This window comes from Streptomyces sp. PsTaAH-124, assembly GCF_000373685.1.
Lineage (GTDB): Bacteria > Actinomycetota > Actinomycetes > Streptomycetales > Streptomycetaceae > Streptomyces > Streptomyces andamanensis.
This window is the reverse complement of record NZ_KB892173.1, coordinates 56,034-146,633: the sequence shown is the minus strand read 5'-3', so window position 1 is coordinate 146,633 and position 90,600 is coordinate 56,034. Positions and strand designations below refer to the sequence as shown.

The window sequence follows — 90,600 nt, the reverse complement described above, 5'->3', positions numbered from 1 at the left end:
CCCTGGTGCCCAAGGCCGAGGCCGTGCAGTCGATGAAGGACTTCAAGTCCGACCAGGAGGTCCGCTGGTGCCCCGGCTGCGGTGACTACGCCGTCCTCGCCGCCGTCCAGGGCTTCCTGCCCGAACTCGGCCTGGCCCGCGAGAACATCGTGTTCATCTCCGGCATCGGCTGCTCCTCCCGCTTCCCGTACTACATGAACACCTACGGGATGCACTCCATCCACGGCCGCGCCCCCGCCATCGCCACCGGCCTGGCCACCAGCCGCCGCGACCTGTCCGTCTGGGTCGTCACCGGCGACGGCGACGCACTCTCCATCGGCGGCAACCACCTCATCCACGCCCTGCGCCGCAACGTCAACCTGAAGATCCTGCTCTTCAACAACCGCATCTACGGCCTCACCAAGGGCCAGTACTCCCCCACCTCCGAAACCGGCAAGATCACCAAATCCACCCCGATGGGCTCCCTCGACGCCCCCTTCAACCCCGTCTCCCTCGCCCTCGGCGCCGAAGCCACCTTCGTCGCCCGCACCCTCGACTCCGACCGCAAACACCTCACCGAGGTCCTGCGCCAGGCCGCCGCCCACCCCGGCACCGCCCTCGTCGAGATCTACCAGAACTGCAACATCTTCAACGACGGCGCCTTCGACGCCCTCAAGGACAGACAGCGCGCCGACGAGGCCATGATCCGCCTCGAACACGGCCANCCGATCCGCNTNGGNNCNGACGGCNGNCGNGGNGTCGTACGCGACCGGACCACCGGCGACCTGAAGGTGGTCACGGTCACCCCGGAGAACGAGGCCGACATCCTGGTCCACGACGCGCACGCCGCCTCCCCGACCACCGCCTTCGCCCTCTCCCGCCTCGCCGACCCCGACACCCTCCACCACACCCCCGTCGGAGTCTTCCGCGACNTCCAACGCCCGGTCTACGACACCCTCATGGCCGACCAGCTCGACACCGCGGCACAGCAACAGGGCACGGGCGACCTGGCCGCCCTCCTCGCAGGCAACGACACCTGGACCGTCGTCGGCTGAGGACGAGCCGCTTCCTCACGAGGCCCGGACGGCTTCCGTCCGGGCCTCGTCGTACGTCTGCCTGGCCCGCGCCACGTCCGGCATGCGCCGGTGGGTCCACTCGGCGAGGGTGCGCACCTGCTCGGCGGCCTCCCGGCCCAGCCCGGTCAGGGAGTAGTCGACGCGCGGCGGGATCACGGGCCGGGCGTCGCGGTGGACGAGGCCGTCGCGCTCCAGGGTCTGGAGCGTCTGGGCGAGCATCTTCTCGCTGACGCCCTTCTCGCTCACCCGGCCGATGGCGCGGCGCAGCTCGCTGAAGCGGTGCGGCCGTTCCAGCAGCTCGATCAGGACGAGCACGCCCCAGCGGCTGGTGACGTGCTCCAGGACGAGCCGGTACGGGCACATCGCCTCGGCGCTCACGGTCCGGGACGCGGCACCGGTCACTGCGCTTACTGTCATGTAGGTACCTTACTTCAAAGTGGGTACTTTCTTTTGGTTAGCTTCACTCCTAGGGTGGCTGCCAGAGCCACCCACAAGGAGATCCCCTCATGAGCATCGTCGTCACCGGAGCCACCGGACACCTCGGCCGCCTGGTCGTGGAGCAGCTGCTGGAGAAGGCTCCGGCCGAGCAGGTCACCGCCGTGGTCCGCACCCCGGAGAAGGCCGCCGACCTCGCCGAGCGCGGTGTGCGCGTCGCCGTCGCCGACTACAACGCGCCCGAGACCTTCGACGGCCTCTTCGCCGCCGGCGACAAGGTGCTGCTCGTCTCCGGCAACGAGTTCGACAAGGTCCGCGTCCAGCAGCACCAGGTCGTCATCGACGCCGCCAAGGCCGCCGGTGTCGCCCTGCTCGCCTACACCAGCGCCCCCGGCAGCCTGAAGGCCGCCCTCGCCGACGACCACCGCGGCACCGAGGAGGCCCTGCTCGCCTCCGGTCTGCCGTACACCCTGCTGCGCAACGGCTGGTACCACGAGAACTACACCGAGAACCTGGCCCCCGCCCTGGAGCACCGCGCCGTCGTGCACGCCGCGGGTGCCGGGCGGCTCTCCTCCGCGTCGCGCGCCGACTACGCGGCCGCCGCCGTCGCGGTCCTCACCGGCGAGGGCCACGAGAACAAGACGTACGAGCTGGGCGGCGACCAGGCGTGGGGCTTCGCCGAGTTCGCCGCGGAGCTGAGCCGGCAGACCGGCGAGGAGATCGTCTACCGCGAGGTCTCCGTCGAGGAGTTCCAGGCGGTCCTGACCGGCGCCGGGCTGCCCGAGGCGTTCGCGGCGATCCTCGCCGGGGTGGACGCCTCCATCGAGAAGGGCGAACTGGTCGTCGACAGCGGGGACCTGTCCCGGCTGACCGGCCGTCCCACCACCCCGCTCGCCGAGGCGATCAGCGCCGGACTCAAGGGCTGACCCACCGGGCGTTTCCGCGCCGGGCGCCTCCGCCTGTCATGACCGTATGGCGATACGGGCATGACAGACGGGGGTGCCCGGCGCTACCTTCGTGCTGGCCGCGCCGGGACGCGGCCGCGCGGCCTGGCGGCCGGGCATGCCACGAAGGAGGGTCCGTGAGCGAGAAGTCGGCCGGCGAGCGGCGCACAGGACTGCTGAACGGCTTCGCGGCCTACGGGATGTGGGGCCTCGTGCCCCTGTTCTGGCCGCTGCTCAAGCCCGCCGGGGCGATGGAGATCCTCGCCCACCGGATGGTGTGGTCCCTGGTGTTCGTGGTCGCCGCGCTGCTCGTCGTACGGCGCTGGGCCTGGGCCGGGGAACTGCTGCGCCAGCCGCGCAGGCTCGGCCTCATCGTGATCGCCGCCGCGGTGATCACCGTCAACTGGGGCGTCTACATCTGGGCCGTGAACAGCGGGCACGTCGTCGAGGCGTCCCTCGGCTACTTCATCAATCCGCTGGTCACCATCGCGATGGGCGTGCTGCTCCTCAAGGAGCGGCTGCGGCCCGTGCAGTGGGCGGCGGTCGCCACGGGCGCCGCCTCCGTGCTGGTGCTCGCCGTCGGCTACGGCCAGCCGCCGTGGATCTCCCTCTGCCTCGCCTTCTCCTTCGCCACCTACGGCCTGGTGAAGAAGAAGGTGGACCTCGGCGGCGTCGAGTCGCTGGCCGCCGAGACCGCGGTGCAGTTCCTGCCCGCGCTCGGCTATCTGCTGTGGCTGGGCGGGCACGGCGGCGCGACCTTCGCGAGCGAGGGCGCCGGGCACGCCGCGCTGCTCGCCTCCACCGGAGTCGTCACCGCGCTGCCGCTGGTCTGCTTCGGCGCGGCGGCGATCCGGGTGCCGCTGTCCACGCTGGGGCTGCTCCAGTACCTGGCGCCGGTCTTCCAGTTCCTGCTCGGCGTCGTCTACTTCCATGAGTCCATGCCGGCCGAGCGCTGGGCCGGGTTCGCCCTGGTGTGGCTGGCGCTGACCCTGCTGACCTGGGACGGGCTGCGCGCGGCCCGCCGGGCGGCCCAGGCCCGCGCGGCACTCGCCGCGGCGGGCGCCGCACCGGTGAGCGCGGGTGCGGGCGCGGATGGCCGTGCGGGTGCGGGCGCGGGTACGGGTGCGGCGGGCAAGGTGGTGGCGGGACAGCCCGCGCCACTGGCGGACGCCGTTCCGGCACAGGCGCAGGCGCAGACACAGGCGTCGGACTCGGCACCGGCACCGGCACCGGCACCGGCACCGGCACTCGACGCTGCGGCCGAGGGTGCGCGGTCGGCCACGGGCGCGATGGAGGCGTAGACCGGCCGAGCCGGCTCGGGGGGCGGACGCGGGGCCGTCAGGGCGTCGTCCTGTCGTCGGGCCGGGCCGCGCGGGCGCGGTGCGCCCGGACCTTCTCGCGGTTCCCGCAGTGCTCCATCGCGCACCAGCGCCGCCGTCCCGGACGTGAGGTGTCCACGAAGAGCAGGAAGCAGTCGTGCGCGCCGCACTCCCGGACACGGTCGGCGAAGGGCCCGCTGAACAGGTCGATCGCGTCGCGGGCGACGGTCGAGAGCAACTGGGCGCCGGTGGCGCCGGACGCCCAGGCGCGGGTGCCCTCGGGGGTCAGCCGGGAGACGAGGGGCGGCGCGGCGGCGGCCTCGTTGACCGCGTCCAGGTGCGCGCCCCGCGGCGGGCGGCCGTGCGCGCGGTCGGCGGTGAGCAGGAACAGCGCGTCGCGGACGGAGCGCGTCCGCTCCAGCTCGTCCTCGGTGACCGTGAGCCCGAGGCCATCGGCGAGCCTGCTGCGTCCGGCCCAGGTCACGAGGTCGGCGGGCGTGTGCAGCACCTCGTAGCGGGCGAAGGGCCCGGGGCCGCCCGTGGGCAGCAGTTCCAGACACAGCGCGCCCGGGTCGAAGCGGTACGGCTTCCCCTCGTGCGAGACCAGGGTCAGCCCGGGAGCCGGTTCCGGTGACTCCGGTGATTCCGTTGCCTGCGCGTTCATGTAACTAGTATAAGTGGTTACATGACGGAGACACAGATGTCCTCAGCCCGCACACCCGCTCCGGTGCACTGGAAGCTCGTCATCGACGCCGCCGACCCGCACGCGCAGGCCGACTTCTGGGCGGGCGCGCTGCACTACGAACCCGAGGACAACAGCTCCCTCGTCGAGCAACTGCTCCAGTACGGCGCGCTGCCTGCCGAGGCCGCCGTCGAGTACCACGGCCGCCCGGCCTTCCGTGACCTGATCGGCGTCCGGCACCCGGACGATCCGTACGACCGCGAGCGCGGCACCGGGCTGGGGCGGCGGCTGCTGTTCCAGCGGGCGGCCGGTGCGAAGACCGGCAAGAACCGGCTCCATCTGGACCTGCATCCCGGCGCGGACCGGCGGGCCGACGAGGTGGAGCGGCTGTGCGCGCTGGGCGCGCGGGTGCTGCGGGAGGTGAAGGAGCCCGCCGGGCAGTGGGTGGTGATGGCGGACCCGGAGGGCAACGAGTTCTGCGTGCACTGAGCCACTCAGCCACTCAGCCGCTCAGCCACTGAGTCACCGGGCCGCCGGGTCACTGGCCCCGGGCCGCCTCCGCGCGTCGGTCGGGGCCCGAGTTCCGTTGGCCGACGTCTGCCAGCCGAGGTCCGGGCCCGGCTCTGGGGGTCAGTCGGCCGGGCCGGACCCGGACCGCCTGCCGGCCCGCTCGGTGAGGCGCTCCATACGGATGCGGGCGGACTCCAGTTCCTCGATGTCCTCGGTCGCCGGACCGTCCTCGGCGGCCAGCTCGGTCCACAGGCCGAGCAGTTCGCCGCCCAGACGCAGCCCCTCCTCGGGATCACGGACACCCCGCCAGGCGGTGGCCGCGCTGCGGACGTTGCCGTAAGCGCTCTCGGCGTCGTCCGCCGCCCGGTGGATACGGGCCAGGTCGAGCGAGAGCGTGAAGGCGCGCTCGGACTCACCGGCCAGATAGGCGATGTACGCCGACAGCTCCCGCACCCGCAGCACCTCGGGATGCGTCGCGCCCAGCGTGCCGGACGCCTCCGCGACCGTGCGCTCCGCCAGGGCCGCCGCCTCCTCGATCTGCCCGGCGCGCACCGCCTCGTTGACCTGGGCGAGGGGCTCGGCCAGCAGAACGGCGCCGCCCTCACCGGCCAGGGTCCGGGGATCGTCGCCGAGCACGGCCTCGGCCACGGCGTCGAAGCCGCGCGCGGGGGCGGGCCTGGGGTCCGGGTCGAGGCCGGTGACGGACTCGGGGTCGATGACGGGAGCGATGGCGGGCCGGGGGACGGAGACCGGCAGCGGCGCGGGCTCCGCGAGTTCGGGTGCGGGGCCCGGCACGACGGCCGGGCGCGTACCGGTGGTCGCGGCACGCTCCGGGTCCATCACCGGCGGCGGGCCGAAGCTGCCCGTGGGGGCCACCGCCGTGCCGGGCGGCAGGACCGGGGCCGGTGCCGCATCCGAGGCCGCATCCGGATTCGCATTCGGAGCGGGATGCGCGGTCGGGCCCGCGGTCGGTCCGGCGGTCGGCTCCGCCGTCGGGTCCGCTGTCCGGGCAGGGCCCGGCCGGTCGCCGTCCGGCAGGTCGCGCGCGGGGCGCAGCACGAACGTCGGCGACGGCTCCGACGCCCCCTGTGCTCCCCGTGCCCCCTGTGCCTCCTGTGCCTCCTGTGCTTCCGTCGCCCATCGCGGGCCCGAGCGCGGCCCGGATGCCGGTCGCGCCTCCCCCGACGGGCGCGGGAGCCGGCGCAGGACGTGGGTCGGGCCCTCGTCCGGCAGCGGCCGGTTCGTCTCGTAGCGCTCCCGCCGCTCCCGCTGCTGCCCCTGTTCCCGGTGGCCGGTTTCCGGGGCGGGCTCCGGCGGGGGCGGCGCGGTGCGCAGCGGCTGGGCCGTGAACGTGCTGGAGCCGTCGCCGTGGACCCGGAGCGGGACGACGTAGCCGATGCGTTCGTCGGTGACCGTCGCGAGGACGGGACGGCCGGTGGTGAGGGCGATGCGGTGGAGGTGGTTCAGCACGGTCTGCTGGATCTCCTCGCCGGGCGCCGGGTCGACCCGCACCCCGGCGACCGAGGCCCAGGCCCCGGCTCCCCCGCCGTCGCCGTCCCCGGATCCGGCCGTGGACACGGGCACGTGCACGGCGATCGGTGCCGCCGAGGTCGTCGCCGCGCGCGCGGCGCGCTTCTGTTCCCGCTTCTTCTCGCGGCTCAGTCGGTACATCGGCTCCCTCACTCGGATGCGTGCCATCCGGCCCTGCGCGTACTGTCGAGTGTCGCTGCTCGCCTGCGGTTTCCACGTCACCGCGACGTCACAGACTCGCACCAGGAACCGCTGACCTGTGACCGGAGTAACGCGGCGAGCGCCAAGATCGTCGTGGTGACCACGGAGGGAACGGGCATGCGAACAGACATGCAGCAGGGACCGGAGATATGGATCCGCGGGCCGGTGTCCGCCGAGCCGCCCGGCACGGCACCCTCCTATGCCTCGCCCCGGCGCTACTCCTGGGTGGCGACCCACGGCGGCGCGGGTACGACCACGCTCGCGGCGGTCTACGGCGGCCACGACTGCGGACGCGACTGGCCCGCACCCGGCGCACCGCGCTCGGTGCTGCTCGTCGCCCGCACCCACGCGGCCGGTCTCGACGCCGTGGTACGGGCGCTGGAGGCGTTCCGCGGGGGCGGGGCACCGGCCGGGCTCGACCTGGACTCCGTGGTGCTCGTCGCGGACGCGCCCGGCCGGCTGCCGCGCCCGCTCGCGCAGCGTCTTGAACCGATCGAGTCCGTCGTCGATGTGCACCGCGTGCCGTGGGTGGCGGCCTGGCGGCTCGGCGACCTCAGCGGCCCGCCGCCGCGCGAGGCGGAGCCGCTGGCCCGGCTCACCGGCACGGCACGAGCCGCCCGCTGATCTCCGTACGGACGAGCCCCGCAGCCGCGGACGGCCGCCGCGGGCTAGGCGGTGATGTCCTTCGCCGTGAACCGGGCCCATGCCGCCGAGCCGAACACCGCCGCGTACAGCGCCTGGAGCTCCAGGTTCTTCACCAGGTCGTCCCAGTAGACCGGCTGGCGCATGAGATCGGCGAAGGACAGCCAGTAGTGCGGGAAGAGATACGGCTGCACCGCGTGCAGCTGCGGTATCTGGTCGACGATCTGCACGGTGATCAGCAGGCCGACGGTCGTCGCCATCGCCGCGACACCGCTGCTGGTCAGGGTGGAGACGAACAGGCCGAGAGCGGCGACACCGGTCAGGGAGAGGGCGACCACCACGGCGATGAGCAGGGCCCGGCCCAGTCCCTCGGTGAAGGTGATCTCGGTGCCGGAGATCGTCGTCAGGTCGCCCAGCGGGAAGAGCAGCGCGCCCACGGCGAGCGCGGAGACGGCGACCACCAAGGTGGCGGCCAGGCAGAAGACCAGCACCGTGGCGTACTTGGTGAGCAGCAGGCGGGTGCGTCCGGCGGGGGCGACCAGCAGATAGCGCAGGGTGCCGGAGCCGGCCTCGCCCGCGATCGCGTCGCCCGCGACCACCCCCACCGCGAGCGGCAGGAAGAACGGCAGGGTCGCGGCCAGGGCGGTGAAGACCAGGAACAGGCCGTTGTTGGTGATCTGCGCGATGAACGCCGGTCCCTCGCCGCCCCCGCCCGCCGCCCGTGAACCGTCGCCCGTCTCGATCCGGACGGCCACCCCGACGAGGATCGGCACGGCGGCCAGTACGCCCAGCAGGGCGAGGGTGCGCCAGCGCCGGAAGGTGACGGCCAGCTCGTTGCGCAGCAGTCCGAGCGACCACAGCGGGTTCGGCCGGGCCGGTGTGCCCGCCCCGGGTGCGGCCAGGTCCGCCGCTTCAGCCCGCGACATCGAATCCCTCCCCGGTCAGTGCCACGAACGCGTCCTCCAGGGAGGCCCGTTCGACGCCGAATCCGCGGACGCGCACGCCCGCCGTCACCAGGGCCGCGTTCACCTCGGCGAGGTCGGCCGCCGGTGGTTCGCCGGTCACCCGGCCGTCGGTGACGGCGAGGTCGCCGATGCCCTGCTCCTTCAGGACCCGGGCCGCGTCCGCCGTGTCCGGGGTGGTGACCACCAGCCGGCCGCGCGCCCCGGCGGCCAGCTCGGCGACCGCGCCCTGGGTGATCAGTCTGCCGTGGGCCATGACCGCCGCGTGGGTGCACACCTGCTCGATCTCGTCGAGCAGATGGGAGGAGAGGAAGACGGTCGTGCCGTCGGAGGCCAGCTCCCGCACGAGGGAGCGGATCTCCCGCATGCCCTGCGGGTCCAGGCCGTTGGTCGGCTCGTCCAGGACGAGCAGTCTGCGTGGCCGGAGCAGCGCGGCGGCGAGGCCGAGGCGCTGCTTCATCCCGAGGGAGTAGGCGCGGGCCTTCTTGCCGGACGCGGCCGTCAGGCCCACGCGGTCCAGTGCCGCCGCGACGCGGGCGCGGCGGGTGCGCGGATCGGCGGTCGGGTCGGCCGCGTCCTGGCGCAGCAGGTTGTCCCGCCCGGAGAGGAAGCCGTACAGGGCGGGCCCCTCGATCAGCGCGCCCACCTGCGGGAGCACGGTGCGCGCCGACCGGGGCATGGGCCTGTCCAGGACGTGCGCCGTGCCGGAGGTGGGTTCGATGAGGCCCATCAGCATGCGGATGGTGGTGGTCTTCCCGGAGCCGTTGGGACCGAGGAAGCCGAAGACGCTGCCCGCCGGGACGGCCAGGTCGAGGCCGTCGACGGCGAGCTGTCCGCCGCGGTAGCGCTTGGTGAGCGCGCGGGTGCGGATGACCTGGCCGTCGTCCGCGCCGCCGGCACCGCCCCCGCCGGGCACGGGCGCGGCCGTGGCCGCGCCCGGCCGCTCGGCGGACACCTCGTCCATCGGCTTCCCCCCGATCCGTCGTGCTGTCGTGCTGTCGCGCCGTCGTGCTGTCGTGCGTCGTGCCCGGACGCGGCTACTTCGCGGCGTCGGCCGCCTTCACCAGCGCGTCCTTGGTGACGGCGCCGACGTAGACCTTGCCGTCGTCCGTGATCAGCGCGTTGACCAGGCGGGTGGAGAAGACCGTGCCCTTGCCGAAGGAGCCGCTCACGTGGTCGCCGAGCGAGCCGAGGAAGCCGCCCAGGTCGCCGCCCGCGGCGGAGCCGGCGTCGGCCGGGAGGCCGCCCTTGCCGCCGGTGTCGAAGACGGCGATGGAGTTCCAGCCCTCGCCGATGACCTCCGGGCCGGTCTTGTCGAGGCCCTTGCCCCGGGTGAAGTCCTTCCCCGGGGCGAGGCCCTTGTGCGAGGCGCCCGGCGGCAGGGCGTGCTCGCCCGCCTTGCCGTCCTTCTCCTCGGTGATCTTGGCCCCCTTGGGCGGGGTGAAGTCGAAGGTGGAGGAGGCCGGCCGGTCGAAGCTGACCTGGGTGAAGCCCGCGTCCACGACGGCGGCGCCGCCGCTCGCCGGGGTGAGGGTGAACTTGAGCGGCAGCCCGGTGGCGGAGTCCACCGCGATGCTGATCGCCCCGACCGTGGTGCCCGAGGCGTGCCGGGGCTTGATCACCAGCTTGTAGGCGTCCCGCCCGGCGACCTGCGCCGTGCCGTCGACCGTCACCGAGGTGGTGTCGTCGACCGACTTCAGGGCCTCGTCGGCGAAGTCCTTGGGCGTGGCCGGGAGCTTGTCCTTGCCCTCGCTCCTGTCCTTGGCGCCGTCCTGGGGGGCAGTGGAGTGGTAGACCTCGTTGGACTTGCTGTCGTAGCCCCAGACGTCCTTGCCGTTGTGGACGAGGCTGTACTCGGCGGCGCTCTCGACGAGCGAGACCTTCTGCCGGTCCGGGCCGTCGGCCGCGACGCGCAGCGTGTGCGTGCCGGAGGCCAGCTCGGTCAGCTTGGAGCTGGGGTCGGCGGACGAGCCGTCGCCGCCGCCCAGGGCGCCGGAGGCGAGGCTGCTCTCCAGACCGCCGAGGTTCGGCAGCCCGAGGTCGGTGGTGATCTTGACGGTGCCGGACAGGCGCTCGACGTCCGACTTGGCGATCTTCTCGATGAGTTGCTGTGCGGTGATCTTCGGCAGGTCGGGGTCACCGGAGTCGGCGAGTGCCGGGACGAGCCCGATGGTCGCCGCCGCCACCCCCACCACCGCGACCGGGACGCCGTAGCGGGCGGCCTTGCGGCGCGCCGAGGCGCGGTCGCCGGCCTCCGGGGTGTCCCTGGTGTCGTCGGATTCGTACGGTGCCATGTGTGCCTTACCTCCGTCGTCGGCGGCGGCTGCCCGTGTGCACTGCTCCCACCCCAAGCCGCCATTCTCACCCGAATCGGTGAGGAGTGGTGTGGTCCGTGCTTCCATCTGACCAAATCGGCCGCGACGAAGCGTCAGACCGCGGAGCCAACTCCGTGTACGCCTGCGGTATGACACACGAGGGCGGCTTCTCCACCACCCCGTAGGGGTCGGGGTGGAGAAGCCGGCCGGAACCCCCGCCGGGACCGGGTCCGGCCGGGTGGAGAGGCGGGACCGGGGGGTGGAGAGAACCGGCGGGAAGAGGCACGTCGGGCCCGGCCGACCGGGGCCCGATCCGGGGAGGCGGGCCTGGCCGACTCGGCGCACCAGCCGACTCGGCGTACTAGCCGAACCGGTGCACCAGCCGACTCGGTGGACCAGCCGAACCGGTGCACTAGCCGACCCGGTGGACCACCGCGTCGCACAGCTGGAGCAGGGCCACCTTGGCGCCGCACTCCTTCAGCGGGGCCAGCGCGGCCCGCGCCTCCTCGGCGTAGCGGACACTGTCCCGCCGGGCCTGTTCGAGCGCGGGATGGGCGCGCAGCGCGGTCAGCGCCTCGGCGTGCCGGGCGTCGTCGCTCAGGTCGGAGTCGAGCAGTTCGCACAGCGCGATGTCCTCGGCGAGCCCCAGCCGGGCGGCGCGCTCGCGCAGCCGCAGCACCGGCAGCGTGGCGACGCCCTCACGCAGATCGGTGCCGGGGGTCTTGCCGGACTCCCGGGAGTCGGAGGCGATGTCGAGCACGTCGTCCGCGAGCTGGAAGGCGACGCCGAGCCGCTCCCCGTACTGCGTCAGCACGTCCACGACCCTCTCGTCGGCGCCGGACATCATCGCGCCGAACCGGCACGAGACGGCCACCAGCGAACCGGTCTTGCCGCCCAGCACGTCCAGGTAGTGGTCGACCGGGTCCCGGCCGTCCTGCGGCCCGGCGGTCTCCAGGATCTGCCCGGTGACGAGCCGTTCGAACGCGAGCGCCTGGACCCGGACGGCCTCCGGGCCGAGGTCCGCGAGGATCTGGGAGGCGCGGGCGAAGAGGAAGTCGCCGGTGAGGACCGCGACCGCGTTGTTCCAGCGGGTGTTGGCGCTGGCCACCCCGCGCCGCACGGCGGCCTCGTCCATCACGTCGTCGTGGTAGAGCGTGGCCAGGTGGGTCAGCTCCACGACCACGGCCGAGGGCACGATCCCCGGCGCGTCGGGGTCGCCGAACTGGGCCGCGAGCATCACGACCAGCGGCCGGAACCGCTTGCCGCCCGCCTTGACGAGGTGCTGGGCGGCCTCCGTGATGAACGGGACCTCGCTCTTGGTGGCTTCGAGCAGCCCTTCCTCGACAGCCGCCAATCCGGCCTGGACATCGGCTTCGAGAGCCTGGTCCCGCACGCTCAGCCCGAACGGCCCGACGACGGTCACGAGGGGTCTCCTGTCTGCTGGTGTCTGCTGGCGCTTACACGGTTTGTCGATAGGTCGCTGCCATCACTCAAGTCAGCGTATCCGGTCACGTTTCGATCACCGATAGCGCCCACCGATACAGGCCAGGTGGTATCGGATCACGACCGATATGTTTTCGATCACCACGTATGAACAGATATTTATCGACTTGCTCTTTCCTGCCTCTCCCTCGCCACCCCGCCCCCCTTCCACCTTCCCCCCTCCCCCGGCTCCACCTCCCCCAGCCTCCCCCCTCACTCCCCCCACCGCGCCCACTCTCCCCCTACACGCCGCCCGTGCCCACGTACGTACGAACAGGGCCAGGGCCTCACCGACCGTGATGCCCGTCACTTCCAGCCTTACGAGTCCGATTTACCCTTATTAGTATTTCAATTCCCCTTGGGGGCAAATGCTCCTGGCCGGATTATTCCGTGAGCTGCATCACGCGCACCCTCACCCCCCGCCACGGCCCGCCGACCCCCCGCTCCCCGTCCCCCGCAAGCGAGTTGACCCTTGGCAATCGCAAAGGATCAAGCGGCCAAAATGCCCTGGATCAAGGTCAACTAGGACGATGTATGCGTCAGGTACTTGTTCGGGACATGTGCTCTCGCATACGTTCCGGGCCAGTCGAGCGGACGCCGAATCCTGCCAGCGCTCGATGACCACCCACCGACAGCTCATGGCAGGAGCGGGGGACCCAGGTAAGTCGCCGGGCCGGAGCGCCGTACGTCCTACGTCGTACGCCGCGCCGGAACGGCTCGGGGTGAAGCCGTGCTCCAAGGAGCCGGCCGGGCACCTCCCCGCCCGAACCCGACAGCTCACCTCGCAGGCGACGGAGAGGAAATCCCCATGTCTGCACGTCGTCCCAGCCGCTCCCGCGCCGCTCGTCTCGTCCGCACCCTCGCCGTCTCCGGCACCGGTGCCGCGATCCTCGCCCTGCCGCTGATCGGGGCGTCCGGCGCCTCTGCGGCCACCCCGACCGCCGCCACCGCCACCACGGCGAGCACGGTCGCCTACCCGAACAACCTGGACGGCTGGATCCGCGAGTCGCTCGCGGTCATGGCCCAGAAGGGCATCCCCGGCACCTACAACGGCATCCACCGCAATGTGATGCGCGAGTCGTCCGGCAACCCGCTGGCCATCAACAACTGGGACTCCAACGCCGCCGCGGGCATCCCCTCCAAGGGCCTGCTCCAGGTCATCCAGCCGACCTTCAACGCCTACCACGTGGCCGGCACGTCGTTCGACATCTACGACCCGGTCGCCAACATCACGGCCGCGTGCAACTACGCCGCCGCGCGCTACGGCTCCATCGACAACGTCAACAGCGCGTACTGACGGGCAGCCGCGTGCCACCGGCACGCGGCGGGCTCAGACGAACAGACGATCGAGGACGACGGCGACGCCGTCGTCCTCGTTCGACGTGGTGACCTCGTCGGCGACCGCCTTCAGCTCCGGGTGGGCACCCGCCATCGCCACCCCCCGGGCCGCCCACCGGAACATGGGGATGTCGTTCGGCATGTCGCCGAAGGCGAGGGCGTCCCCGGGGCCGAGCCCCAGCCGCGCCGCGGCCAGCGCGAGACCGGTCGCCTTGGTGATGCCGCAGGGCTGGAGCTCGACGGTCCCCGGGCCCGACATGGTCACCGAGGCGAGCGGGCCGACCGCGCCGCGGGCCGCCGCCGCCAGTTCGTCGTCGGACAGCCGGGGATGGCGCAGCAGCACCTTGCTGATGGGCGCGCGCCACAGCTCCTCGCGCCGCCCGACCCGCTCGGCGGGCAGCGTCGGGTGCGGCATGCGGTACCCCGGCTCGATGAGCGTGCGGCCGTCCACGCCGTCCTGGTCGACCGCCGCGTACACCTCCCCCACCTCCGCCTCGATCTTGCCGAGCGCGGTCTCGGCCGTCTCCCGGTCGAGCGTGACCGACCACAGCATGCGGTCGGCCCCGGCGTCGTAGAGCTGGGCGCCCTGGCCGCACACCGCGAGCCCGGTGCCGCCGAGGGACCTCAGCAGCGGGCGGACCCGCGGCGCCGGCCGTCCGGTGACGACGAGGTGCCGGGCACCGGCCGCCGCCGCCCGGCCGAGCGCGGCGCGGGTCCGCCCGGACACGGAGTCGTCGCCGCGCAGCAGCGTGCCGTCCAGGTCGGTGGCGATGAGGGCGTACGCGGGGGCAGCGGATGCGGGCATGATCAGAGAATACGGATCCGCCAGGCGGGTGACGGGCGGAAACCGGACGACGCCCCTCCGCCGTGTCGTCCGGGGACCCCCTCGGACACTGCCCAAGACAGCTGCCTCCCCCGTAACGTGTGGCGCGACCACATGAACGTGTGGCCAGACACCCATGTCCCCCATGGAACACCGGCACACGAAAGAGAGGCAGTACCCGATGCCCCCCTTCGAGGTCCCCGAGGGCGACCCCTTCGGTCCGCACAACCTTCCCTACGGTGTCTTCTCGCGCGCCGGATCGCAGGAGCGGACCGTGGGCGTCCGGCTCGGCGACCACGTCCTCGACGCGGGTGCGGCGGCGCTGGCACTCGGTTCCCCGTACGCCGCCCTGCTCGCGCGGCCGACCCTGAACCCGCTGCTCGCCGCGGGCCGCACCGCCTGGTCGGACGTGCGGCGCGCGCTGACGGCGTGGGTGACGGTGCCCGCGCACCAGGAGACCGTGGCCCCCTTCCTGCACCCGCTCTCCTCGGTGACCCTGCACCTGCCCTTCGAGGTCGCGGACTACGTCGACTTCTACGCGTCCGAGAACCACGCGCGCAACGTCGGGCAGATCTTCCGCCCGGACGCCGAGGACTCCCTCACCCCCAACTGGAAGCACCTGCCGATCGGTTACCACGGCCGCTCGGGGACGGTCGTCGTCTCGGGCACGGACGTCGTACGCCCCTCGGGACAGCGCAAGGGCCCCGCCGACCCCGCGCCCGTGTTCGGCCCCTCGGTCCGGCTGGACATCGAGGCCGAGGTCGGCTTCGTGGTCGGGGTGCCCTCGCGGGCCGGGCAGCCGGTGGCGCTGGCGGACTTCCGTGAGCACGTGTTCGGGCTGTGCCTGCTCAACGACTGGTCGGCGCGGGACGTGCAGGCGTGGGAGTACGTCCCGCTCGGCCCGTTCCTCGGCAAGTCCTTCGCCACCTCCGTGTCGGCGTGGATCACCCCGCTGGACGCGCTGGAGGACGCGCGGACGGACCCGCCGCACCGCACGCACCCGCTGCTGCCCTACCTGGACGACACCGGCGAGGAGCCCGGCGGCTACGACCTGCGGATCTCCGTCGCGATCAACGGCCATACCGTGTCCGAGCCGCCGTTCTCCACGATGTACTGGACGGCCGCGCAGCAGCTCGCCCACATGACGGTCAACGGCGCCTCCCTGCGCACCGGCGACCTGTACGGCTCGGGCACGGTGAGCGGACCGGAGCCCGGCCAGCGCGGCTCGCTCCTGGAACTCACCTGGAACGGTCGCGAGCCGCTCGAACTCCCGGACGGCAAGCGCGCGTTCCTGGAGGACGGGGACGTGGTGACACTGACGGCGTGGGCGCCGGGCGCGGACGGGGTCCGGGTCGGCCTGGGCGAGGTGAGCGGGCGGATCGTGGCGGCGGGCTGAGGGGTCCGGACCCCTTCCCCGGGGACGGCGGAGGGCGCCTCGCAGCACGGACCGGTTGCCGCCGGACCCTGACTCGTGGCGCCCGTCCCCGTCATACTGGCGGTAACGACACGCACCGTCCCGCGGCACCGCCGCGCAGAACGGCCGTACGGGGCCGCCGTACGGCACGCTCCGCGGCCACAGCACCACCACGGCACCACAGCACGGCACCATCCCGCACGGCACCACCGCACGGCACGATCCACCGTACGACCCCACTCCGCCCACCTCCGATCAGGATCCGGAGCCCGTGGCATGACCGTCTGCCTGCTCCTGCTGACCGCCGTCGCGCTGACGGCCGCCGTACCGGTCCCCCGCGCGCTGACGCGGGCGGAGTGGCCCGAGCGGGATCCCGTGGTCGCGCTGTGGGTCTGGCAGTGCCTGGTGGCCACCGTGCTGCTGTGCTGTCTGGCCGCCCTGGTCCTGGGCACCGCGGCCGTCTTCCACACCGTGCGCGACCGGGTGTTCGCGCCCGCGCCGCCCGCCGTGACCGCCGCGTACGACCTGTCGGTGGCGCCCGCGTGGGCCGCGGTCCTCACCCTGCTGCTGGCGTGCGGGGCCGCCTGGACCACCGCGATGCTCGGCCGCGAGGTCGCCGAGGCGCGCAGGCGCCGCGGGCTGGCCCGCGCGCACCTGCGCGAGCGCGCCCCCGACCTGCCCGAGGGGCTGCCCGTGGCCCGCGGGCCGATGCTGGTGCTGGAGGACGAGTACCCCGACGCCTGGTGGATGCCCGGACACCCGCCCCAGCTCATCGTCACCACGGGCGCGCTGCGGCGGCTGACGGGCCACCAGCTCGACGCCGTGCTCGCCCATGAACGCGGGCACGCCCGCGCCCACCACGACTGGCTGCTGCACCTGTCGACCGCGCTGGCGACCGGCTTCCCGCGCGTCCCGCTCTTCGCGCACTTCTGCGACCAGACGCACCGCCTGGTCGAACTGTCCGCCGACGACACCGCCTCGCGCCGCCACGGCCATCTGACCACGGCCCTCGCCCTGATCGAACTCAACCAGCACCGCGGGGTCCTCTCCTGCGCCTCCAGCCACCGCCTGCTGGGCGAGCGCGTGGACCGCCTCCTGGAGCCCCCGCCCCGGCTGGACCGCCGCCGCAGGGCGCTGACCACCACGGTGGCGGCGCTGGTGCCCCTGCTGCCGCTGCTGATCACGTTCGCCCCCGGGCTGACGGCGCTCGGCTGACGGCTACCGGCTGACGGCGGCCAGCTGATGACGCTCGGCTGACGGCGCTCGGCTGACGGTGGCCGCCGGCTGTGCCCGGCCGGGTCCGGCGGACGGCCGCAGCTGGCAGATCTCCCACCACCGGCCCGTGAAAACACAGGTCAGGACCGCTTTCCCGGCGCTCCCGGCTGGCGCAACACTTCAGCAACACGACTTTCCCTACCTGCTCGGTATGGTTCCAGCCATGCCAGCCGCCGACCGCATCCGGGACCACGCCGCCCAGGGCGCCGCGACCACCGTCGCCGCCCACCGGGCCAGGCGCCGGCTGCGCGCCGACCGGGCCAGGCAACTCGCCGACCTGCTGCGCAGACAGCTCCTCACCGGCGCCTTCGCCGACGGCCCGCTCCCCCACGAGGACCTGCTCGCCGCCGACTACCGTGCCTCCCGCAACACCGTCCGCCAGGCCCTGGACCTGCTGCGCGCCGAAGGGCTCGTGGACCGGCTGCCCGGTGTCGGCACGGTCGTCGTCGCCCGCAAGTACCCGCACGGCCTCGACCGGCTGATGGGGCTCGCGGAGACCCTGCGCGAACACGGCCGGGTCAGCAACGAGGTCCGCACCATGGGCCCCGCGCCCGCACCCGCCCCGGTGGCCGAACGCCTGCGCGTCCCGGCCGGAGCGGACGTCCTCTACATCGAACGGCTGCGCCGCCTGAACGGCCTCCCCCTCTCCCTCGACCTCACCTACGTCCCGCTCGACATCGGCACCGCCCTGCTCGACGCCGACCTGGAGAACACCGACGTCTTCCGGCTCCTGGAGACGATCACCGGACGGCCCCTCGGCCATGCCGAGATCACCCTGGAGGCCGTCAACGCCGACGCGCACTCCGCCGCCGTGCTCCAGGCCCCGCGCGGCGCGGCCGTACTGATGCTGGAACGCCTCACGCACCTCGACGACGGCCGCCCGGTGGACCTGGAGTTCATCCGCTTCCGCGGCGACCGCATCACCATGAGCGGCCTGCTGCGCCGCTCCGGCTGACCGCCCCCTCCCCGCCCCCTCTCACCCCTCCCCTTTCGCAGACGGACGACCTCCCGGAGACAGCCATGCCCTTGGCGCCCCAGCGGGCCGACGTGCCCGTGACCATCGACGAGTCGAAGTGCATCGACGGCTGCACGCTGTGCGTGGACATGTGCCCGCTGGACTCCCTCGCCATCGACACCAGCAGTGGCAAGGCGTACATGCACGTCGACGAGTGCTGGTACTGCGGCCCGTGCGCGGCCCGCTGTCCCACCGGTGCCGTGACGGTCAACATGCCCTATCTGCTCCGGTGAGAGGCCCGAACTCCCCATGAGACGCACCCCCGTCGCCCTGACCGCCCTCGCCCTGCTCGCCCCGCTGTCCGCCTGCGCCGGTACCGCGGCGGCCGGTGACGGCGCCACCGTCACGGTCACCGTCGGCTACCAGTCCAGGACCATCAACACCGTCACCGCCGGTACCCTGCTGCGCTCCCTCGGCTCCTTCGAGAAGCAGCTGAACGCCCTGCACGACGGCCACACCTACAAGGTCGTCTGGCAGGACTACGCCACCGGCGCCCCGATCACCGCGCAGATGACCGCCGGGAAGACCGACATCGGCTCCATGGGCGACTTCCCGCTGCTGATCAACGCGGCCCGCGGCAGGCAGCTGGGCCGCCCCACCCGCCTGGTCTCCGTCACCGGCTACAACCTGCGCGGCGGGCTCAACACCATCATGACCGCACCCGGCTCGCCGCTCTCCTCCCTGGCCGGCCTCAAGGGCAGGAAGGTCTCCACGAGCATCGGATCCGCCGCCGACGGCACCCTCGTGCGCGCCCTGCGCCGCGCCGGGCTCGACCCGGACGAGGACATCCACAAGCTCAACCAGCAGCCCGCCGTGGGCGCCTCCGCCCTCGTCGCCGGCAGCGCCGACGCGCTGTCCCAGTTCGTCGCCTGGCCGGGGCTGCTCGCCTTCCAGGGCAAGGCGAAGGCGCTGTACGACGGCGCCCAGCTGAACCTGCCCACCTTCCACGGCGTCACCGCCCGCGAGGACTTCGCGAAGAAGCGCCCCGCCGTCCTGGAGGCGTTCCTCAAGGCCCAGGCCGAGGCCACCGCCTATCTGAACGCCCACCCGGTCGACGCCGCCGAGAAGGTCGCGAAGGCCACCGGGCTGCCCGCCCAGGTCGTCTACCTCTACAACGGCGCCCACGGCATCGCCACCTTCGACCCGGCGCTGAAGCCCCAGTTGGTGTCCGCGCTGAAGCAGGACGTGTCGGTCCTGAAGGACGCCGAGCTCACCGGGGACGTCGACGTGGACGGCTTCGTCGACGACCGGTACGCGCGCCGGGCCCTCGGCGCGGCGTACGCCAAGAGCCTGGCCGCCGTGCCGCCGCCCGCGGTGAGCGAGGCGTGGGACCGGGGCGCCACCCGCACCCGCGCCTTCGCCACGCCGAAGGAGCTGCTGGCATACGTGGCCGCGCACCGCTCCGGCGTCCGCGCCGCGTACGTCCCCGACGCCACCACCGGCACCCTCTGGTTCGCCGACCGGGCCGTCTGGGTCGCCGACGGGGACGCCCTGCTGCCGTTCGTCGCCCCGGCCACCGCACAGGCGTACCTCGGCGCGCATCCGGGCGCCCGCGCGGTCTCCTACGGCCAGGCACTGGAGCAGGCGTCGTGAGCGGGCGGAGCCCGGACACACGCGGCCCGCGCGGCGGGTACGCCCGGTATGCCCGGTACACCCGCGCCGGACGGTACGCGCTGCGCCTCCTGTCCGTGGCCGCCGCGCTCGGTCTGTGGCAACTGCTGACCGGGCTGAGGATCGACGCGTGGCTGCGCTTCTCGCAGTTCCCCACCGTCACCGAGGTCGCGCACGCCTTCGCCGGGCGGGTCCGCGGGGCGGACTACTGGACGGACCTGGCCGACAGCCTGACCCGGATCGCCACCGGCTTCCTGCTGGCGGCCGTCCTGGGCATCGCCGCCGGGGTGCTGGTGGCCCGCTCCCGGCTCGCCGAGGACCTGCTCGGGCCGCTCCTGGAGGTGGTCCGCCCGATCCCGGCCATCGCCCTCGTCCCGGTCGCGATCCTCCTGTTCCCCTCCGACGAGCAGGGCATCGTCTTCATCACCTGCGCCGCCGCCTTCTTCCCGGTGCTGGTCTCCACCCGGCACGCGGTCCGCGCGCTGGCCCCCGCCTGGGAGGAGGCCGTGCGCACCATGGGCGGCGGCCGGTGGCGGGTGCTGGGCTCGGTGGTGCTGCCGGGCGCGCTGCCCGGCATCTTCGGCGGGCTCTCGGTCGGCATCGGCGTGTCGTGGATCTGCGTGATCTCCGCCGAGATGATCTCCGGCGAGTACGGCGTCGGCTACCGCACCTGGCAGGACTACACCGTCGTCGACTACCCGGGCGTCTTCGTCGGCATGGTCACCATCGGTGTGCTCGGCCGGCTGACCTCCACGGCCGTGGAACTCCTCGGCCGCCGTCTGACCCGCTGGCTGCCCGGCGCCGCGCACACCCCCGCCGCCCGGCCCCGCACACGGCGTCCCGCCGCGGCGCCGCCCGCCTCGCCCCAGGTCCCCCATCAGCCCGAGGAGGCACGCGATGAGCACCTCGTCTGAGGCCCGGACAGCGTCGGCGCCCGACGACAGCACCCACCCGGAAGCCCCGCGGACCCCGGGGCGCGGACTCGCGCTCGCCCTCCGCGGGGCCGTGCTCGGCCATCCCGGCGCCACCGCCCTGAGCGGCGTCGACCTGGAGGTGGCGCCCGGCGAGATCCTCACCGTGGTGGGCCCGTCCGGCTGCGGCAAGTCGACCCTGCTGCGCACCCTGGCCGGGCTGCTGGCACCGCTCGGCGGGGAGGTCACCCGGGACGGACGGCCGCTGACCGGCCCCGGAGCCGACCGCGCCCTCGTCTTCCAGGAGGACGCCCTGCTGCCCTGGCGCACCCTGCGGGCCAACGTCGAACTCCCGCTCGCCATCGCCGGGATGCCCCGCGCCGCACGCCGCGAGCGGGCCGAGGCGTGGCTCGGCCGGGTCGGACTGGCCGCGCAGGCACGGCAGTTGCCGCACCGGGTCTCCGGCGGGCAGCGCCAGCGCGCCCAACTGGCCCGCGCGCTGGCCGCCGGGCCGCGCGCCGTCCTGATGGACGAACCCTTCGGCGCCCTGGACGCACAGACCCGGGCCGGCATGCAGGACCTGCTGGTCGAGGTGCTGGCCGGGACCGGCGCGACGGTCGTCTTCGTCACCCACGACGTGGACGAGGCGCTGTTCCTCGGCGACCGCGTGGCCCTGCTCGGCAGCGGCCGGCTCGTCGCCGTACGCGAGGTGCCGCGGCCGCGCGAGCGGGCGGCGCACGACGATCCGGCGCACACCGCGCTGCGGCGCGACGTCCTGTCCTCCCTCGGTACCTGAAAGGCCCTCTGGTGGAGATCCCCGCCCTCACCGACGCCCAAGAGCTGACCTGCGACGTCCTCGTCATCGGCGGCGGCACCGCCGGAACCATGGCGGCGCTGACCGCCGCCGAGCACGGCGCGGACGTCCTGCTGCTGGAGAAGGCGCACGTCCGGCACTCCGGCGCGCTCGCCATGGGCATGGACGGCGTCAACAACGCGGTCGTCCCCGGCCGCGCCGAACCCGACGACTACGTCGCCGAGATCACCCGCGCCAACGACGGCATCGTCGACCAGTCCACCGTCCGCCAGACCGCCACCCGCGGCTTCGCGATGGTGCGGCGGCTGGAGTCGTACGGGGTGAAGTTCGAGAAGGACGAGCACGGCGAGTACGCGGTCCGGCAGGTGCACCGGTCCGGCTCCTATGTGCTGCCGATGCCCGAGGGCAAGGACGTGAAGAAGGTCCTGTACCGGCAGCTCCGGCGGCGCGAGATGCGCGAGCGGATCCGGATCGAGAACCGGCTGATGCCGGTGCGCGTGCTCACCGCGGACGCGGGCGGAGAGCGGCGCGCGGTCGGCGCCGTCGCCTTCCACACCCGCACCGGCGCCTTCACCGTGGTCCGCGCGGGCGCCGTGATCCTGGCGACCGGCCCCTGCGGACGGCTCGGCCTGCCCGCCTCCGGCTACCTCTACGGCACCTACGAGAACCCGACCAACGCCGGTGACGGCTACGCCATGGCCTACCACGCGGGCGCCGAGCTGACCGGCATCGAGTGCTTCCAGATCAACCCGCTGATCAAGGACTACAACGGCCCGGCCTGCGCCTACGTCGCCAACCCCTTCGGCGGCTACCAGGTCAACCGGCACGGCGAGCGGTTCGTCGACTCCGACTACTGGTCCGGGCAGATGATGGCCGAGTTCGCCGCCGAGGTGGCCTCCGACCGCGGCCCGGTCTATCTGAAGCTGAGCCATCTGCCCGAGGAGTCGGTGGCCGCGCTGGAGTCGATCCTGCACTCCACCGAACGCCCCACCCGGGGCACCTTCCACTCCGGGCGCGGCCACGACTACCGCACCCACGACGTGGAGATGCACATCTCCGAGATCGGCCTGTGCGGCGGCCACTCCGCCTCCGGGGTCCGCGTCGACGACCACGCCCGCACCACCGTCCCCGGGCTGTACGCCGCCGGTGATCTGGCCTGTGTGCCGCACAACTACATGATCGGCGCGTTCGTCTTCGGTGAGCTGGCGGGCGCCGACGCGGCCCGGTACCGGCCCTACGAGGGTGAGCTGCCGGGGGATCAGGTGCGCGAGGCGCACGAGCTGATCTACCGTCCGCTGCGCCACCCGGAGGGTCCGCCGCAGACCCAGGTCGAGTACAAGCTGCGCCGCTTCGTGAACGACTACGTGGCCCCGCCGAAGTCGGGGGCGCGGCTGTCGCTGGCGCTGGAGGCGTTCGAGCGGATGCGCGAGGACATCGCCGCGATGGGCGCGCACACCCCGCACGAGCTGATGCGCTGCGCCGAGGTCACCTTCATCCGCGACTGCGCGGAGATGGCCGCCCGTGCCTCGCTGGCCCGCACGGAGTCCCGCTGGGGCCTCTACCACGAGCGCCTGGACCATCCGCGGCGCGACGACGACTCCTGGTTCCACCATCTCGATCTGCACAAGTCCCCCTTGGGTGCGATGGAGTTCACGGCCCGTCCGGTGGCTCCCTATCTGGTCCCGGTGGACGGCTACGCCCCGGTGGGCGGACCGTCCCGGCGGCTCGGCGAGGTCCGTGCCGAGGACATCGCCACGGCCGGTGCCCGCGACACCGCGCCCGCCGCACCGCCCGCCCCGCTGCCTGCCGCGCCCGTAGTGCCCGCCGTGCCCGCCGTGAGCGGGGCGCCCGGGGCGCCGGACGCGTCCGGTGAGCCGGGCACGGGCGGCGGCTCGGCGCGGCTGCTGGAGCTCGTCGCCCTGGCTGACGCGGAACCCGGTCTCGATGTCCTCACCCCCTATCTGGACGACCCGGACGCCGAGGTGCGGCGGGCCGCCGTCGGCGTGCTCACCGAGACCGTGCCGCCCGGGACCGGTCCGGCCCTGGCCGCCGCCCTGCGCGACGGACACGGGAGCGTCCGCGCCGCCGCCGCGGCCTCGCTGCGCGAGCTGGTCGAGACGCTGCCGCCCGACCCGGCGCTGCGCGAGGGCCTGACCGGGGCGCTGGCCGGGCCCGACCCGGTGGTCCGGGCCACCGCCCTCGATGTCCTGCGCGCCCTGCGTCTGGGCGACGCCGCGGTGTTCGCCGCCGCGCTCGCCGACCCGGACACCTCGGTGCGGATCGAGGCCGTGCGCGCCCTGGTCTCGGTCGACGCCGCCGAGGCGGTGGCCGGTGCGGCCGGTGATCCGTCCCGTGAGGTGCGGGTCGCGGTGGCCAAGGCGCTGGGCGGGCTCGGCGGCGGTCACCGCGCCGTGGCCGCGCTGGACCGGCTGACCGGTGACGCGGACGTGCTGGTGCGCGGTGCGGCGTTCGCCGCGGTGGCCGCCGCCGGGGTGCCTCCGGTGTTCGCCGCGCGTGCCGTGGCGGCGCTGGGCGACGGAGCCTGGCAGGTCCGGGCGGGCGCGGCGACCGCGCTGTCCGCGGCGGACGCCGGGACCGCCGTGCCCGCCCTGGCCGGGGCCCTCGGCGACCCCAACGGGGACGTCCGCAAGGCCGCGGTCCTGGCGCTGACCCGGCACACTGCGTCGGCCTCGGCCCGAGCCGCCCTGGCCACGGCCACCGCCGACCCGGACGCGGATGTCAGGGCGTACGCGTCACGGGCGCTGTGATCCGGTGCGACGCGCGCCGGGGCAGCGCCCGGCCGGCTATATCCAGTCGTCGTCCGGCTCCGGCTCCGGGCCGAAGTCCGGCTCGGGCCCGAGGTCGGGGCCGGGGCCGGAATCGGGGCCGGAGGCGGTGCCGGGGCCGGGAGCGGGACGCTCGCCGGACGGGGCCGACAGCGACTTCAGCACGCCGATGACGCCCTCCCCGTAGGTCGCGAGCTTCTTCTCGCCGACGCCGCCGACCGTGCCGAGCTGCGCCACCGAGTCCGGCCGGAGCGTGACGATCTCGCGGAGGGTGGCGTCGTGGAAGATGACGTACGCGGGGACGCCCTGCTCGCGGGCCTGTTCGGCGCGCCAGGCGCGCAGCGCCTCGAAGGCGGGGAGCAGCTCCGCGGGCAGCTCCGCCACGGCGGCCTTGCCCTTGCCCCGCCCGGAGGACGAGGACGACGCGGAGCGCGCGGTGGCCGGCCGCTTCGGTTCCTTGCGCAGCGGCACCTTCCGGTCGGCGCGCAGCACCTCGCCGCTGGCCTCGGTCAGCACCAGCGTGCCGTACTCGCCCTCGACCGCGAGCAGTCCCTGCGCCAGCAGCTGGCGGACGACCCCGCGCCACTCGCCCTCGGCCAGCTCCGTGCCGATGCCGAAGACGGAGAGCTGGTCGTGGTCGAACTGGATCACTTTGCCGGTGCGCTTGCCCAGCAGGATGTCGATGATCTGCACGGCGCCGAACTTCTGCCCCCGCTCGCGCTGGAGCCGGACCACCGTGGAGAGCACCTTCTGGGCGGCGACCGTGCCGTCCCAGGTCTCCGGCGGGGTCAGGCAGGTGTCGCAGTTGCCGCAGCCGCTCGCGTCGGGGTCCTGGCCGAAGTAGGCGAGGAGGCGGCCGCGGCGGCAGCCGGCCGTCTCGCACAGGGCGAGCATCGAGTCCAGGTGGGCGGCGGCGCGGCGGCGGAAGGCCTCGTCGCCCTCGCCGGACTGGATCATCTTGCGCTGCTGGATGACGTCGTTCAGGCCGTAGGCCATCCAGGCGGTGGAGGGCAGGCCGTCGCGTCCGGCGCGGCCGGTCTCCTGGTAGTAGCCCTCGACGGACTTGGGCAGGTCGAGGTGGGCGACGAAGCGGACGTCCGGCTTGTCGATGCCCATGCCGAAGGCGATGGTCGCGACCACGACGAGGCCGTCCTCGCGCAGGAAGCGGGCCTGGTGCGTGGCGCGGGTGCCCGCGTCGAGGCCCGCGTGGTAGGGCACCGCGCGGACGCCGTTGGCCGACAGGAACTCGGCGGTCTTCTCCACGGAGTTGCGCGAGAGGCAGTACACGATGCCCGCGTCGCCCTCGTGCTCCGCGCGCAGGAAGGCCAGGAGCTGCTTCTTGGGGTCGGCCTTGGGCACGATCCGGTACTGGATGTTGGGCCGGTCGAAGCTGGCCTCGAAGTGCCGGGCCCGCGGCATGTCCAGCCGCTGGGTGATCTCCTGGTGCGTGGCCCGGGTGGCGGTCGCGGTGAGCGCGATCCGGGGCACGTCGGGCCAGCGCTCGCCCAGCAGGGACAGCGACAGGTAGTCGGGGCGGAAGTCGTGGCCCCACTGGGAGACGCAGTGGGCCTCGTCGATGGCGAAGACGGAGATCTTGCCGCGGGAGAGCAGGTCGAGCGTGGCGTCCAGGCGCAGCCGCTCCGGTGCCAGATAGAGCAGGTCCAGCTCGCCGGTGAGGAACTCCGCCTCGACCGTGCGGCGCTCGTCGAAGTCCTGGGTGGAGTTGATGAAGCCGGCGCGCACACCGAGCGCGCGCAGGGCGTCCACCTGGTCCTGCATCAGCGCGATCAGCGGGGAGACCACTATGCCCGTGCCGGGCCTGACCAGGGCGGGGATCTGGTAGCACAGCGACTTGCCGCCGCCGGTCGGCATGAGCACGACGGCGTCGCCGCCGGTGATCACATGCTCGATGACCGCTTCCTGCTCGCCCCGGAACGCCTCGTACCCGAAGACCCGGCGCAGCGTGGCCAGCGCCTCGCTGTCCGTCACTGCCATGTCGGTGACACCGCCTGTCCCACCCATCGTCTCGTCCCCCGCCCGTCGTCCCTCGACCACTTCCTCCACGATAGGGGGCGCCGCCGACAGCGATGGACTTATCCACAGGCCGGACCCGGGGCGCCGGTCAACGACACGGGACTCGTTCACACGTACGTAGGAGACCTGCCTGTTTCCGGCCGATAGTCTGAACGCACCGGCGAGACTCCGTCCCATGGGAGCACTGATGAGCGTCGAACCGAAGACGTCCGGGCCCACCTGGCCGACTCCGCCGGAAGGCGGATGGACCGCCGACGACCTGGACCGCCTCCCGAATCTTCCTCCGCATACGGAACTGATCGACGGGAGCCTGGTCTTCGTGAGTCCGCAGACCCTTTTCCACTCGCGTGCAGTGAGTTTCTTCGAGTGGCAACTGCAGTCTGTGGCACCTGAACAGGTCCAAGTAGTACGCGAGCTCACCATCGAAATCGACCGACAGAATCGCCCTGAGCCGGATGTGGTCGTAGTACGCAGCGACGCCGTGGAGAACGCGAAGCAGACCCGGTTCCCGGCGGAGGCAGTCGTTCTTGCCATCGAGGTTGTCTCCGATGAATCCGTCTCCCGCGACCGCGAGACCAAGCCTCTCAAATACGCCCGAGCGAAGATCCCCCACTACTGGAGAGTCGAGAACGAGAACGACCGCGCCGTCGTGCACGCCTTCGAGCTGGAGCCCACCACCGGTACGTACACGAGCACAGGCATCTTCCGTGAGCGGCTGAAGACGGACGTCCCGTTCACGATGGACCTCGACCTGACCGGGATCAAGACCCGCCACGGAGCCACCCGGTAGCTCCTCCAGGCACAGCCGAGCGGCCCGGTCCCCGTGCGAGGGGGCCGGGCCGCTCCGTGCCGCTCCGTGCCGCTCCGTGCCGCTCCGTGCCGCTGTGCCGCGCGCCGGATCAGCGCACGAACACCCCCGCCTGGTTCGCCAGGTCCAGGAAGTACTGGGGGGCGACGCCGAGGACGACCGTGACGGCGACGCCGACGGCGATGGCGGTCATGGTCAGGGGTGAGGGCACCGCGACGGTGGGGCCCTCGGGGTGGGGCTCGCTGAAGAACATGAGGACGATCACACGGATGTAGAAGAAGGCGGCGACCGCGGAGGAGATCACACCGATCACGACCAGCGGGGCCGCGCCGCCCTCCGCCGCCGCCTTGAAGACGGCGAACTTACCGGCGAAGCCGCTGGTCAGCGGGATACCGGCGAAGGCCAGCAGAAAGACGGCGAAGACGGCAGCGACCAGCGGGGAGCGCCGGCCGAGCCCGGCCCACTTGGACAGGTGCGTGGCCTCGCCGCCCGCGTCGCGGACCAGGGTGACCACGGCGAAGGCGCCGATCGTCACGAAGGAGTACGCGGCCAGATAGAAGAGGACGGAGGAGACGCCGTCCTTCGAGGTGGCGATGACACCCGCGAGGATGAAACCGGCGTGGGCGACCGACGAGTACGCCAGCAGCCGTTTGATGTCGGTCTGGGTGATCGCGACGATCGCACCGCCCAGCATGGTGATGATCGCCACGCCCCACATCACCGGCCGCCAGTCCCAGCGCAGCCCCGGCAGCACCACGTACAGCAGCCGCAGCAGCGCGCCGAACGCGGCCACCTTGGTCGCCGCGGCCATGAAGCCGGTGACCGGGGTCGGGGCGCCCTGGTAGACGTCGGGCGTCCACATGTGGAACGGCACGGCGCCGACCTTGAACAGCAGCCCCATCACGACCAGCGCGGTGCCGATCAGCAGCAGCGCGTCGTTCCCGGTGGTGTTGGCCAGGGCCGGGTCGACGGTGGGTACGTTGCCCTCGACGACCTGCGCGATCGTCGTGTACGACACCGAGCCCGCGTACCCGTACAGCAGGGCGATGCCGAACAGGGTGAACGCGGAGGCGAACGCCCCGAGCAGGAAGTACTTGACCGCGGCCTCCTGCGACATGAGCCGCTTGCGGCGGGCCAGCGCGCACAGCAGGTACAGCGGGAGGGAGAAGACCTCCAGGGCCACGAACAGCGTCAGCAGGTCGTTGGCCGAGGGGAAGACCAGCATGCCCGCGACGGCGAACAGCAGCAGCGGGAACACCTCGGTGGTGGTGAAACCGGCCTTCACCGCGGCCTTCTCGCCGTCGCTGCCCGGCACGGCGGACGCCTGCGCGGCGAAGGAGTCGACGCGGTTGCCGTGCACCTCCGGGTCCAGGCGGCGCTCGGCGAAGGTGAACAGGCCGACCAGTCCGGCCAGCAGGATCGTGCCCTGGAGGAACAGGGACGGCCCGTCGACGGCGATGGCACCCATGGCCGCGATGTGCGCCTTGGTGGTGCCGTAGCCGTCCGCCGCGAGCGCGACGACCGCGGCGAAGGCGGCGCACAGCGCGACGGCGGACACGAACACCTGCGCGTAGTACCGCGACTTGCGCGGGACGAACGCCTCGACCAGCACCCCGACGATCGCCGCGCCCACGACGATGAGGGTGGGCGACAGCTGCCCGTACTCGATCTTCGGCGCGCCGATCTTGGCGATCGGTTCGGCCGCGGTTGTCCACAGGCTGTGGACGGCTGCTGCGCTCACTTCGCCGCCTCCAGGTCGGGCTTGGGGTCGGTCTTGTGTACGTCGGACATGGTCTGCTTGACCGCCGGGTTCACGATGTTCGTCACGGGCTTGGGGTAGACGCCCAGGAAGACCAGCAGCACGATCAGCGGGGCCACGACCACCAGCTCGCGCACCCTGAGGTCGGGCATCGCGGAGACCTCCGGCTTCACCGGGCCGGTCATCGTCCGCTGGTAGAGGACGAGCACGTACAGCGCGGCGAGCACGATGCCCAGGGTGGCGACGATGCCGATGGCCGGGTACCGGGTGAAGGTGCCGACCAGCACCAGGAACTCACTGACGAAGGGCGCGAGCCCCGGCAGCGAGAGGGTCGCGAGACCGCCGATCAGGAAGGTCCCGGCGAGCACCGGGGCGACCTTCTGCACCCCGCCGTAGTCGGCGATGAGCCGCGAGCCGCGCCGGGAGATCAGGAAGCCGGCGACCAGCAGCAGCGCGGCCGTGGAGATGCCGTGGTTGACCATGTAGAGCGTCGCGCCGGACTGGCCCTGGCTGGTCATCGCGAAGATGCCCATGATGATGAAGCCGAAGTGCGAGATCGACGCGTACGCCACCAGCCGCTTGATGTCCCGCTGGCCGACCGCCAGCAGTGCGCCGTAGATGATGCTGATCACGGCGAGGACGAGGATGACGGGCGTCGCCCACTTGCTGGCCTCCGGGAAGAGCTGGAGGCAGAAGCGGAGCATCGCGAAGGTGCCCACCTTGTCGACGACCGCCGTGATGAGGACGGCGACCGGGGCGGTGGACTCCCCCATCGCGTTGGGCAGCCAGGTGTGCAGCGGCCACAGCGGCGCCTTCACCGCGAAGGCGAAGAAGAAGCCGAGGAACAGCCAGCGCTCGGTGCCGGTCGCCATGTGCAGCGAGCCATTGGCGCGGGCCTCGGCGATCTCGGCCAGCGAGAAGTTCCCCGCGACCACGTACAGGCCGATCACCGCGGCCAGCATGATCAGGCCGCCGACCAAGTTGTAGAGAAGGAACTTCACCGCCGCGTACGACCGCTGGGTGGCCGCCGCCTGCTCGCCGTGCTCGTGGGCCCGGTCCCCGAAGCCGCCGATCAGGAAGTACAGCGGGATCAGCATGGCTTCGAAGAAGATGTAGAAGAGGAAGACGTCGGTGGCCTCGAAGGAGAGGATCACCATCGCCTCGACGGCCAGGATCAGGGCGAAGAAGCCCTGCGTGGGACGCCAGCGGCGGCTGCCGGTCTCCAGCGGGTCGGCGTCGTGCCAGCCCGCGAGGATCACGAACGGGATCAGCAGCGCGGTCAGCCCGACCAGCGCCACCCCGATGCCGTCCACGCCCAGTTCGTAGCGGACGCCGAAGGCCGCGATCCAGGAGTGCGACTCGGTGAGCTGGTAGCGGGCGCCGTCCGGGTCGAAGCGGACCAGGGTGGCGACGGCCAGCGCGAGCGTGCCCAGGGAGACGGCCAGGGCGAGCCATTTGGCGGCGGTGCGCCGGGCCGCCGGTACGGCGGCCGTGGCGACGGCCCCGACGGCCGGGAGCACCGCCGTCGCTGTCAGCAGAGGAAAGGACATCGGTATCAGACCGCCCTCATCAGCAGGGTCGCGGCGACCAGGAGGGCCGCACCGCCGAACATCGAGACCGCGTACGAGCGGGCGAAGCCGTTCTGGAGGCGGCGCAGCCGCCCGGACAGGCCGCCCACGGAGGCCGCCGTGCCGTTGACGACCCCGTCGACCAGGGTGTGGTCGACATACACGAGCGACCGGGTGAGGTGTTCGCCGCCGCGGACCAGGACGACGTGGTTGAAGTCGTCCTGGAGCAGGTCGCGGCGGGCGGCGCGGGTGAGCAGCGAGCCGCGCGGGGCGAGTGCCGGGACCGGCTTGCGGCCGTACTGGGCCCAGGCGATGCCGACGCCGATCACCAGGCAGACCATGGTGGCGCCGGTGACGGCGGCGGCGCTGAGCGGCGAGTCGCCCTCGCTGTGCCCGGTGACCGGCTCCAGCCAGTGCAGGAAGCGGTCGCCGATGCTGAAGAACGCGCCGCCGAAGACCGACCCGAAGGCCAGCACGATCATCGGGACGGTCATGCTCTTCGGGGACTCGTGCGGATGCGGCTCGGCGTGCGCGCCGCGCTCCTCGGCCGCCGGTTCGGCGCCGGGCTCGGCTGGCGAGGCGGTGGCCCGGTGGCGCCAGCGCTCCTCGCCGAAGAACGTCATCAGCATCACGCGGGTCATGTAGAACGCGGTGATGGCCGCGCCCAGCAGGGCCGCGCCGCCGAGGATCCAGCCCTCGGTGCCGCCCTTGGCGAAGGCCGCCTCGATGATCTTGTCCTTGGAGAAGAAGCCGGACAGGCCCGGGAAGCCGATGATGGCCAGGTAGCCGAGGCCGAAGGTGATGAAGGTGACCGGCATGTACGTGCGCAGGCCGCCGTACTTGCGCATGTCGACCTCGTCGTTCATGCCGTGCATGACGGAGCCCGCGCCGAGGAACAGCCCGGCCTTGAAGAAGCCGTGCGTCACCAGGTGCATGATCGCGAAGACATAGCCGATGGGGCCGAGTCCGGCGGCCAGCACCATGTAGCCGATCTGCGACATCGTCGAACCGGCCAGCGCCTTCTTGATGTCGTCCTTGGCGCAACCGACGATCGCACCGAAGAGCAGCGTGACCGCGCCGACCACGGTGACGGCGAGCTGCGCGTCGGGCGCGCCGTTGAAGATCGCGCCGGAGCGGACGATCAGGTAGACGCCCGCGGTCACCATCGTGGCGGCGTGGATGAGGGCGGAGACCGGGGTCGGGCCCTCCATCGCGTCGCCGAGCCAGGATTGCAGCGGCACCTGGGCGGACTTGCCGCAGGCGGCGAGCAGCAGCATCAGGCCGATCGCGGTGAGCTTGCCCTCGCTCGCGTCGCCCGCGCTGCCCAGCACCGGGCCGAAGGCGAAGGTGCCGAAGGTGGTGAACATCAGCATGATCGCGATCGACAGGCCCATGTCGCCGACGCGGTTGACCAGGAACGCCTTCTTGGCGGCGGTGGCCGCGCTGGGCTTGTGCTGCCAGAAGCCGATCAGCAGGTAGGAGGCGAGACCGACGCCCTCCCAGCCGACGTACAGCAGCAGGTAGTTGTCGGCGAGGACGAGCAGCAGCATCGCCGCGAGGAACAGGTTGAGATAGCCGAAGAAGCGGCGGCGCCGCTCGTCGTGCTCCATGTACCCGATGGAGTACAGGTGGATGAGCGAGCCGACGCCGGTGATCAGCAGGACGAACGTCATCGACAGCTGGTCGAGCCGGAAGGTGACGTCCGCCTGGAAGCCGGCCACCGGGATCCAGCTGAACAGGTGCTGGATCACGGTGCGGTGTTCGGCGCCCTTGCCGAGCAGGTCGGCGAAGAGGACCAGGCCGATCACGAACGAGGCGCCGGCGAGCAGGGTGCCGATCCAGTGGCCGACGGCGTCCAGGCGCCGGCCGCCGACCAGCAGGACGGCCGCTCCGAGCAGGGGCGCCGCGATCAGCAGCGCAATCAGGTTCTCCACGATTCTTCCGACCCCTTACAGCTTCATCAGGCTGGCGTCGTCGACCGAGGCCGAGTGGCGGGAACGGAACAGCGACACGATGATCGCGAGTCCGACCACGACCTCCGCCGCGGCGACGACCATCGTGAAGAAGGCGATGATCTGGCCGTCGAGGTTGCCGTGCATCCGGGAGAAGACGACGAACGCGAGGTTGCAGGCGTTCAGCATCAGCTCGACGCACATGAAGACCACGATGGCGTTGCGGCGGATGAGGACGCCGGTGGCACCGATCGTGAACAGCAGGGCGGCGAGGTACAGGTAGTTGACGGGATTCACTTCGACGCCTCCTCGGGCCGCTTGAAGGCCGCCGAGCCGGTCTCGGTGCGCTCAAGGCGCTCCTCGGCCCGCTGCTCCAGCGCCTTGAGGTCGCCCAGCGCCTCGGCCGAGACGTCCCGGATCTGACCGCGCTCGCGCAGGGTCTTGCTGACCGTCAGCTCGGAGGGGGTGCCGTCGGGCAGCAGGCCCGCGATGTCCACGGCGTTGTGCCGGGCGTAGACACCGGGGGCGGGCAGCGGCGGTACGTGCCTGCCCTCGCGCACGCGCTGCTCGGACAGCTCGCGCTGGGTCCTGGCCCGCTCGGTGCGCTCGCGGTGGGTGAGCACCATGGCGCCGATGGTGGCGGTGATGAGCAGGGCGCCGGTGAGCTCGAACGCGAACACGTACCGGGTGAAGATCAGGGAGGCCAGGCCCTCCACATTGCCGCCGGCGTTGGCCTTGCCCGCGCCCGCGAAGTCCTTCAGGGAGGCGTTGGCGATCCCGGCGAACAGCAGGATGCCGAAGCCGAGGCCGCACAGCAGGGCCAGCCAGCGCTGGCCCTTGATGGTCTCCTTCAGGGAGTCGGCGGCGGTCACACCGACGAGCATCACCACGAACAGGAACAGCATCATGATCGCGCCGGTGTAGACGACGATCTGCACGATCCCGAGGAAGTAGGCGCCGTTGGCCAGGTAGAACACGGCCAGGACGATCATGGTGCCGGCCAGGCACAGGGCGCTGTGCACGGCCTTCCTCATGAAGACGGTGCACAGCGCGCCGATCACCGCGACGGTGCCGAGGACCCAGAACTGGAACGCCTCGCCGGTGGAGGTGGTGTAGGCGGCGAGCTCGGGGCTCATGCGTCCACCTCCTCGTCCGCGGGCTGCTCGCCCTTGGAGACGGCCGGCTGGCGCACCGTGCCGGGCGCGGCCTCCGTCACCAGGCCCCGGTAGTAGTCCTGTTCGTCGGTGCCGGGGTAGATGGCGTGCGGGGTGTCGACCATGCCCTCGTCGAGACCGGCGAGCAGCTGCTCCTTGGTGTAGATGAGGTCGGCGCGGCTGGAGTCGGCCAGTTCGAACTCATTGGTCATCGTCAGCGCGCGGGTGGGGCACGCCTCGATGCACAGCCCGCACAGGATGCAGCGGGCGTAGTTGATCTGGTAGACGCGGCCGTAGCGCTCGCCCGGGGAGTAGCGCTCCTCGTCGGTGTTGTCGGCGCCCTCCACGTAGATGGCGTCGGCGGGGCAGGCCCAGGCGCACAGCTCGCAGCCGACGCACTTCTCCAGGCCGTCCGGATGGCGGTTGAGCTGGTGCCGTCCGTGGAAGCGCGGAGCGGTGGTCTTCTTCTGCTCCGGGTACTGCTCGGTCAGCCGCTTCTTGAACATGGCCTTGAAGGTCACGCCGAAGCCGGCCACGGGGTTCTGGAAACCGGGGTCGGTCCCCTTGGGCTCCTCAGCCATCGGACGCCTCCTTTCCCTCCAGAGATCCGTCACCGACAGTGTCGGTGCCACCACTGACAATCAGCTCGCGCTCACGGCGCGGGCGGCGGCGCGGCACGGGCGGCAGCTCCTGGCCGGGCAGCGGCGGCACCGGGAAGCCGCCCGCCATCGGGTCGAACCCGGGCGGCTGCCCGGCGCTCCGCTCCGCCTCCGTGCCCTTCTCGCCCTTCTCGCCCTTCTCGCGGAACAGGTCGGCGACGAAGGACAGCACCAGCAGGGCCAGGACGCCGCCGCCGACGTAGAGGGCGATGTCGGCGAAGTCGTAGTGCTCGTTCCTGAGGGTCCGTACGGTCGCGACGAGCATCAGCCAGACCACGGAGACCGGGATGAGGACCTTCCAGCCGAGCTTCATCAGCTGGTCGTAGCGCACGCGCGGGAGCGTGCCGCGCAGCCAGATGAAGAAGAACAGCAGCAGCTGCACCTTGATCACGAACCAGAGCAGCGGCCACCAGCCGTGGTTGGCGCCCTCCCAGAAGGTGCTGATCGGCCACGGGGCCCGCCAGCCGCCCAGGAACAGCGTCGTCGCCACGGCCGAGACCGTCACCATGTTCACGTACTCGGCGAGCATGAACATCGCGAACTTGATCGAGGAGTACTCGGTGTTGAAGCCGCCGACCAGGTCGCCCTCGGACTCCGGCATGTCGAACGGGGCGCGGTTGGTCTCCCCGACCATGGTGACGATGTAGAGGATGAAGGAGACCGGCAGCAGCAGGATGTACCAGCGGTCGTGCTGCTGTTCCACGATGGCCGAGGTGGACATCGACCCCGAGTAGAGGAACACCGAGGCGAACGCGGCGCCCATGGCGATCTCGTAGGAGATCATCTGCGCGCAGGAGCGCAGACCGCCCAGGAGCGGGTAGGTGGAGCCGGAGCTCCAGCCCGCCAGGACGATGCCGTAGATGCCGACCGAGGCGACCGCCAGGATGAACAGCATGGCGATCGGCAGGTCGGTCAGCTGCATCGCGGTGCGGTGGCCGAAGACCGACACCTCGTTGCCCGCGGGCCCGAAGGGGATCACGGCGATCGCCATGAAGGCGGGGATGGCGGCGACGACCGGCGCGAGGACGTAGACGACCTTGTCGGCGCGTTTGACGACGACGTCTTCCTTGAGCATCAGCTTGATGCCGTCGGCCAGCGACTGGAGCATGCCCCAGGGGCCGTGCCGGTTGGGGCCGATGCGCAGCTGCATCCAGGCGACGACCTTGCGCTCCCACACGATGGAGAACAGCACGGTCACCATCAGGAAGGCGAAGCAGAACACCGCCTTGACGACGACCAGCCACCACGGGTCGGTGCCGAACATCGACAGGTTCTCTGCGGCGAGGGACGGGTTCACGCCTCCACCTCCTCAAGGGCCCCGGCCGCGCGGGGCGCCGGGCCGATACGGACGAGGGAGCCGGGCTGCGCCCCGGTGTCGGCGGCGACGCCGGCCCCGGCGGAGTTCAGCGGGAGCCACACCACCCGGTCGGGCATCTCGGTGACCTCCAGCGGGAACGCGGTCGTGCCGGCCGGGCCGGTCACGGCGAGCAGATCGCCGTCCGCGACGCCCGCCTCGGCGGCCGTGGCGGCCGACACGCGCGCATGTGCGGCGTGCCGGGTCCCGGCGAGCGCGTCGTCGCCCTCCTGGAGGAGGCCCTGGTCGAGCAGGAGCCGGTGCCCGGCGAGCACCGCCTCCCCGGCGGCGGGCCGGGGCAGTACGCCGCCGCTCTCGCGGGGTTCGGCGGCGCGCGGGCCGCTCCAGGTGCCCAGCCGGTCCAGCTCGGCGTGCGCGGTGCGCAGGTCCGGCAGGCCCAGATGGACGTCCATGGCGTCGGCCAGCATCTGGAGCACCCGCAGATCGGTCGGGGCGAGGCGGCGGGTCATCTGCTCGGGCTTGAGCGCGGCCTCGAAGAAGCGCACCCGGCCCTCCCAGTTGAGGAAGCTGCCCGCCTTCTCGGCGACCGCCGCGACCGGCAGGACCACGTCGGCGTGCTCGGTGACCTCGCCGGGCCGCAGCTCCAGCGAGACCAGGAACCCGGCCTCGGCCAGGGCGGCACGCGCGCGTGCCGGGTCGGGCAGGTCGGCGACCTCCACCCCGGCGACCAGCAGCGCCTGGAGTTCGCCGTCCGCGGCGGCGGCCAGGATCTGGCCGGTGTCGCGGCCGTAGCGGTGCGGGAGGGCGGCGACGCCCCACAGGGCGGCGACCTCGTCCCGCGCGCGCGGGTCGGTGGCCGGGCGGCCGCCCGGCAGCAGCGACGGCAGCGCGCCCGCCTCGATCGCGCCGCGCTCCCCGGCCCGGCGCGGGATCCACACCAGGCGGGCGCCGGTCGCGGTGGCGGCCCGGACGGCGGCGGTGAGGCCGCCCGCCACGGCGGCGAGCCGTTCGCCGACGACGATGACCGCGCCCTCGGCGCGCAGCGCCTCGGCGGCCCGGCTCCCGTCGCCCTCCAGGCCGACGCCGCCCGCCAGCGCGTCCAGCCACTCGGTCTCGGTGCCGGGCGCGGCCGGCAGCAGGGTGCCGCCCGCCTTCTCCAGGCCGCGGGTGGCGTGCGTGGCCAGCGAGAACACCCGCTGCCCGTGCCCCCGCCACGCCTTGCGCAGCCGCAGGAAGACGCCCGGAGCCTCCTCCTCGGACTCGAACCCGGCCAGCAGCACGGCCGGTGCCTGCTCCAGGGCGGTGTACGTGACGCCGGTGCCGTCGACGTCCCGGCCGTGCCCGGCGACGCGGGCGGCCAGGAAGTCGGCCTCCTCGCCGCTGTGCACGCGCGCGCGGAAGTCGATGTCGTTGGTGTCCAGGGCCACCCGCGCGAACTTGCTGTACGCGTAGGCGTCCTCGACGGTGAGCCGGCCGCCGGTGAGGACACCGGTGCGGCCGCGCGAGGCGAGCAGCCCCTGGGCGGCGATCTCCAGGGCCTCCGGCCAGGACGCGGCGACCAGTTCGCCCTCGGGGTTGCGCACCAGCGGGGTGGTCAGCCGGTCCTTGAGCTGCGCGTAGCGGAACCCGAAGCGGCCCTTGTCGCAGATCCACTCCTCGTTGACCTCGGGGTCGTTGGCGGCGAGCCGCCGCATGACCTTGCCCCGCCGGTGGTCGGTGCGGGTGGCGCAGCCGCCCGCGCAGTGCTCGCACACCGAGTGCGAGGAGACCAGGTCGAAGGGGCGCGAGCGGAAGCGGTACGCGGCCGAGGTGAGCGCGCCGACCGGGCAGATCTGGATGGTGTTGCCGGAGAAGTACGACTCGAACGGGTCGCCCTCGCCGGTGCCGACCTGCTGGAGCGCGCCGCGCTCGATCAGCTCGATCATCGGGTCGCCCGCGATCTGGTTGGAGAAGCGGGTGCAGCGGGCGCACAGCACGCACCGCTCGCGGTCCAGCAGCACCTGCGCGGAGATCGGCACCGGCTTCTCGTAGGTCCGCTTCTTCCCCTCGAAGCGGGAGTCGGCGTTGCCGTGCGACATGGCCTGGTTCTGGAGCGGGCACTCGCCGCCCTTGTCGCAGACCGGGCAGTCCAGCGGGTGGTTGATGAGCAGCAGCTCCATCACGCCGTGCTGGGCCTTCTCGGCGACCGGCGAGGTCAGCTGGGTCTTGACCACCATGCCGTCGGTGCAGGTGATGGTGCAGGACGCCATGGGCTTGCGCTGGCCCTCGACCTCGACGATGCACTGGCGGCAGGCGCCGGCCGGGTCGAGCAGCGGGTGGTCGCAGAACCGGGGGATCTCGATGCCGAGCTGTTCGGCGGCCCGGATGACCAGGGTGCCCTTGGGCACGCTGATCTCGACGCCGTCGATCGTCAGGGTCACGAGGTCGTCCGGCGGGGGTGCCGCCGCGCCGCCCGAGGAGGGGGCGTTGGTGGTCACGGTCATGCGAGCACCTCCGTGTGCTGGTCCGCCCAGACCGTCGACCGGGCGGGGTCGAAGGGGCAGCCGCGGCCCGTGATGTGCTCCTCGTACTCCGCGCGGAAGTACTTCAGGGAGGAGAAGATGGGGGAGGCCGCGCCGTCGCCGAGGGCGCAGAAGGACTTGCCGTTGATGTTGTCGGCGATGTCGTTCAGCTTGTCGAGGTCGGCCATGACGCCCTTGCCGGCCTCGATGTCCCGCAGCAGCTGCACGAGCCAGTACGTGCCCTCGCGGCAGGGTGTGCACTTGCCGCAGGACTCGTGGGCGTAGAACTCGGTCCACCGGGTGACGGCCCGCACCACGCAGGTCGTCTCGTCGAAGCACTGGAGCGCCTTGGTGCCGAGCATGGACCCGGCGGCGCCGACGCCCTCGTAGTCGAGGGGGACGTCGAGGTGCTCCTCGGTGAACATGGGGGTGGAGGAGCCGCCCGGGGTCCAGAACTTCAGCCGGTGCCCGGGGCGCATCCCGCCGCTCATGTCCAGGAGCTGGCGCAGCGTGATGCCGAGCGGGGCCTCGTACTGGCCGGGGCTCGCGACATGGCCGCTGAGCGAGTAGAGCGTGAAGCCCGGGGACTTCTCGCTGCCCATCGAGCGGAACCACTCCTTGCCCTGGTTCATGATGGCGGGAACCGAGGCGATGGATTCGACGTTGTTCACGACAGTGGGGCACGCGTACAGGCCCGCGACGGCCGGGAAGGGGGGACGCAGCCGCGGCTGTCCGCGGCGGCCTTCGAGCGAGTCCAGCAGCGCGGTCTCCTCGCCGCAGATGTACGCGCCCGCGCCCGCGTGCACGGTGATGTCGAGGTCGAGTCCGCTGCCCAGGACGTCCGTCCCGAGGTAGCCGGCCGCGTACGCCTCGCGCACGGCGGAGTGCAGCCGCCGCAGCACGGGGACGACCTCGCCGCGCAGATAGATGAAGGCGTGCGACGACCTGATGGCGTGGCAGGCGATGACGATGCCCTCGATCAGGCTGTGCGGGTTGGCGTACAGGAGCGGGATGTCCTTGCAGGTGCCCGGCTCCGACTCGTCGGCGTTGACGACGAGGTAGTGCGGCTTGCCGTCGCCCTGGGGGATGAACTGCCATTTCATCCCGGTCGGGAAGCCCGCGCCGCCGCGCCCGCGCAGTCCGGACTCCTTGACGTAGGCGATCACGTCGTCCGGGGACATGGCGAGCGCCTTGCGCAGTCCTTCGTAGCCCTCGTGGCGCCGGTAGACGTCCAGCGTCCAGGAGCGGTCCTCGTCCCAGAAGGCGGAGAGCACGGGGGCGAGCAGCTTCTCGGGGCTGGCGCCGCCGCCGGCCTCCGGCTGGGCCGCGCCTCCCTGCGATGTGGACACGGTCATCACTCCCCCTCCTCGGCGGCGGGTCCCGCGGGGTGCGACGGATCGGAGGCCGAGGTCTGCTGCGGTGCGTCGTGCGAGCTGAGGTGCTCGGTCGGCGACGGCTCGTGCACGGTGTCGCGCTGCGCGTCCTGCGGGCCGCCCTCTCGGGGGTGGACCACGCGCGCGGGCGCGCTCTCGCCCCGGGCCAGGCGCAGCCCGGTCAGCGAGGCGGGTCCGGCGCTGCCGCCGGCGTCGGTGGCGCCCTCGCGCTCGTCGGGGAAACCGGCCAGGATCCGGGCGGTCTCCTTGAAGGTGCACATCGGGGCGCCGCGGGTGGGCGTGACGGGCCGGCCCGCGCGCAGGTCGTCGACCAGGCGCTTGACGCTCTCGGGCGTCTGGTTGTCGAAGAACTCCCAGTTGACCATCACGACCGGCGCGAAGTCGCAGGCCGCGTTGCACTCGATGTGCTCCAGGGTGACCTTGCCGTCGTCGGTGGTCCCGCCGTTGCCGACGCCCAGGTGCTCCTGGAGCGTCTCGAAGAGGACGTCGCCGCCCATCACCGCGCACAGGGTGTTGGTGCAGACGCCGACCTGGTAGTCGCCGGAGGGTCCGCGCCGGTACATGGTGTAGAAGGTGGCGACCGCGGTGACCTCGGCGGTGGTCAGGCCGAGGACGTCCGCGCAGAACCGCATCCCGGTGCGCGTGACGTGGCCCTCCTCGGACTGCACGAGGTGCAGCAGCGGCAGCAGCGCGGAGCGCGAGTCGGGGTAGCGGGCGATGATCTCGCGGGCGTCGGCCTCCAGCCGGGCGCGGACGTCGTCCGGGTAGGCGGGCGCGGGCAGTTCGGGCATGCCCAGGCTGACGCCCCGCTCGGAAGAAGAGGTGGTCACCGGTCGACGCCTCCCATCACGGGGTCGATGGACGCGACGGCGACGATGACGTCGGCGACCTGGCCGCCCTCGCACATCGCCGCCATGGCCTGAAGGTTGGTGAAGGACGGGTCGCGGAAGTGGACCCGGAAGGGGCGGGTGCCGCCGTCGGAGACGACGTGCACGCCCAGCTCGCCCTTGGGCGACTCGACCGCCGTGTACGCCTGTCCGGCCGGGACCCGGAAGCCCTCGGTGACCAGCTTGAAGTGGTGGATCAGAGCCTCCATGGAGGTGCCCATGATCTTCTTGATGTGGTCGAGGGAGTTGCCGAGTCCGTCCGGTCCCAGGGCGAGCTGGGCGGGCCAGGCGATCTTCTTGTCGGCGACCATGACCGGTCCCGGCTCCAGCCGGTCCAGGCACTGCTCGACGATCCTGAGCGACTGGCGCATCTCCTCCAGGCGGATCAGGAAGCGGCCGTAGGAGTCGCAGGAGTCGGCGGTCGGGACGTCGAAGTCGTACGTCTCGTAGCCGCAGTACGGCTGGGCCTTGCGCAGGTCGTGCGGCAGGCCGGTGGAGCGCAGGATGGGTCCTGTGGCGCCCAGGGCCATGCAGCCGGCCAGGTCGAGGTAGCCGACGTCCTGCATCCGGGCCTTGAAGATGGGGTTCCCGGTGGCGAGCTTGTCGTACTCCGGGAGGTTCTTCCGCATCTTCTTCACGAACTCGCGGATCTGGTCCACCGCGCCGGGCGGCAGGTCCTGGGCGAGTCCGCCGGGGCGGATGTACGCGTGGTTCATCCGCAGGCCGGTGATCAGCTCGTAGATGTCGAGGATCATCTCGCGGTCGCGGAAGCCGTAGATCATGATGGTGGTGGCGCCCAGCTCCATGCCGCCGGTGGCGATGCACACCAGGTGGGAGGAGAGCCGGTTCAGCTCCATCAGGAGCACGCGGATGATCGTGGCCCGGTCGGTGATCTGGTCCTCGATGCCGAGGAGCTTCTCGACGCCGAGGCAGTAGGCGGTCTCGTTGAAGAAGGACGTCAGGTAGTCCATGCGCGTGACGAAGGTGGTGCCCTGCGTCCACGTGCGGAACTCGAGGTTCTTCTCGATGCCGGTGTGCAGATAGCCGATGCCGCAGCGGGCCTCGGTGACCGTCTCGCCGTCGATCTCCAGGATGAGGCGCAGCACTCCGTGGGTGGAGGGGTGCTGGGGGCCCATGTTGACGACGATGCGCTCGTCGTCGGCGAGGGCCGCGGACTGGACGACCTCGTCCCAGTCGCCGCCGGTGACCGTGTAGACGGTGCCTTCCGTGGTCTCCCTCGGGGAGGCGTGCGAAGTGCTCACGAGTACGACCTCCGCTGGTCCGGAGCCGGGATCTGGGCGCCCTTGTACTCGACGGGGATGCCGCCGAGGGGGTAGTCCTTGCGCTGCGGGTGGCCCGGCCAGTCGTCCGGCATCATGATCCGCGTCAGGGCGGGGTGGCCGTCGAAGACGATGCCGAAGAAGTCGTACGTCTCGCGCTCGTGCCAGTCGTTGGTCGGGTAGACGGGCACCAGCGACGGGATGTGCCGGTCGGCGTCGGGGGCGCTGACCTCCAGCCGGATCAGCCGGTTGTGGGTGATCGAGCGCAGGTGGTAGACGGCGTGCAGCTCGCGGCCCTTGTCGTGCGGGTAGTGGACGCCGCTGACGCCGGTGCACAGCTCGAAGCGCAGGGCGGGGTCGTCGCGCAGGGTGCGGGCGACGCGGACCAGGTGCTCGCGCTCGATGTGGAAGGTCAGCTCGCCGCGGTCGACGACCGTCTTCTCGATGGCGTTGTCCGGCAGCAGGCCCTGTTCCTCCAGGGCGCCCTCCAGCTCGTCGGCGACCTCGTCGAACCAGCCGCCGTAGGGGCGGGTGGCCGGTCCGGGCAGCCGCACCGAGCGGACCAGGCCGCCGTAGCCGGAGGTGTCGCCGCCGTTGTTCGCGCCGAACATGCCGCGCTGGACGCGGATCTCCTCGCCGCCCTCGCCGCGCTGGCCGGGGAGGTTGTCGGTGCCGAGATCCTTCTCGGGATTCACGTCGCTCATCGCAGCAGCCCCTTCATCTCGATCGTGGGCAGTGCCTTGAGCGCCGCTTCCTCCGCCTCGCGGGCCGCCTCCTCGGCGTTCACGCCGAGCTTGGTGGACCGGATCTTCTGGTGGAGCTTGAGGATCGCGTCCATCAGCATCTCGGGGCGGGGCGGGCAGCCGGGCAGATAGATGTCGACGGGGACGATGTGGTCGACGCCCTGGACGATCGCGTAGTTGTTGAACATGCCGCCCGAGGAGGCGCAGACGCCCATGGAGATCACCCACTTGGGGTTGGGCATCTGGTCGTAGACCTGCCTGAGGACCGGCGCCATCTTCTGGCTGACCCGGCCGGCCACGATCATCAGGTCCGCCTGGCGGGGCGAACCGCGGAACACCTCCATGCCGAAGCGGGCCAGGTCGTAGCGGCCGGCTCCGGTGGTCATCATCTCGATCGCGCAGCAGGCGAGGCCGAAGGTGGCCGGGAAGACGGACGACTTACGCACCCAGCCCGCGGCCTGCTCCACGGTGGTCAGCAGGAAGCCGCTCGGCAGCTTTTCTTCGAGTCCCATGTCTTATATGGCCCCTCAGTCCCATTCCAGGCCGCCGCGCCGCCATACGTACGCGTACGCGACGAAGACGGTGAGCACGAAGAGCAGCATCTCCACGAGCCCGAAAACACCCAGGGCGTCGAAGGTGACGGCCCAGGGGTAGAGGAAGACGATCTCGATGTCGAAGACGATGAAGAGCATCGCCGTCAGGTAGTACTTGATGGGGAAGCGCCCGCCGCCGGCCGGCGTGGGGGTCGGCTCGATACCGCACTCGTAGGCCTCGAGTTTGGCGCGGTTGTACCGCTTCGGTCCGATCAGCGTGGCCATGACCACGGAGAAGATCGCAAAGCCTGCCCCGAGGGCTCCCAGTACGAGGATGGGCGCATACGCGTTCACCGCTCCTCGCTCCTCTCAGTCGGCACTGACTGCTGGCGGTCACTGGGCCGCACCTGCCTCGTCCGTCCCGCGAACCCCGCCTGTCCCGGCGAAGATCGGGAACATGTGAAGCAGGTCACAAGCCCAACTGGAGGGCATCCTATGCCCGACACTCTGTGATCTGCGACACGGGGTATTGCACCGGCTTTGTGATCTCCACCACCTGACGAAGGATCATGAAGCCGGATGAGGGGTGATCTTCGTACGCGAAGCACCTGAGTGATCACCACTGGTTACATTTTACCTCGTATTTGCAGGTCGGAAGGGGTCTGCATTATCAGATGAAGAGTGTCCGGCGCAAAGTGGCGACCGACGTCAAGACCTTGGTATAGGGCGGCTTTTCACACATCAGAGGGACCGCGGAACGGGAAGTGGACACGTTCACCCGTTCACAAGCGACGCGTGGTGCCCGCGGGGATGCTGTGGCTCGTGTGGCAGATGGGGCCGGCGTGGGCTCGGCGCGCGGACGCACGGCGGGGTGGTGACCGTTCCGTGACCTCCGCCACACCCATGAGAGCTTCATGAGAACCGGGCTTGGCCAACGGTCGATTCCGATGGTAGGCGCAGGGCAATTCGGGCGTAACCGCGAAAGAGCATGATCACAGGCATGATCATCTCCGCCCGCTATGTCCGTTACGGCGTCAATAAAGGGCGACACGCCCGGTGTTCGCAGCACCGGCACAGCAAATGTGGCGCACGCCACGTTTCTTGAAGAGTCCGAGGACCCCCTGATACCGGTTGTCCTCATGTCCCACACCGCTCACATACGCAGCCACCGGAAGCCCCGCCGCAGCGCGTCGACCATCGCGATGCGGGCCGGAGTTGCCGGTGGCGTCCTCGGCACCCTGGCAGTCGCCGGTGCGTCCGCCTCCACGGCGAGCGCCGCCGAGCCGGTCACCCAGACCCTCGAACTGCCCACGCTCACCGCCGACCTGGCCAGCCAGGTCGCTCAGTCCGCGGACGCCACGCAGCAGGCCGCGGCGCACTATCAGCTCCTGGCCGAGCGCGACTCCGCCGCCGCGAACGCCGCGAAGCAGGCCAAGTCGGACCTCGCGCAGGCCAAGAAGAAGGCCGAGGCCGCGAAGAAGAAGGCCGCCGAGGAGGCCGCCGCCCGCAAGGAGGCCGCCGAGCGCGCCGCGCGCGACAGCGCCCGCCCCACCCTCACCACCCAGTCGGGCACCGGCACCTCCACCGGTTCCGGCAGCAGCACCGGCGCCACCACGAGCACCGGCACCTCCACCGGCTCGTCCACCGCGACGGGTTCGGCCGCCAGCATCGTCTCGTTCGTGAAGTCCCAGGTCGGCAAGGCGTACGTCCCCGGCGCCACCGGCCCCTCCGCCTACGACTGCTCCGGCCTGGTGCAGACCGCCTTCAAGCAGGTCAACATCAGCCTGCCGCGCGTCTCCCAGGACCAGTCGATGGCCGGCACCCAGGTGTCGCTGTCCAACCTCCAGCCGGGCGACATCCTGTACTGGGGCGGCCGCGGCAGCGCGTACCACGTGGCCGTGTACGTCGGCGGCGGTATGTTCGTCGGAGCGCAGAACTCGTCCACGGGCGTCGTGGAGAGGCCGCTGTCGTACGACCCGCCCACCGGGGCCGTCCGGGTGCTCTGAGGCACCGCACAGCGCCGTACGGGGTGAAGGGCCGCAGCCGCTCGGGGGCAGCGGCCCTTCCGTCGCGGCCGGTTCGCCCGATTCACCCCGGATGATCACAAAGGTGCGCCCCGAATCCGGGCGCGCCCGCACACGGCTGAGGCCGGCTCAGGAATGAGCCGGCCTCGTCGTCGTTCCGGGGCCCTCGCCGGGCCGCCGGGGGTCACGCCTTGGGCGCCACCCGGCTCAGGCCGTTGATGATGCGGTCCATCGCGTCGCCGCCGGTCGGGTCGGTGAGGTTGGCGAGGAGCTTGAGGGTGAACTTCATCAGCATCGGGTGGGTCAGACCGCGCTGCGCGGCGATCTGCATGACCTTCGGGTTGCCGATGAGCTTCACGAAGGCGCGGCCCAGCGTGTAGTAGCCGCCGTAGGTGTCCTTCAGGACGCGCGGGTAGCGCTGGAGGGCCAGTTCGCGCTGGGCGGGCGTGGCGCGCGAGTGCGCCTGGACGACGACCTCGGCGGCCAGCGCGCCGGACTCCATCGCGTAGGCGATGCCCTCGCCGTTGAACGGGTTGACCAGGCCGCCCGCGTCGCCGACGAGCAGCAGGCCGCGCGTGTAGTGCGGCTGGCGGTTGAAGGCCATCGGCAGGGCGGCGCCGCGGATCGGGCCGGTCATGTTGTCCGGGGTGTAGCCCCAGTCCTCGGGCATGGAGGCGCACCACGCCTTGAGGATCTCCCGCCAGTCCAGCTCCTTGAAGGCGGCCGAGGTGTTGAGCACGCCGAGGCCGACGTTGGACGTGCCGTCGCCCATGCCGAAGATCCAGCCGTAGCCGGGCAGCAGACGGTCCTGCGTGCCGCGCCGGTCCCACAGTTCGAGCCAGGACTCCAGGTAGTCGTCGTCGTGCCGGGGCGAGGTGAAGTAGGTGCGCACGGCGACGCCCATCGGGCGGTCCTCGCGGCGGTGCAGGCCCATCGCCAGGGAGAGCCGGGTGGAGTTGCCGTCGGCGGCGACCACGAGCGGCGCGTGGAAGGTGACCTCGCGCTTCTCCTCGCCCAGCTTGGCCGTCACCCCGGTGATGCGGCCGGTGCGGTCGTCCACGACCGGACCCGAGACGTTGCACCGCTCGTAGAGCCGGGCGCCCGCCTTCTGCGCCTGCCGGGCCAGCTGCTCGTCGAAGTCGTCGCGCTTGCGCACGAGTCCGTAGTCCGGGAAGGAGGCCAGGTCGGGCCAGTCGAGCTGGAGCCGGACGCCGCCGCCGATGATGCGCAGGCCCTTGTTGCGCAGCCAGCCCGCCTCCTCGGAGATGTCGATGCCCATGGCGACGAGCTGCTTGACGGCGCGCGGGGTGAGCCCGTCGCCGCAGACCTTCTCGCGCGGGAACGCCGTCTTCTCCAGCAGCAGGACGTCGAGACCGGCCTTGGCGAGGTGGTACGCGGTGGTGGAACCGGCCGGTCCCGCGCCCACGACGATGACGTCCGCGGTGTTCCCGGAGAGGGGATCGGAGAGAGACTCGGTCACGACGGTCACGGCGGGATCTCCCCAGGTTCGAAATCTGCGTGCCGACCGGCACTGGACATGGGCAGTCTATGCAGCGGCACTGATCACCCGGCTGAAGGGCCTGTCCCGTGAACCGAGCACTGCCCGTCGTACGGCTGCGTGTCCCCACCGACGAGGACGCGCACACCTGGCACCGCCTCTTCGACGACCCGGACGTCATGGAGTTCCACGGCGGCCGGTCCGCCGAGCCGTCCGTCTACGAGGAACTGACCGCCCGCCAGCGCCGCCACGACGCCGAACACGGCTTCTGCCTGTGGACGGTCCTCGACGAGTCCGGCCGTCCGGTCGGCTTCACCGGCGCCCAGCCCTGGCCGCACGCCTGGGGCCCGGCGGGCGAGGTCGAGATCGGCTGGCGCCTGGGGCGGGAGCACTGGGGCCGCGGGTACGTCACGGCGGCGGCCCGGCTGACCCTCCAGCGGCTGCGGGCGGCCGGACTGCCGGGCGTGGTCGCCATGGTCGACCGCCGCAACACCCGCTCCATAGCGGTCACCCGGCGCCTGGGCATGCAGCACGCCGAGACGTTCTTCACCCCGCAGACCCGGCGCATCGGCCACTGCTACCGGCTGCCGCTGGGCCCCGAGGACGCTTTCTGTGACGTAGAGTAACTGAATATCACGGAAAGACACAAAAACCTTCCGGCCGCGGTGTCCGGCGGTTACGCTGCCGGTATCGCTGGGGGGTGACGCCGTGTACCCGACTCCCAAGTCCCCACAAGTGCGCGTGCCGCGCCTGGTCGGCCTGATGGCCGTCGACGCGCACGAGACCGCGCGGTCCCGCGGCCTGCTGCTGGTCGCGCCCGACCGCCCCGACTTCCCGCGCCCCGCCGTCGACCACGTCGTACGCCAGTACCCGCAGCCCGGCGCGGAACTGCCCCGCGACGCGCGGGTGTACGTGTGGTTCGACTTCGGTCCGGGCGAGGGCGGCGGCGGGGTGCGCGAGCCGCGCGTGCCCGAGCCGCCGCCGGGCGGCGCGCGCCGCGCCCTGGACGAGCCGGGCGACCCGGACGGCTCGGACGGTTCGGGCGATCCCTGCGCCGTCGCCGGGCTCAGTCCTTGAAACCGCGGTGCAGCGTCACGATCCCGCCGGTGAGGTTGCGCCAGGCCACCTTCGACCAGCCCGCCTCGCGCAGCCGTCCGGCCAGCGCGGGCTGGTCGGGCCAGGCCCGGATCGACTCGGCGAGATAGACGTACGCGTCCGGGCTGGACGACACCGCCCGCGCGACCGGCGGCAGCGCCCGCATCAGGTACTCGGTGTAGAGCGTCCGGAAAGGCGCCCAGGTCGGGTGCGAGAACTCGCAGATCACCACGCGCCCGCCGGGGCGGGTCACGCGGTACATCTCGCGCAGCGCCGCGTCGTAGTCCTGGACGTTGCGCAGCCCGAAGGAGATCGTGACCGCGTCGAACGTGTCGTCCTTGAACGGCAGCCGGGTCGCGTCCCCTGCGGTGAACGGCATCCAGCTGTGCCGCTGCTTGCCCACCTGGAGCATGCCCAGCGAGAAGTCGCACGGGACGACGTAGGCGCCGGCGCGGGTGAAGGGCAGCGAGGAGGTGGCCGTACCGGCGGCGAGGTCCAGGATCTTCTGCGCCGGACGCGCGTCGACGGCCCGTGCGACCTCCTTGCGCCAGCGCCGGTCCTGTCCCAGGGACAGCACGTCGTTGGTCAGGTCGTACCGTTCCGCCACGTCGTCGAACATCGAGGCGACTTCGTGCGGCTGCTTCTCCAGGGATGCGCGGGTCACCCGGCCATTGTTGCAGCCGCCCCCACGGGACCTACAGCTCGCCCCGCGCGGCGGCCCCCACGAACCGCGAGAACACCTCCGGCGCGATGACGAAGTGCCCTCCGGCCGGGTTCTTGCTGTCGCGCAGGGCGATGTGGGCGGTGAGGTGCGCGTACTCGACGCACTCGCCGCCGGTGTTGCCGCTGTAGGACGACTTGACCCAGGTGGCTGCGCCCAGGGGCGCGCACTCGATGCAGTTGCCGCCGGTGTTGCCGCTGTAGGAGGACCTACGCCACTGGATGTTCTCCGACTGCCGAGCGGGGGCCATACCGTTCCTCCATCGTCTGCTTGACCAGGTAGATCGGTTACAGCTCGCCCTGCGCCGCCGCTTCCACGAACCGAGCGAAGACTCCCGGCGCGACGGCGAAGTGCCCCCCGGCCGGGTTCTTGCTGTCGCGCAGGGCGATGTGGGCGGTGAGATGCGCGTACTCGACGCACTGGCCACCCGTGCTGCCGCTGAACGACGACTTGTGCCAGTTGGCGCCGCTCAGGGGCGCGCACTCGATGCAGTCACCGCCCGTGTTGCCGCTGTAGGAGGACTTACGCCAACAGATCGCCGACAGCTTCAGGTGCGGACCCATAACGTTCCTCCATCGTCTGCTTGACCGAGTAGATCGGCTACAGCTCGCCCTGCGCCGCCGCTTCCACGAACCGAGCGAAGGCCCCCGGCGCGACGGCGAAGTGCCCTCCGACCGGGTTCTTGCTGTCGCGCAGGGCGATGTGAGCGGTGAGGTGCGCGTACTCGACGCACTGACCGCCCGTGTTGCCGCTGTAGGAGGATTTACGCCAGGTGGCGCCGCTCAGGGGAGCGCACTCGACGCAGTTGCCTCCAGTGTCGCTGCTGTAAGACGACTTACGCCACGGTGAGTCTGCCGGGGTCGGCCTTGTGCCCATAACGCTCCTCCATCACGCTGGCGATCAGCTCCGCCGACTCCTCGACGGAGAGAGCTGCTGCCTGCATGAGATCGTAACGGAGCGAACCCTCCTTGACGGCTTGTGGGTTGGCCGTCATGTGGCCCTGGACGAAGTCCTCGGTGTAGACGATGTCCGGGTTCTTTTCGAAGCGCAGCATCGTGTACGAGCCGGGCAGCCCAGCGTGGGCGCCGGCTTCGAAAGGCAGGATCTGCACGCGCAGCCACTCGCGGCTGCGCAACTCCAACAGGCGTGCCAATTGTGCGCGCATCACCTCACGACCGCCGACCTTCTGGCGCAGCACCGCCTCGGACAGCACCACCCACATCAGCGGTGGGTCGCTGCGGTCCAGGACTCGCTGGCGTTCCATCCTGGCCTCGACCAGACCGTCGAGGTCGCTGCACTCTCGCACTCCGAGCACCGCGCGCGCATACTCCGGGGTCTGCAAGAGCCCGTACACCACCTGCGCCTCGAACGCGGTGATGTAGCTCGCCTTCGCTTCCATCTCCGCGAACGGCTGAAACCAGCTCGGCAACTGGCACCGCAGCACCAGCCCCACCAGCCGCGAAAAGAAGCCCTCCGTGTTGAACGCCGCGTCCACCCGGGCCGAGAAGTCCCTCGTCGGGACCTTCAGGGCCGTTTCGACCTGGCCCACCAGCGAACCCGTGCAGAAGATCGACTCGCCCAGCTCGTTCAGGGTCATGTTCGCCGCCTCGCGCAGGCGGCGCAGCTCCGCGCCGTAGTAGTCCAACGGCGAAGCGCTGGGGTCCAGTTGTTTGATGTTCGCCATGCGGCATCCGCTCCTCTCGCTCCGTTGCCGAGAGTAAGCGCGCTGTCGCTGATCCGTAGGGTCAACAACCGAAATCGTATTTATGCCCGCCGGTGGACGAGGCGGCCTCCCACGACGGTCGCCAGGCATTCCCCGCCCGCCCCGAGGACGGCGAAGTCCGCGCGGGCGCCAGGAGTGAGAGTCGGGGCGGCGGAGCCTACGAGTACGCCGGACCGTTGCACCGCAACCCGTACCGGCGCCCGCGTGAACGGTCCCGCCACCGCCGTCACCCCGCGTGCCAGCATCCGCTGGAGGCCGCGCCGGGCGCTCGCGCCCCAGCGGGGGTCGGGCATGCCGTCCGGGCCCACGGGCAGCGGCTCCGTGCCCAGCTCGTCCGCCTCGCGCGGGTCGGGCCAGTACAGCGTCTCCAGGAGGCGCACCGCGTCCGGTTCGTACCGGCCGGGGACCGGCGTCCCGGCCCACTCGCGGACCCGGGCCCGCTCGCCGTACGCGGCGCGCAGCTCCTCGTACGGGCCGAGGGCCGCGATCCGGGCGCCGTCGACCGCGACGCAGCGGGACGCGTCCGCCAGCGAGCGGTGGAGGGTGAGCATCAGTCGGCGGCGAGCAGCTTCAGCTCCGGGTGGGCGGTGCCGCCCGCGAGGGCCGTGGAGGAGATGTGGGACATCACGCGGTCGTCTACGGGGTCGTTCGCCGGGTCGTCGTGCACGACCAGGTGCTCGTAGGTGGTCGCGCGCTGGGCGGGCACGCGGCCGGCCCGGCGGATCAGCTCGATGATCTCCATGCGGTTGGAGCGGTGCTTGGCACCGGCGGAGGAGACGACGTTCTCCTCCAGCATGATCGAGCCGAGGTCGTCGGCGCCGTAGTGCAGGGTGAGCTGGCCGACGTCCTTGCCGGTGGTCAGCCAGGAGCCCTGGATGTGCATGACGTTGTCGAGGAACAGCCGGGCGATGGCGATCATCCGCAGGTACTCGAAGAGCGTGGCCTGCGTACGGCCCTTCAGGTGGTTGTTCTCGGGCTGGTAGGTGTACGGGATGAAGGCGCGGAAGCCGCCGGTGCGGTCCTGCACGTCCCGGATCATCCGCAGGTGCTCGATGCGCTCGGCGTTGGTCTCGCCGGTGCCCATCAGCATGGTGGAGGTGGACTCCACGCCCAGCCGGTGCGCGGTCTCCATGATCTCCAGCCAGCGCTCGCCGGACTCCTTGAGCGGCGCGATGGCCTTGCGGGGGCGCTCGGGCAGCAGTTCGGCGCCGGCGCCCGCGAAGGAGTCGAGACCGGCCTCGTGGATGCGGGTGATCGCCTCCTCCACGGAGACCTTGCTGATACGGGCCATGTGCTCGACCTCGCTCGCCCCCAGGCTGTGGATGACGAGCTGCGGGAACTCCCGCTTGATGGCGGCGAAGTGCTTCTCGTAGTACTCGACGCCGTAGTCCGGGTGGTGGCCGCCCTGGAACATGATCTGCGTGCCCCCCAGCTCGACGGTCTCCGCGCAGCGGCGCAGGATGTCGTCGAGGTCGCGGGTCCAGCCCTTGGCGGTGTCCTTGGGGGCCGCGTAGAAGGCGCAGAACTTGCACGCCGTGACGCACACGTTCGTGTAGTTGATGTTCCGCTCGATGATGTACGTCGCGATGTGCTCCGTACCGGCGTACTTACGGCGGCGCACGGCGTCGGCGGCGGAGCCCAGCGCGTGCAGCGGCGCGTCCCGGTAGAGGGAGAGCGCTTCCTCCGGGGTGATCCGTCCGCCCGCGGCGGCACGGTCGAGGACGGACTGAAGGTCGGCCTTCTCGGTCACCGGCGTCCCTTTCGCAGAGGAGCTGAGGAGCTTGAGGATTCGTGAGGATTGTGGATCGGACGGACCGAAACAGCCTACGCCAGCGCCGTCCGCGGGCCGACGCCAGGCCGTACGGCCGGGTCAGTTCACCCGTTCCAGGCGCGCCTTGGGGTTGCCCGCCTGCGGGTCGACGGACAGGAAGCGCAGCGCGTCGGTGCCGTCCGGGCTCAGGCGGACCTCGTGGGCGTCGGGGACGCAGTGGGAGGGGTTGTCCTTCTTGCCGCGGCCGGTGGCCACGAGCTGCTCGGCGGTGACCGACTTCAGGGTGAGCACGTCGACGCAGCCGCCGCCGAGCGGGTCGGTCTGGGTGACCGAGCCGATCACCTTCGCGGAGTCGGCCCGCTGGATCACGACCGTGAAGGTGCCGCCGGGCAGGTCCTGGCCGAGGGCGCTGACCGTGCCGGTGCCGCGCCAGGTGCCGACGTAGGTCTCCGGCACGGCGCCGGAGGCGGGCGCGGGCGTGGACGCGGACGAGCGCCCGGGGGACGGGGCGGCGCCGCTGCCCGCGTTGTCGCCCTTGTGGCCGCCGCGGAACTGGTCCAGCACCAGCACGCCGGTGGTCGTCGCCACGGCCAGCGCCCCGGCGACCGCCAGCACCACACTGCAACTCAGCTTCCGCCCGCGACCGCCGCCGCCGGGTCCGGTCCCGGCCGCCACGCTGACGGAGAACCGGCCGGGGCGGGCCGGGCCGTCCGGCGTCCCGCCCGCCGGGAGCGGCGGGACGCCGTCACGCGGCGCGGGAACCGGGACGGGTGGAGGGACAGGGGGACGGACGGGGGCAGGGACGGAGGGCGGCGGACCGGGGCGGCCGCCCGGCATCACGGGCGGCGGGCCGAACACGCCGGTGGCGGCCGGGGGTTCAGGCGCCGGAGGGACGGAGGACGCGGACACGGGCGGCGCGGTGACCGTTCCGGGCGCGGGGCCCTCGGAGGCGTACGCGGGGGCCGTGAAGGCGATCGGGCCCGAGGGCCGGTCCGGGGCGGGCTCCAGGTTCAGGAGGTGTACGGCGGCACGGCTGACCTGTTCGACCAGGGGGCCGGGGAGCCAGCTCCCGGCGACGAGGCGGGCGGTGCCCTCGGGGGCGAGGCGGCGGGCGACCTCGCCGGGCGCGGGCCGGGCCGCGGGGTCCTTGGCGAGGCAGACGCGGGCCAGCTCGCGCAGATCCGCGTCGGCCAGGGCGTCCAGCTCGGGTTCCTCGTGGACGACCTTGTAGAGCAGCGCCGCCGAGGAGTCCCCCGGGAAGGGGGACGCGCCCATCGCGCCGTACGCGAGGACCGCGCCCAGCGAGAAGACGTCCGACGCGCCGGTGACGCCCTTGCCGAGGATCTGCTCGGGCGCCATGTAGCCGGGCGAACCGATGGAGACGCCGGTGGAGGTCAGGGACGCGGTGCCGTCGGTGGCGCGGGCGATGCCGAAGTCGATCAGCACCGGGCCGTCGAGGGTGAGCAGCACATTGGACGGCTTGACGTCCCGGTGCACCAGGCCCAGGTCGTGCACCGCGGCCAGCGCCTCCGCCAGGCCCGCGGCCAGCACCCGCGCGGTGTGGGCGGGCAGCGGGCCGCCGTGCGCGACGGCGGCGGCCAGGGAGGGTCCGGCCGCGTAGGCGGTGGCCACCCAGGGCACGGCCGCCTCGGGATCGGCGTCCAGGACGGGCGCGGTCCAGGCGCCGCCGACCCGGCGCGCGGCGGAGACCTCGCGCCGGAAGCGGGCGCGGAACTCCTCGTCGAGCGCGTAGTGGGGGTGCACGATCTTCACCGCGACCGTACGGCCGCCGGGGCTGCGGCCCAGATAGACGCGGCCCATGCCACCGGAGCCCAGCCGGCCGAGCAGCCGGTAGGGCCCCACGGCAGCGGGCTCGTCGTGTGCGAGCGGCTGCATGGCGGTCCCCTCCCCCGTGTCCCCGTGTCCCCCGTGTGCCGGACTCCGGCCTTGCCGGCAGGGTCCTTGCCAGCAGCGTAGTGCCGGGAGCCGGGTCGCGGGCGGGGCCGGATGTCAGAGGTCCAGCAGGTCGACCTTCACGTCCGCGGGGAAGCCCGTGGTGGGGCCGACCCGGCGGGCGAACTCCTCGACCGCCTTGAGCTGCGGGGCGCCGAAGCTGAAGTCGAGGGTGGTGAAGTAGCTCTCCAGGACCGGCTCGTCGAAGGACTCCCAGCGGGCCGCCTGCTCGGCGACCTTGTGGACCTCCTCCAGGGAGAGGTCGCGGGAGGCGAGGAACGCCTCGTGCACCTTGCGGGTGATGCGCGGCTCGCGCTCGGCGTAGTCGCGGCGCGCGGCCCAGACGGCGAAGACGAACGGCAGGCCCGTCCACTCCTTCCACAGCTGGCCGAGGTCGTGCACGTCGAGGCCGTAGCGGGGGCCGTCGTGCAGGTTGGCGCGCAGCGCCGCGTCCCCGATGAGGACCGCCGCGTCCGCCTCCTGCATCATCAGGCTCAGGTCGGGCGGGCAGGTGTAGTACTCCGGGCTCACCCCGTACCGCTCGGCCAGGAGCAGCTGGGCCAGGCGCACCGAGGTGCGGGAGGTCGAGCCGAGCGCCACCCGGGCGCCGTCGAGCCGGTCGAGCGGGACCTGCGAGACGATCACGCAGGACATCACCGGGCCGTCGCAGCCCACGGCGATGTCGGGAAAGGCGAGAAGATCGTCCGCGTTCTTGAGGAACTCCACGAGAGTGATCGGGGCGATGTCCAGCTCGCCGCGGACGAGCTGCTCGCTGAGCTTGTCCGGGGTGTCCTTGCGGAGATCGAAATCGAGGAGCGTGCCCGTTCTCGCGAGCCCCCAGTACAGGGGCAGGCAGTTGAGGAACTGGATGTGGCCGACACGCGGCCGGGTGCGAGAATTGTCCACATCGCGAGACTAGACCCTGGTCGCCGGGGTGCTGCCGCCGCCCCCTCGGCCACCGGGGCGCGGGGGCCCGCCCGGGGGGCGGATCACCCGGTCGGCCCTGTCGTCACCTGCCGTCCACCGACCGTTTGCGTCTGTTTGTGTCAACCTCTGACCAGAGCTTTCAAACATCCGGGTGACGTGATCTTGGCCTCTATTGCGTTCGGGGGCCCGCATGCTAGGCTCGCCACCAAGTTGCAGTTTTGGTTTCCCTTGCAGTACAGAGCCTGCGGAGCATGTAACCGCGGGCTCTGGTCGTTTTCAGACGTATGCAGTTGTGCGGCGATATCGTTTTCACATTTGCAGGTTCTGGAGCAGGGCGACCCTTTGAGCCCAAGGAGGGCTTATGGCTACCGGAACCGTGAAGTGGTTCAACGCCGAAAAGGGCTTTGGCTTCATTGCCCAGGAAGGCGGCGGCCCCGACGTCTTCGTTCACTACTCCGCGATCAACGCCACCGGTTTCCGCTCTCTCGAAGAGAACCAGCAGGTGTCCTTCGACGTCACCCAGGGTCCGAAGGGCCCGCAGGCGGAGAACGTCACCCCGGTCTGAGCGTCGCGCGCGCAGTAACCGTTCTGATTGCAGTACCCAAGGAGCCCCACGCCATCCGGCGACGGGGCTCCTGCCCTTTTCTGCCCTGTCCCGCCCTTCTCCGCCCCGGTGCGCTCCGCCCCGGGGCGGGTCGGCACCCGCCGCACCCCGCCTCGGGTCCGGATCCCCGCGAGATGGGGCGGGTTGCCGCCCTGGGCCCCGCAAAGATCGTCGTACGCGGACAGGGCCCAGTCAATCCTGGGAATATCTGCCCATCTCCAAGCAATCGCTTGGGTGTTGGTCCGGCCGCTGGGCTAGCTTGTCCCCGTGACTCTCGATGATCTGCGGGTGTTCGTGGCCGTGTGCCGGGCGGGCAACCTCAGCGCCGTGGCCCGTGACCTCGGCTGCACCCAGTCGGCGGTGAGCCAGCACGTCAAACGGCTGGAGCGGGAGGCCGGCGTCAGCCTGCTGGAACGCCAGCCGCGCGGGGTCGCGCCCACCGAGGCCGGACGGATCCTGCGGACGGCCGCCGCCGAGTCGCTGGCCGGTCTCGACGGCGCGCTGCGGCGGCTGCGGGATCTCACCGAGGGGGAGACCGGCTCGGTGCGGATCGCGACCGGCGCGACGACCGTACGGCACTTCATGGCAGACGCGGTCGTCGCCTTCCGCCGCCGGTATCCCAAGGTCAACCTGGAGTTCTTCACGGAGAGTTCGAGCCGGGGCTGCTTCGACGCGCTCGGCGGCGGCGAGCTGGACCTCGCCTGGGTCACGCTGGGCGCGCCGGTGCGCGGCATCGAGCAGCGCGGTGTCCTCGACCTGCCGTGGGTGCTCGCGCTGCGCGCCGAGGATCCGCTGGCGGCCCGTCCGTCCGTGGACGCGGCCGAGCTGCGGGAGCTGCGGCTGATCCGGCTCCCGCCGAACTCCACCTCCGCCGCCCACCTCGACGCCGCCTGCGCCGAGCTGGGCGTCCGCTTCGGCTCCGACACCAGCGTCGCCGACTGGGACACCGCGTTCCTCCTCGCCGAGCTGGGCGTGGGCCGCGCGGTCGTCCCCGCCCTCCCCGGCCACACCACTCCCTCCAGCCCCCTCCGCCTCATCCCCGTCCCCGCCCTCCGCCCCCTCACCGTCGGCTGGGCGGTCCGCCGCTGGGACGCCCTGTCCCCGCTGGCGCGGGCTTTCGCGGAGACGGTGATGGAGTGCTGCGGCGGGCTGGAAGGGGTGCCGGGGGCGGGGGCTGCTTCGGTGCCGCGCAGGCCGAGTGGGCCGCCGCGGCCGTTCGCGCCTCCGGTGCCGTCCGTGCCACCGGCGCCCGCCGCACCGCCCGGGCCCTCGGCGGTCCCGGACGCGCCGGAGGATCCGTACGGTCCGGACGTTCCGGAGAGCCCGCGCGTACCCCCGGATGCTCCGGACGCCCCGCGCACCCCGCCCGAACCGGACGGACCGCCCGACCCGGACAGCCCGGAAGCTCCGTACAGGCCGGGTGGACCGGATGTTCCGGGTGGTTCGGGTGGTCCGGGCTCCCCGGACGCCGCCCAGACCCCGTAACTCCTCCGCCCAGGACCCGTAGCCCCGCCTCCCCGGTCCCGTAGCCCCGCCGGTCAGCTCCCGTACAGCGCCTCCACCTCGTGGGCGAAGTCGCGCAGGACGGCCTGGCGGCGGAGTTTCAGGGTGGGGGTGAGGTGGCCGGCGGACTGGGTGAAATCGGTGGGGAGGACGGTGAAGCGGCGGATGGACTCGGGGCGGGAGACGAGGCGGTTGGCCTCGTCGACCGCGCGCTGGAGGACGGCCGTCAGGGCGGGGTCGTGCGCGAGGAGTTCGGGCGGCACGGGATGCCGGCCGTTCATCCGGCACCAGTGGGTGATGCCCTCGGGGTCGAGGGTGATCAGCGCGGCGACGTAGGGGCGGCCGTCGCCGAGCACCAGGCACTGGGAGATCAGCGGGTGCGCGCGCAGCCAGTTCTCCAGCGGCGCCGGGGCCACGTTCTTGCCGCCCGCGGTGATCAGGATCTCCTTCTTGCGCCCGGTGATGGTCAGATACCCCTCGTCGTCCAGGCGCCCGATGTCCCCCGTGGCGAACCAGCCGTCGCGGGTCGCCGGGACCACTCCCCCGGCGTCCGGGTCCCAGTACCCCCTGAACACCTGCCCGCCGGCGAGCAGCACCTCGCCGTCCGCCGCGATCCGGACCCCGGTGCCGGGCAGCGGCCACCCCACCGTGCCGAGGCGGGGCCGGTGCGGCGGCGTCACCGTGGCCGCGCCGGTCGTCTCGGTCAGGCCGTAGCCCTCGTAGATCTCCAGGCCCGCCCCGGTGAAGAAGGCGGCCAGCGGGCGGCCCAGCGGGGAGCCGCCGCAGATGACGTGCCGCAGCCGCCCGCCGAGGGCGGCGCGGAGGCGGCGGTAGACGAGCGGGTCGTAGCAGGCGCGCGCGGCCCGCAGGGACCGGCTCGGCCCCGGCCCCGTGCCGTGCCTGCGCGCCTCCACCGCCTCGCCCCAGCGGCGCGCCACCGCCGCCGCCCGGTCGAAGACCGCCGCCCGGCCGCCGCGCTCGGACCTCGCCCGCGCGGTGTGGTGGATCTTCTCCAGCATGTACGGGATGGCCAGCAGGAACGTCGGCCGGAAGCTCGCCAGGTCGGCCAGCAGATCGGGCGCGGCCAGGCTCGGCGCGTGGCCCAGGCGCACCCCGGCGCGGACGCAGGCGACGGCCACCATGCGGCCGAAGACATGGGAGAGCGGCAGGAAGAGGAGCGTGGAGGGTTCGTCCGCCTCGCTCCTGGCCGCCCCGCCCCCGCCCTGCTCGCCCCGGCCGTCCTCGCCCCGGAAGACCGGGTGGAGGAGTTCGATCGCGTTGTCGACCTCGGCGAGGAAGTTGCCGTGGGTCAGCACGCAGCCCTTGGGGCGGCCCGTGGTGCCCGAGGTGTAGACGAGGGTGGCCGGTGTGCCGGGACCGAGGACCCCCCGGCGTACGTCGGTCTCCTGGTCCGGCACGGACGCCTCGCCCAGCTCGGCCAGCCGGTCCAGATGGCCGTGGTCGAGGACCCACAGATGGCGCAGTCCCGGCAGCCGGTCGCGCTCCGGGCCGAGGGCGGCGGCCTGCCCCGCCGTCTCGGTCACCAGGGCCGCCGCGCCCGAGTCGTGCAGGATCCAGCGGATCTGGAAGAGGGAGGAGGTCGGGTAGACGGGGACGGTGACCAGCCCCGCGGCCCAGGCGGCGAAGTCGAGCAGCGTCCACTCGTAGCGCGTGCGCGCCAGCACCGCGATCCGGTCGCCCGGCGCCAGGCCCTCCGCGATCAGCCCCTTGGCCAGCGCCCGCACCTCGGCGGCGAACCCGCGCGCCGTGACGTCGTGCCAGCCGCCGTCCGCCGTACGGCGGCTGAGGACGCGGCGCTCGGGGTCGGCGGCGGCGTTCTCGAAGGGCAGGTCGGCGAGCGACCCGTGGGTCACCCGGGCCACCAGCGGCGGCACGTACGCCTCGCGCACGACGCCGTCCGCCCACCGCACCAGCGGCACGACGGACCCGGTGTCGCCGGGAGTACCGGGGATACCGGGGATACCGGGGCCCCCGCCGCCGTACGGGCTGCGGACGGCCGGGACGTAGCCGTCCGGGCCGGGCCCGTGCCGCTGTCCGGGGCCGTCGGGCGGCCACGGCGAGGAGGCGGAGGAGGCGTACGAGAGGGGCATGGCGGCTCCTGGGTCCGGCCCCGGCGGCTCGGGCGAGGCGGCTGGTTCGGCTCAGGCGGTGCGGCTCAGGTGGTGCGGCGCGGCTCAGGTGGTGCGGTACGGCTCAGGTGGTGCGGTACGAACGGTCGGGCTCAGGCGCGTTCCAGGATCGCCGTCACACCCTGGCCGCCGGCCGCGCAGACGGAGATCAGGCCGCGCGCGGGGCCCTCGCGCTCGGCGAGCAGGCGGGCCAGGGTCGCCACGACGCGGGCGCCGGTCGCGGCGAAGGGGTGCCCGGTGGCGAGGGAGGACCCGGCGACGTTGAGGCGGGCGTGGTCGACCGGGGCCAGCCCGCGCTTCTCCCAGGCCGCCAGGGTGGCCAGCACCTGGGAGGCGAACGCCTCGTGGATCTCGACCAGGTCGAAGTCCTCGATGCCGAGCCCGGCGCGCTCCAGCATGCGCGGGACGGCGTACGCCGGTGCCATCAGCAGCCCGTCCTCGCCCTCGGCGACATCACCGCGTACGAAGTCGACGGCGGCCGTCTCGTACGCCGTCAGGTGGGCGAGGGGTTCCAGGCCGCGGGCGCGCGCCCACTCCTCGGACGCCAGCAGGACCGTGGCCGCGCCGTCCGTCAGGGGCGTGGAGTTGCCCGCGGTCATCGTCGCGCCGGGCCGGTCCAGGCCGAACACCGGCTTGAGCGCGGCGAGTTTGTCCACCGTGGAGCCGGGACGCAGGTTCTGGTCGCGCTCCAGGCCGCGGAAGGGGACCACGAGGTCCTGGAAGAAGCCCCGGTCGTAGGCGGCGGCGAGCCGCTGGTGGCTGGCGGCCGCCAGCGCGTCCTGCGCCGCGCGGCCGATGCCCCAGGCGCGGGCGGTCACGGCGGCGTGCTCGCCCATGGACAGGCCGGTGCGCGGCTCGGCGTTGCGCGGGATGTCGGGCACCAGATGGCGGGGCCGGATTCCGGCGAGGGCCTTGAGCCGGGCGGCGGGCGTCCGGGCGCGGCGGGCGGCGAGCAGGATGCGGCGCAGCTCGTCGTTGACGCCCAGCGGCGCGTCGCTCGCCGTGTCCGCGCCGCCCGCGACCGCCGACTCGGTCTGGCCCAGCGCGATCTTGTTGGCGGCGGCGATCACCGCCTGGAGGCCGGTGCCGCACGCCTGCTGGATGTCGTAGGCGGGGGTGCGCGGGTCCAGCCGCGAGCCGAGGACGGTCTCGCGGGCCAGGTTGAAGTCGCGGCTGTGCTTGAGGACCGCCCCGGCCACGAACTCGCCCACCGCGCCCGGCTCCTGGAGCCCGTACCGCTCGACGAGGCCGTCCAGCGCGGCGGTCAGCATCTCCTGGTCGGAAGCGGTGGCGTACGGGCCGTCGGAGCGGGCGAAGGGGATGCGCGCACCGCCGACGACCGCCACCCGCCGGATGCCGCGCGACTCGGTCCGAAGAGGACTCATCTCGACCTGCTCCTCACCCGTGACGTAGCATTACCCCCGGTAACCTTACTCCACAGTAAGCACTTGCGACCCGTGGGAGACGGCACATGGCCGACCGTTATCTGCGCTTCACCGGCACCGCGCCCGGCCGCTTCCTGACCCGGCGCCTGGGGCTGCCCCAGCCCGCACCGCTGCGCCGCTGGTCAGCCGGGCGCCCCGCGCTCGACGGCCCGCTGCTGCACCTGACGGCCGGGACGTCCGCGCTCGGCCCGGCCCCGGTGCTCGCCCGCGCGGGCCTGCCCCTCGGCGACCGTGATCCGGCGGCCGTGGTCCTGGACGCGACCGGCGTGCGGGACGTCGACGGGCTCGGCGCGGTGCACGCCGCCCTCCACCCGGTGGTGCGCACGCTCGCGGCGAGCGGGCGCGTGGTCGTGCTCGGCGCCCCGCTCGCCCCGGACGACCACCACCAGGCCGCCGCCCAGCAGGCGCTGGAGGGCTTCACCCGCTCGCTCGGCAAGGAGATCGGCCGGGGCCGCACCGTCAACCTCGTCCGGCTCACCGACGCCGGAGCCGCCGGGACCACCCTGGACTTCCTGCTCTCCCCCAGGTCGGCGTACGTCAGCGGCCAGGTGGTCCACGTCGCCGGGCCGGACGCGGGCGGCCCCCGCGAGGTGCGGACCGCCGGTGACCCGGGGCGGCCGTCCGCCGGTGACCCGGGACGGCCGCTCGCCGGTGACCCGGGACGGCCGCTCGCCGGGCGCACCGCCCTCGTCACCGGCGGTGCGCGCGGCATCGGCGCGGCCGTCGCCGAGACCCTCGCCCGGGACGGCGCCCGGGTCGTCGTCCTGGACGTCCCGGCCGCCGAGGCCGACGCCCGCGCGGTCGCCGACCGCCTCGGCGGCACCGCCCTCGCCCTGGACATCACCGCCGCCGACGCGGGCGAGCGGATCGCCGCCGAGCTGCCCGACGGCCTCGACATACTGATCCACAACGCGGGCATCACCCGCGACCGGCGCCTGGTCAACATGTCCGCCGAACGCTGGGGCCAGGTCCTGGACGTCAACCTGGCGAGCGTGCTGCGCACCACCGACGCGCTGCTCGCGGCCGGCACCCTGCGCCCCGGCGGCCGGATCGTGGCCACCGCCTCCATCGCGGGCCTGGCCGGGAACGCGGGCCAGACCAACTACGGCGCCTCCAAGGCGGGCGTCGCCGGACTGGTCCGCGCCCTCGCACCGCACGCGCGCGAGCGGCACGGGGTCACGATGAACGCGGTCGCGCCCGGCTTCATCGAGACGAAGATGACCGCCGCCGTCCCGCTGTTCATCCGCGAGGCGGGCCGCCGGATGAACTCCCTCGCCCAGGGCGGTCTGCCCGTCGACGTCGCCGAGACCACCGCCTGGCTCGCCCACCCGGGCTCCGGCGCGGTCAACGGCCAGGTCGTCCGCGTGTGCGGGCAGAGCCTGCTGGGGGCGTGACGCCGCCATGGCCCGCCCCGCACCCGAGGAGCGCCCCGCACCGGACGAGCGCTCCGCCGTCCTCCTCACCCGCGCCCCCGCCCTCGGCCCGCTGCTCGCGCGCGGCGCGCTGCGCTCCCCCTTCCGGCGCCCCCGGCCCGACGCGCCCGTGCCGCACACCCGGCTCGTGCTGCCGTCCGCCCGCGTCGACCTGGCCCGGCTGGCGGCCTACGAGCGGGTGTGCGGCTTCCCGACCGGCGCGGACGCGCTGCCGCTCACCTATCCGCACGTCCTCGGCTTCCCGCTCGCGATGCGCCTGATGAGCGGCGGCGGCTTCCCGCTGCCGCTGCTCGGCCTTGTCCACACCTCGATCACCCTCACCCGGCACACCGCCCTGCGCGCCACCGAGGCGTACGAACTCTCCGTGCACATCGCGGGCCTGACGCCCCATCGGCGCGGCACCGAGGCCGTCGTCGTCACCGTGCTGCGCGCCGGGGGCGCGGCGGTGTGGGAGTCCACCAGCACCTATCTGGCCCGCCATCGCACGGCCGGGGCCACCGCCGAGCCCGGCCGGTCCGCACCGGAGGCGGCCCCGCCGCCCGCCGTGGCCGAGTGGCGGCTGCCCGCCGCTCTCGGACGGCGCTACGGTGCCGCCTCCGGCGACCGCAACCCGATCCATCTGCACCCGCTCACCGCCCGTCTCTTCGGCTTCCCCCGGCCCATCGCCCACGGCATGTGGACCGTGGCGCGCTGCCTGGCCGCCCACGGGGTCCCCGAGGCCGTCTCGGTCCGGGCCGCGTTCAAGGCGCCGGTGCTCCTGCCGGGCACGGTGGTGTACGCGGCCGACGACCGGGGCCGCTTCGCGCTGCGCGCGCCGGACCGGGCAGCGGGTGGGGCGGCGGGGCGGGTGCATCTGGAGGGCGAGGTGGTGGCGCCGGGCGGCTGAGCACGGCGGCTGAGCACCGCCCCGCGCCCGTGGGCCCCGCGCCCGTGGGAGCCCGCGTCAGGCCCCCGGCGCGGGCGGGGTCCAGGGGCGGCCCTCCATGAGGTTGCCGAGGCCCGCCCAGGCGAAGTTCATCAGGGTGGTGGCGGCCTGGCGGGCCGTGACGCCCGGGGTGGTGTTGGCCCAGGCGGCGAGCGACTCGGCGGCGCCGACCAGGGCCTCGGCGAGTCCGGCGGCCTCGTGCTCGGGCAGCCGGCCGGGGCCGCCCTCCGCCTCCCCGGCGCAGGCGGCGGCCCGTGCCGCCTCGGCGATCAGCTGCTGGACGAAGGTGACGATCTCCGTGCGCATCGCGGCGGTCTCGGCGGCGAACGGCTCGCCGTGCGTACGCGCCTGGAGGTGCAGCACCGCCCAGCCGTCCGGGTGCCGCGCGGTGTGCGTGAAGAAGGCCCGCAGCCCCTCCCAGAGCTGCCGGTCGGCGGGCAGCCCTAGGCGGGCACCGGCCCGGACGGCGGCGGTCAGCGCGGCCGCCTCACGGCGGATGCAGGCGCTGAAGAGGTCGTCCTTGGAGTTCAGATACAGATAGACCAACGGCTTGGATACGCCCGCCAGTTCGGCGATCTCGTCCATGGAGGCGGCCCGGTAGCCGCGCCTGCCGAAGATGCGCACGGCGGCGTCGAGCATCTGCTGTTCACGAACCGCGCGCGGCATCCGCTTGGTCTTCACGGCACCCATGGCGGCAAGCCTACGGTTCGCCCGGCCGCGCGCCGACCCGCCGGCCGGGCGGGGCCCCGGCGCGCGGGCGGGTCCGGGGGTCGGGAGGCCGCGGGTCCGGAGGGTCAGGACGCCTTGGAGGTGCCCCGCGCCTCTTCCCCGGCCAGTTCCTCTTCGAGTGCGCTGGCCTGCATGTTCGCCTTCATCCGGTCGACGCGCGCGACGACCTGCTCGGAGGCCCGGTCACGCTCCTTGCGCAGCACGACGAAGCTGATCGGCGCCGAGAGCACCAGGGCGAGAAGAGGGATCCACAGGCCGTTGGAGCCGTTGCGGCCGCTCGGCACGATGCCGACGTACACGAGACCCCAGGCGACCACGAGGCAGCCCGCGAAGATACCGAGGCGCATCAGCGTGTAGCGGAGCATCCCAAACCACTCTTCCGTTCCGAACAAGGCCAAAGGGCACCGTCCAGTGAAGCACGCTGGGGGCCCGTTCCCGTAGGCGGGTCGCGCGGGCGCGCGAAGCCTCAGGTCAGCGGCATGAGCATGATCACTTCATCGCGGTCGTCGTCCGGCGCGACCCGGGTGGCGCCGGGGATCCGGCCGACCTCCTTGTAGCCGCAGGAGGCGTAGAACCGCTCAAGACCCTGGCCGCCCCGGCAGCTGAGCCGGAGCGCCTCGATGCCCCCGAGGCCGCGGGCCGCGTCCGCCGCCGCGGCCAGCAGCTCGCGGCCGTACCCCTTGCCCTGGTGGCGGGGGTGGACCATCACCGTGTAGAGCCACAGCCAGTGGGCGGAGAGGGCGTCCCGGTTGAGGGTCAGGAACGCCGTCGCCGCGACCCGGCCCGCCTCGTCGCGCCCCACCAGCAGCCGGGACCGGCCCTCGGCCATCGCCACGAACTGCTTCACCAGCTCCGGGCGGATCGCCTCCCGCGAGACCGGTGCCACGAAGCCGACCGCGCCGCCCGCGTCCGTGACGTCCGCCCAGAGGTCGAGGATGCCGTCGCGCAGGGCGCGGTCGACGGAGGGATCCAGGGTGAAGGTAAGAGGCATAGGGCAACCCTACCTATTACCACTCGAGGGAGGAAGGGCCGTCGGCTCAGCGGCCCAGGGCACCGGCCGCGCCCCCGCCCCCGCCCCGGATCCGACACAAGACCCTGGTAGGCGGCCTCGCGGTCGTCCACGCGCAGCACCACGACCAGTTCGGGCTCCACGAGCGTCGGCTCGGACGGGGTGAACCTGAAACGCTTGACCGCGTCGGTGACGTACGTCTCGCCGGGGCCGATGCCCGCCCCGGACGCCGTCCGGGAGCCGTCCCGGTGCGACGGGCGGCCCCGGCAGCAGTGCGCCGTCGCCTGGCGCAGAGCGCGGCCGGATCCGCGCGGACCTGGCCGAAGGGCGCGGCGGAGCAGGCGCCTCGGTCGTCTTCGCCCGCCGTCCGCCCCAGGGTGCCCACGAATGGGTCCGCCGAGTCCTCGTACCGGCCATGCCGGGCGGATACGAGGACTCGGCGGTCGGCTTCACCGCTCGCGGGCGGTCACACCCGCATGGGATCCCGGGCGGTCACACCCGCATGGGCTGCGGCGACTCGCGGCGTCCGGCGTCCGGGCCGTCGTACTCGCGGATGATCTCGTAGCGCGTGTTGCGCTCGACCGGGCGGAAGCCCGCGTCGCGGATCAGCTCCAGCAGGTCGTCGCGGGTCAGCTTGTTCGGCGTACCGAAGTTGTCCGCGTCGTGCGTGATCTTGTACTCGACGACCGAGCCGTCCATGTCGTCGGCGCCGTGCTGGAGGGCGAGCTGGGCGGTCTGCACGCCGTGCATCACCCAGAACACCTTCACGTGCGGCACGTTGTCGAACAGCAGCCGGGAGACGGCGAACGTCTTCAGCGCCTCGGCGCCGGTCGCCATCGTGGTCCGCGCCTGGAGGCGGTTGCGGACCTTGCCGTCCTTCATGTCCACGAAGTCGTGCTGGTAGCGCAGCGGGATGAAGACCTGGAAACCGCCGGTCTCGTCCTGGAGCTCGCGCAGCCGCAGCACGTGGTCCACCCGGTGGCGGGGCTCCTCGATGTGCCCGTAGAGCATGGTGCACGGGGTCTTCAGACCCTTCTCGTGCGCCAGCCGGTGGATGCGGGACCAGTCCTCCCAGTGGGTGCGGTGGTCCACGATGTGCTGCCGGACCTCCCAGTCGAAGATCTCCGCGCCGCCGCCGGTCAGCGACTCCAGACCGGCGTCGATCAGCTCGTCCAGGATCTCGCTCGCGCTCAGCCCGGAGATCGTCTCGAAGTGGTGGATCTCGGTGGCCGTGAACGCCTTCAGCGACACCCCGGGCAGCGCCGCCTTCAGCTCGCGCAGCGAGCGCGGGTAGTAGCGCCACGGCAGGTTCGGGTGCAGCCCGTTGACGATGTGCAGCTCGGTGAGGTTCTCCGCCTCCATGCCCTTGGCGAGCTTGACGGCCTCCTCGATGCGCATCGTGTACGCGTCCTTCTCGCCCGGCTTGCGCTGGAAGGAGCAGTAGGCGCAGGACGCGGTGCACACGTTCGTCATGTTGAGGTGGCGGTTGACGTTGAAGTGGACGACGTCGCCGTTCTTCCGCGTCCGCACCTCGTGCGCGAGCCCGCCGAGCCAGGCCAGGTCGTCCGACTCGTACAGCGCGATGCCGTCCTCGCGGGTCAGCCGCTCGCCGGAGCGGACCTTCTCCTCCAGCTCGCGCTTGAGCCCGACGTCCATACCCATACCTCTACTACCTCTTCCTCTTCTTCCTCCACCGACTCCTGCACACCGTACGCCCGGACCGGACACCCCGGCCGTCACACCTCCTCGGGCAGCTCCCCCACCCGGTTCTCCCACTTCGTGGACAGCACGATGGTCGTACGGGTCCGGGAGACGCCCTTGGTGCCGGACAGCCGGCGGATGATCCGCTCCAGTCCGTCGACGTCCGTGGCGCGCACCTTGAGCATGAAGGAGTCGTCACCGGCGATGAACCAGCAGTCCTCGATCTCGGGCAGGTCCTTCAGCCGCTGAGCCACATCCTCGTGGTCGGCCGCGTCCGAGAGGGAGATGCCGATCAGGGCGATCACGCCCAGGCCGAGCGAGGCGGAGTCCACCGTCGCCCGGTAGCCGGTGATGACCCCGGCCGCCTCCAGCCGGTTGATGCGGTCGGTGACGCTCGGTCCCGACAGGCCGACGAGGCGCCCCAGCTCGGCGTAGGAGGCCCGGCCGTTCTCCCTCAGGGCCTGGATGAGCTGCCTGTCCACCGCGTCCATGCGATCGAAGCCTTCCGCTGAAAGAAGTTCCTGAAGTCCCAGTGATGCTGTTCTCAAGTGGTACGGGTACTGCTGCTAACGCCGGGCGCCGCCGCCGAGTTCGCCCTCCCAGCGGCGGTAGAGCCGGTGCGGCACGCCCACCGCGTCGAGGGCCCGGCCGGCGACGAAGTCCACCAGGTGCTGGATGTGGGTCGCACCGGCGTAGAAGGCGGGCGAGGCGGGCAGGACGGTGGCGCCCGCGTCGTCCAGGGCGACGAGCTGCCGCAGCGTCGGGCCGTTCAGCGGGGTCTCCCTGACGGCCACCACCAGCGGCCTGCGCTCCTTGAGGGTCACGCTCGCCGCCCGCTGGAGCAGATCCTTCGACAGACCGAGCGCGACCCCGGCCACGCACGCCGTCGAGGCCGGCACGATCAGCATCCCGCGCGCGGGGTACGACCCCGAGGACGGCCCGGCCGCCAGGTCACCGGCGCCCCAGTGCCGCACGTCCGCGAGGTCCGCCTCGAACGTGCCGGGCTTCCCGTCGGCCCCCAGCGCCAGCCACTCCCCCAGATCCTCCCGCCAGTGCGCGTCCCGGAAGGAGATGCCCGTCTCGTCGAGCAGGGTGAGCCGCGAGGCCCGGCTGACCACCAGGTCGACACTCTCCCCGGCGTCGATCAGCCCGCGCAGCACAGCAGCCGCGTACGGCGTACCGGACGCGCCGGAAACCCCCACGATCCAAGGCTCGCGATGCGTTTTCCCTGCGTTCACATATCGAGCCTACCGGCGGGGGCTACGGGGGGTCGCACCAGGAGGGCGGGGCGACGGCAGGGGTACGGACGGCATAAGGCTCGACCGGGCTCTCCTTCTATGCATCGCCGTGTCACCCGCCACCGGGCCGGTCGTCTCTCCGGCCCTGTCGACGCGACGGAGGGCTCGCATCCGGCTTCGGGATATCCGTCGGCACCGACCACGCGTATGTCACCGGCGAGACTGTCCTGCTCGCCGAGCGAGCCGCGGGCCTGCTCAAGACTCTGCGCGAGCATGGTCCGGAGTTCGTACTGCTGGACGGGACCCTTGCCGAGTGCGACCGCGTCGGTGACAGCCGAGCCGACTACTCCGCAAAGCACCGTCGGCACGGAGCGAACGTCCAGGTCGTCACAGGCCCGAAGGCCAGCTTCTGTGGATCTCGCCAGCCCTGCCGGGCCGTGCTCACGATCTGACCGCCGCACGCACCCACCGCATCATCCGGATCTGCGAACGCCAGGGCGTCCCGATTCTCGCCGACCGCGCCTACCAAGGTACCGGCCCCCTGGGTTGCGACCGGACTCAAACGGCCACCGGGTGGTGAACTCACTCTGGCCCAGCGCACCGTCAACCGGGCCCTGGCCGCGGCGAGAGCACCAGCCGAACGTGGCATGGCACGGCTGAAGTCCTGGCAGATCTTCCGCAGATCCCGGATCAGCCCCAACCGCATGACCGTCATCACCAAGGCTGTCCTCACCCTGGAGAGGCAATACTGAAAACGCTCATTGTGCTAGCCGTTGAGTCAAGGGGTTCGGTAAGCTCCTGGTACGGGACGCCTGACAACCTATCCGCGTGAAGAAGTATCACTCGCCAGGATCGTATAGGAAGCTGCGAGACTCTCGTCGAAGAACACGATCAGCTCGTCAGGCATATACGCGAACCCCTCCCCCTCAGCCGAGCCTAGAGCAATAACCAGGCTTGACTTATTGGAGAATCCAAGGCGATACGCCCACGGCATTTCAGGACACCCGTCATTGGGAACGTGCCAGGCAGGAATGATTTCCACAATATCCGCCCCAAGGAACCTCCCCCAATCGACATGGTCGCTCACGTCGACAGTGTCCCCAGGCAAGTCGGCGTCCGACTCTCCAGGTTCCCTAAGCCCGATCGCCATCCCTTCGTTGAGGCCATCCATCGCCCAGGACAGGGACAGTACAGCCCCAGTGCTCATGACCAGATCAACGGCCATGTCGACTTCATGAACACGATCCTCCCTGTGTCCTTCGGGCCAGGTTTCCCCCTGCGGAACTACGTAGCGGACCGCACTCACAGACGCCCCCGCGATCGCGCCCCGAAGGTCAACGAGACTAGCGTCGCCGCGCGCCTTTGCATCCCACGGCTCGATTACCAACATGCCTAGTACCGCCCGAAGTATTGGAACTGTCCGTTTGCATCGAAGGTCGCACCGATCCCGCGCCCACCAGCAGGGTCCGGCATGATATACCGCCTTCCGCCCGCGAAGTTGCCAGAATTGACTGCGGACGTAGCAGTTTTCGGATTGGTCAGAATATCGTCCAACAAATCCTGCCCGGCAGTCTTCAACTCCTTGCCGGGAACCACGGGAAGATCGCCGCGGTTCATATGTTTCTGGTATTCACGCCCTGCATGAGTCGTCTTCCCCTTGGCTGGACGCATTCCACTCTGCGAAAGCGCATCCAGATCGGGGCAGCCTCCGGAGTTATGCACGAGCACGGGCGTCTCGCCCGCCAGCACATAGTACGTGTGCAGATCCTCGACTGTCAGGTTATAGGTGCGGACATGCTTGATGTACGCACTGTTGGCCGTGACGATGACGGTCTTGCCTGCAGCGGTGAGCAGCGTCATCCCTGGGAGCAGGGAGCCAGCTTCGACCCACTTGTGCTCCGACGGCGCCCAGAAGGGATGCTCGTGAGTCGCTGTGAGTTTCTCGATCCCGTTTTCTGTGGCGATGGACAGTTCGTTGAAATACTTGTCGCTATCGGTACTGATGAGTCGCGTCACGCGCCGGGAGCCGACTCTTCCTGTCTCGGGGTCTGCCGCCTTCACCTTGTCGCCGACATGGATTTTTTCTATGTCTTTGGTGCTTCCGTCCGCCATGAGGACGTCCGTACCGGCAAGAAAGCAGTTGCACGGGCGCGCCCGGAGCGCCTTACCGAGTGAAGTCTCCCCCGCAAGCTGGACGGCATTGATGTCCTTGAAGGCATCCTCGTACAGTCCGAACTGGGTTATGCGAGTGAAGTTCAGATCGATGAAGTAGTTCTTCATCTCCTGAGAGCAGTGAATCTCTTTATGGGCCCAGCAGACGTTCACCGCAGTCGCTATTGCGGTATTCGCATCCATGATGCCATCGAGTCGCCCGTATTCTTTTTTCATCGCCGCACGATATGCATCGAGCCACTGATTGTACTGTGCGTCGCTCCCGGAATAGAACTGGACTGCGCCGTAAATTTGCGTCTGGGCGTCGCGCGTAGCATCGCGAGCATCCGCGAGAAGTCCATTGTCGTTTTCGGAGGTGCAGCTGTAATAGCAACCGCCCGTGCCCGTCCCGCCGCGGGGAACGCCGGGATGGCCGCTCTGCTGTGGGCCCGCCGCGCCGCCGGGGCGTGATTCGCTGTGGCCGGTGCCGTCGTCGAGCCAGGCTCCCGTGGGGTCGCTGTGGGTGACGGGGCTGTTGTCGGCGTAGCTGTAGCCGTTGAGGGACTGGGCGTCGGTGGTGTCGAGGACGGGGTCGACGCTGAGGAACTGGCCGATGGACGGGTCGTATTCGCGGGCGCCTATGTGGGTCAGGCCGGTGTTGGTGTCGCGGGTCTTGCCGAGGAATCCCTTGTCGTCGGGCCAGGGGCCGTACTGGGGCTTTCCGCGGTCCTCACCGAAGGGGGTGGTGTAGCGCTTGGTGAATGCCTGGGAGGCGTCCGGGGCGATGGTGAGGGTGGAGGTGCCCTGGTGGTCACCGGCCAGGTAGGTGAGTTTGCCGGTGCCTGACTCGTTCGAGCGGACGGCTGCTGTGATGTCGCCCGCCGTGTAGCGGCGCTGGGCCCAGAGGGTTCCGTCGGCGCGGAGGTGGAGTTCGGTGGCGCTGATGTAGAGGACGCGCTCGCCGTTGTCCGCGGAGCGGATCAGGAGGTTGCCCGCGGCGTCGTAGAGGTAGTTCGTGGAGGTGCCGGCTTCGGCCAGCTTGGCGAGTCTGCCCTCCGGGGACCAGAGAAGGTCCTGCGTGCCCGACGTTCCGGGGCGCTTGAGGGTGTTGCCCGCGGCGTCGTAGACGTAGGAGCGCTCAGGCGCTTTGCAGTCGGTCCCGGTCGTGGTGCCGGTCATGGTGTGGGGCTGGCCGGGCTTGGTGTAGCAGTAGCTGGTCCTCGTGTCACCGGTGGTCTTGTGGACTGTTCCGGTGAGGCGCTGGCCGGCGGCATTGTAGGTGTAGCTGTTCCAGTACGGGGCCGGGCCGGAGAGGGCGGACGCGCTGCGGGTGTCCGTGCACTTCTGCGAGGCCGGTGTCCATGCCTCGGTGAGTCTCTGGTGGGCGTCGTAGGTGAAGCACTGGGTCTCCGCGCTGCTGGTTCCGCCGAGGTTCGTCGGGTCGCTGATCGCGGTGATGTTGCCGGACTCGTCGTAGGTGTAGTTCGTGTCCTGCAACGCGTACGGGTGCGTCTGATCCGTGACGTGGCTGCGGGTGAGACGGTCGGTGCCGGTCTCGTAGGTGTTCGTCAGGTAGATGCTCTTGTTGCCGCTCCCACCGGTGCCCAGGGTGAGCTGCTGGGGCTGGGCGGTCTGCGAGTAGGAGACGTCGAGCAGGTATCCCGTCGAGCCGCCGAAGCTGACGAGGTCACCGAGGCCGTCGTAGTGGTAGCTGAGGGGTTCGGACTCCAGGCCTCCGGCGGCCGGCTCCTTGATGCCCGAGACGTCCCCCTGGAGGTTGTAGTACGTCTCGACGGGGAGCGTGGACGGGGCGCCGGCTTTCACGAAGGGGTCGCCGGAGGGGAGTTCCAGCTGGGTGCGCGTGGCCCGCCCGAGGGTGTCGTAGGCCGTGACCGTGCTGGTGTAGGCCGAGCCCGCCTTGCCTCCGACATAGCGGGTGGACGAGGTGGGCTGCCCCTTCAGGAGGGTGTCGTAGGTGTAGCCCGTGAGCTGGGTGGCGTCGGTCTTCGAGTTCGCCCAGGTGCCGGTGGGGCGGCCGAGTTCGTCGTAGGCGGTCAGAACGGAGGAGCCCCGGGAGTCGGTGGACCTGACGACCTGGTCGAGGGCGTTGTACTCACTCGTCGTCGTGCCCTTGTCCGGGTCGACGGCTCTCGTCTGCCGGCCGAACAGGTCATAGACGTAGGACCACGTGCTGTCGTCCGGTCCGGTGATCGAGAGCTGCTTGCCGTCGGGTGCGTAGGTGAACCGGGTGGACGTGTAGGACGTTCCAGGGCTCGTACCGAACTCGCTGTCCGCCGGGGTCACACCCGCGTACTCGCGAGTTTCCGTCGTCTGCCCGCGGACGTCCGTGATGGTGCGCCGGGCGGAGCCGCCCTGTAGGGCGGTGGTGGCGACGGAGTCGCCCGTGTAGGTGGTGGACGTGGACCACTTCTTCACGCCGAACACGTACAGGCTGCCGGTGGTGGGCCGGCCGGCACCGTCGAAGACGGTCTCGGACTGCTTCGGGGCTCCGCCGTACTCGGCACGCGCGTACGTGCCGTTGGGAGTGGCGGTGCTGTCGAAGATGTCCGCGTAGGTCTCGTAGGCCAGGCCCCGGGTGTCGTAGCGCGTGTCCGTGAGCAGGCGGCCGCCCAGCGGGGTCGGCGACTGGGTCTGAAGGGGACGCAGGAGCGCGTCGTAGAGCGTGTACGCGGTGTTGTACGTGTCTCCGTCGTTCTTCAGGGTCGAGGTGGAGACCCAGGAGGGTTTCGACGCGTCCAGGTGGTAGCCGTACCTGGTGTTCGGGGCCTGGCTGCCGCGGATCCGGTTGGGCAGCCAGACGTCGGTGAGACGGCCGAGCGCGTCGTAGTCCAGCTCGGTCTTCTTCAGGTTGATGTCATAGCTGCGCAGCGTGAGCCCGCGGCGCGGGTCGAGGAAGTCGACGGATTTGTACTGCTTGGGGGCCGGTCCGGTGGTGATGGTCTTGCTGAGCGGGCCGGCGTCGGCCGGGGTGTAGGCGGTGGAGGTCATGTTCCCCGCCGTGTCGGTGACGCTCAGGGGACGGCCGAGTGCGTCGTAGGCCGTGGTGGCGACGGTCTGCCAGGACGAGGGAAGCCGGTCGCCGTCGAGGTCCGCGGTGGCTGCGTAGCCGGTGGGGCGGCCGACCCAGGTGGCTTGGCCCTTGGTCGGCTTCTGAGTGGCCGACCAAGTGGTGGCGTTCGGCGTGTCGTAGACGGTGGCGGCGTCCGCGAGCACGTCACCGCGCCGGTCGGCGGCCGCGGGCAGATCGAGTGCCGCGTCCTTCGTGGCGCACTGGCCGGCGACGGTGCGCGTGCGGGAGACGAGGCTGGTGATGCCGGCGGCGGGGTTTCGTGCGTACCAGATACGGGTGCAGGTCTCGTCCCCGTTCTTGCCCACCAGTCCCGAGTCCTCGGCCGTGGTCTGCATGCCGTAGGCGTCGAAGGACGTCTTCGTCTGCCGCTCGCGCCAGCTCTGAGGCGTCGTCAGGTAGGTGTAGGAGTGGACCTTCTCGGTGCGGACGTAGCGGGCGATCCGGTCGTCGGCTTCCGGTGGGCTCTGGCGAGCCGTCTCCTTGGACCACGGGTCGTTCACCGTGGCCGAGATCGCCGTCGCGCCGTCGTAGGTGATCTCCTGGCGGAGCATGCCCGCGTACTGGTCGCTGTCGGCCTGCGAAGCCGCTCCCAGGGCGGGCTGGGCCAGCGGTGCGACGGTGACGGACTTGGTGCTGCCGTCCTTGTTCTTGTCGCCGTCCATGCCCTGGAGGTACAGGGAGACCGTCTTGGACCGCGTCGTGGTGGTGGCACCGGCCAGGGTGGTGACCTGGCGGTATCCGCGCCAGTCGGACCAGGTGCGCTCGTTCTTCGGAGTGAACGGGTCGTCGCTGTGGTGCCAGGCCGCGCCGCTGTAGCTGTAGGCGTATTCCAGGGCCTCGTTGTTTCCGGCCGGGTCCGAGACGTTCACCGCGAGGACGCGGTACTTGTGGAACCAGTCGATGGCGGCGTTCTCCGCGCCGTTGATGTGCCAGAACTGCGGGTAGCAGGAGCGCGTGTTGGAGTCCGGCGGCGCACTCAGGACCTGGCCGCGCACGCATTCCGGCGCCGACAGAGTGACCGTGGTGATGGCACCGGTCTCGGAGGTGACGGTGGAGACGCGCGGGCGGGTCAGCGGGAGGATGTCGTCGGTGGCGTCCACGCGGTTGGGCCGCATGTGGTACGTGAACGAGACCGGGTTCACCCCGATGGCGGTGTCCCCCGCCTTGCCGGTGCGCTTCAGCGACTTCAGGGTGAGCACCTGGTCGGAGCTGTCACCGATGTCGCCGCCGTCGAGGTACTCCTGTGTCAGCGCCCATGAGTCGACGGCGTCGTACGCGTTGCTCGTGGCGTTGTAGGAGAAGGTGTCGATGCCGGTCAGGCGCTTGCGCGTGAAGAAGGACGGACCGGCGGCGTCGCAGTCGTCGTCGTCCTTGGTGCACAGGGCGTCGAAGGGCACGTCGGGCCAGTTGTCGGCCGTGTCCTTGGTGAGGCTGGAGCAGTTCTCGGCGGTGCAGCGCTCGGCGTAGCCGAAGGTAACCTCGGCGTCGGCCTTGTCGGTGAACAGGGCGCCCTTGCGCAGACCGTACTCGATACGGTCGAGGTGCCCGCCGCGGACGTAGGAGGCGTTGGCGGTGGTGGACTTGTTCTTCTTGTAGTAGTTCGTTTCCTTCGTGTACCAGTAGGTGACCGCGTTGCCGCGGGGGTCCTCGACATAGTCGAGGTTCCAGCGCCAGGCCTGGTTCAGGGAACGGTCCGCGAAGGAGCTGCCACCCGAGTAGCCGGGTTCGCCCGAATCGTCACCGAAGACGGGCACGGTCCAGGCGGAGTTGGTGCGCTGGGCGGCCGCGCCGTCCAGTTTGTCTTTGCCGAAGACGTACTTGGTGCCGTCTCCGGTGGTGACGGTCCAGTACTCGCCGTCGTCGTCGCCGTTGTCGGCCCCGGTGGACCGGGTCACCGTGGAGGCGTCGTCGTTCTCCAGCCTCCAGTTTCCGCTGGTCTTGTCCTTGACCAGACCGCTGGATCTGCCGTTGAGGACGAGACGTGCGTTGTCGTACTTCCAGCACTGGTCGAAGATGTCGTCGTGACCGTCGTCGTCGCAGGAATTGTAGGTGCGTTCGATGTACGACTCGGTGAGCCCGAACCCTTCACCGACCGGTGTGCCCTGGTTGTTGGTGGTGGCGGTGCGGCCGTCGACGCTGCCGGAGTCGTAGGAAAGTGCCAGCGGAGGGACGGGGCCCGCGGCGGCCGGGGGCAGGGTGAAGTCGTAGGACCAGGTGAAGGAGCCCGAGCTGCCTCCCGCCTGCCAGGACGAGGACGGTGACAGCGCGGTGGCCGAGTAGTTCCCCGTGCCCTTGGGGGACTGCCCCGATCCCGCGCCGGTGGCGGTCACGGCGAGGACGGTCGTCGCCGGGGCGGTCCCCGCCGCGGTCCGCGTCAGCTGCGACACGTTCCCCGCGGTCGGCGCCGCCAGCTGCACCTGGGCCGTGACTGTCCGGTGTGTGAGGTCGTTGTCCGTCTTCAGTGGCTGCCGCGTCCGGCACTCCGGCTTGCCGGGAGTGCTCAGGGCGCATGCGGGAAGCTGCACCAGGCGCAGTCGCTGGGCCCAGCCGCCGCCGATCGCGGAGGCGAAGCCGCTGTAGTCGACGGTCACGTCCGCCGTGCCCGCGGTGCTCGCGTCGGCGGTCAGCACGACGCCGGTGATCCCCGCGTTCCGGGCCGTCTTCTGGTCGAGCAGGGTGACATGAGCCTGGCCGCTCGCCGCCTTCCCGCGGGTGGACGGCGCGGCGATCGTGACGGGCGTCTTGCCGGGGGCGGCGGTAGCGGCCTTGCGAGAACTGAGGCTGAGACGCGCGTCGCCGGGGACGGGCCAGGCCGCCCTGCGCTCCTGCTGCGCGCGTCCGGCCTGGGTCCGGTTGGCCTTCTCGTCCTGGGCGACCTGCTGTCTGGCCTCTGCTGCACCCGGACCGTCGAACACGCTGACCTTGCCGGTGCGCGGCTTCGGTATGCCGGGCCGCCCCAGACCCCCCGGCTCCGCGGCCTGCGCCACCTGGGCCAGTCCGGTGGGGATCAGCAGCGCCAGCGCCAGCGAGTGGACCACCAGTCCGCTGGTGCGGCGCCGGCCGCGACCGGAACGCTTTCTTGAAGTGCCTATGCCAAACGCCATCGGATATCGCCCCACCCAGGTGCGCCAGAAGAAGTCGGGAAGCCCAGAAGTACCGGCCCGGCACACCGTGTGCCGACCGCGTGTCCGTCTCGGGGAGGGGCCCTCTCCGAAGCGCGCCCCTCCCCTGCCGATCAGTCGCCCACGGTCTCGACGACCTGCTTCCAGTCGGCCATCGCGCCGGCCCACATCCGTACTTCGGCCACCCGGCCCGGCAGATAGTGCTGCCAGGTGCCGCCGGCGAAGCCCTTGCCGACCGCGAAGTCACCGGACCCGGCCTTCGCCGTGAAGGACTGCTCGTCATCGCTCTGGTTCGCGCCCAGATAGAGGCTGATCGCGCCCGCCTGCGCGTCGAACACGCCCGTCAGGCGCACCATGCCGTCCACCGCTGCGCTCTCGGTGGAGGCCACCGCCGTGAACGTACCGTCGGCGTTGAGCCGACCGAAGCGCCAGAAGCCCACGGGTACGGTCTTCTCCTCCAGCGTCTCCTCGTCCACGACGGTCTGCTTGCCCGTCAGCTCGTACCAGAATCCCCACGCCGACCCGTCCGCCGTGCGCTGTCCGAGGACCTGGCCCTTGTAGCCGATGTCCTTGGCGGCGAGTGCGGCGCCGTCCAGGGTGACCAGCGTGGTGGCGGTGAACGATCCGGTGTCGTCGAGGACCGGCCCGGCCGTCGTGGCCGCGTCGTCCACGCCGTCCAGGACGATCGACTCACCGTCCGACGAAGCTCCTCCGGTCAGGGTCAGGGACCTGCCGTAGCCGGACGTGGTGTCCGGGACGGTGCTGCCGCTGCCCTGATCCGCCGACCAGGCGGCGACCAGTTCCGTGCCCGCGTACTGCGCCGACGTCATGAGCCGTGACTCCTCGGCCACTTCGTCGCCGTTCAGGGCCCGCTGCCACACGGCCACCTCGTCCGTGGAGCCCTGGAGGTAGTCGGTGAAGTTGTCGTACCAAAGCCCCCGGCCGATCTGCAGCGGGCCGTTGGCCGTCCACGGCGTCCCGGCATCCGCCGTCGCCTGGAGCTTTCCGTTCAAGTAGAGACTGATCTTCTTGGCCGCCGCGTCGTGCACACCCGTCACGTGCGTCCACACGCCCCGGGCCGTGGTCTGCTGGGCGGCAGCCTTGTGCAGGCTTCCGTCGGCGGCCAGCACGCTCATGCTCCAGGTGTCTCCGCCGCCGGCCGCGTAGGACAGTCCGAACGGGGTGTACTTCTTCGGGAAGGGACTCGCTGTCTCGGGGGCCTGGCCGAGCACCGTCATCGTGTGCGCGGCACCGGCGTCGACACGGACCCAGGCCGAGACGGTGTACGAGGAACGGGTGTCCAGCACGGGTGCGCTGGTGGCCGCGTAGGCCGTGCTCCCGTTCAGGCTCAGCCCCTTGTCGGTGACGGGCTCTTCCAGCGGATCGCCCGCGGAGTCATGAGTCAGCAGGCCCCGGCGTCCGCGGTCGTCACGGGTGGCGTTTCCCGACAGCACGGCGTCATGGTGCGCGACGCCCGGCGCGGCGGCGGAATCCAGGGCCGCTCCGCTCGTCTCGGCGAAGTGCCACTGGCCGACCGTGCCCTCACCGGCGGCCACCAGGAAGTCGACCACCGACTCCGCGCCCCAGCGGCCGACGGTGTCCTTGGCGCGCACGTACAGCCGTTGGGTCCCGGCACGGGTCGGGGTGACGCCGGCCGCCACGGTGGAGCCCGTCAGCGCGGTCGACCAGGCCGCGTCGGAGGACAGGCGGTACTGGTAGGCGACGACGTTGGCGTCACCGGCCGCCGGTTTGAAGGTGAAGGTGCCCTTGACTCCCGGACCACCGTGACTCGCGCAGTCGTTGCTCGTGCACTCGGTGTAAGGAGAGCCGACCGTCACCTGTGGTGCCTTCGGCGCGGTCGGGTCGACCGTGAAGTAACAAGGAGTGGTGTAGCCGGTGTTCTGCCGGTTGCTCCCGTCCTCGTAGTAGGACAGGGTCAACGCCTTGAGCCGGTACTGCGTCCCTTCCTGGAGCGTCGGCAGGGTCCGGGTCTGCTTCACCAGGTTGCCGACGTAGCCGGTGGTCGGGCCGTCCACGTCGTCGTGGGCGAGCACCCAGTTCGAGCCGTGCAGCACATCCGTGCGCCATCGGATGCGCAGGCTGGCGCCCGACTCTCCGCCGGCCGCGGTGCGGGGCCGTCCCTGGACCAGCGGTGTCGGGTCCGACACCACGCTCGGAGAGGCCGGGTTGGTGGAGCAGACGTAACCGGAACCGGTGACCACGCCGACCTCGGTGGGCGTGGCGGGCAGCGCCACGTACTTCACGGCCAGCACGGCGTCGTTCTTGAACCGCTTCCACGCGGAGGTGTCCGACTCGTCGTGCGCCCGGACCTCCAGGGTCAGCCTGGAGAACTTGCCCGCCGCGAAGTCGGCCACCGTCGGGGTCAGGTTCTCGTTCGTCTCCGCCGAGTTGTCGTGGAACTCGATCGGTGCCTTCGGTGCGTCCGGGTCACACAGGGATCCCCGCCCCGCGGACACGTTCCGGTCGACCATCAGGTCCAGTTCCTTGGGACGGGTGGACCAGGTGGTGGCGGACGAGATGTTGTTCGTGCGGACGAGGTCGACCCAGCGGGGGTCGCACTGGAAGGCCCACGGTTCGGTCACTCGGAACGTGGCGTCCAGGACCTTCTTGCCCTTGAGGCTGTCGGGCGAGAACTCGAAGTAGAGCTTCTGCACATAGCCGGGCCCGCAGTAGTAGCCGTTCCAGGTGCCGCACTTGCCGGCGCCCTTGCCCTCGTCGTCGTCGCCGTTCCCCCAGGCGTAGGACTCGTAGCCGTCGCTGCGCAGCAGGGTGCGCTCGGACTCTCCCCAGGTCACCGTGGGGTCGAGGAACAGCGGGAAGGCGGAGGGAGCGGTCTTGGTGAGCATGTCGGCGTCGGGCGTCACCGAGAGGGAACCGGACGAGACGTCCACGCCCATCCGGGCCACCGTGTCGCCCTGGCCGGGTTCGAGGCCCGATCCCGAGATCCCCGAGGACGCCGAGGACGCCGAGGGCATCGCCTTGGCGGAACCCGACGGCCGGCCCTCCGCCGCGACCACCGCGCGGGACGACACCGGCCCGGCGGGTGCCCCGGTGCCACCGGTCGAGTCCCACATGCGGGCGGGCGGGGCCTTGAACACGGTGCGGCCGTCGGCGTCCTGCGCCATCAGATTGCCGGCCGCCCCCTCCCGTACGTTCAGGCCCTGCGTCCCGAGCGTGAAGGTCAGCTTCTTCAGCTTCTCGCTCGCCGCCGCCTCGGGTGTCTTCACCACGAACACCGGCTGGAAACTCTCGGGCGTTGCGGTCACCCGGAGATCGACACCGGGCAGCACGTCGGCGTACAGAGCGCTCGCCCCGTCCAGCCGAGGCACAGGCAGCGTGCCCGGCCAGCCCAGTTCCAGGGACTTGCCCTGCTCGCTGATCCGCGCGAGGGGCGCCGTGTCGCCGCCTCCCGAGAAGGCCATCGGCACCACGGCGGCCTTCGGGCCTACGGAACCGTCCGCGTGCTTCTCCAAGGTCGCGTCCGGGGTCCGCCAGCCGCCGCCCGGCGCTGCCGCGCGCACCGGAACCGCGGACTCCTCCAGCGTGAACGTGAATCCGTCGGGGTTGGCGTAGACAGTGGTCCGCTCGGTGCGTTCACCCGGCACCTCCACCCGCTCACCGGACTGCTCCGCCCGGGTCAGCGCCTTCTGCCCTTCAGAGAGGGGCACCGAGTCCGTACCCCCCGCGGAGACGGCGTGCGCCGCCGGCGCCGGCAGGGCAGCCATCACGGCCAACGTTGTCAGTGCCGCCACCGCGGAAGCCGTCCCACCACGCCGCCTGCGCCGACGGCGCACCTCGGCGCCCAGCCCACCCCGCCTCACCCGCACGAAACCCCGCCCCCGCCATCACAAGATCTTCATAGGTAAGCGAGATTTAAAGGCTTGGTTTCACCCTGTGTCAAGATCCCGCCACGGGAAGCGAAACACCCACCGCACGCCACTCACCCCGAAGTGACCAGGCGGATCAGGTCACTTCGGGGTGAGTACGCCGACGGACTACGGCCGCAGCCCCCGCACCAGGAGGTCGAGCAGTGCGAAGACGAACAGGCTGATGCCGATGAAACCGTTCGTCGAGAAGAACGCCCGGTTCAGGCGGGACAGGTCGTGGGGGCGGACGATGGTGTGTTCGTAGAGGAAGGCACCGGCGACGACGACCAGGCCGAGCCAGAAGAAGACGCCCGCGCCGGTGGCCAGGGCGAACCAGACGAACAGGGCCGTGGTGACGGTGTGGCAGGCGCGGGCGCCCCAGATCGCGGCCGGGATGCCGAAGCGGGCCGGGACCGAGCGGACGCCGACCTGCCGGTCGGTCTCGACGTCCTGGCAGGCGTAGATCAGGTCGAAGCCGCCGATCCAGATGCCGACGGCCAGGCCCAGGATCACCGCCTTCCACGACCACTCGCCGCTGATCGCCAGCCAGCCGCCGATCGGGCCCATCGCCTGGGCCAGGCCCAGGATGGCCTGCGGGAAGTTCGTGAACCGCTTGCCGTAGGGGTAGACGACCATCGGGACCACCGCGATGGGGGCGAGGGCCAGGCAGAGCGGGTTCAGCAGGGCGGCGGCGCCCAGGAAGACCGCCAGGGCGATCAGCGCGCCGGTCCAGGCGTGCCGTACGGACATCGCGCCGGTGACCAGCTCGCGGTGCGCGGTGCGCGGGTTGCGGGCGTCGATCTCCCGGTCGATGATCCGGTTCACCGCCATGGCGAAGGTGCGCAGCCCCACCATGCAGACGGTCACCAGGAGCAGCCGCGCCCAGTGGATGTCCTCGTCCCACTCGTACATCGCGGTGAGCGCGGCGATGTACGCGAAGGGCAGCGCGAAGACCGAGTGCTCGATCATGACCAGGCGCAGGAAAGCTTTCGTGCGTCCCGGCTGGGGCACCGCGGCGGCGGAGGCGCTCACAGGCCGTACTCCTTCCAGCGGCGGTCGACTCTCGCCGCCGTATCCGGGTCGGAGACCACCATCTCCGGCCAGCCGCCGTCGCGGGTGTACCCCTCCGTCGGCAGCTTCTTCGTGGCGTCGATGCCTGCCTTGCCGCCCCAGAACTGCTGGTAGGAGGCGTGGTCGAGGTGGTCGACGGGGCCCTCGACGACGGTGAGGTCGCGGGCGTAGTCCGTGTTGCCCAGGGCCCGCCAGGCGACCTCGTGCAGATCGTGCACGTCGCAGTCGGCGTCGACGACCACGATCAGCTTGGTCAGCGACATCATGTGCGCCCCCCAGATGGCGTGCATCACCTTCTGGGCGTGCTTGGGGTACTTCTTGTCGATGGAGACGATCGCGCAGTTGTGGAAGCCGCCCGCCTCGGGCAGGTGGTAGTCCACGATGTCCGGCACGATGATCTTGAGCAGCGGCAGGAAGAAGCGCTCGGTGGCCCGGCCGAGCGGCCCGTCCTCCGTGGGCGGCCTGCCGACCACGATCGACTGGAGCAGCGGGCGCCTGCGCATCGTCACGCAGTCGATGGTGAGCGCCGGGAAGGGCTCCTGCGGGGTGTAGAAGCCGGTGTGGTCGCCGAAGGGGCCCTCCGGGAGCATCTCGCCCGGCTCCAGCCAGCCCTCCAGGACCACTTCGGCCTGGGCCGGGACCTGGAGCGGCACGGTCTTGCAGTCGACCATCTCGATCCGCCGGCCCGCGAGGAACCCGGCGAACAGGTACTCGTCGATGTCGCCGGGCAGCGGCGCGGTGGAGGCGTACGTCACGGCGGGCGGGCAGCCGAAGGCGATGGCGACCGGCAGCCGCTCGCCGCGCCGGGCCGCCACCTGGTAGTGGTTGCGGCTGTCCTTGTGGATCTGCCAGTGCATGCCGATGGTGCGCCGGTCGTGGCGCTGGAGCCGGTACAGGCCCAGGTTGCGGATGCCCGACTCCGGGTCCTTGGTGTGGGTCAGGCCGAGGTTGAAGAAGGAGCCGCCGTCCTGGGGCCAGGTGAACAGCGCGGGCAGCGCGTCGAGGTCGACGTCGTCGCCGCGCAGCACGACCTCCTGGACGGGCGCCTCCTTGACCTTGCGCGGCGGTACGTGCGCCATCGCGCCGAGCTTGCCGAACGCCTCGCGCACGCCCACGAAGCCGTGCGGCAGCTCGGGCCGCAGCAGCCCGCCGATCCGCTCGCTGATCTCGGCGTAGGACTTCAGGCCGAGCGCCTTCAGCAGCCTGCGGTCGGTGCCGAAGACGTTCATGGCGAGGGGCATCGCCGAGCCCTTCACGTTCTCGAAGAGCAGTGCGGGGCCGCCGGACTTCTGCACCCGGTCGACGATCTCACCGACCTCCAGATACGGGTCGACCTCGGCCTTGATGCGCTTGAGGTCGCCCTCGCGCTCCAGCGCCCTGAGCAGGGAGCGAAGATCGTCGTAAGCCATGGGGTCCAGTATCGCCGAGGCGGTCGCGCGTCCCGCGACCGCCCCGTGCCCGGCGGGGGCGTGGCGCCCTGCCAGACGCCCTGCTAGCTCTTCGACCAGCGCTGGGCGGCGGAGCCCGCGGAGCAGGCGGCGGTGTCCACGGTGCCGTTGGCGAGGACGGCGAGGCAGCGGCCGTTGTAGTCGCTCCTGAGGGTGCCGCCGGAGCCGTAGCGCCAGCTGATGTCCGCGTCGCTGCTGCCGTTGCGGGCGCAGGACATGGCCATGAGGCCGCCGGCCGGGAGGCTGGCGCTCAGACAGGCTCCGGTCGCCTTGTTGAAGAGCTGGACGCCGCCGGAGGCGGCGCCGCGGAACTCCCAGTCCGCGCGCGCCGACGTGCAGCTCTCCATGATCGCGCCGTAGCCGTAGGAGACGGACAGGCAGGTGCCGCTGGAGCCGTTGCGCAGGGTGAAGATGCCCGAGGCGGGCGGCTTGCCGGTACTGCCGCCGGAACCGCCGCTCGCACCGGAGCCCCCGCTTCCGCCCGAGCCCCCGCTTCCGCCCTTTCCGGAGCCGCCGCCCGAGGGCTTGGTGCTCCCGCCCCCGCCGCCGTTCCCGGAGCCGCCGCCCGCGCCACCGTTCCCGCTCTCCTTCCCGGTCGTGCCTCCGCCCCCGGCCTTGCCGCCGCCCGGCTGCCCGTCCCGGCCGTCCGCCCCGTCCGTGCCGTCCGCGCCCTTCTCCCCCGGCTGCCCGGCCGCGCTGTCCCTGCCCTTGCCGTCGTCCTCGCCCTTGCCCTTCTTCGCGCCCTTGCCCGGCGACGCGGATCCGGACGGCGTCGCCGTCGCCCGAGCGGAGGCGCCGGACGCGGACGGGCCGCCCGGTCCCGTGACCGACACCGAGACAGTGGGGGCGGCCTGCGCGCCGTCGCTGGTGGCCGCCGTGTAGGGCAGCAGTTGCAGGGCGAGGGTGGCGCCGGTCGCCGTGACCACGACCGGGACGAGCGCCAGCAGCACGCGCCGTCGGCCCCGGTGGGCGGGCTTGCGGTCCGGCGCGGTGTCCTTGCCGCCGGAGCCGGAGCCGGAGCCGGAGCCAGAGTGCGAGCCGGAGCCGGAGTGCGAGCCGGGCCCGGCGCCCCCGCCGTCGCTCCCGCCACCGCTGCCGTCCCCGCCGCGGCCCTCCCCCGCCGCCGCACCCGGCCCCCCGGCCGTGGTGGCGGACCGCGCGAGCTTCTCCAGCTCCGCCAGTTCCGTGCCCCGGGGCGGGGCCGCGGCGAACGCGGCCCGCTCGGCGAGCCGTTCCCCGGCGCCCGCCGGCCAGGCCGCCCGCTCGGGCAGGTCGCGCCCGCGCGCCCGCTCCAGCAGTTCCGCCGCGCCGGGCCGGGCCTCGGGGTCCTTCTCCAGACAGGTCGCCACCAGGTCCGCGAGGTCCGCGTCGACCTCGCGCAGACCGCTGAGATCGGGCGCGTCGTGCACGATCCGGTAGAGCAGGTCGACCCCGGCGCCCTCGCCGAACGGGGAGTGCCTGGTCGCCGCGTACGCGAGCAGAGAGCCCAGCGCGAAGACGTCCGTGGCGCCGGTCAGCCGCCGGGCCCCGGACGCCTGTTCGGGTGACATGTAGGAGGGGGTGCCGACGACCACGCCGGTGCGGGTCAGCCGGCTCTGCTCGGCGGCGCGGGCGACGCCGAAGTCGATGAGGGTGACGCCGTCGCGGGTGAGCATGACGTTGGACGGCTTGAGGTCGCGGTGCACCATGTCGGCGTCGTGCACCGCGGCGAGCCCGGCCGCCGCCTCGCGCAGCAGTAACCACAGGGCGTCGGCGGAGAGCGTGCCGTGCTCCTCGACGACCTCGCTGAGCGTGAGCCCCGGGATGTAGGCGGTGGCCAGCCACGGCGGGCGGGCCTCGCGGTCGCTGGCCAGCAGCGGCGCGGTCACATCGGCGGGCAGCCGGGCCAGGTTGTCCAGCTCCTGCCCGAACCGGCGCAGGAAGCCGGGGTCCTCGGCGAAGACCGAGGGCAGCACCTGCTTCACGGCGGCGTACTCCCCCTGGTGCACGCCCAGGTACACGCGGCCCATGCCGCCGGCGCCGAGCCGCCCGACGAGCGGGATCGCGCCGATCCGCCGCGGGTCCCCCTCCTGTAGCGGCTCGGCCCCGCCGCCGCTCAGCTCCACCACGTCTCGTCTCTCCCCGTCCGGCCGTCGGCAACCAGCGCTGCCAGTCTGCCGTCGCGACCCCGGTAATTGGAAGAGTTTTCTAGAAAGTTACACTGGAAACCATGAGCCCCAAGCAGCAGCGCGGGGAGGCCACCGCCGACCTGCTCCTGGACGCGGCGCTGCGCGTCTACGCGGTGACCGGCGACAACGGCCTGACCGTCACCGCGGTCACCGCCGCCAGCGGGGTGAGCATGGGCAGCCTGTACCACCACTTCGGCAGCATCGAGGGGCTGTCGACCGCGCTGCACACCCGCTGGAACTCCCGTCTGCTGGACGCCCTGCTGACGGCGCTGGTCCCCACCCGCACGCTGCGCACCGGCGTCCGGGCGCTGGTGCGGGCGTATCTCGCCTTCATCCAGGAGCACCGGGACGCGGCGCTGTTCCTGCACTCCTCCGGTACGTCGCGGGACGCGATGCGCCACGGGCGGCAGGTGCACGAGACACAGGAGGCGCGGCTGGCGGAACTGGCGGGCTGGCTGGGGCCGCGCGTCGCCGCCGGGGAGATCGCGCCGCTGCCCGCGCCGCTGATCGAGGCGCTGGTGATGGGTCCGGTGGTGGCCACGGCCCGGCGCTGGCTCTCCGGGGCCGGCGAGGTCGACCTGGAGGAGGCGGTCCGGCTGCTGCCCGACCGCATCTGCCGCTCGCTGGCACCCTGAGAGCCGGGACGCGCCGTATCCCGCCGGGCGCCGCCGTTGCCGCAGCGCACCGGCTGCCCGCACAGTGGGTCCATGGACGAGGCACAGGCACGCGCATGGCTCGGCACGGCACTCGCCGAGGCGCGCGCCGGGCTCGCGGAGGGCGGCGTCCCGGTCGGCGCGGCGCTCTACGCGGCCGACGGCACCCTGCTGGGGCGGGGCCGCAACCGGCGGGTGCAGGACGGCGACCCGTCGCTGCACGCGGAGACGGCCGCCTTCCGCGCAGCGGGACGGCAGCGTTCCTACCGGGGCACGACGATGGTGACCACGCTCTCGCCCTGCTGGTACTGCTCCGGTCTGGTCCGGCAGTTCGGGATCGGCCGGGTCGTGGTCGGGGAGGCGGTCACCTTCTGCGGCGGGCACGCGTGGCTGGCCGAGCACGGCACGGAGGTCGTGGTCCTCGACGACCCGGAGTGCGTGGAGCTGATGCGCGGCTTCGTACGGGACCACCCGCGGCTGTGGCGGGAGGACATCGGGGAGGAGCCCCGGCCCTGAGGGCTACTCCCCCGCCAGCTTTTCGATGAGGTGTTCGAAACGGGTCCGCCAGGCCCGCTCCGAGGAGCCCTCGCCGCCGAACTCGTGGGTGAAGCGCAGCACACAGCCGTCCGCGCCGTCCCGTTCCAGGTGGAAGCGGATCCGCCCGCCGTCCGCCAGGGTGTACTCGGCGACCCGGTCGACGTCCCAGGCGGTGACCTCGCCGCTGCCCAGGCCGCGCAGGCTGACCGCGCCGCCGAGCCGGGGTTCCAGCTCGTCGGCGGGGGTGAACCAGCCCGCGAGCCCGTCCGGGGTGGACAGCGCGGGCCAGACGGCCTCCATGGGCCGCGGGAAGCGGACCAGGAAGCCCAGGATGTGCGTGCTGCCGTGGGTCTGGCTGGTGCCCTGTTCGATGGAACCGCCGAAGGAACCGGTCATACCGGCCGGGTTCCCCGCGGCGGCCGGTCAGACGCCCGCGTACGAGTGCTTGCCGCCGACGAAGATGTTCACGCCGTAGTAGTTGAACAGGTAGCAGGCGAACGCGATCAGCGCGATGTACGCCGCCTTGCGGCCCTTCCAGCCGGCCGTGGAGCGGGCGTGCAGATAGCCGGCGTAGGCGACCCAGGTGATGAAGGCCCAGGTCTCCTTGGGGTCCCAGCCCCAGTAGCGGCCCCAGGCCGACTCGGCCCAGATGGAGCCCGCGATGATCGTGAACGTCCACAGCGGGAAGACGGCCGCGTTGATCCGGTACGCGAACTTGTCCAGCGAGGCCGCGGCGGGCAGCCGCTCCAGCACCGACTTCGCGAAGGAGCCCGGCTCACCGCCCGAGGCCAGCTTGTTCTCGTAGGAGTCCTTGAAGAGGTAGGCGAGCGTGCCGACCGCGCCGACGTACAGGGCCGCGCCGCAGAAGATCGCGGTGGAGACGTGGATGTACAGCCAGTACGAGTGCAGGGCCGGGACGAGCTGGTCGCTGGCCGTGTACAGGACGGTGACCGCGAGGCCCAGGTCCAGCAGGATCGTGGTGGTCAGGAACAGGCCGATCCAGCGCACGTTCTTCTTCAGGGCGAGCAGCCCGAGGTACACGCCGACCGCGACCGTGGAGAAGGTGATGTTGAACTCGTACATGTTGCCCCACGGCGCCCGCTCCACGGAGGCCGCGCGGGCGACGACGCCCGCCAGCTCCACCAGGAAGGCGAGCACGGTGAGCGAGATGGCGATCCGGCCGTACAGGTCGCCCTGCACGTCACCGCCGTGCGCGCCGGGCCCGTCGGGCACGTCGCGGGCGCCGGCGGCGGACCGCACGACGACCTGGGGGCGCTCCAGTACGGCGGTGCCCCCGGCGGACTTCACCGCCACGGCCGGGCCAGCGGCCCCGGCCGCCTGCTGCTCGGTGGCGGTCAGCGCGGCGGCCGTGCGGGCCACCTTGCTGCGGCTGCCGAAGAGCCATTCCGCGATGTAGGCGAGGAAGGCCAGGGTGTAGACGGCCATCGAGGAGTAGATCAGCGCGTTGCTGGTGTGCGCCAGGTTTTCGTTGGTCGCCGTGGCGAGCTCGGTTGCGGCGGCGAGAGTCACTTCTTCTCAGCCCCTTCGGCGGGTACGGGGGTGGCGGCGCTCTGCTCCGGGTCGGAGGCGGCGTCGGGCTGTGTGGGTGCCTTGTCGTGGACCAGGGCGGCCAGGGCGCCGATCTCCTCGGGGAGCTTCGCCGACTCGCTGCGGCCCAGACCGGCCACCTCGACGACCGTCACCCCGTCGGCGCCCGCCACCGCCCGCACCCAGACCCGGCGGCGCTGGATGAACAGCGATCCGGCCAGGCCGAAGATCGCGGCGACGGCTCCGGTCAGCGCCCAGCCGGTGCCCGGCTGCTGGACGATCTGGAAGCCGGCCCACTCCTTGATGTCCTTGTCGAACGTGATGGATCCGGCGCCGCCGGGCAGCGTCAGGGTCTCGCCGGGCAGCAGGCGGCTCTTGAGGATGTTGCCCTTGGCGTCCTTGAAGGGCTTCAGCTTCGGGTTCTTGGTGTCGAGCTGGTAGATGTTCTGCGGGGTGCCCGCGTCCACGCCCAGGTCGCCGTGGTAGGCGCCCAGCGACAGGACGGGGAAGTCCAGCGCGGGGAACTGCGAGAACATCGTGCCCTTGCCGGCCCCGGCGAAGGTCGGCACGAAGAACGCGGCGAAGCCGAGCTGCTCGCTCTTGCCCTGCGCGTTCCGGTAGCCGTCCATCACCTTGACCGCGCCCTGCGAGGTGACGTTGGAGTCCAGCGGCAGCAGCGGCACGGCCTGGCGGTAGACCACCCGGCCCTTGCCGTCGCGGACGGTGACGGTGGGCGCGTAGCCGTGGCTGACCAGGTAGACCTTGGCGTCGTCGATCACCAGCGGCTCGTTGACCTTGACGGTCCGGTGCCGCTCCGTGCCGTCGGCGCCGACGGCGTAGTCGAGGTCCGCCTGGTAGGTGCGCGGCGTGCCCTTGTTGGGGCCGCTCGGCTCGTAGGTGCCGGTGAACTTCTTCAGGGTGAAGCTGAACGGGACGAGGTCGTCGTCGTCGAAGAGGTTCCCGGACTTGAAGTCGTCGTACTGGGTGAGGGTGTTGGCGAAGCCGTCGCCCTCGACGATCAGCTTGTTGCCCTCGGTCTTGAACAACTGGCCCCAGGCGAAGGCGATCAGCATCACGATCAGCGCGATGTGGAAGAGCAGGTTGCCCGCCTCGCGCAGATAGCCCTTCTCGGCGGCGACCGCGTCACCGGAGAGGTGGGCGCGGAAGCGGCGCCGGCGCAGCGTCCTCAGCGCGGCCTCGCGGACCTCCTCGGGCGCGGCGGCGGTGCGCCAGGTGGCGTACGCGGGCAGCCGGGTCAGCCGCTTGGGCGCGCCCGGCGGGCGGCTGCGGAGCTGGCCGGTGAACTGCCAGGTGCGCGGCACGATGCAGCCGATGAGGGAGACGAACAGCAGGATGTAGATCGCGGAGAACCACACCGAGCTGTAGACGTGGAACAGGCCGAGCCGGTCGTAGACGGGCGCGAGCGTGGTGTGGGCCTGGCGGAACGCCTCGACCTTCATCGCGTCGCTGCCGGTCTGCGGGATCAGCGAGCCGGGGATGGCGCCCAGGGAGAGCAGGAACAGCAGCAGCAGCGCGACCCGCATGGAGGTCAGCTGCCGCCAGAACCAGCGGATCCAGCCGATGATCTCGCGGCCGGTCCAGGCGAGCCACCCGGCCGCGCCGGGGGCGCGGCTGCCGCCGAAGGAGCCGGGCACGGCCGTCTCGGCGGGCGCGGTGGACAGCTGGGAACCGGCCGCGCCGAGGTCGTCCTCGCCGGGGGGCGGTGCGTCCGGCTTCTCGTCCGCGCGCGTACCGGGTGTCGTCTTGCTCATGGATCAGATCCCCACAGTGAAGCCGCTGGACCAGGTCTGCATCTCCTGCACCAGCCGGTCCCAGGCGCCGGTGAGCAGCAGCACACCGGTCACGATCATCATCGTCCCGCCGAGGCGCAGCACCCACACATAGTGGCGCTTGACCCAGCCGAACGCGCCGAGGGCCTTGCGGAAGGCGATGGCGGTGAGCACGAACGGTATGCCGAGCCCGGCGCAGTAGGCGACGGTCAGCAGGGCACCGCGCCCGGCGCTGGCCTGGTTGGAGGAGAGCGCCACCACGGAGGCCAGTGTCGGGCCGATGCACGGCGTCCAGCCGACGCCGAACAGGGCGCCGAGCAGGGGTGCGCCGACCAGACCGGTGGCCGGCCGCCGGTGGAAGCGGAACTCACGCTGGGTCAGCCAGGGCATCAGGCCCATGAAGAAGACGCCCATGAGGATCATGAGCACACCCAGCACCTTGGACAGGGTCCCCTTGTACTCCTGGAGGGTCTGCCCGAAGAAGCCGAACATCGCGCCGCCGCTGACGAACACGACGGTGAAGCCGAGCACGAACAGCGAGGCGCCCACGGCCATCCGGCCGCGACGGGCCTCGGCGAGATCGGTGCCGGTGACCCCGGTCACGTACGAGAGGTAGCCGGGGACGAGCGGCAGGACGCACGGCGAGAAGAAGGAGACGAGTCCGCCGAGGACGGCGACGGGCAGCGCGAGCAGCAGGGCCCCGCTGAAGACCGTCTGGTTGGGATCAGTGGCTGCGGCCAGTAGCACGGCGGCTCACTTCTCCGCGAGGACCGGGTCGAGCATCTTGCGCAGCTTCTCCTCGCTGAGTGCCTGGAGGGCGCGCGCCGCGATGTTCCCGTCCCGGTCGATGACCAGGGTGCTCGGGATGGCCTGCGGGTTGAGGGTGCCCTTCTTGAAGCGGAGCATCAGCTTGCCGGTGGGGTCGTACAGGCTCGGGTACGGCACCGCGTAGCTCTTCTCGAACTGCTGGGCCGGCTGGGTGCTGGTGTCGCGGGTGTTGATGCCGACGAACTGCACGCCCTTCGCGGCGGTGTCCCCGGCGACCTTGACCAGGTTGGGCGCCTCGGCGCGGCACGGCGAGCACCAGGAGCCCCAGACGTTGAGGACGACGACCTTGCCCTTGTAGGAGGCGAGGTCGAGTTCCTTGCCGTCGATGGTCTTCCCGGACAGCTCGGGGGCGGGCTTGCGGTCGCCCTTCTTCACCGTGGCGATGCCGTCGGAGCCGGTGATGAAGTTGGTGTTGCCCGAGCCGCCGGAGGTGCCCCCGGAGCCGCAGGCGGTCAGGACGAGTGCCGCGGCCGCGGTCCCGGCGGCGAGCAGGACGGCGCGGCCGCGGGCACGGGACGTGCGCGTGCGGTGCGGTGCGGACGTACGGTTCGCCCGGCGGGAGCACTGGGGGGCGCGGCTGGCGGCACTCATGTGAAAAGTTTCGCATGCCTGTTCCGGGGATCTTGCGCGCCCCCCTCCCGGGCGGAAAACCGCATATCAGGCGCCGCCGGCGGTGCCCTTCCCGGTCCCGGTGCCCGTGCCGGCGGGAGCCTTCAGGAACTCCTTCCAGCCGCCCGTCGGCTGCTGCCCGACCTCCAGGGTGCGCAGCTTGGCGAGCACCTCCGGCTTCTGCACGTCCATCCAGTCGACGAACTGCCGGAAGGAGACCAGGCGCACATCGGCGCCCTTGTCGCGCTCGGCGGCGATGTGCTTGAAGGCCTCCTCGACGGAGTCCATGTAGATGCCGCCGTTCCACTGCTCGAAGTGGTTGCCGATGAAGAACGGCGCGCGGTTGGTCCGGTACGCCCGCTCGAAGCCCTGGATGTAGGCCTGCGCGGACTGCTTGCGCCAGCCGGGGTAGTTGACCGGCGGGGCCTTGGTGGAGTTCAGCGACTGGTTGGCCAGCATGTTGTAGTCCATCGAGAGGACCTCGAACTTCCGGCCGGGGAAGGGGACCTGCTGGAGCGGGAGGTCCCAGATGCCGAGCCTCTTGACCGGCCACACCTGGCGGCCGCCCGGCGAGGAGGCGTCGTAGCGCCAGCCGAG

Annotated in this window: 76 protein-coding genes, 2 pseudogenes and 1 riboswitch (1 of these 79 cut by a window edge); of the genes and pseudogenes, 25 read left to right on the top strand and 53 right to left on the bottom strand. The window is 71.8% G+C overall.

Annotated features, from left to right (window positions below; genetic code table 11):
• The first annotated feature begins 2 nt into the window (after positions 1-2).
• The gene (locus B086_RS0120490) at positions 3-1,034 is read left to right on the top strand and encodes a 2-oxoacid:ferredoxin oxidoreductase subunit beta (RefSeq protein ID WP_234029339.1); all 1,032 of its coding nucleotides are present in this window, start codon (positions 3-5) and stop codon (positions 1,032-1,034) included.
• A 15-nt stretch (positions 1,035-1,049) separates the two neighbouring features.
• Here the strand turns inward: B086_RS0120490 and B086_RS0120485 are convergent, their stop codons facing one another.
• Positions 1,050-1,472 (bottom strand): winged helix-turn-helix transcriptional regulator, encoded by a 423-nt coding sequence (locus B086_RS0120485; protein WP_051115874.1) that lies wholly within the window; start codon positions 1,470-1,472, stop codon positions 1,050-1,052.
• A gap of 89 nt (positions 1,473-1,561) precedes the next feature.
• Here B086_RS0120485 and B086_RS0120480 point away from each other — a divergent pair, with 89 nt between their 5' ends.
• Together B086_RS0120480 and rarD are read left to right on the top strand one after the other, a co-directional pair.
• Positions 1,562-2,416: an SDR family oxidoreductase gene (locus B086_RS0120480; protein ID WP_018568302.1), complete on the top strand. Its 855-nt coding sequence runs from the start codon at positions 1,562-1,564 to the stop codon at positions 2,414-2,416.
• A 155-nt stretch (positions 2,417-2,571) separates the two neighbouring features.
• Complete coding sequence (rarD, locus tag B086_RS0120475; protein ID WP_018568301.1) at positions 2,572-3,735, top strand: EamA family transporter RarD; 1,164 nt, start codon at positions 2,572-2,574, stop codon at positions 3,733-3,735.
• A gap of 37 nt (positions 3,736-3,772) precedes the next feature.
• On the opposite strand, the gene B086_RS0120470 is transcribed toward rarD, so the two are convergent.
• Positions 3,773-4,417 (bottom strand): CGNR zinc finger domain-containing protein, encoded by a 645-nt coding sequence (locus tag B086_RS0120470; protein WP_018568300.1) that lies wholly within the window; start codon positions 4,415-4,417, stop codon positions 3,773-3,775.
• Positions 4,418-4,438: 21 nt separating this feature from the next.
• Between B086_RS0120470 and B086_RS0120465 the strand changes: the two genes are divergently transcribed.
• A complete protein-coding gene (locus tag B086_RS0120465) occupies positions 4,439-4,924 on the top strand; it encodes a VOC family protein (RefSeq protein ID WP_051115873.1) in 486 nt (161 codons plus the stop codon).
• Between the two features lie 141 nt (positions 4,925-5,065).
• Here B086_RS0120465 and B086_RS0120460 read toward each other — a convergent pair whose 3' ends face one another.
• Complete coding sequence (locus B086_RS0120460; protein ID WP_018568298.1) at positions 5,066-6,616, bottom strand: hypothetical protein; 1,551 nt, start codon at positions 6,614-6,616, stop codon at positions 5,066-5,068.
• A 177-nt stretch (positions 6,617-6,793) separates the two neighbouring features.
• On the opposite strand from B086_RS0120460, the gene B086_RS0120455 reads away from it, so the two are divergent.
• Positions 6,794-7,300, top strand: coding sequence for a DUF6668 family protein (locus tag B086_RS0120455; protein WP_037873718.1), 507 nt, complete (start codon positions 6,794-6,796; stop codon positions 7,298-7,300).
• A gap of 44 nt (positions 7,301-7,344) precedes the next feature.
• On the opposite strand, the gene B086_RS0120450 is transcribed toward B086_RS0120455, so the two are convergent.
• From B086_RS0120450 to B086_RS0120435, 4 genes are all read right to left on the bottom strand, one after another.
• On the bottom strand, positions 7,345-8,244 hold the full coding sequence (locus B086_RS0120450) for an ABC transporter permease (protein WP_018568296.1): 900 nt from the start codon (positions 8,242-8,244) through the stop codon (positions 7,345-7,347).
• Complete coding sequence (locus B086_RS0120445) at positions 8,231-9,244, bottom strand: ABC transporter ATP-binding protein (protein WP_018568295.1); 1,014 nt, start codon at positions 9,242-9,244, stop codon at positions 8,231-8,233. The genes B086_RS0120450 and B086_RS0120445 overlap by 14 nt, the downstream gene beginning before the upstream one ends.
• Positions 9,245-9,317: 73 nt before the next feature.
• Positions 9,318-10,574: a LolA family protein gene (locus B086_RS0120440; RefSeq protein ID WP_018568294.1), complete on the bottom strand. Its 1,257-nt coding sequence runs from the start codon at positions 10,572-10,574 to the stop codon at positions 9,318-9,320.
• A gap of 433 nt (positions 10,575-11,007) precedes the next feature.
• The gene (locus tag B086_RS0120435; protein WP_018568293.1) at positions 11,008-12,018 is read right to left on the bottom strand and encodes a polyprenyl synthetase family protein; all 1,011 of its coding nucleotides are present in this window, start codon (positions 12,016-12,018) and stop codon (positions 11,008-11,010) included.
• A 644-nt stretch (positions 12,019-12,662) separates the two neighbouring features.
• Positions 12,663-12,881: riboswitch (cyclic di-AMP (ydaO/yuaA leader) on the top strand.
• Positions 12,882-12,885: 4 nt separating this feature from the next.
• On the opposite strand from B086_RS0120435, the gene B086_RS0120430 reads away from it, so the two are divergent.
• Positions 12,886-13,374, top strand: a complete 489-nt coding sequence (locus tag B086_RS0120430) for a transglycosylase SLT domain-containing protein (protein ID WP_018568292.1) — start codon at positions 12,886-12,888, stop codon at positions 13,372-13,374.
• Positions 13,375-13,407: 33 nt separating this feature from the next.
• Here the strand turns inward: B086_RS0120430 and B086_RS0120425 are convergent, their stop codons facing one another.
• On the bottom strand, positions 13,408-14,220 hold the full coding sequence (locus tag B086_RS0120425; protein WP_018568291.1) for an HAD-IIB family hydrolase: 813 nt from the start codon (positions 14,218-14,220) through the stop codon (positions 13,408-13,410).
• A gap of 199 nt (positions 14,221-14,419) precedes the next feature.
• Between B086_RS0120425 and fahA the strand changes: the two genes are divergently transcribed.
• From fahA to B086_RS0120385, 8 genes are all read left to right on the top strand, one after another.
• Positions 14,420-15,634, top strand: a complete 1,215-nt coding sequence (gene fahA / locus B086_RS0120420; protein ID WP_018568290.1) for a fumarylacetoacetase — start codon at positions 14,420-14,422, stop codon at positions 15,632-15,634.
• 294 nt (positions 15,635-15,928) lie between these two features.
• Positions 15,929-16,867 (top strand): M56 family metallopeptidase, encoded by a 939-nt coding sequence (locus tag B086_RS0120415; RefSeq protein WP_018568289.1) that lies wholly within the window; start codon positions 15,929-15,931, stop codon positions 16,865-16,867.
• 223 nt (positions 16,868-17,090) lie between these two features.
• Positions 17,091-17,882: a GntR family transcriptional regulator gene (locus B086_RS0120410; protein ID WP_018568288.1), complete on the top strand. Its 792-nt coding sequence runs from the start codon at positions 17,091-17,093 to the stop codon at positions 17,880-17,882.
• A 65-nt stretch (positions 17,883-17,947) separates the two neighbouring features.
• Positions 17,948-18,175: a 4Fe-4S dicluster domain-containing protein gene (locus B086_RS0120405; protein ID WP_018568287.1), complete on the top strand. Its 228-nt coding sequence runs from the start codon at positions 17,948-17,950 to the stop codon at positions 18,173-18,175.
• 16 nt (positions 18,176-18,191) lie between these two features.
• A complete protein-coding gene (locus B086_RS0120400; protein WP_018568286.1) occupies positions 18,192-19,535 on the top strand; it encodes an ABC transporter substrate-binding protein in 1,344 nt (447 codons plus the stop codon).
• Between the two features lie 80 nt (positions 19,536-19,615).
• Positions 19,616-20,467: an ABC transporter permease gene (locus B086_RS0120395; protein WP_037873733.1), complete on the top strand. Its 852-nt coding sequence runs from the start codon at positions 19,616-19,618 to the stop codon at positions 20,465-20,467.
• Entirely contained in the window at positions 20,451-21,260 is an 810-nt protein-coding gene (locus tag B086_RS0120390) for an ABC transporter ATP-binding protein (RefSeq protein WP_018568284.1), read from the top strand. Before B086_RS0120395 ends, B086_RS0120390 begins: the two co-directional genes overlap by 17 nt.
• An 11-nt stretch (positions 21,261-21,271) precedes the next feature.
• Positions 21,272-24,046: a fumarate reductase/succinate dehydrogenase flavoprotein subunit gene (locus tag B086_RS0120385; protein ID WP_018568283.1), complete on the top strand. Its 2,775-nt coding sequence runs from the start codon at positions 21,272-21,274 to the stop codon at positions 24,044-24,046.
• Positions 24,047-24,082: 36 nt separating this feature from the next.
• On the opposite strand, the gene recQ is transcribed toward B086_RS0120385, so the two are convergent.
• Positions 24,083-26,059: a DNA helicase RecQ gene (recQ, locus tag B086_RS0120380; protein ID WP_018568282.1), complete on the bottom strand. Its 1,977-nt coding sequence runs from the start codon at positions 26,057-26,059 to the stop codon at positions 24,083-24,085.
• 226 nt (positions 26,060-26,285) lie between these two features.
• On the opposite strand from recQ, the gene B086_RS0120375 reads away from it, so the two are divergent.
• Positions 26,286-26,888, top strand: a complete 603-nt coding sequence (locus tag B086_RS0120375) for a Uma2 family endonuclease (protein WP_018568281.1) — start codon at positions 26,286-26,288, stop codon at positions 26,886-26,888.
• 109 nt (positions 26,889-26,997) lie between these two features.
• Here the strand turns inward: B086_RS0120375 and nuoN are convergent, their stop codons facing one another.
• From nuoN to B086_RS0120305, 14 genes are read right to left on the bottom strand one after another with little or no spacing between them, the layout of a single operon-like run.
• Positions 26,998-28,647, bottom strand: a complete 1,650-nt coding sequence (gene nuoN, locus B086_RS0120370; RefSeq protein ID WP_018568280.1) for an NADH-quinone oxidoreductase subunit NuoN — start codon at positions 28,645-28,647, stop codon at positions 26,998-27,000.
• On the bottom strand, positions 28,644-30,215 hold the full coding sequence (locus B086_RS0120365) for an NADH-quinone oxidoreductase subunit M (RefSeq protein ID WP_018568279.1): 1,572 nt from the start codon (positions 30,213-30,215) through the stop codon (positions 28,644-28,646). Before B086_RS0120365 ends, nuoN begins: the two co-directional genes overlap by 4 nt.
• Before the next feature lie 5 nt (positions 30,216-30,220).
• Positions 30,221-32,167, bottom strand: a complete 1,947-nt coding sequence (gene nuoL / locus B086_RS0120360; RefSeq protein WP_018568278.1) for an NADH-quinone oxidoreductase subunit L — start codon at positions 32,165-32,167, stop codon at positions 30,221-30,223.
• 15 nt (positions 32,168-32,182) lie between these two features.
• Positions 32,183-32,482, bottom strand: a complete 300-nt coding sequence (gene nuoK / locus B086_RS0120355) for an NADH-quinone oxidoreductase subunit NuoK (protein ID WP_018568277.1) — start codon at positions 32,480-32,482, stop codon at positions 32,183-32,185.
• Positions 32,479-33,321 carry an NADH-quinone oxidoreductase subunit J gene (locus tag B086_RS0120350; protein ID WP_018568276.1) on the bottom strand — a complete coding sequence of 281 codons (843 nt, stop codon included), beginning with the start codon at positions 33,319-33,321 and terminating at the stop codon, positions 32,479-32,481. The genes nuoK and B086_RS0120350 overlap by 4 nt, the downstream gene beginning before the upstream one ends.
• Entirely contained in the window at positions 33,318-33,920 is a 603-nt protein-coding gene (gene nuoI / locus B086_RS0120345) for an NADH-quinone oxidoreductase subunit NuoI (RefSeq protein ID WP_018568275.1), read from the bottom strand. The genes B086_RS0120350 and nuoI overlap by 4 nt, the downstream gene beginning before the upstream one ends.
• Complete coding sequence (nuoH, locus tag B086_RS0120340) at positions 33,913-35,295, bottom strand: NADH-quinone oxidoreductase subunit NuoH (RefSeq protein ID WP_018568274.1); 1,383 nt, start codon at positions 35,293-35,295, stop codon at positions 33,913-33,915. Before nuoH ends, nuoI begins: the two co-directional genes overlap by 8 nt.
• On the bottom strand, positions 35,292-37,796 hold the full coding sequence (locus B086_RS0120335; RefSeq protein WP_018568273.1) for an NADH-quinone oxidoreductase subunit G: 2,505 nt from the start codon (positions 37,794-37,796) through the stop codon (positions 35,292-35,294). The genes nuoH and B086_RS0120335 overlap by 4 nt, the downstream gene beginning before the upstream one ends.
• Positions 37,793-39,169 (bottom strand): NADH-quinone oxidoreductase subunit NuoF, encoded by a 1,377-nt coding sequence (gene nuoF / locus B086_RS0120330; protein WP_018568272.1) that lies wholly within the window; start codon positions 39,167-39,169, stop codon positions 37,793-37,795. Before nuoF ends, B086_RS0120335 begins: the two co-directional genes overlap by 4 nt.
• Complete coding sequence (gene nuoE / locus B086_RS0120325; protein WP_018568271.1) at positions 39,169-40,038, bottom strand: NADH-quinone oxidoreductase subunit NuoE; 870 nt, start codon at positions 40,036-40,038, stop codon at positions 39,169-39,171. Before nuoE ends, nuoF begins: the two co-directional genes overlap by 1 nt.
• The gene (locus tag B086_RS0120320) at positions 40,035-41,357 is read right to left on the bottom strand and encodes an NADH-quinone oxidoreductase subunit D (RefSeq protein ID WP_018568270.1); all 1,323 of its coding nucleotides are present in this window, start codon (positions 41,355-41,357) and stop codon (positions 40,035-40,037) included. Before B086_RS0120320 ends, nuoE begins: the two co-directional genes overlap by 4 nt.
• A complete protein-coding gene (locus B086_RS0120315; protein WP_018568269.1) occupies positions 41,354-42,079 on the bottom strand; it encodes an NADH-quinone oxidoreductase subunit C in 726 nt (241 codons plus the stop codon). The genes B086_RS0120320 and B086_RS0120315 overlap by 4 nt, the downstream gene beginning before the upstream one ends.
• On the bottom strand, positions 42,076-42,630 hold the full coding sequence (locus B086_RS0120310; protein WP_018568268.1) for a NuoB/complex I 20 kDa subunit family protein: 555 nt from the start codon (positions 42,628-42,630) through the stop codon (positions 42,076-42,078). The genes B086_RS0120315 and B086_RS0120310 overlap by 4 nt, the downstream gene beginning before the upstream one ends.
• Before the next feature lie 15 nt (positions 42,631-42,645).
• Entirely contained in the window at positions 42,646-43,005 is a 360-nt protein-coding gene (locus B086_RS0120305) for an NADH-quinone oxidoreductase subunit A (RefSeq protein ID WP_007383963.1), read from the bottom strand.
• Between the two features lie 785 nt (positions 43,006-43,790).
• Here B086_RS0120305 and B086_RS0120300 point away from each other — a divergent pair.
• A complete protein-coding gene (locus B086_RS0120300) occupies positions 43,791-44,657 on the top strand; it encodes a C40 family peptidase (RefSeq protein ID WP_018568267.1) in 867 nt (288 codons plus the stop codon).
• Positions 44,658-44,859: 202 nt separating this feature from the next.
• Here B086_RS0120300 and B086_RS0120295 read toward each other — a convergent pair whose 3' ends face one another.
• Entirely contained in the window at positions 44,860-46,164 is a 1,305-nt protein-coding gene (locus B086_RS0120295; RefSeq protein ID WP_018568266.1) for a geranylgeranyl reductase family protein, read from the bottom strand.
• Between the two features lie 98 nt (positions 46,165-46,262).
• Here B086_RS0120295 and B086_RS0120290 point away from each other — a divergent pair, with 98 nt between their 5' ends.
• Positions 46,263-46,799 (top strand): GNAT family N-acetyltransferase, encoded by a 537-nt coding sequence (locus tag B086_RS0120290; protein WP_018568265.1) that lies wholly within the window; start codon positions 46,263-46,265, stop codon positions 46,797-46,799.
• Positions 46,800-46,908: 109 nt separating this feature from the next.
• A complete protein-coding gene (locus B086_RS0120285) occupies positions 46,909-47,250 on the top strand; it encodes a PASTA domain-containing protein (protein WP_018568264.1) in 342 nt (113 codons plus the stop codon).
• Here B086_RS0120285 and B086_RS0120280 read toward each other — a convergent pair.
• The 9 genes from B086_RS0120280 to B086_RS0120240 all read right to left on the bottom strand — a co-directional run bounded on the left by B086_RS0120280 (position 47,240) and on the right by B086_RS0120240 (position 54,342).
• The gene (locus B086_RS0120280) at positions 47,240-47,932 is read right to left on the bottom strand and encodes a demethylmenaquinone methyltransferase (RefSeq protein ID WP_026252603.1); all 693 of its coding nucleotides are present in this window, start codon (positions 47,930-47,932) and stop codon (positions 47,240-47,242) included. The genes B086_RS0120285 and B086_RS0120280 overlap by 11 nt on opposite strands.
• 31 nt (positions 47,933-47,963) lie before the next feature.
• Positions 47,964-48,239, bottom strand: a complete 276-nt coding sequence (locus B086_RS0120275; RefSeq protein WP_018568262.1) for a DUF397 domain-containing protein — start codon at positions 48,237-48,239, stop codon at positions 47,964-47,966.
• A gap of 37 nt (positions 48,240-48,276) precedes the next feature.
• Positions 48,277-48,552: a DUF397 domain-containing protein gene (locus tag B086_RS0120270; protein WP_018568261.1), complete on the bottom strand. Its 276-nt coding sequence runs from the start codon at positions 48,550-48,552 to the stop codon at positions 48,277-48,279.
• Between the two features lie 37 nt (positions 48,553-48,589).
• Positions 48,590-48,865, bottom strand: coding sequence for a DUF397 domain-containing protein (locus B086_RS42960; RefSeq protein WP_026252602.1), 276 nt, complete (start codon positions 48,863-48,865; stop codon positions 48,590-48,592).
• A complete protein-coding gene (locus B086_RS0120260; protein ID WP_018568260.1) occupies positions 48,825-49,673 on the bottom strand; it encodes a helix-turn-helix domain-containing protein in 849 nt (282 codons plus the stop codon). The genes B086_RS42960 and B086_RS0120260 overlap by 41 nt, the downstream gene beginning before the upstream one ends.
• 80 nt (positions 49,674-49,753) lie before the next feature.
• Positions 49,754-50,263 carry an imidazolonepropionase-like domain-containing protein gene (locus tag B086_RS0120255; RefSeq protein ID WP_018568259.1) on the bottom strand — a complete coding sequence of 170 codons (510 nt, stop codon included), beginning with the start codon at positions 50,261-50,263 and terminating at the stop codon, positions 49,754-49,756.
• Positions 50,263-51,462, bottom strand: coding sequence for a cyclic dehypoxanthinyl futalosine synthase (mqnC, locus tag B086_RS0120250; protein ID WP_018568258.1), 1,200 nt, complete (start codon positions 51,460-51,462; stop codon positions 50,263-50,265). Before mqnC ends, B086_RS0120255 begins: the two co-directional genes overlap by 1 nt.
• Before the next feature lie 120 nt (positions 51,463-51,582).
• Positions 51,583-53,379: a serine/threonine-protein kinase gene (locus B086_RS0120245; protein ID WP_018568257.1), complete on the bottom strand. Its 1,797-nt coding sequence runs from the start codon at positions 53,377-53,379 to the stop codon at positions 51,583-51,585.
• A 114-nt stretch (positions 53,380-53,493) separates the two neighbouring features.
• Positions 53,494-54,342 (bottom strand): menaquinone biosynthetic enzyme MqnA/MqnD family protein, encoded by an 849-nt coding sequence (locus B086_RS0120240; protein WP_018568256.1) that lies wholly within the window; start codon positions 54,340-54,342, stop codon positions 53,494-53,496.
• A 382-nt stretch (positions 54,343-54,724) separates the two neighbouring features.
• Between B086_RS0120240 and B086_RS0120235 the strand changes: the two genes are divergently transcribed.
• Complete coding sequence (locus tag B086_RS0120235) at positions 54,725-54,928, top strand: cold-shock protein (protein WP_004984723.1); 204 nt, start codon at positions 54,725-54,727, stop codon at positions 54,926-54,928.
• 306 nt (positions 54,929-55,234) lie between these two features.
• Positions 55,235-56,110 (top strand): annotated as a pseudogene (locus B086_RS40325) (LysR family transcriptional regulator); the annotation flags it as partial.
• Positions 56,111-56,505: 395 nt separating this feature from the next.
• Here B086_RS40325 and B086_RS0120225 read toward each other — a convergent pair.
• Positions 56,506-58,581, bottom strand: coding sequence for an AMP-dependent synthetase/ligase (locus B086_RS0120225; protein WP_018568254.1), 2,076 nt, complete (start codon positions 58,579-58,581; stop codon positions 56,506-56,508).
• 131 nt (positions 58,582-58,712) lie between these two features.
• A complete protein-coding gene (locus B086_RS0120220) occupies positions 58,713-60,005 on the bottom strand; it encodes an acetyl-CoA C-acetyltransferase (RefSeq protein ID WP_018568253.1) in 1,293 nt (430 codons plus the stop codon).
• Positions 60,006-60,091: 86 nt separating this feature from the next.
• Here B086_RS0120220 and B086_RS0120215 point away from each other — a divergent pair, with 86 nt between their 5' ends.
• Together B086_RS0120215 and B086_RS0120210 are read left to right on the top strand one after the other, a co-directional pair.
• Positions 60,092-61,459: a 3-oxoacyl-ACP reductase gene (locus tag B086_RS0120215; protein WP_018568252.1), complete on the top strand. Its 1,368-nt coding sequence runs from the start codon at positions 60,092-60,094 to the stop codon at positions 61,457-61,459.
• A 7-nt stretch (positions 61,460-61,466) separates the two neighbouring features.
• Positions 61,467-62,384 (top strand): MaoC family dehydratase, encoded by a 918-nt coding sequence (locus tag B086_RS0120210; RefSeq protein ID WP_018568251.1) that lies wholly within the window; start codon positions 61,467-61,469, stop codon positions 62,382-62,384.
• Positions 62,385-62,441: 57 nt separating this feature from the next.
• Here the strand turns inward: B086_RS0120210 and B086_RS0120205 are convergent, their stop codons facing one another.
• The 6 genes from B086_RS0120205 to B086_RS0120180 all read right to left on the bottom strand — a co-directional run bounded on the left by B086_RS0120205 (position 62,442) and on the right by B086_RS0120180 (position 67,100).
• Positions 62,442-63,113: a TetR/AcrR family transcriptional regulator gene (locus tag B086_RS0120205; RefSeq protein WP_018568250.1), complete on the bottom strand. Its 672-nt coding sequence runs from the start codon at positions 63,111-63,113 to the stop codon at positions 62,442-62,444.
• A 104-nt stretch (positions 63,114-63,217) separates the two neighbouring features.
• The gene (locus B086_RS0120200; RefSeq protein WP_018568249.1) at positions 63,218-63,517 is read right to left on the bottom strand and encodes a DUF4229 domain-containing protein; all 300 of its coding nucleotides are present in this window, start codon (positions 63,515-63,517) and stop codon (positions 63,218-63,220) included.
• Between the two features lie 101 nt (positions 63,518-63,618).
• Positions 63,619-64,143, bottom strand: coding sequence for a GNAT family N-acetyltransferase (locus tag B086_RS0120195; protein WP_018568248.1), 525 nt, complete (start codon positions 64,141-64,143; stop codon positions 63,619-63,621).
• Between the two features lie 510 nt (positions 64,144-64,653).
• Complete coding sequence (mqnE, locus tag B086_RS0120190; protein WP_018568247.1) at positions 64,654-65,817, bottom strand: aminofutalosine synthase MqnE; 1,164 nt, start codon at positions 65,815-65,817, stop codon at positions 64,654-64,656.
• An 80-nt stretch (positions 65,818-65,897) separates the two neighbouring features.
• Positions 65,898-66,353, bottom strand: coding sequence for an Lrp/AsnC family transcriptional regulator (locus tag B086_RS0120185; protein ID WP_018568246.1), 456 nt, complete (start codon positions 66,351-66,353; stop codon positions 65,898-65,900).
• 75 nt (positions 66,354-66,428) lie between these two features.
• Positions 66,429-67,100 (bottom strand): UbiX family flavin prenyltransferase, encoded by a 672-nt coding sequence (locus B086_RS0120180; RefSeq protein ID WP_037873715.1) that lies wholly within the window; start codon positions 67,098-67,100, stop codon positions 66,429-66,431.
• A gap of 164 nt (positions 67,101-67,264) precedes the next feature.
• Between B086_RS0120180 and B086_RS40320 the strand changes: the two are divergent.
• A pseudogene (locus B086_RS40320) lies at positions 67,265-67,852 on the top strand (transposase family protein); the annotation flags it as partial.
• A gap of 68 nt (positions 67,853-67,920) precedes the next feature.
• Here the strand turns inward: B086_RS40320 and B086_RS40315 are convergent.
• The 6 genes from B086_RS40315 to B086_RS0120145 all read right to left on the bottom strand — a co-directional run bounded on the left by B086_RS40315 (position 67,921) and on the right by B086_RS0120145 (position 83,978).
• Positions 67,921-68,325, bottom strand: a complete 405-nt coding sequence (locus B086_RS40315) for a hypothetical protein (RefSeq protein ID WP_018568243.1) — start codon at positions 68,323-68,325, stop codon at positions 67,921-67,923.
• Positions 68,326-68,492: 167 nt separating this feature from the next.
• Positions 68,493-75,380 (bottom strand): polymorphic toxin-type HINT domain-containing protein, encoded by a 6,888-nt coding sequence (locus B086_RS40310; RefSeq protein WP_018568242.1) that lies wholly within the window; start codon positions 75,378-75,380, stop codon positions 68,493-68,495.
• 197 nt (positions 75,381-75,577) lie between these two features.
• Complete coding sequence (locus B086_RS0120160; RefSeq protein WP_018568241.1) at positions 75,578-79,210, bottom strand: LamG domain-containing protein; 3,633 nt, start codon at positions 79,208-79,210, stop codon at positions 75,578-75,580.
• Between the two features lie 270 nt (positions 79,211-79,480).
• A complete protein-coding gene (gene mqnP, locus B086_RS0120155; protein ID WP_018568240.1) occupies positions 79,481-80,383 on the bottom strand; it encodes a menaquinone biosynthesis prenyltransferase MqnP in 903 nt (300 codons plus the stop codon).
• Positions 80,380-81,831 carry a menaquinone biosynthesis decarboxylase gene (locus B086_RS0120150; RefSeq protein WP_018568239.1) on the bottom strand — a complete coding sequence of 484 codons (1,452 nt, stop codon included), beginning with the start codon at positions 81,829-81,831 and terminating at the stop codon, positions 80,380-80,382. Before B086_RS0120150 ends, mqnP begins: the two co-directional genes overlap by 4 nt.
• A gap of 83 nt (positions 81,832-81,914) precedes the next feature.
• Complete coding sequence (locus B086_RS0120145; RefSeq protein WP_018568238.1) at positions 81,915-83,978, bottom strand: serine/threonine-protein kinase; 2,064 nt, start codon at positions 83,976-83,978, stop codon at positions 81,915-81,917.
• Positions 83,979-84,079: 101 nt separating this feature from the next.
• Here B086_RS0120145 and B086_RS0120140 point away from each other — a divergent pair, with 101 nt between their 5' ends.
• Both B086_RS0120140 and B086_RS0120135 read left to right on the top strand, forming a co-directional pair.
• Positions 84,080-84,673 (top strand): TetR/AcrR family transcriptional regulator, encoded by a 594-nt coding sequence (locus tag B086_RS0120140; protein ID WP_018568237.1) that lies wholly within the window; start codon positions 84,080-84,082, stop codon positions 84,671-84,673.
• Positions 84,674-84,745: 72 nt separating this feature from the next.
• Positions 84,746-85,207 (top strand): nucleoside deaminase, encoded by a 462-nt coding sequence (locus B086_RS0120135; RefSeq protein ID WP_018568236.1) that lies wholly within the window; start codon positions 84,746-84,748, stop codon positions 85,205-85,207.
• A gap of 3 nt (positions 85,208-85,210) precedes the next feature.
• Here the strand turns inward: B086_RS0120135 and B086_RS0120130 are convergent, their stop codons facing one another.
• From B086_RS0120130 to B086_RS0120105, 6 genes are all read right to left on the bottom strand, one after another.
• Positions 85,211-85,624, bottom strand: coding sequence for an SRPBCC domain-containing protein (locus B086_RS0120130; RefSeq protein WP_018568235.1), 414 nt, complete (start codon positions 85,622-85,624; stop codon positions 85,211-85,213).
• Between the two features lie 27 nt (positions 85,625-85,651).
• Positions 85,652-86,758 carry a c-type cytochrome biogenesis protein CcsB gene (gene ccsB / locus B086_RS0120125; protein ID WP_018568234.1) on the bottom strand — a complete coding sequence of 369 codons (1,107 nt, stop codon included), beginning with the start codon at positions 86,756-86,758 and terminating at the stop codon, positions 85,652-85,654.
• Positions 86,755-88,548, bottom strand: coding sequence for a cytochrome c biogenesis protein ResB (gene resB, locus B086_RS0120120; protein ID WP_018568233.1), 1,794 nt, complete (start codon positions 88,546-88,548; stop codon positions 86,755-86,757). Before resB ends, ccsB begins: the two co-directional genes overlap by 4 nt.
• 3 nt (positions 88,549-88,551) lie before the next feature.
• Complete coding sequence (locus tag B086_RS0120115) at positions 88,552-89,313, bottom strand: cytochrome c biogenesis CcdA family protein (RefSeq protein WP_018568232.1); 762 nt, start codon at positions 89,311-89,313, stop codon at positions 88,552-88,554.
• 6 nt (positions 89,314-89,319) lie between these two features.
• A complete protein-coding gene (locus B086_RS0120110; RefSeq protein WP_018568231.1) occupies positions 89,320-89,985 on the bottom strand; it encodes a TlpA family protein disulfide reductase in 666 nt (221 codons plus the stop codon).
• A gap of 66 nt (positions 89,986-90,051) precedes the next feature.
• Positions 90,052-90,600, bottom strand: the final stretch of a protein-coding gene (locus B086_RS0120105; RefSeq protein WP_018568230.1) for a hypothetical protein. 750 nt of this gene lie beyond the right edge of the window; only the last 549 of its 1,299 coding nucleotides appear in the window; its start codon lies off the right edge, out of view; the stop codon is at positions 90,052-90,054.

What these genes read in the sequence shown, in the direction of transcription:
- B086_RS0120150 (WP_018568239.1), bottom strand. Translation starts at nt 81,831, where the DNA reads ATGGCTTACGACGATCTTCGCTCCCTGCTCAGGGCGCTGGAGCGCGAG.
- B086_RS0120450 (WP_018568296.1), bottom strand. Translation starts at nt 8,244, where the DNA reads ATGTCGCGGGCTGAAGCGGCGGACCTGGCCGCACCCGGGGCGGGCACA.
- B086_RS0120365 (WP_018568279.1), bottom strand. Translation starts at nt 30,215, where the DNA reads ATGTCCTTTCCTCTGCTGACAGCGACGGCGGTGCTCCCGGCCGTCGGG.
- fahA (WP_018568290.1), top strand. Translation starts at nt 14,420, where the DNA reads ATGCCCCCCTTCGAGGTCCCCGAGGGCGACCCCTTCGGTCCGCACAAC.
- B086_RS0120300 (WP_018568267.1), top strand. Translation starts at nt 43,791, where the DNA reads ATGTCCCACACCGCTCACATACGCAGCCACCGGAAGCCCCGCCGCAGC.
- mqnE (WP_018568247.1), bottom strand. Translation starts at nt 65,817, where the DNA reads ATGGACGTCGGGCTCAAGCGCGAGCTGGAGGAGAAGGTCCGCTCCGGC.
- B086_RS0120390 (WP_018568284.1), top strand. Translation starts at nt 20,451, where the DNA reads ATGAGCACCTCGTCTGAGGCCCGGACAGCGTCGGCGCCCGACGACAGC.
- resB (WP_018568233.1), bottom strand. Translation starts at nt 88,548, where the DNA reads ATGAGCAAGACGACACCCGGTACGCGCGCGGACGAGAAGCCGGACGCA.
- B086_RS42960 (WP_026252602.1), bottom strand. Translation starts at nt 48,865, where the DNA reads ATGGGCACAAGGCCGACCCCGGCAGACTCACCGTGGCGTAAGTCGTCT.
- B086_RS0120415 (WP_018568289.1), top strand. Translation starts at nt 15,929, where the DNA reads ATGACCGTCTGCCTGCTCCTGCTGACCGCCGTCGCGCTGACGGCCGCC.
- B086_RS0120275 (WP_018568262.1), bottom strand. Translation starts at nt 48,239, where the DNA reads ATGGCCCCCGCTCGGCAGTCGGAGAACATCCAGTGGCGTAGGTCCTCC.
- B086_RS0120220 (WP_018568253.1), bottom strand. Translation starts at nt 60,005, where the DNA reads ATGAGTCCTCTTCGGACCGAGTCGCGCGGCATCCGGCGGGTGGCGGTC.
- B086_RS0120195 (WP_018568248.1), bottom strand. Translation starts at nt 64,143, where the DNA reads ATGCCTCTTACCTTCACCCTGGATCCCTCCGTCGACCGCGCCCTGCGC.
- B086_RS0120430 (WP_018568292.1), top strand. Translation starts at nt 12,886, where the DNA reads ATGTCTGCACGTCGTCCCAGCCGCTCCCGCGCCGCTCGTCTCGTCCGC.
- B086_RS0120410 (WP_018568288.1), top strand. Translation starts at nt 17,091, where the DNA reads ATGCCAGCCGCCGACCGCATCCGGGACCACGCCGCCCAGGGCGCCGCG.
- B086_RS0120140 (WP_018568237.1), top strand. Translation starts at nt 84,080, where the DNA reads ATGAGCCCCAAGCAGCAGCGCGGGGAGGCCACCGCCGACCTGCTCCTG.
- B086_RS0120400 (WP_018568286.1), top strand. Translation starts at nt 18,192, where the DNA reads ATGAGACGCACCCCCGTCGCCCTGACCGCCCTCGCCCTGCTCGCCCCG.
- B086_RS0120270 (WP_018568261.1), bottom strand. Translation starts at nt 48,552, where the DNA reads ATGGGTCCGCACCTGAAGCTGTCGGCGATCTGTTGGCGTAAGTCCTCC.
- B086_RS0120455 (WP_037873718.1), top strand. Translation starts at nt 6,794, where the DNA reads ATGCGAACAGACATGCAGCAGGGACCGGAGATATGGATCCGCGGGCCG.
- B086_RS0120470 (WP_018568300.1), bottom strand. Translation starts at nt 4,417, where the DNA reads ATGAACGCGCAGGCAACGGAATCACCGGAGTCACCGGAACCGGCTCCC.
- B086_RS0120130 (WP_018568235.1), bottom strand. Translation starts at nt 85,624, where the DNA reads ATGACCGGTTCCTTCGGCGGTTCCATCGAACAGGGCACCAGCCAGACC.
- B086_RS0120245 (WP_018568257.1), bottom strand. Translation starts at nt 53,379, where the DNA reads ATGCAGCCGCTCGCACACGACGAGCCCGCTGCCGTGGGGCCCTACCGG.
- B086_RS0120205 (WP_018568250.1), bottom strand. Translation starts at nt 63,113, where the DNA reads ATGGGTGCCGTGAAGACCAAGCGGATGCCGCGCGCGGTTCGTGAACAG.
- B086_RS0120375 (WP_018568281.1), top strand. Translation starts at nt 26,286, where the DNA reads ATGAGCGTCGAACCGAAGACGTCCGGGCCCACCTGGCCGACTCCGCCG.
- B086_RS0120350 (WP_018568276.1), bottom strand. Translation starts at nt 33,321, where the DNA reads ATGAGCCCCGAGCTCGCCGCCTACACCACCTCCACCGGCGAGGCGTTC.
- B086_RS0120480 (WP_018568302.1), top strand. Translation starts at nt 1,562, where the DNA reads ATGAGCATCGTCGTCACCGGAGCCACCGGACACCTCGGCCGCCTGGTC.
- B086_RS0120160 (WP_018568241.1), bottom strand. Translation starts at nt 79,210, where the DNA reads ATGGCTGCCCTGCCGGCGCCGGCGGCGCACGCCGTCTCCGCGGGGGGT.
- B086_RS0120335 (WP_018568273.1), bottom strand. Translation starts at nt 37,796, where the DNA reads ATGACCGTGACCACCAACGCCCCCTCCTCGGGCGGCGCGGCGGCACCC.
- B086_RS40315 (WP_018568243.1), bottom strand. Translation starts at nt 68,325, where the DNA reads ATGGCCGTTGATCTGGTCATGAGCACTGGGGCTGTACTGTCCCTGTCC.
- B086_RS0120485 (WP_051115874.1), bottom strand. Translation starts at nt 1,472, where the DNA reads ATGACAGTAAGCGCAGTGACCGGTGCCGCGTCCCGGACCGTGAGCGCC.
- B086_RS0120310 (WP_018568268.1), bottom strand. Translation starts at nt 42,630, where the DNA reads ATGGGACTCGAAGAAAAGCTGCCGAGCGGCTTCCTGCTGACCACCGTG.
- B086_RS0120260 (WP_018568260.1), bottom strand. Translation starts at nt 49,673, where the DNA reads ATGGCGAACATCAAACAACTGGACCCCAGCGCTTCGCCGTTGGACTAC.
- B086_RS0120110 (WP_018568231.1), bottom strand. Translation starts at nt 89,985, where the DNA reads ATGAGTGCCGCCAGCCGCGCCCCCCAGTGCTCCCGCCGGGCGAACCGT.
- B086_RS0120425 (WP_018568291.1), bottom strand. Translation starts at nt 14,220, where the DNA reads ATGCCCGCATCCGCTGCCCCCGCGTACGCCCTCATCGCCACCGACCTG.
- B086_RS0120440 (WP_018568294.1), bottom strand. Translation starts at nt 10,574, where the DNA reads ATGGCACCGTACGAATCCGACGACACCAGGGACACCCCGGAGGCCGGC.
- B086_RS0120185 (WP_018568246.1), bottom strand. Translation starts at nt 66,353, where the DNA reads ATGGACGCGGTGGACAGGCAGCTCATCCAGGCCCTGAGGGAGAACGGC.
- B086_RS0120405 (WP_018568287.1), top strand. Translation starts at nt 17,948, where the DNA reads ATGCCCTTGGCGCCCCAGCGGGCCGACGTGCCCGTGACCATCGACGAG.
- B086_RS0120315 (WP_018568269.1), bottom strand. Translation starts at nt 42,079, where the DNA reads ATGAGCGACGTGAATCCCGAGAAGGATCTCGGCACCGACAACCTCCCC.
- B086_RS0120225 (WP_018568254.1), bottom strand. Translation starts at nt 58,581, where the DNA reads ATGCCCCTCTCGTACGCCTCCTCCGCCTCCTCGCCGTGGCCGCCCGAC.
- B086_RS0120135 (WP_018568236.1), top strand. Translation starts at nt 84,746, where the DNA reads ATGGACGAGGCACAGGCACGCGCATGGCTCGGCACGGCACTCGCCGAG.
- recQ (WP_018568282.1), bottom strand. Translation starts at nt 26,059, where the DNA reads ATGGCAGTGACGGACAGCGAGGCGCTGGCCACGCTGCGCCGGGTCTTC.
- B086_RS0120200 (WP_018568249.1), bottom strand. Translation starts at nt 63,517, where the DNA reads ATGCTCCGCTACACGCTGATGCGCCTCGGTATCTTCGCGGGCTGCCTC.
- B086_RS0120445 (WP_018568295.1), bottom strand. Translation starts at nt 9,244, where the DNA reads ATGGACGAGGTGTCCGCCGAGCGGCCGGGCGCGGCCACGGCCGCGCCC.
- B086_RS0120235 (WP_004984723.1), top strand. Translation starts at nt 54,725, where the DNA reads ATGGCTACCGGAACCGTGAAGTGGTTCAACGCCGAAAAGGGCTTTGGC.
- B086_RS0120465 (WP_051115873.1), top strand. Translation starts at nt 4,439, where the DNA reads ATGACGGAGACACAGATGTCCTCAGCCCGCACACCCGCTCCGGTGCAC.
- nuoI (WP_018568275.1), bottom strand. Translation starts at nt 33,920, where the DNA reads ATGGCTGAGGAGCCCAAGGGGACCGACCCCGGTTTCCAGAACCCCGTG.
- B086_RS0120210 (WP_018568251.1), top strand. Translation starts at nt 61,467, where the DNA reads ATGGCCCGCCCCGCACCCGAGGAGCGCCCCGCACCGGACGAGCGCTCC.
- nuoF (WP_018568272.1), bottom strand. Translation starts at nt 39,169, where the DNA reads ATGACCGTGTCCACATCGCAGGGAGGCGCGGCCCAGCCGGAGGCCGGC.
- B086_RS0120460 (WP_018568298.1), bottom strand. Translation starts at nt 6,616, where the DNA reads ATGTACCGACTGAGCCGCGAGAAGAAGCGGGAACAGAAGCGCGCCGCG.
- B086_RS0120215 (WP_018568252.1), top strand. Translation starts at nt 60,092, where the DNA reads ATGGCCGACCGTTATCTGCGCTTCACCGGCACCGCGCCCGGCCGCTTC.
- B086_RS0120255 (WP_018568259.1), bottom strand. Translation starts at nt 50,263, where the DNA reads ATGCTCACCCTCCACCGCTCGCTGGCGGACGCGTCCCGCTGCGTCGCG.